Origin of the sequence: Neptunicoccus sediminis (assembly GCF_001719615.1) — a bacterium.
In the GTDB taxonomy this organism is placed as follows: domain Bacteria; phylum Pseudomonadota; class Alphaproteobacteria; order Rhodobacterales; family Rhodobacteraceae; genus Amylibacter; species Amylibacter sediminis.
Window position 1 is genome coordinate 626688 of sequence record NZ_MDVX01000001.1, and the last position, 111748, is coordinate 738435.

The window sequence follows — 111748 nt, forward strand, 5'->3', positions numbered from 1 at the left end:
GCGGCGGAAGATACCCGCAACACCCGCAGGCTGCTGGACATCCACGGGGTAAAGCTCGGGGACCGGCGGCTGCTGGCCTATCACGATCATAATGGCGCGCAAATGCGCCCCCAACTGATCAAGTCCCTGCAAGAGGGCGCATCCGTGGCTTATGTCTCGGATGCAGGCACGCCGATGGTCGCAGATCCCGGATTTGACCTTGCCCGCGCGGTGATTGCAGAAGACCTGCCGGTCTATGCCGCCCCCGGAGCCTCCGCCCTGCTTGCGGCGCTTTGCGTGGCCGGACAACCGACAGACCGTTTCTTTTTTGCCGGCTTTGCCCCGAATAAAACCACTGCACGTAAGAAATTCTTCGCTGAATTTTCACAAATCGGCGCGACACTGGTGTTCTACGAATCGCCAAAGAGGGCAGCAGCGAGCCTGCGGGATATGTGCGAGGTTTTCGGCGCCGACCGTCCGGCCGCCTTTTGTCGGGAGTTGACGAAGAAATTTGAAGAGACCTGTCGGGGAACGCTGGGGGCGCTGGCAGAGGAAATTTCGGGCCGGGACACTGTGAAAGGAGAGGTGGTCATCGTCTTGGGTCCACCTTTGGCAAGAGAAGTGTCTCAGGATGATGTCGATGCTGCGCTTCTGGCCGCACTGTCCCGTCTTAGGGTCAAAGATGCCGCCAGCGAAGTGGCGGAGACTTTTGGTTTGCCGCGTAAGGAAATTTATCAACGGGCTTTAACCCTGAAAGAAGATTCATAATCCTTTAACATCTTGTCGCTAAAACGGTCCCAACATCATTCACGGGGACAACATGGATCGCGCAGCAAACGGTAAATTATCCTATCTGAAAGGACAGGCAGCAGAAGGTCAGGTGGCACGGGCCTACGAACGCAACGGTTTTGAAATCGTAGACCGCCGTTGGAAATCCAAAGACGGTGAAATTGATCTTGTGGCACGACACAAGGAAAAACTGTATTTTATCGAAGTAAAGGCCAGCACAACCTTTGATACTGCCGTTCAACAGATCACACCGCGCCAGCAAAATCGCATTCACAATTGCGCCCTGCAATATCTGGCGGAAAAAGCCGGACATTTGGATGTGGACTGCAGGTTTGACGCTGCATTGGTGGACGGTAAAGGTCGGATCAAGGTGCTGCCGGGGGTACTATTGGCCGCCTGATTTGCCAATCTGACACAGCCGCCTGAACTATCGCGGCTTTATCTCTCCTTTCCATTAGTTGGTTGCGGGTTATTGAAACCCGTGCCGCACTGCGTCATGTATTTGTGAACGCAATTTGTGCAGCAATGCTGCTCTTTGGAAAGAAAATGATGATGAGTTTGAAGGTCGCCTTCCAAATGGACCCCATCGGGGATGTCGATATTAATGCGGACAGCAGTTTCCGCATTGCCGAAGAGGCGCAGGCCCGCGGGCATGAATTATTTTTCTATACACCCGACAAGCTCGCCTTTGACGAGGGCCGCGTGACAGCCCGCGGGCACCGGATGGAACTGCGCCGTGAGGTCGGCAACCATGTGACACTGCAGCCCGAAGAGACCGTCGATCTTGCAGATTGGGACGTGGTTTGGCTGCGTCAGGACCCTCCGTTTGACATGGGGTATATTACCACCACCCATATTCTCGACATGCTGCATCCAGAGACTCTGGTAGTGAATGATCCCCGTTGGGTGCGGAACTATCCGGAGAAACTGCTTGTACTGCAATTCCCCGACCTGACGCCGCCGACCACAATTGCGCGGGATCTGGACACGCTCAAAGCCTTTAAAGAGCGGCACGGAGACATCATTCTCAAACCGCTCTACGGCAATGGCGGTGCGGGCGTGTTCAGGCTGGAACCGGGCGATCGCAACCTGAATTCCCTGCACGAGTTGTTCACCACTATCAATCGCGAACCCCTTATCGCGCAGAAATTCCTGCCCGATGTGGCAGCGGGCGATAAACGTGTTATCCTCGTCAACGGAGAGCCTGTCGGCGCAATCAACCGTGTACCGGCCAAAGGAGAGACCCGCTCTAACATGCATGTGGGCGGTCGCCCCGAAAAGGTCGGCCTAAGTGCGCGTGACAGGGAGATTTGCGCTGCTATCGGTCCGTTGCTGCGGGAAAAAGGCCAGATCTTTGTCGGAATCGACGTGATCGGTGGTAATCTGACAGAAATCAACCTGACCTCGCCCACCGGCATTCAAGAGCTGGAACGTTTCGACGGTATCAATGTTGCGGAAATGATCTGGGAAGCGATTGAGGAGAAAACCGGAAAATGAACTCTTTGCGCCTGCGTCTTTACAGTATCTTTACGAGATTGGTGATAAAGCCTTGGGTGCAACGTGTCAAAAATCCGGTAGAGGCGCGGCAGGCTTTTGAACGACACGCCCGCCGCATGCACCGCCACCCTGCCTTTGCTGCGTATCGAAATGGAGTGATTGGCAAGGTTCCGGTTCTCTGGGCCTCTGTCGGACCGGTCTCCCGGCCGGAGGTTTTATTATATCTTCACGGTGGCGGTTTCATTGTGGGCAGTCCGGACACCCACAAACATATGGTGGCAGACATCGCAGGGGCCGTGGGGGTGGAGGCTGTCATCCCCCGGTATCGCCTTGCGCCGGAAAACCCGTTTCCAGCGGGGTTTGATGACGTGCTTGAGGTTTACAATGGCTTATTGGCGCGTGGGCTGCGTCCGGACCAGATTATGCTGGGCGGTGACAGCGCAGGGGGCAACCTTGTCCTGTCACTGCTGGCGCATCTCTCCTACCGAAAAGAGGAAATACCCCTCTGCGCCTTCGTCATCAGTCCCGTGGTCAATCTGGAGGGTGGATATGACAGTCTGAAAGAAAACGCCAAGAGCGAGGTGCTGCTTAGCGCCGGACGTTTTGACGAGCTTGGTAAAATGTACCTTGGCCATCAGGATTGCGGGCAGGATTGCGCGTCTCCGATCCACGCCATGTTTGAGCGCTGCCCGCCTATTCTGTTTCACCACAGCAGCGGCGAAATCCTGCGGGATGACACCTTGGAAATGCAGCGTAAACTCGTTGCCAAAGGCCATGACGTGCTGGTGCGCAGCTGGCCCAATGCCTTCCATGTGTTCCACATCATGCGCGGCCATTTTCCCGAAGCCCGCGCCGCGCTCGATGATATTGCCGGGTTTCTTAAGGCACGGCTGACATCAAGCGATAGCTGATCGCCTCCGCCACATGGGGATAGCGTACCGTTTCCGATTTATCCAGATCCGCAATGGTTCGGGCCACGCGCAACAACCGATGATACCCCCGCGCTGACAGATTGAACCGCTCTGCCGCTTTTTCCAGTATGGCATGTCCCTCGGAATCCGGTGTCGCGATTTCCATTAGAACCTTCCCTTCAGCGTCGGCATTCTGGCGCAGGCCGTCATGCTGCGCGAACCGCTGCCGCTGTCGCAATCGTGCGTCTGCGACCCGTTCCGCGACGGTTTTTGAGGATTCCGGAGTCTGTGGCAGGGAAAGATCGCTCATCGTGACCGGCGGCACATCCACGCGCAAATCAAAGCGATCCATTAACGGTCCGGAAATCTTTCCAAGATACTCTTCTCCGCAAAGGGGCACTCTGGCGCAGGCCCGCGACGCATCCGCCAAATATCCGCAGCGGCAAGGGTTGGCGGCAGAGACCAACATGAACCGGCAGGGGTAGGTCACGTGATTATTGGCGCGTGCGACCATCACCGTGCCGGTCTCTAGCGGCTGACGCAGGGTTTCCAATACCTGCCGAGAGAATTCCGGCAGTTCGTCCAGAAACAGGACGCCGTTGTGGGCTAGCGAAATCTCTCCGGGTTTGGCACCGCGCCCGCCTCCGACAATCGCCGCCATAGAAGCCGTATGATGGGGGTCACGAAAAGGGCGGGTTTTGGAGATGCCACCAGAGGATAACAACCCTGCGAGCGAATGGATCATGGAGGTTTCCAGCGCTTCTTCCGGTTCTAGCGGGGGCAACAGACCCGGCATACGCGCGGCCATCATGGACTTACCGGAGCCGGGAGCGCCGACAAGCAACAGATGATGCCGGCCCGCAGCCGCAATTTCCAGCGCTCTTTTCGCGCGCTCCTGCCCTTTGACGTCGCTCAGATCCTTGGTCTGGGGCGCAGCCACGACTTCCCCCGGTTGGGCCGGCGGCAACGTGGCCCGACCGCGAAAATGGTTCATGCAGTCCAGCAAGGTTTCGGGCGCAATAACCTGAACCGCGCCGACCCATGCCGCCTCTGGCCCGCATTCAGCAGGACAGACGAGATCACAATCCGCCTGCGCCGCAGCCAGTGCCGCGGGGAGAGCACCGATGACCGGAATAAGTTTGCCGTCCAGTGACAGCTCTCCAAGGGCGACTTGGCGGGCGGTCTCCTCCCGCGGGATCACATCCATCGCTGCCATCACTGCAAGGGCAATTGGCAGGTCAAAATGCGACCCGACCTTCGGAAGATCCGCCGGAGACAGGTTAATCGTGATCCGTTTCGCCGGAAGCGCCAGCGCCAGCCCGTTCAGTGCCGCCCGCACCCTTTCGCGGGCTTCGGACACGGCCTTGTCCGGTAGCCCGACGATCTGAAAGGCAGGCAATCCGGCTGAAAGGGCGCATTGCACTTCGACCAGACGGGCTTCGACGCCGTGGAAGGCTACTGTGTACGCACGCGCAATCATCGGGTCCCTGTCGTCATTAAGAGTGGTTAAGACTACAGGGCGGAACGTTTATTTTTGGTAAATTTTCATAAAATCATCCCAAGCTTGTGGATCCGCGACGGTCTTGTCGCGACAGAACGAATTGCAAAAGCCAAAAACGCGCCCGTCCAGTTCCAGAAAATCCGAAACCGGCTTGCCGGAATAAGGGCAACTGGCGTTTTCTGACGGACCCGCATCGACACTGCGTGCGGGCAGTGGCGTTGGTCCGGGCCAAGTGCCTTGCGGCAAATCCAGATCATATCCCGGCTGAATATAATTCTGCGCGATGCCCATAGCCCGCCACCGCCGAAACGCGGGATCGGACAGATGAGCGGTGATATAGGCGTCTGCAGTTGCGCTTTGGGGTAGGTTGTAGGTGGCAAAACGACTGGCGGCAGGGGCGTAGAACACATCTGCGATGGAATACTTTCCGAACAGCCACGGCCCGCCTTGGCCGAATGTGGCGCGGCAGAACGCCCATAATTCTGCCATGCGTTCGGCGTCTTTCAGCACTGCCGGAGATGGCTGGAAATCCGGATAATGGCGACGCAGATTCATGGTGCAGGCGTCGCGCAGGGCGTTGAACGAGGCGTGCATTTCCGCTGTCACGGACCGTGCAAGGGCACGGGCAGCGGGGTCGGCAGGCCACATTCTGATGTCGGGGTTCTGCTCTGCCAGCGTTTCGGCCATAGCGAAGCTGTCTTGCACCACAATGCCGTCGAATTTCATCGCGGGCACCAATCGGGCCGGTTGGAAATCTTCCAGCATTTGATGGAATGCGGGCTGATACATGCGCGCCGACTGGCAGCTTACCGGTATTGCGAATTTCTCAAACAGTAGCCAGCCCCGCAAGGACCAGCTGGAATAGGTTTTATCGGCTATGGCGAGTTCATATTTCATTAACCCAGTATCGGATAGACTGGGAGAATTACAAATCGCGCTTTGTGATCGCCACCGTCACAAGGTGTGATTAACGCCAAGAACACGCCACGCGGTTCCCATGTGCTCCAACCGCGTGACGGACAGGTTGTCGATCTTAAAGGACAGCGCGGCCTTTGCGGTCATGCCTGCAGCCCGTTGTATCTGGGTCAGGATCGCGCCGAAATGGGCGACGACAATTATGTCTGTGTCCGGATGGGCGTCGCGTAAACGATCCACGCCGCGACTGACGCGGGCGGCTGCGGCATCCCAGCTTTCACCATTGGGCGGGGCATGGGGGCCCGGATCCGACCAATAGGCGCGGGACAATTCAGCGTGGGATTCGGCCACCTGTGTAAAGGTGCGGTCTTCCCAATCGCCAAAATGCAGTTCCCGCAGATCGGGGTCGCTGGGCAGTCGCTTGCGCCCGTCTGACAGTGCGTCAGCCGTTGCGACGCAGCGGACCAGATCGGACGAGATCACCAGCGCATCCTGTGGGAGATGGGTGTTCAAACGCTCCAGCGCGGCAAGATCAGAGAGATCCGCAGGGGCATCTGTCCAGCCGATCAACCCGTCGCGATGGGTTGGGCCATGGCGGATAAACCAGAAGCGGCTCATGCCGGATTAGCCGGAATCCGGCCCTTTAACACTTGTGGGATGCCTGCTGTTACCATCACGACCAAATCCGCCTCTGCTGCCAGTTTCGCGTTGAGCCTTCCCTGATCCTTTTGAAAGCGGCGGCCCAGTTTTGTATCCGGAATAACACTGTGTCCGACCTCGTTTGAGACTGTAACAATCGGGAACTTACAGGTCTTGACGGCGTTTAATAGCGGCTCGGAAGGATCTTTCGGGCAATTTTCTGATAAAATTAAATTCGACAACCATAGAGTCATGCAATCTATTAAAACGATATGGGTATCAGGCACCCGGCTCAAGGCTTCAGGCACTGCAATCGGGGCTTCGACGGTTGACCAATCAGGGCCGCGATCTATTTGATGTTGTTTGATTTTATCTTCCATTTCCCCGTCAAACGCCTGTGCTGTGGCGATATAGGTTCGGGGACGGTTTGACTGGCGCACAAGGGTCTCTGCAAATCGGGACTTACCTGAGGCAACGCCGCCCAAAATCAAGGAAAATTTAGGAAAAGTAAAAATAATCGCACTCCATTGTGAACGCTTTTGGGGGTTCAGACGTAGTATAATGAGAGCAAGCTTCAACAAGCTCAAGTACAGAATGGACGAGGAGACCCGATCATGCCTCTTGATGATGTTACCAACCACGACTTCCGCCGTCAGGCGATGAAAGCAGAACTGCTGGACGCTGATACCGAAATCGCACTGGCCCGCGCCTGGCGGGACGAGCGGGACGAAAAAGCCCTGCACCGCCTGATCAATGCCTACATGCGGCTGGCCATTTCAATGGCTTCCAAATTCCGCCGGTACGGCGCGAACACGCAGGATCTTATTCAGGAAGCGGGTGTGGGACTGATGAAAGCGGCGGATAAATTCGATCCCGACCGTGGCGTGCGGTTTTCGACCTACGCGCAGTGGTGGATCAAGGCCGCAATTCAGGATTACGTGATGCGCAACTGGTCTATGGTGCGCACCGGATCTACCAGCAGCCAAAAAGCGCTGTTTTTCAACCTTAAGCGGGTTCAGGCCACGCTGGAGCGGGAGGCAAGTGCGGCTGGCGAGGAACTGGACGGGCATCAACTATCCGAAATGATCGCACAGGAAATCGGTGTGCCGCTGCGTGACGTGGAAATGATGCAGGGACGCCTGTCCGGTTCGGATTTTTCCCTGAACGCCCAGCAATCCACCGAGGATGAGGGACGTGAGTGGCAGGATACCTTGGCGGATGAAGGTCCGCAGGCTGCCGACGTGGTGGAACGAAACCACGATCTCGGCCAGCTTCGCAACTGGCTGACGACGGCGATGGAAGGGCTCAACGAACGGGAGCGTTATATTCTGGCGCAACGCCTGCTGGTGGAGGACCCCCGCACGCTGGGGTCGATTGGTGACGAGCTTGGCCTGTCCAAAGAGCGCATCCGGCAGGTGGAATCAGCCGCACTCGGCAAGTTGAAAAAACTGCTGGAAAAGAACACCGGCAACTCTGCCGAGATGATGGCAGAACTGATGTAACATCTCGGGCGGTGCTGTCAGACATGGATATTTAACCCAAAAAGAGGGCGGTGCTGGCAAAAGCCGGAACCGCCCTTTGCTTTGCCCGCGAAGCTGGCTAAGTCTTGTGCCAGAGCAAACGGGAGAGAGCGATGTTGAACGGGCGCAGGGTGCTTTTGGTGATTGGCGGCGGGATCGCAGCCTACAAGAGTCTTGATCTGATCCGGCGGTTGCAGGAGCGCGGCGCGCGGGTTGTGCCTGTTATGACCAAAGCGGCGGAGGAATTTGTCACGCCGCTGTCAGTTTCGGCGCTGGCCGGTTCCAAAGTGTACCGCGATCTGTTCGACCTGACGGATGAGGCTGAAATGGGCCATATCCAACTGTCCCGCGCGGCGGATCTGGTGGTGGTCGCACCGGCTACGGCGGATTTAATGGCGAAAATGGCCCATGGTGTTGCCGGCGATCTGGCGAGCACGCTGCTGATGGCCACGGACAAACGGGTACTGATTGCCCCTGCGATGAATGTCCGGATGTGGGATCACGCGGCGACCCAGCGCAATCTAGAGACATTGACACAGGACGGCGTGCTGGTCGTTGGTCCGGACAGCGGCAATATGGCCTGCGGTGAGTACGGTCCGGGCCGGATGGCAGAAGTGCCGCAGATCGTTGCGGCGGTCGAGGATGCTTTGCTGGACGGGCCGCTGCGGGGCAAACACATTCTGGTGACAAGCGGGCCGACCCATGAGCCGATTGATCCGGTGCGCTACATCGCGAACCGCTCCAGCGGCGCGCAGGGCACGGCGATTGCACAGGCGCTGGCGGGGCTTGGCGCGCGGGTCACGTTTGTATCTGGTCCGGCCGATCATCCACTGCCCGAAGGCGTTGATGTGGTGCGGGTCCAGACCGCCGCCCAGATGCTGGCAGCGGTGGAGGAGGGGTTGCCTGCCGATGCAGCGGTCTTTGCGGCAGCGGTGGCAGACTGGCGCGTGGCGCGCGCTTCGGACAGTAAAATCAAAAAGGACGGTAGCGGGGAATTGCCGGTGTTGGAATTTGCAGAAAACCCCGACATTCTGGCCCGCGTCAGTCAAAAGGCGCAGGGGCGTCCCGCGCTTGTGGTGGGGTTTGCGGCTGAAACCGACGATGTCATCAATAACGCAACGGCCAAGCGCCAGCGCAAAGGCTGTGACTGGATTGTGGCCAATGATGTTTCGCCGGAAACCGGCATCATGGGCGGCTCTGAAAACGCTGTGACACTGATCCACAAAGACGGGTCCGAGAGTTGGCCGCGTATGGGAAAACAGGCGGTGGCGGATCGTTTGGCAGCAAAAATAGCAGAGGTGATCGGTGGCTGATCTTGCTGTAAAAATTACCTATCTGGACGGCGCGGACACTGCGATTCCGCTGCCGGCTTATGAAACAGACGGCGCGGCGGGTATGGACCTGCGGGCTAATCTGGCGGATCGCGGGTCGGTTGTCATCGCGCCGCAGACGCGCGCTTTGGTTCCCACCGGACTGGCGTTGGAAATTCCGCGCGGGTTTGAAGCGCAGGTGCGGCCCCGTTCGGGGCTGGCGCTGAAACACGGGCTTACGGTGGCCAATGCGCCCGGCACCATTGACAGCGATTATCGCGGGCCGCTGGGGGTTATACTGATCAACCTCGGGGACACGGATTTTACAATTAACCACGGCGACCGGATTGCACAGATCGTGTTTGCGCCTGTGATGCAGGTGGGCTGGGACCTGTCGGGGGCGCTGGGCGAAACGGATCGCGGCTCGGGTGGTTTCGGCTCTACCGGGCAGGGCTGATGGGGCTGACGCTGATCCTGATTGCGGGGGCGGCCGTTGCGCTGCGCCTGCTTGGGGCCTCGCGTGGGGCGCAGGGGGCTGTTGTGGCGATCGGTCTGGCCTTTGTGTTGCTGGTGCAACTGACCTTGCCGCCCAGCTCCAGCTTGCGGATGGCGACAGGTGGGTCTTTGACGAACTGGTTGATTTTGCTGACGCTTCTTGCTGTTGTCGGGTTTTACAGCTTTGGCATCAAGGCACTAAGACAACGGGCGGAGGATCGGGTGGAACCTGCGAAAAAAACCGACAGGCTAAGCGAGACTGAACTGGACCGCTATGCCCGCCATATTGTGCTGCGTGAAATCGGTGGGCCGGGCCAGCAGAAGCTGCGCAAGGCGCGGGTGCTGGTGGTGGGAGCGGGCGGTCTGGGCGCGCCGGTGCTGCAATATCTGGCCGCAGCAGGGGTGGGGACCATCGGGGTGATTGACGATGACACTGTCTCCCTGTCCAACCTGCAAAGACAGGTTCTGTTTTCGGAAGATGACCTTGGCACCGCCAAGGTTTTTGCGGCGCAAAAACGCCTGAAGGGGTTGAATCCCTTTGTCGAAGTTCTGCCCTACAACCGCAGGATCAGCGACGACAACGGCGCGGAACTGGTGGCGGATTTTGATCTGGTGCTGGACGGAACCGACAGCTTTGCCACTCGCGCGGTGGTGAACAGGGCCTGCGTTGCGGCAGGGGTGCCGCTGGTTTCTGGCGCGATTGGCCAGTGGGAAGGGCAAGTCACCCTATTCGATCCGGCACACGGCGATCCCTGCTATGCCTGCCTGTTCCCCGAAGAACCTGCCGATGGTCTGGCGCCAAGCTGTGCCGAGGCGGGCGTGGTCGGGGCCTTGCCCGGTATTATCGGGTCGATGATGGCAGCAGAGGCGATCAAGGAAATCACCGGAGCAGGGCAGGTTTTGCGCGGCTCCATGTTGATTTTTGATGCGCTTTATGGCGAAAGCCGCAAGATTAAAATTGAACGGCGCGTTGGTTGTGCTGTCTGTGGAGGAGTTTAGAATGGCCCATGTAACCCTTGCCGAATGTGACGCGGCACTGCCCCATATACTGGACGCACCCAAGGAAGCCGCGATTGAGATTTTGTGCCGCCGCCCCGACTTTGGGCAACGGGATTTCCGCGAAGAACTGGAACTGCGTGTGGCCACAGGGATCGAAAACGAACGCTGGTTAAAACATCCGTGGATGACGCTTGAGGATGGCTCACCCGATCCGCGGATTCAGGTCTCCATCCTGCAAAAGCGGGTGCTGGATCTGTGCTGGCGCGATCGGGATAACGTGGTTTATCCGGGCGATACGATGATCGCGGATATGGATTTGGGGGAAGAAAACCTGCCCGTCGGCACCCGCCTGCAAGCAGGAACCGCCATTGTGGAAGTATCCGATGTGTTCAACACCGCCTGCGCCAAATGGAAGGTGCGCCATGGCCGTGAAAGTTTTGACTGGATCAACAAGCCGGACAACGTAAAACACCGTCTGCGCGGCGCCTTGTGCAGCATTGTTCAGGACGGTGTGGTGCGTAAGGGCGATATTCTCAGGAAGCTCTGATCCGGCGGGACTGTCGTCCGGATCACTCCGGCGTGCGGGTATAATCCGCGTCGCTGACCTGTTCCAGCCAGTCCGCGACCCGTCCGTCCTCTGCCTCTTGCATGGCGATATGTTCCATTGCGGTTTCTGGCGCTGCCCCGTGCCAGTGTTCCTCATTTGGTGCAAAGAACACGGTGTCGCCTGCGCGGATCACCTGCGGGGCCTGACCGCGCAGCCCGACCAGACCTGTGCCAGAGGTGATGTAGATCGTCTGGCCCAGCGGATGGGTATGCCAGGCGGTGCGCGCACCTGGCGCGAAATGTACCTTTAGCGCCCGCAGGCGTGCGGGTTCCGGCGCCTCAATGATCGGGTCCTGCCAGACATCACCGGTAAACCAGTCGGAACTGGCCTTGCGGGTCGGCCTGCTGGCGCTGCGGGTGATGTCCATCCGGCTTCCTTTCAGAATGTTTCGCTTTAGGCGGGTCCCACCCTACAGCATGCTTGGCACAACCTGATCCGGTGGCCGGTGTCCGTCTGCGAAGGTCTTGATATTGATGATGACTTTCTCACCCATCTCAACGCGGGCCTCTTCCGTGGCCGAAGCCATATGCGGAAGCAGCATCACGTTGTTCAGATCCCGCAGGCGGGGATTGATTTCGTTGCCGTGTTCAAACACGTCCAGTCCGGCGCCGGCCAGCTCTCCGGCGCGCAGCATGCGGGTGAGGGCGTTCTCATCCACCACTTCGCCGCGGGAGGTGTTGATGACGATCGCGCTCGGCTTCATCAGTTTCATGCGCCGCGCGTTCAGCAAGTGAAAAGTGCTTGGCGTGTGGGGGCAGTTGATCGAGACCACGTCCATCCGCGCCAGCATCTGGTCGAGGCTTTCGCAATAGGTGGCGTTCAGCGCGGCTTCGGCGTCTTTATGGACCCGTTTGCGGTTGTGATAAAACACCTGCATGCCAAAGGCATTGGCGCGGCGGGCGACGGCTGAACCGACCTGACCCATGCCCAGAATGCCGAGCCGCTTGCCCCCGAGCCGTGCGCCCAGAAAGGCCGAGGGCGACCAGCCCTGCCAGTCACCGGACTGCAGATGGCTGGAGCCTTCGCGGAAGCGGCGCATCACCGCCAGCATCAGCGCCATTGTCATGTCCGCAGTGTCATCGGCCAGAACACCGGGGGTGTTGGACACCAGAATCCCGCGCTGGCGGGCGGTGGCCACGTCGATATGGTCCACACCGGAACCATAGTTCGCGATCAGCCGCAGGTTGTCGCCAGCCTGCGCCAGCATCCCTGCATCAATCGTATCGTTCAGCGTTGGCACCAGCACATCGGCAGTGCGCAGCGCAGCGGTCAGCTGCTCGCGGCTGAGGGGCGTATCGGTTTCGTTCAACTTCACGTCGAACAACTCGGAAAGACGTTTCTCGACAGTGGCAGGTAACCGTCGCGTAACAACAACACTTAACTTACTTGAGGGCATTTGATGTAACCAACTCTGGATTTGTTTTTTCCATTCTGCCAAGGAATTACCCAATGGGGCAAGATCAAAGACCCCGACAAAGGCAAAAGATTTCACAACTCGACAATGTGGATGGCGATGGGCGGATGACGATGGCGCGGGCAGCTTTCTCTTTACTGGTTCTTGGACTTCTCATAGTGGCAGGTTTTGGCGGCGGGGCGGCGTTTGCATCCGGCAAGCGTGGCCCTGTGACGAACCTTCCCCTGCCACGGTTTGTGTCGATGAAATCGGACGAAGGTAACGTGCGGCGCGGCCCGTCCCTGACCCATCGCGTCGACTGGGTATTCAAACACGAAAACCTGCCGTTGCAGATTGTGGCGGAATACGGTCACTGGCGGCGGGTTCAGGATGCCGAAGGGCAGGGCGGCTGGATGCACTATTCGCTGCTGTCAGGCGCACGTTATGTGATCGTTCAGGAAGACAACGCCCGCCTGTATCTGACCCCGAATGACGCTGCCGCGACCCGCGCCCTTGCAGAGCGCGGTGCCTTGGCCCGCCTTGGCGCCTGTGAGCGGGATTTTTGTGAAATCAGCGCTCAGGGGGCCAAGGGCTGGGCGAAAAAATCCGATCTCTGGGGTGTTTTCCCTGACGAGATTCGCGACTGATCCGGCTATAGCGTCACCACCACCGATCCCATTTTATCCGCCTGTTCCACCCGTTCGTGGGCCGTGACAATTTGATCGAGCGGATAGCTGGCGGCGATGGAGTGGGTCAGTTGATCCGCTTCCAGCATGGCCGTTACCCCGTCAAGCGCGGCGCGGCGGGCTTGTGGTGTCAGGATATAGACAAGGATCATGCGCAGGGTCAGATCCTTGAACATCATCGGCATAAAGGGCAGTTGCGGCGCCGGATCACCGGCAGACCCATAGGCGGCAATGGTCCCGTTCGGGCGCATCACCTCGCATAGCAGTTGCGCGTTCAGGCCGAATTCCAGTTCTACCGCGCGGTGGGTGCCGCCGGTCAGGTCCAGTATCTGCGTTGCCGCATCCGCGTCGCGGTAGTTCACCACATGATCGGCTCCGGCGGCGCGGACATAGGCGGCTTTCTCGTCGCTCGACACTGTTGTTATGACCTCTGCCCCGCCGATTTTCGCCATCTGGATGGCATAGCGGGCCACCGTGCCTGCCCCGCCGGAGACAAGGATTTTCAGCCCCTCAACCGGCCCGTCCGCATAAACCGTGCGATAGGCGGTCAACGCGGGGATGCCAAAACAGGCGGCTGCATCAAAGGGGGTGGTGTCGGGCAGCGCCACGGCTTGTTCTGACGGCAGGGCGATATATTCGGCGCAGGTCCCAAGCGGGCGTTGCCACTGGCCGTTCCAGATCCAGACCCTCTGGCCGATCCGCGCACTGTCAACGCCTTCGCCCACGGCTTCGATCTCTCCGGCGCCGTCCGAATGGGGAATGATCAGCGGATAGGCCATCGCGCGGGCACCGGCGCGGGACTTCACATCGGACGGATTGGCCCCCGAGGTCGCCAGACGCACCAGAACCTCTCCAGCGGCAGGTTTCGGTGTGGGCTGTTCGCCAACCTGAAGAACGGCGGCAGCAGCGCCCTGTTCGGTATAAAATGCAGCTTTCATAGGATTTCCTTAATATTTGTGCGGTCGTCAGGCCGCAGTGTCCAAACCGCGACCTTTTAGCAGCGCATCTACTTTGGGCAGGCTGCCGCGAAAGGCGGTGTAAAGCTCTGCGCCTTCGGCTTTACCTCCGGCGGAGTAGATATGATCGTGCAGCTTGGCGGCAAGCTCGGGGTTGAACGGATCGCCGGTTTCTTCAAAGGCGGCAAAGGCATCTGCGTCCATGACCTCGGACCACATATAACTGTAATAGCCCGAAGAATAGCCGTCGCCGGAAAAGACATGGGCGAAATGGGGGGTGGCATGGCGCATCCGGATCGCGGCTGGCATGTCCAGATCCTTCAGGATTTCCCCCTGACGGGCCAGCGGATCAATGGGCGGCGTGCCGGAATGAAATGCCAGATCCACCAGCGCCGATGCGGTATATTCGACGGTGGCAAAGCCCATGTCGAAATTCTCTGCAGCCAGTAGTTTGTCCAGCAGCGCCTTGGGGATCGCTTCGCCGGTGTCCGCATGGCGTGCATATTTTTCCAGAACCTCGGGCACCGACAGCCAATGTTCGTAAAGCTGGCTTGGCAGTTCGACAAAATCCCGCGCCACAGAGGTGCCCGAGATCATCGGATAATGCACGTCCGACAGCATCGAATGCAGCGCATGGCCGAATTCATGGAACAGGGTGCGGGCATCATCAAAGGTCAGCAAGTTCGGCTCGCCTTCGGGGGCCTTGGCGAAATTGCAGACGTTCACGGTGACGGGGCGGATGTCGGCATCCAGATTGGACTGCGCCCGAAAGCGTGAACACCACGCACCGGAGCGTTTGGAGGAGCGGGCAAAATAATCCCCGATAAACACCGCCATATGCCGGTCGCCTTTGCGCACTTCCCATGCGCGGGCGTCCTTGTGGTAAAGCGGTACATCAAGGGCATGGAACGTTAGCCCGAACAGCCGGTTGGCCGTGTCAAACGCCGCTTCGATCATCTGGTCGAGCTGGAAATAAGGCTTCAGTTCCGCCTCATCCAGATCATATTCGGCGGCACGCAGCTTTTCTGCATAATAGCGCCAGTCCCAAGGTTCCAGATCACCATTCACGCCGTCGTCGTGCATCATCTCCGTCAGCCGCGCCGCATCCGCGTTGGCAGCAGCCTTGGCCGGTTCCCAAACCGCCATCAGCAAGTCGCGCACCGCATCGGGCGTTTTGGCCATTTCCGGTTCCAGCTTGAAATCCGCGAATGTGTCATAGCCCAGCAGGTTCGCCCGTTCCTGACGCAGCGCAAGGGTTTCGCGTACGATGTCGATATTGTCGGTCTCGCCGCCATTTTCGCCCCGCTTGCCCCATGCAATATAGGCTTTTTCACGCAGGTCGCGCCGCGCTGAAAATTGCAGGAACGGCACGATCAGGGAGCGGGACAAGGTGATGACATAGCCTTCCAGCCCCCGTTCCTGCGCCGCAGATTTTGCAGCCGCCTTCAGGAAATCAGGCAGCCCGTCGAGATCGGTTTCGCCCAGTTCCATGAACCATTCCCGCTCATCCGCAAGAAGGTTCTGGGAAAACGCCGTGCCCAGTTCCGCCAGACGTTTGGTCACTTCGGGCAGGCGGGCTTTGGCGGCCCCTTCCAACTGCGCACCGGCGCGTACGAACATACGATGGTACAGCTCCAGCACCCGCGCCTGTTCCGCGCTAAGGCCAAGGGTGTCCCTGTTTTCAAAAAGCTGATCCACCCGCGCAAACAGGGCTTCGTTCATCATGGTTTCCGAATTGAACGTGGCAAAGCGCGGGGCAAGAACGCGCTGCAAGGCTTCCCGTGCCGGATTGCTGTCGGCCCCTGTCAGATTGAAAAATACGCCCGCGACCTTGTCCATCAACCCGTCCGCCTGTTCCAGCGCGTCAATGGTATTGGCAAAACTGGCGGGTTCGGGATTATCCGCAATTGCGTTGATCGCAGCGCGGGACTGTTTGAAGGCTTCGTCAAAGGCCGGTGCAAAGTCGTCATCGCTGATCTGTGCAAACGGGGGCAGGGCGAAAGGGCCGGACCAATCGGTAAGAAACGGGTTTTGCGTGGGCATGTCAGAGGCTCCTGAAATCATTTGAGCCTGACCTTATGCGCCTTGATCACAGGTTTCCAGAGCCTGCGGTTCACAAGGACGCGGGGGCGTTGCGGCCACCGCGTCGCTCTGGTGGGGAACTGCGGTGTGAAAGGCGCGGAAACCCTGCGCCACTGCCGGTGTTGTCACAGTTTGGCCCATTTCCGAGGCTAGTTTGGGGCTGTGGAATCGGTCTGGATAGCGCGAAGATGAAAAGACAAATTGCAATTGGACTGGCCGGGCTTTGTTTGATGCTGGGTGTAGGCGGTTATATGCTTGCAGGGGTGTCGGTGACATCTCAGGCACCGGCGGCTGGGACGGCCCAAGATACGGCGCAATCGCCGTTTCTGGTAGAGCGCAAGTCAGGCGCCGCCGTGTTTGCCGATCCGGATGTCATGCCAGACGAAATGGCACAACAGGACGGGACGGCACCTGCCGGACCGAAAAACCTTCTCGGGGCATTGCTGAGCGGTGGCGCGAAAATGGCGAAATCGCCAGATTATGAACCGGGCGAAAGCCGGTTCAAAAAGGTCGGCACATTCGCGGGCGCGTGTTCTCTGGGGAGCGGTGCCAAAAGGTGTAGCACATCGGATTGATCGCCTGTGCTCAGGCTTCGGCGCCACCTTGCAACCCGTGCCAGCAGACCTCTTGCACATGGGGATTGGCATCCGCCAGAAGCTGGAACGCCCCTTGGTCGGGCCACATCCGCAGCGTCAGTTGGGCCTTGCCCTGATCGTTCAACTCAAACGACAGCCATGCCAGCGGCGATTCTGCCGTTGCATTGCGTCCGGCCTCTTCCATCGCGCGGGTGATCTTTTGTTGGGTCGTCTCCGGCAGATACTGCCAGGTGATCGAATGCATAAGAACGCGGGTCTGCCCGCGCGGGGCGGGGGGCTGGCACATCTGTTCCACCCAAACCCCCGCATCTGCGGCGTGCAATTCCGGTGGAAACTTCTGCGCCAGAGCGATTGCCGCGCGGGTGCGGGACAGGCGGTCGGGCTGATCCGGCCAGATATAGGCAAGCAGGCGCAGCGCCTGTTTCGGGTCCTCCACGCGGATCGGGTTCACATCACAGCCCTGTCGGGCAGCAATTACCGGCATCTGTCGGGGGGCTGTGCCTCTCCATTGAGGCGCAAGGCGCAGTTCGGAATGTTCATCGCCCAGATGAACCGCCCCCAACTGGTGGGAAAACCGCTCAAGGTTCAGGTTCAGCCCGCCCGATGAGCCGATCTCGTAAAGCACCAAGGGGCGTCCGCTTTGCTGTCCGATCAGTGCCAGCCCCGCCATAAGCAGGCTGGCGCGGGCAACCTCGTTCGTTTGCGGTGCAAAATTGAGAAAGTCGAGGATCTGAGCATCGCACTTCTGCAATGTCTCCGCCACGGCCTGCTCCAGATCCCGCTGTGCAGGCATCGGATTGGGCGGGTAAAGCGCGGCCAGTGTCGGGCTTTGTTCGGAAAGGACCATCGCATGAAACGCACCGCTCAACCGGAGTGGCACCACATCGCGCATCGGACCCGCCGCTCCCGGCCAGTCCATGACCCTGCGGCCTGTGGCAGTGCTCCCGTCCAGCGTTTCAAGCAGGGCCAGCAGCAGGGCGGATGTGAACTCGGAACCCAACTGGCGGCACCACGTGGCCTGACGCTCAAAAGCGCTGCGATCCAGAGCCATTCCATCCTCCATGTCGTTTTCGCCACAGCCCCTGTCGATTGACAGTGGATCAGGCCCGCGATTTTTGGCTATCTGATTGCAACTTATCGCCAAAAAGAGAGTCGTGCTATGAAAACCCACGTAAAAGCCTGTGTTGTCGGCGGCGGCGCTGTCGGGGCCTCGATTGCCTACCATCTGGCCAAGGCAGGCTGGAAAGACGTTGTCCTGCTGGAACGGGATGAACTGACATCAGGGTCCACATGGCACGCAGCAGGGCTGTTGCCGCTGTTCAACATGTCCTATGCGACAACCCATATTCACGATTATTCGGTGAAATTCTACAAAACGCTGGAAGAAGAGACCGGATTGAACGCCGGATTCTCTGTGGTGGGCAACCTGCGAATGGCCCAGACCAAAGAGCGGATGGACGAATATATGCTCTACGGGACCACGGCGGAATCCGTTGGCGTGCCGTTTGAGCAGCTTACCCCTGCGCAAATCAAGGAGCGCTGGCCGCTGATCCGCACCGAGGATCTGGAAGGCGCGATTTACCATCCGACCGACGGGTACATCAATCCCGCCGATGTCACGATGGCGATGGCCAAAGGCGCACGGCAGCGCGGCGTAGAGATCATCCGCAAGCGTCAGGTGGACAGCTACGAATGGACCGGCTCTGAATGGATCGTGCGCGGCACAGTAATGGTCGAAGTGGGCGGCAATCTGGTGCCTTCAGAGGAAACCTTTGAAATCCACGCCGAACATGTAGTCACAGCGACCGGCAACCACGCACAGCGCACGGCCAAACTGCTGGGGATTAAAATCCCCGCGATCCCTGTGGAACACCAGTTTATCGTCACTGACGCGGACCCGGAACTACAAGCCTACCGCGCAGCAGGGCATGCGGAACATCCCGTTATCCGCGATGCGGATGCGCAATCCTATGTGCGGGAAGAACGGGGCGGCTGGATTTTGGGCGTCTATGAAAAGAACGCTCCGGCGCGGTTTGAATATGGTGTGCCCGACAGTTTCCGCGCCGATCTGTTCCAACTGGATCTGGAGCGTATTGAAGAGCAATATATGGCGATGATCCACCGGATTCCGTCCTGCGAAAATTCCGGTCTGAAAGACGATTTCAACGGCCCGATCTGCTACACGCCGGATGGCAACCCGCTGGTGGGTCCGGCCCCCGGTCTGCGCAATATGTGGCTGGCCGAGGGCTTCTCCTTCGGGATCACTGCGGCGGGGGGAACCGGCTATTACATGGCGCAGATGATGGTGGAAGGCGAAGCCGAGATCGACATGGCATCGCTTGACCCGAAGCGCTATGGCTCTTGGATGACGACAGAGTTCGCCGCCCGCAAGAACGAGGAATGCTACGACCACGTTTACATCCTGCATCACCCCGACGAGGAACGCCCCGCCGCACGGCCCTTGCGCACGGCCCCTGCCTATGACCGTCAAAAAGCGCTGGGCGCGCAGTTCGGTTTTGTGAACGGCTGGGAGCGTCCGAACTACTACGGGCCGCTGGATGCGCCGGATAATTTTGACCATGACGGGCGGTCTTTCCGCCGTGGCACATGGTGGCCCTATGCAGTGGAGGAGGCCAAAGCCATCCGCGAAGGCGTTGGCCTGATAGATGCCACGGCCTTTACCAAACATGTGGTCAAGGGACCGGGCGCGTCCGCGTTTCTGGACTGGTTCACCTGTAACAAACTGCCCAAAGTGGGCCGTATCAACCTGACCTATGCGCTGACGGATGCAGGCACCACCCGCACCGAATACACTATCGTGCGCAATGGCGAGGACTCCTATTATCTGGTCTCTGCCGGAGCGTGGACGGATTACGACGCCGATTTCCTGCGCAAAGCGGCTGAGGATAAAGCGGGCGAATTCGGCTATATCGAAATCCAGAATGTCACCAACCAATGGGGTGTCTTTGCTATCGCCGGCCCGAAATCCCGCGATGTTCTGAAGAAGATCATCAAGGACGCCGATCCTGAAACCGCCCTATCAAACAAGCGGTTCCCGTGGCTGTCTGCACAACAGATCGAACTGGGCATGTGTCCTGTGAATGCGATCCGTGTGGCCTATACGGGCGAATTGGGCTGGGAATTGCACCACCCGATCGAAATGCAGAACTACCTGTGGGATCTGATCCTTGAGGCAGGAGAGGAACACGGGCTGAAGCTGGTGGGTGCACGGGCGCAAAACTGGCTGCGGCAGGAAAAATCCTATCGCGCATTCGGCAACGAACTGGGCCGCGATGCCACCCCTGCCGAGGCCGATCTGCCCCGCTTTATCGACCTGAGTAAGGAGTTCAACGGCAAGGCCGAGATGGAGGCCAAAGGCATCCGCGCCAAATGTGTTACCCTGCTGATCGACGGACCCGTTGATGCCGATCCTTGGGGCCGCGAAGCGCTGCTGCTGGATGGCAAGAAAATCGGGCGGCTGACCTCGGGTGGTTATTCGGTGCATTTTGAAAAACAGATCGGTCTTGGCTATGTGGCCCCGGAACTGGCTGTCGTCGGGCAAAAACTGCAAGTGCGGATGCTGGGGGATTTGTGGGATGCAGAGGTGGTTGAAGACAGCCCCTATGATCCAACCAACGCCAATATTCGCGTGAACGGGTAACACCGGATTAACCTTAATATTACGCCAAAGTACGCCGCCCTGATCGGGGCGGCGTTCGTTTATTTTTAGCTTTATTTCCACCATCGATTTAAGAATGGGGACAGTTCCAACTTATTTCTGCCCTGCCTAAATTATGTGCTAATCTTCCGGTACTATCCTGATGTTGGTGCTTTTTGTCGTTTGATCCTGCCTGATACCCGACCGTTTTAAAACATCCGAAAGCCCGGCCCCGCGTCGGGCTTTTGACGCATGGTTTGTTCGAAAAAATATCGCATGCCGCTATGCGTTGACCGAGCATGCATGCTAGCCGCAGACTAAATCTGCGCGGGTGCTTTAAGAAGTTGTGCAATTTCAGGGTGAAATTCAGGCAATCTGGCAACAATTTTTGATTGAAAAAACGCATGTATCATGCAATTTCACCACAAAATAGCCCGATTTCCCCCTCTCTTTACTCTGGGTAAACTAGTGGAAAGCTGCACCCAATAGTGCAGCAGCATTGATCTACAGAGGGATGTTCGATGAAATTCAAATTTAATGGTGGAAACATTTATAGCATATTCGCGTATGGTGTTGCCGGTGCAGAGATCTCCTCAATTACCGACACCAAAATTTTTTACCAGAAAGATAACATGGAAGCTGTGTTAGCGGGAGAGGGATTTTCCACAACGGGCTCCGGCGCCTTGGCTTCAGCAGGTACAGTTCATTCCATCACGGTGAAAGTAGATGGCGAGGTGAATGCCAGAGGAATGGATTTAACGTGGTCCTTGTCAGAGTTACTATCTGAGATCAAGATGATGGAGGAGGCGATCGAAGCGAGCGAAGCGTATGATCCCAGCGGTTTGAGCGCACTGCTGTCCGATGGTCCACTTGAGGTAAATGGTATTGGCGCAAGTCAAGGGATAAGGTTTTTGGAGGAGTTGACTTACGATGGAGAAGTCACATTCAAGGGCTCATCGCACAGTGACATTGTGTTCGTCGACGCTGGTGATGATAAATTGTTTGGTCGTGGCAATCGGGATTATCTTGCCGGGGGCGAAGGCAATGATCGAATAGACGGTGGTGGCGGCGCGGATATCCTGCATGGGAATGAAGGTAACGACAAGATCATTGGTAGAGGTGGTGATGACGAAATTTTTGGTGGAGCTGATGCCGATGACATCGACGGGGGCAGCGGCGCAGACATCATTAACGGCGACGAAGGCAATGACGTCCTTAGCGGCGGAAAAGGTAGAGACACCATAGACGGCGGTGCCGGTGACGACGAGATTAACGGCGATGGCGGCCATGACAAGCTGAACGGCGGGGCCGACAACGACATCATCCGCGGTGGTGCCGGTAAGGACCGGATTGACGGTGGCGATGGCAATGACATTCTAGGTGGAAATGCCGGTAAAGACACGATCAAGGGCGGCGCAGGCAACGACTTTATCGTTGGCGGCTCGGGCAAGGACGTGCTGTACGGCGGCACCGAAGCCGATCAGTTCATCTTTAATGACGCCAAAGACAGCGGCAAAGGCAAGTATTCCGATGTCGTTATGGACTTTGAACAGGGTGTCGATTTCCTCGACTTCTCAGCGCTCATGGCAGAGTTCATCGGGGATGCAAAATTCTCGGGCACCGGCGCGGAAGTTCAGGCCAGAAACGACGGAGAGGGCAATTCCGTCCTGATCGTCGATGTGGACGGTGACGGCAAAGGCGACATGCGCGTCGATGTGATGGGGGTAGAGGATCTGATGGCGGACAGCTTTGTGTCGTTTGATCCTGCCTGATACCCGACCTTTTTGAAACATCCGAAAGCCCGGCCCCGCGTCGGGCTTTTTGGTGGGATGTTCAGAATTTTCCTGACTTGTTTTTCCTGCAAAGCCGGTGTGAAACTGATGTTTCAACCACGCCCGAAGGAGCCCCCCCGTGTCGCAACGCCTTGCCCATACAGCCCTGATTGTTCGGGATTACGACGAGGCGATCGCCTTTTACGTGGATGTCCTCGGCTTTGAGCTGGTTGCGGATACTTACCAACCGGAGCAGGACAAGCGCTGGGTCGTGGTGCGCCCCAAGGGGGAGCATTCCGCGTCCCTTGTGCTGGCGCGGGCCAGTGATGACACCCAGCGCGGTTTTGTCGGAAATCAGGCGGGCGGACGCGTGTTTCTGTTTCTGCAAACCGATGATTTCTGGCGCGATTACAAGCTGTACCTGTCTCGCGGCGTGGAATTTACCCGCGATCCGGCGGTGATGGACTATGGCACCGTGGCCGTGTTCAAAGACCTTTACGGCACGCTTTGGGATTTAATCGAATTTGCAGACGAGCCGCGCGTCAGCGCATGACTTTGCGCAGGATGTCGTTCATGGGTGAACCGTCCCCGTCCGCGTCCAGCAAACGCGACAATTGGCCAAGGTCCGGTCCCTGACCGTCGTCATTTCCGCCGCCCAGAAAGCCGCCGACCATGCCCATGATGCCGCCGCTGTCATCCGCGCCGGAAAACCGGCCCATCAGGTTTTCGATGGTGTTGTCTGGCATCTCTTTTTGCAAACCGCCTTGTAGCATTGCTGCCAGTGCGGGCAGGAATTGCATCACTGTGGTCAGATCGATCCCTGTGCGCTCTGCCGCTTCCGAAGCGATCTCCTTGGGGGCTTGATGTCCGCCCATCAGGGTTTCCAGAAACGCCATGCCCTGCGCCTGTCCTGTCGGCGCTGCGGCTTGGGAGGCATCTTCAAAATAGCTGCGTTGCTGTTCGCCGTGGAGCGAGGACAACAAGTCCTGCATCCCACCGCTTTCGGCCTTTTCTTTGGCGGCCTGACCGATGGTCGGGGCCAGTAATTCGGACAGTTGCTTTGCCTGCGTTTCATTCATGCCGAACTGATTGGCAAGCTGCGAAAGTCCCTGCCCGTGATGGGCTTGTTGCAAGAGGGTCATAAGGGACATGGCGGTCGCTCCTGTCGTTCAAATGCTGTTGATAAGAATGATGTGGAACAAAAACTTGCGCGGTCAAGCCCGCCAGAAAGCGGCCCTGCGGGGAATGTCCCCGCAGGTGAACATTTTATTCGCTGTCCATATCCCAACCCAGATGGCGGGCCACGGTGAAGATGTCCTTGTCGCCCCGTCCGCACATATTCATGACCATGATGTGGTCTTTGGGCAGGGTCGGCGCCAGTTTGCGCACATGGGCCAGCGCGTGGGAGGGTTCGAGTGCTGGAATGATACCTTCGGTACGACAAGAGAACTGGAACGCCTCCAGTGCCTCTGCATCGGTCACGCTGACATATTCGGCGCGGCCTGTGTCATGCAACCAGCTGTGCTCCGGGCCGATTCCGGGATAGTCCAGTCCGGCAGAGATCGAATAGCCTTCGAGGATCTGGCCTGCATCATCCTGCAGCAGATAGGTACGGTTGCCGTGCAGAACACCCGGCTTGCCGCCCAGCAGGGATGCGCAGTGTTCCATATTGTCGTTCACACCCTTGCCGCCGGCTTCGACACCGATGATGCGCACGCTTTTGTCGTCCAGAAACGGAAAGAACAAACCCATCGCGTTAGAACCGCCGCCAATGGCTGCAATCACACTGTCGGGCAGCGCGCCTTCGCCTTCATGCTCTGCCAGTTGTTCACGTACTTCCTTGCCGATGATGCTTTGGAAATCGCGCACCATAGCGGGGTAGGGGTGGGGTCCGGCCACGGTGCCGATGCAGTAGAAGGTTTCATCCACATAAGTCACCCAATCGCGCAGCGCGTCGTTCATGGCGTCCTTCAGCGTACCACGACCGGAGGTTACAGGTACCACTTCAGCGCCGAGCAGCTTCATGCGGAACACATTGGGGGCCTGACGCTCTACATCATGGGCCCCCATATAGACCACGCATTTCAAACCGAATTTGGCGCAGACCGTGGCTGTGGCCACCCCGTGTTGCCCGGCACCTGTTTCCGCGATAATCCGCGTCTTACCCATGCGCCGTGCCAGCAGGATTTGCCCCAGCACGTTGTTAATCTTATGGGCGCCAGTGTGGTTCAGTTCGTCCCGTTTGAAATAGACCTTCGCACCGCCTAGTTCTTCGGTGATGCGGCTGGCGAAATAGAGCGGGCTGGGACGGCCGACATAGTGTTTCCACAGGTAGTCCATCTCGGCCCAGAAATCCGGATCAACCTTTGCTTTTTCATATTCGGCTTCCAGATCGAGGATCAGCGGCATCAGGGTTTCAGACACAAACCGTCCGCCGAAATCACCGAACCGGCCGTTTTCGTCAGGGCCGGACATAAAGGAATTGAGCAAATCGTTCATCAGGGTTCTCCTTGGGTCGCATGTGATCTAGCCCGACTCCCGCGTCAGGTAAACCCTGCCCTGAAAAGAGGCGGTTTTTTCGGGGCGATCCCTGCAGACTCAGCGGTGTTCCAGCACCTCCACCGCCAGAATTGTCGGCAGATGGCGCACAATCTCGTGCCAGCTTTCGCCTTCGTCCAGACTGGCAAAAACCGAACCGCTGTTGGTGCCGAAATAGAGGCCAGCCGTATCATTGCGATCCCCGCCCATAGCCTGCCGCAGCACGGTAAAGAAACAGCCTTCCTGCGGCAGCCCGTTGCGCAGGGCCTGCCAGCTTTCCCCGCCGTTACGAGACCGCCAGACCGCCGCCGCCGCATCGGGCGGATAGCGTCCCGCGCTATCCCCGTTCAGCGGAATGGTCCATAAGGTCTGCCCGTCCCGCGGATGCACCCGTACCGGAAACCCGAAAGTAGAAGGTAATCCGGTGGTAATATCGTCCCAACTGCGCCCCCCGTCCGCAGAGCGCCAGACCCCGTGGTGGTTCTGCTGGTAAAGCAGGTCCGCATCACCGGAGGCACGCATGATGTTGTGGACGCAATGACCGGTTTCTCCATCGCGCGGGGCGGCGGGATGATCGTGCTGCGGGCACGCCTGCGCGTTGGACATGCGGTTGCGCCGCTCCCAGCTTTTGCCTCCGTCCTCTGACGCAAAGACGCCTGCCGCAGAAATGCCGACCCAAAGCTTTTGCGGATTGGCCGGATCGGACAGGATGGTGTGCAGCGTCAGCCCCGCCGCACCGGGATTCCAGTCTGCCGCAGATGGGTGGTCGGTCAGGCTTTCAACCCGTGTCCAGCTATCACCGCGATCCGCGCTTTGCAGCAGGTTCGCCGGTTTGGTTCCGGCATAAAGCCTGTCCCCCGCCAGCGCCAGCGACCAGACCTGCGTGAAATCGTTGCCGAAGGGCAGGGGGGCATCGCTCCAGCCGATCATCGCGGCGAAATCGGGGTCATTTGCGGCCCAGTCGTCCATTGATCCACGGGACAGACGGGTCAAGCCCCATGTTTCGCCCAGGTCGTCGGACCGCCAAACCCCTGCGCCGAAAAAATCACCGCCACCCCCGGCCCAGAGCGTTCCTGTGGACGGATCTCCGATCACATGGTTGATGGGCCATCCGTCACAAGACGGGCCGCTGATCTGCCAGCCGCTGCGAGACTCTCCGCCAGATGCTAGAAAGACGCCTTTGGTGGTGCCAATAAGTAAGGTTGTGCGCAGGGTTTCCATGATCTCACTCCTCCGCCCCTGAGACTAGCACAGGATCGGATCGGGAGAGGTCAAAAAACGTTAAGGATCTGGATCAGGCCGAGGCTGCCTTGCAAAAAGCCGCGATTTTCGCGCTGTCTTTGACGCCGGGCGCGGATTCCACGCCGCTAGAAACATCCACCTGCCGTGCGCCTGTCTTCTGCATGGCCAGCGCAACGTTTTCAGGGTTGAGACCTCCGGCCAGCATCCACGGCACCGCCCAGCGGCGCCCTGCAATCAGCGACCAGTCAAAGGACAGCCCGTTGCCCCCCGGCAGATCGGCGGTCTTTGGGGGCTTGGCATCCACCAGCAACTGATCGGCCACGCGGGCATATTCATTCAGGGCGGGCAGGTCATCGGCATCGGCCACGCCCACGGCCTTCATCACCGGCAGGCCATAGCGGGCTTTGACCTCGGCCACACGTTCGGGCGTTTCCTTGCCGTGAAGTTGCAGCATATCGATGGGCACCTCTGCCAGTATCGCATCGAGTTCGGCATCGGTTGCATTGACCGTCAGGGCCACCTTGCATACCCCTTCGGGCGCCGCGAGAGCGAGGTCCCGTGCGGTGGGAATGTCTACATTTCGCGGCGATTTCGGAAAAAACACAAAACCGACATAAGCCGCGCCAGCAGAGACAACCGCCTGCAACGACTCCTGCGTGGTGATCCCGCAAATTTTCACTGGCATGGCGATTACTCGATCAGGGCAAGCACATCATCCGTGCCTTCGCCGGATTTCGCTTTGAGAACCTTGTTTTCCCGTTCCAGACGGTGCAGTTCCTTGCCCTTTTTAGACAGGTCATGGCGATATTTGAATTCCCGCATCCATTCCCAGACAAACCCGATCAACAGGCCGACCACGATCCCCATGAAGATCACCAGAAATAGGGGCAGAGTGATGCTGCCGCTAAGCTGGAAGATCGAGGCGAGTTCCTCTGGCATCACCCGCAGGGTGACGGGGGCGCGGTTCGCAAGGGCAACAACGATCAGGCAAATCCCGATCACAGCGAGAAAGAGATAACGGATGTAACGCATCATGGGGCAAAACTCCTGCAATAGCACACACCTAATCCCACGCGGGATAAATGCAACTGACTTTATCGCTTTTTAGTCTGGTCGGACCTGTCGCACACCGCGACCAAAGGCATCAGCCTTCGTTCAGACGGTCCCGCAGAAGTTTGCCGGTTTTGAAGAAGGGAACGTGTTTTTCTTCCACCTGCACGGATTCTCCGGTGCGGGGGTTGCGTCCGATCCGGGCATCCCGCTTTTTGACAGAGAATGCGCCAAAGCCGCGTAATTCCACACGGTCGCCGTTGGCAAGCGCCTCGATGATTTCGTTGAACACTGTAGACACAATGCGTTCGACGTCCCGCTGGTAAAGATGCGGATTCGCTTCTGCAATTTTATCTACTAATTCGGAACGTATCATAGACTTCAGTCCTCCCAAAAGGTGCGGCCTTATCTTGGCTCTGCTTGGGTATGACTTTACAGAATTTACTTTACGATGGAATAGAGCCGTGGCCCTGATTGTGCCGAAAATCGCTGTAACATGCCGTTTTTGGCGAGAAATTTCCCGACCGGCCCCAAAAATCCACTCTCCTGATAGTCCGGAGTGTAAGGATCAACCGGAAGGCCCTCTGCAACCGAATCGAGCGAATCAATATACTGCTCTGCCTCGTCCACGCCGCCGATGGCGTCGATTAGCCCCAGTTCCAGCGCGACACGGCCAGTAAAAACCCGTCCGTCGGCCACCCGGTCAAGGTCTGCGCCGGACAGGTTGCGGCGCTCTTCAACCAAGCCGCGAAACCACTGATAGCTCTCGTCGATCAGGTCCTGCTCTGCGGCGAGCCCTTCGGGGCTGGCTTTGCGATAAGGGGTCAGGTCCGCTTTCAGCTCTGAGGAGCGGATGGTTTGCATGTTGATGCCAAGGGTGGACATCAGGTCGGTCACATCGGGATATTCCATGATGACACCGATGGAGCCGGTGACGGTATTCCCGCGTGCTATGATATAATCACTGCCAAGGGCGGCGATATACCCCCCCGATGCTGCGACTTCGCCCAAGACGGAAACCACAGGTTTCAGTTCGGCAATCTTGCGCAGGCGTTCGTAAAGCACTTCAGAACCGACAGTGGTGCCGCCGGGGCTGCTGATGGTCAGGATCAGGGCTTTGATGTTGTCGGATTCCTCTACCATACGTAGAGTTTCGTCCATCAGCGGGTCATCGTAAATCACACCGGACAGGTCCACATGGGCGATGTGATCCCCAAACCGGGGCGTGCCGGAGAAATAGACAGACAGGGCAATGAGGGCGGTCAGCAGGCCAAGCGTGGCAAAGACACCGCGCCAGAAAGCGGAGCGGCGCCACTTACGGCGCCGCTCCTCGTAGAAATCACGTTCAAAACCAGTCATTTCAGTTCCCAACGTGAAACTCTCTTATCAGTCGTCCTGGCCTTTGAGGGCCGCACCGAGGATATCCCCGAGAGACGCGCCGGAGTCCGAAGAACCGTACTGTTGTACTGCTTCTTTCTCTTCTGCAATCTCGCGTGCTTTGATCGACAGACCAAGGCGACGGGAGGATTTGTCGATGTTGGTAACGCGTGCGTCTACCTTGTCGCCAACGCTGAACCGCTCCGGGCGTTGCTCTGCACGATCACGGGACAGGTCGGAACGACGGATGAAGGATTTCATGCCATCATATTCGACCTCGATGCCGCCGTCCTCGATGGAGGTCACGGTCACAGTTACCACAGCACCGCGCTTAACGCCGGCTGTTGCATCTGCGAAGGGATCACCGTCCAGGGCTTTGATCGACAGGGAGATACGCTCTTTTTCGGCGTCGATGTCAGTGACAACAGCCTTGACGATATCGCCTTTAGAGTAATCAGCCATGGCTTCTTCGCCGGAACGGTCCCAATCCAGATCGGACAGGTGAACCATGCCGTCGATGTCGCCTTCCAGACCGACAAACAGACCGAATTCAGTGATGTTCTTAACTTCACCTTCAACTTCTGTGCCGATTGGGAATGCAGTCTCGAAGTTCTCCCACGGGTTGCCCTGAGTTTGTTTCAGGCCAAGGGATACACGACGTTTCACGCTGTCGATCTCCAGAACCATCACATCTACTTCTTGCGAAGTGGACACGATTTTGCCCGGGTGTACGTTCTTCTTTGTCCAGGACATTTCGGACACGTGGACCAGACCTTCGACACCGGCTTCCAGCTCTACAAATGCACCGTAGTCGGTGATGTTTGTAACGCGGCCCTTGTGTACGGATTCCAGCGGGTAGCGTGCTTCCACGTCGCCCCAAGGATCGTCTTGCAGTTGCTTCATACCCAAAGAGATACGGTGTGTCTCTTTGTTGATCTTGATCACCTGAACCTTGATGGTTTCACCGATTGTCAGGATTTCAGACGGGTGGTTCACACGACGCCAAGCCATGTCTGTCACGTGCAGCAGACCGTCTACGCCGCCCAGATCCACGAACGCACCGTATTCGGTGATGTTCTTGACGACACCGTCAACGGTTTCGCCTTCGGACAGGTTGCCAACGATTTCCGCACGCTGTTCAGCACGGGACTCTTCGAGAATGGCGCGACGGGATACAACGATGTTGCCACGACGACGGTCCATTTTCAGGATTTGGAACGGCTGTGCCATACCCATCAGAGGGCCGGCATCGCGTACAGGGCGTACGTCCACTTGGGAGCCTGGCAGGAACGCAACAGCGCCGCCCAGATCCACTGTGAAGCCACCTTTGACGCGGCCGAAGATTGCGCCTTCGACACGCTCTTCTGCTTCGTAGGCTTTTTCCAGACGGTCCCATGCTTCTTCGCGACGGGCTTTGTCACGAGAGATAACAGCTTCGCCGCGGGCGTTCTCAACGCGCTCGAGGTAAACCTCTACGCTGTCGCCAACTTCGATTTCAGGCGCCTGGCCCGGGGCTGCAAATTCTTTAAGATCAACACGGCCTTCCATTTTGTAGCCGATGTCGATGATGGCCTGACCGGCTTCAATTGCCAGAACAGTCCCTTTAACAACCGAACCTTCGTCCGGCGTGTCAATTTCAAAGCTCTCCTGCAAGAGGGCTTCAAAGTCTTCCATTGTCGCGTTAGCGCTCATATATGCGTTTCCTTTTTGCGTCATTTTACTGGCCGCGCGGTTGGTCCCACGGGTCTTTGGGTTTCGTTTCTCACGTCCGGCGTAACGGGAATTGCTTACACACACAAAGGGCCGGAGTACGTCCAGCCCTGCTCTTCCCGTCGGCGTTGTATCCGCCACCACTTGTCGTGATTGCCCGCGCTATAGATCAGATTTGCCCGCGCTACAAGGGTAAAGCGGCCCATACCCCTTGTAGAGCGGGGTTTGCGGGGCCGGATCGCGGTATTCGCGCAGGGTCCGGCGCAATCCGGTCGGGCCCGCCCGAAGCATTCAAATCGTTGTGTTAAAACGCAATCTGACATAGGATTTATGTAAGTAATACTCAAAACACTTCAATTTTAGTCCAATTCGTAAAGGTTTCGCCATGGGCATTTCTTTATTCTGGAATACAATTCGCACAATTATTACCACCGCTTTTGTTTGCGGGGCGGTTGTTCCCGCGCTGGGGCAAAGCGACCCTTTCGCCAGCGGCTGGACCCTGAACAACGAACAGTCCTCGCTGAATTTCCAATCGGTCAAAAACCAGACCAAAGTGGAAAGCAGCAGCTTTGCCACGTTTTCGGGGAGCATCGCAGAGGACGGGGCCGCTACCGTAACGGTGATGCTGGAAAGCGTGGACACCAAGATCGACCTGCGCAATGTGCGGATGCGTTTTTTGTTTTTTGAAAGCTTTCAATACCCCGAAGCGGTGATCACAGCGCAGCTTGATCCCGCAGAACTGGCCGATCTGCCAACGGTGCGGCGCAAGACCCTGTCACTGCCCTATGCGCTTGATCTGCACGGGGTGCAGAAAGAGGCCACAGCAGATGTAGTTGTCACCCTGATCAACGAGGATCTGGTCTCGGTCGCGACCACCACGCCGATTTCCATAGCGGCTGCGGATTTCAATCTAATGGGGGGCGTGGAAAAACTGGAGGATGCCGCCAAGGTGGACATCATCCCCTCGGCCACTGTGACGTTCGATTTCATGTTTGCCAGAAACGCGTCGCAGGGCAGCACCGCGCCCACATCGGACCCTGAACCTTCGACAGAGCCTGCACAGGTGGCGCTGGAGCCGACGGGAAATTTCTCGGCAGAGGCTTGTATCGGGCGGTTTGAAATCCTGTCACGGTCCAACAACACCTATTTCAAATCCGGTTCCGCACAATTGGATGGCAAAAGCGAGCCGTTCCTGATCAGCATTGCGGACATCGTAAAGCGCTGCCCCGACATGGTGGTTGAAGTGGGCGGCCATACCGACAGCATCGGATCGGTTGCCTCTAACATGCGTCTGTCAGAACGCCGCGCCGCCTCCGTCCTGCGCAATCTGGTGGACAAGGGCGTGCCCGCTGCAAACCTGACCAGTGCAGGGTACGGAGAAAGCCAGCCCAAGGCCGATAACGCCACTTCCAAAGGCCGTTGGAAAAACCGCCGGATCGAATTTCGTGTGATCAAAGGTGCAACTGAATGAGAATATCCCGTTATGTGCCTGCGCTGGCATTCTGCCTAGTATCGGGAGGCGCCTTTGCAGCCTTGTTAAATGACCGGACCGAGTTGGCGCAAACACCTGCCGCCGATCAGCGGATTGCGGCGCTTGAAATTGTTGGCGGGGATGAGCCTGCGGTAAAGGCAGAGCCGGATCAGACAGAGAGCGATCCACCCAAGCCGCAACCCTCGGGCACAGGGCAGACCGCCACGCCACAATCTGCCGATCCGCTGCCGCCCGCAGCGCCGGTGGTGTTCACAACCCCGCTGGCCGCTGGCGGGCCGGACGTAGAGGGCAGGACGCTGGAGCAACTCATCGAAGGCTCGCCGCTGTTTCCCCCGATTGAAGGCTTGCCAGAGCAGCTTTGGAAGGGGAAAACCTGCTCCACCTGTCACCAATGGACGCGCACAGAGCTTTGTGATCAGGGCAAACGCTATCTTCCGGAGACCGGACAGGCCGCGCTGGACAAACAGCACCCCTATGGCGGTGCGGTCAAGCGGCACATGAAAGCCTGGGCTGAAAACGACTGTAATTAGGCGGCGTTAAAGCGGGGTTAACGCTTGGCGTCGATAATGGCGATGGCCTCGGCAACAGCCTCGGCTATGGTCATTTCTGAGGTATCCAGCAGATGGGCATCTTCGGAAGCCACCAAAGGCGCGGATTCCCGTTCGCTATCCCGCTTGTCCCGCGCGATCACATCGGCCAGAACGCCTTCATAGCTGGTCTCTTCCCCCCGTTCGGCCAGTTCCTTGTAACGGCGCTCGGCGCGGCGTTCGGTGCTGGCGGTAACAAAGAGTTTCACATCCGCGTCAGGGCAGATCACCGTGCCAATGTCGCGTCCGTCCAGCACAGCGCCCCCCGAACGGTTTGCAAACTCCCGCTGGAACGCCACAAGGTTTGCCCGCACTTCCGGAATCGCGGCGACCTTGCTGGCGGCTTGGGCCACAGCAGCGGTGCGCAGGTCGGTGCGGTGCAAATCCTCGGGGTTCACATCCGTCGAAAGCGCGATCACCCGTTCAGGGTCCAGCGACGGGCCGATACTGGCAAGGGCGGCGCGGCCAACAACGCGGTACAAAAGGCCCGTGTCCAGATGCGCAAAACCGAAATGCTCTGCCACGGCCTTGGAGACCGTCCCTTTACCTGCCGCTGCAGGCCCGTCGATTGCCACGATAAAGCTCATGTCGCATCCCTTTTCTACCTGAGTAGTTCAGCCAGCCCTACTTTAGCAAGCCGCCTTAGCCGAACGATACATCAATCGCGCGAAATCGCCGCGCCGAGCCCGTTCATCAAATCCTCGAAAATCGGAAAGCTGGTGGCAATCGCGCCGCCGTCATCAATGCTGACAGGTTTGGCGCTGGCCATCCCGAGACAGAGGAAAGACATGGCGATGCGGTGATCAAGGAACGTCATGGCTGTGCCACCACCCGGCACGTCGCCGTCCATGCCGTGAACGATCATATAGTCTGGCCCTTCTTCGACCGTAACGCCCATCGCTTCCAGCCCGCGGGCCATCGCGTCAATGCGGTCACATTCCTTGACTCGCAGTTCGGCAATGCCGCGCATGACGGTCTTGCCGCTGGCAAAGGCCGCGACGACCGACAGGATCGGGTATTCGTCAATCATGCTGGGCGCGCGGGCAGGGGGAACTTCGATTCCTGTCAGACCGGAGGCTTTCACCCGCAGGTCCGCCACCGGCTCTCCGCCTTCTTCGCGGCGGTTCTCAAAGGCAATGTCCGCCCCCATTTCCACCAGTGTATCCAGCAGCCCTGCACGGGTCGGGTTCAGCCCGATATTAGGCAGGACCACCTCTGATCCTTCAACTATCAGCGCCGCACAGACCGGAAAGGCAGCCGAACTCGGGTCCCGCGGCACCGCAATGGTTTGCGCCTTGAGTTCCGGCTGACCCTGAAGGGTGATCTCATAGCCTTCCGCCGTCTTTACCGTTTCAATCTGCGCACCAAAGCCCCGCAGCATCCGTTCGGAATGGTCGCGGGTTGCCTCTTTTTCAATCAACACGGTTTCGCCCGGTGTATTCAGACCCGCCAGCAGCACTGCGGATTTAATCTGCGCCGAGGCGTGGGGGCTGGTATAGCGCACCGGAACCGGATTTTTCGCGCCCACCATTGTTAGCGGCAAAAAGCCGTTCTGACGCCCGACAGCCTGCGCCCCGAACAGCGACAGCGGATCGGTGATCCGGCCCATCGGACGGGACCGCAGGCTGGCATCGCCGGTAAAGGTGGCATTGATCGGAGTGGTGGCCATTGCCCCCATGATCAACCGCACGCCGGTACCCGCATTGCCGCAATCAATCACATCATCCGGCTCGGCAAATCCGCCGACCCCGACACCATGCACTGACCACGCCTGATCGCCGGTCCGTGTTACTTCTGCCCCGAAAGCCGCCATCGCCTTGCCGGTGTCCAGAACATCCTGACCTTCCAGAAGGCCTGTGATCTTGGTTTCTCCCACCGAAAGGGCGCCAAGGATGAACGAGCGGTGGGAAACAGACTTGTCGCCGGGAATAACAGCCGAACCCCGCAGCGGGCCGGATTTACGGGAAGTCATCGGGATTGGAGCGCCGTGGCCTGACATGCGTATCACCTTTGTGCTTTTTCCCTGCCTATACCCCACGTCCGTTGCAAGGTCTAGAATGGCAGGCCCCTAAAGCACAAAAGCCGCAGGGCGGGGCGCTAACTGTTTAACTGTAATCCAACAGGGGCAGCAGGGGCGGATTTTCCGCCTGCAAACGGTTCAGCCCGACATAGCGTTTGCGCGGCGTGAAAACTTTGGTGTTCTCATACTCGCGCGGGTAGCCGAAAATATCCATGAGATCCCCGACCTTGTCTTCCACCATACGAATTTTCTTTTCGGGTAGGGCGGTCCGGTATTTGGCAAAATTCGAGGCAATCAGCGGTTTGTTCACATTTCCGCGTCGCCCGCCTGAACGCGCACGTTCCTGCGCTTGTTCGGTTTCGTGAAAACGGATCATTTCAGGATGGTATTCCTTGCCGATTGTTGCGCAAAGGGACTTTAGGGTGTCTTCCGGCGTCTGGAGTAGGTCCTCATAGCGGTGCAAGGACACACGGTCCGCGCCAAGCAATCCAAGCGCGCGCAACCCGCCTAACTGGTCTTCGCGCCACATCTTTATCGCATTAATGTCTGAACCGAACCGGTTCCCGTTTTCTTCTTCTGACAAAGCTTTTGTCGATGCCAGATAGTCCCGCGGGTCCCGGACCTGAAATACAAATTTTGCGTTGGGGAATGTATCAAGCAAGAAAAACATTGTATTGTGAAGATTGTTTTCCTTGATGAACACGGTTTTTCCGGCGGCTTCCGGCGTGACCTCCTGATATAGAAACCTCGCAAGCTCTTTCGGTTTTATTTCGGTCTGCGCCGAGAGCCAGGCTTCAGCGGTTGCGATATGATCTTCGGTCGCCAGAGAGCGCAGCCTGTGGTTGATCCGGCGTTTCATCATCCGCCAAACCTTGGATTCAATGCCTGCGTCCATCGTGCGAAAGAGATTTTGGAAGATCAGCACACCGAAATGGAAAGGGGGGGCGCAGTAAATCTCGGGATGTGCGCCCATGACCGTAGAAATGAGATTAGAGCCGGACCGTTCGGAACAAATCAGAAAGATTGGAGCGGAAGCATCCTGTACTGCGTTATCCGGTTTGTGTTCAGCAGTCATGATTTCCCCCTAAAGTTTTTCCATTCGCTGCGCCAAGTCAATGTCGTGCGCCAGCGATCATAAATGCAAATTTATTTCACTCAAGCCAAGTTCGCGCGCTGCGGATAGTCAGGGCAACCCCATCAAAACCGTCAGAGCTTGCGGAAGGTCATGTAGTGGGGGGTGCGGCCTTCGCGCAGGGCTTTTTGTTCGTAGCGGGTGGAAATCCAGTCCTCCCACGGTTTGCGCCAGTCCTCGGGGCCTTCGGCAAGCCATTCGAAATCATCCCGGTTCATCATTTGCTCCATTGTCTGGCGCACGTAATCAGGGATGTCGGTGGCAACGCGGAAAATTGCGCCGGACTTCAGGCATTTTGCCAGCGGGTCAAGATGTTCTGGCGTGACAAACCGGCGGCGGTGGTGGCGTTTCTTGGGCCAGGGGTCGGGATAGAGCAGAAAAGCACGCTCAACCGAGCCTTCGGGCAAAACATCCATCATGTCCCGCGCATCACCCGGATGTACGGCCAGATTGGTTACACCGGCCTTGCGGATCTTGCCGAGCAGTGTGGCAACGCCATTGATATAAGGTTCGCAGCCGATAATTCCCACATCGGGATTGCTGGCGGCCTGATGTACCACGTGTTCGCCGCCACCAAAGCCGACTTCCAGCCAGACCGGACGCGCGCCAAACAGAGCCTTTAGATCCAGCGGTGTGCGCTCGGGGTTTTCTTCCCAAGTCACACCTTTGGGGGCCAGCCCCTCCAGATCTTCCGCCAGATAGCGTTCGTGGGACTGGTGCAGGCCCTTGCCCTTGGTGCGCCCGTAGAAGTTGCGCCACGGGGCGCCGGATACGTGTTTTTCTCTCATGGGGGTGGGAGGTAAAACAAAAAGGCTCCGGACGCAATCCGGAGCCTTTCATTTGACGAAATTGCCGGTATTCGGCGTGGACCGGTTTCAGACGGCGCCTTTCAGGGCGTTGATCAAATCAGTGCGTTCCCAGCTAAACCCGCCGTCTGCAGTCGCGGCGCGGCCGAAGTGTCCGTAGGCAGCCGTGCGCTGGTAGATCGGGCGGCGAAGTTGCAGATGCTCGATAATGCCGCGCGGTGTCAGGTCCATCGCTTGTGCCACAGCCTTTTCGATTTCGGCTTCGGGTACTTCGCCGGTGCCGTGGGTGTCACAATAAATCGACAGCGGTTTGGCAACGCCGATCGCGTAGGACAGTTGCAGGGTGCAGCGTGTCGCCATTCCCGCCGCCACTACGTTTTTGGCCAGATAGCGTGCAGCATAGGCCGCCGAGCGGTCCACCTTGGTCGGGTCTTTGCCCGAAAACGCGCCGCCGCCGTGAGGGGCTGCGCCGCCGTAGGTGTCCACGATGATCTTGCGCCCTGTCAGGCCCGCATCCCCGTCCGGTCCGCCAATGACGAATTTGCCAGTCGGGTTCACGTGCCATTCGGTATCGGCTGAAATCCACCCGTCGGGTAGGGTCTTGCGGATGTAGGGTTCCACCACATCGCGCACATCGGCAGAGGACATGGAGTCATCCAGATGCTGTGTGGACAATACGATAGAGGTCACACCAACCGGCTGGCCGTCTACATATTTCACCGAAAGCTGTGATTTTGCATCCGGACCCAGTTGCGGCGTGTTGCCGGCGTGACGGGCCTCTGCCAGATCCCGCAGAACCGCGTGGCTGTAGTGGATCGGGGCAGGCATCAGATCGGGGGTTTCCGAACAGGCATAGCCAAACATGATCCCCTGATCGCCTGCGCCGTCCTTGTCCACACCTTGCGCGATATGGGCGGATTGCTCGTGCAGCAGGTTTTCGATCTCTAGGGTTTCCCAGTGAAAGCCGTCCTGTTCGTAGCCGATAGCCTTGACGCAATCGCGCACGATCCCGTCCACACCGTCCAGCACACTGGCGAGTTTTTCTTTTGAGGACAGCCCGATTTCGCCGCCGATTATCACGCGGTTGGTGGTGGCAAAGGTTTCACAGGCGCTGCGGGCCATTTCTTCTTCGCTCAGCAGAGCGTCGAGAATTGCATCTGAAATCCGGTCGCAAATTTTATCGGGATGGCCCTCGGAAACGGACTCCGAGGTGAAAAGGTAATTATTTCGGGACATGTAGTGCTCCAGTTTGAAAGAAAATGCCACGTCAGGAAGCCGTTGTGACACTCATTGCGAAAGGTCTATGGGGGGGCAGGGAATAGGTCAATGCCTATTAGAAGCCTCACGCCCTTGTGCTCGGACCCGTGTTGCGGCGTGGGGGCGTGCTTGCGGGCGGGGGCGCGACAGGGCAGCGCCCGCAAGGAGCAGCAGCGCCAGTGCAAGCCATATCCGCTCTCCAAAGCGGCTATAGGGTGTCGGTGCAAGCGGTTCGGGCAGGCGCACATCCACAAATCCGTCGGTGTTCAGGGCAAGCGCCTGCAAAACCTGTCCGTAAGGGCTGATCATCGCGGACACGCCGGTGTTGGCGGCGCGGGCGAGGGGTAGACCCTGTTCCACCGCGCGGGCACGGGACTGGACCAGATGCTGGTAGGGGCCGGAAAAGCTGCCGAACCATGCGTCATTGGTAATGTGGAGCAGCCATTCGGGGCGCTGGCCCTGCACTTGGGCATAGCCCGGAAAAATTGCTTCGTAACAGATCATCGGCAGATAGGGGGGCAGGCCGGGCCGGTCGATAATGCGCGGGCCTTTACCGGCGGCAAATCCGGTGCCGTCCTGTGCGGCCATGCCATAGATGCCGAACCTTGCAGCAAGATCGGCCAGCGGTACGTATTCTCCGAAGGGGACCAGATGGTGTTTGTCGTAGGTCGCCGCCACATCGCCGTTTCTGTCGAGATGGATCAGCGTGTTATAAAGCTCTGGCCCGTTGGGGCGCTGGATACCGCCGATAAACTGCGTGTCAGGCACGGCGGCACGCACCATGTCCATACCGCGCGGGTGTTCGCCGTAAGGAAACGGCAGGGCGGTTTCCGGCCAGATCACCACATCCACCGGCGCATCAAAACCTGCGGACAGGGACAGGCTGCGCTGGAAGAAGCGGGCCACATGATCCGGGTGCCATTTCAGCCGCTGCTCTGCGTTGGGTTGGACCAGCCGCAGGGTAACATCGCGCAAGGCGGGCGGACCCTCTGGCAACCGCACCGCGCCAATCCCCCAAGCCGCAAGCAATGTGACAAGCAGCGTGGCGCCCCGCAGCCAGCGGTTCGACCAGATCAGCGGCAACACCCCGATTGCGACCGTCACCATGCCCAATCCATGCGGGCCGATATAGGCGAGCAGTTGAAACACCGGCGTTTCCGACCAGATATAGGCCAACAGCCCCCACGGAAATCCTGTAAAGACATGGGCGCGCAGGAATTCTGCCAGTGTCAGGCTCGCCACCAGCGCCACCAGTCGCGCCTTGCCGCTACAACAGGCAGCAACGCCAAATCCCAGCCCCCAGAACAGCCCCAGACCAACGGCCAGAAACAGCAGGGCAAAAGGGGCCATCCAGCCGTAAATTTCGGGTTCGACAAAGAAAGGTTCGACGATCCAGAACATCGACCCTGCAAAATAGGCCGTTCCCGCCAGCCAGCCAAGCCGGAAGCCCGAACGCCAGTCCGCTGTGCGCAGCAACAGCCCGCCGAGCACCGGCAGACCCACCACAACCCCGATCGGAAACGAGAAGGGGGCCTGACCCAAAGCCAGAAGCAGGCCTGCACACAGGATCAGCGCCCGAAGCTGCCACTTCCCCAAAGGTTTAGACACGTGCAGGATCGCGGGTCACTCGCAGGCGTTTGATCCGGCGGGGATCGGCATCAACGATCTCAAATTCGATACCGCTTGGATGGGGGATGATCTCTCCTTTGGCGGGTACACGCCCTGTCAGCATGAAGACCAAGCCGCCCAATGTGTCGATTTCCTCGGCGTCGTCATCCGCCAGTGCACCCATATCAAGCATTTGTTCAAATTCGGACAAAGAGGCGCGGGACTGTGCCAGATACACACCGGGTTTTTCCTCGGCCCACATCACATCCTCTTCGGTGTCATGCTCGTCGACGATTTCCCCAAGTACGGTTTCCACCAGATCCTCAATGGTTAACAGACCGTCCACTCCGCCGTATTCGTCAATGACGAGGGCCATATGTATCCGGTCCGCCTGCATTTTCTGCAACAGCACACCAATCGCCATAGAGGGCGGCGCGAACAGCAGCGGGCGCAGCATCGGTTTGATTGCGAAATTCGCACCCGTGCCGTTGAAGCCGTATTTCAGGGCGAAATCTTTCAGGTGGATAAATCCAACCGGATTGTCGAGCTGGTCTTTGTAGACCGGCAGCCGCGAATAACCGCTTTCCTTGAACACCTTAACAAGCTCCGTCAGCTCGATGTCCTGGGAAACGGCGGTCACATCCGCGCGGGGCACGGCAACGTCCTCCAGCCGCATGGATTGCAGATTGCGCAAATCACCCGTGGGCAGGTTGGATTGTTCCAGTGTTTCCGGTGTTTCGATAAGGTCCGGGGATTTAGCCCCGGAAAAGAGGCGCTTGAAAAAGCCGCCTGTCTGGTCCTGATCCTCGGACTGCGCGCCAAGCGCTGCCCCAGAAGATCCGTCGATTGTGTCGCCCATGGCTCCTATCCGAAAAACGCGCCTGCAATACGGCGCGGGGTTAATATGGGTCTGCAATGCCCAAAGATGCAAGTATCTTCGTCTCCAAACCTTCCATTCGTGCTGCATCTGCATCGGTTTCGTGATCAAAACCAAGCAAATGAAGACAGGAATGTGCCAACAGATGGGTCAGGTGGTCCTCGAATTCAAGTTTTCCGGCCTCAGCCTCTTTGAAACAAGTGTCAAAGGACACGGCAATATCGCCCAGTTCGCTGTCCATCGGGTTGGTCAGAATGTCAGGTGGGGGGGCCGGTTCGTCGCCTTCCACCAGCGGTGCGAGTTCAAACGCGGGCCATGACAGAACATTGGTCGGGGCCGGTTTGCCGCGAAATTCCGCATTCAATTCGGCAATCCGCGCATCGTCACAGGCAAGCACCGAAACCTCGTATCCCTTGCCCGACAAGCCGCGTGCCGCAAAAACCGCCCCAATCGCGCGGTTGCACAAACGGGTGAGCGGCACGTCGTTCCATCGGTCGTCCTCTATCAGGACATCAATACTTGCGGGCATGGATCAGCCGCCGGTCTTGGCGTGTTTGTCATAGGCTTGGATGATCCGCGCCACCATTGGATGACGGACCACATCTTCGGCCTTGAACTTGGTCATGCCGACGCCTTTGACGCCTTTGAGAACCCGTTCCGCCTCGACCAGACCGCTCGGGACGCCGCGGGGCAGGTCCACTTGCGTCGTGTCGCCGGTGATCGCCATATGGCTGCCCTCGCCCATGCGGGTCAGGAACATCTTCATCTGCATGGTTGTGGCATTCTGTGCCTCGTCCAGCACGATGAAGGAATTGGACAGGGTGCGCCCGCGCATGAACGCCAGCGGGGCAATTTCGATCCGCTTTTCCTCGATTAACTTGGCCACTTGTTTGGCCGGCAGAAAGTCGTTCAGCGCATCGTAGAGCGGCTGCATATAGGGATCGACCTTGTCTTTCATATCGCCGGGCAGAAAGCCCAGACGCTCCCCTGCTTCAACAGCCGGACGGCTGAGAAGAATCCGGTCCACATGGCCTTCAATGAACATGGAGACACCGGCCGCCACCGCGAGATAGGTCTTGCCCGTGCCCGCCGGTCCCAATCCGAACACCAGTTCGTTCTTGAACAGGCTTTGCACATAGGCCCGCTGTGTGACCGTGCGGGGCTCCACCGTCTTTTTACGGGTGCGGATTTCATACCCGCCACCGGGGAACATTTCTTTCTGGTCGCCAGAGCGCTTACCCGCGTTCTGTTCGGCCCGTCCCATACGGATGGCCGCATCAATCTCGCCGGGCTCAACATCGCGGCCCTGTTCCAGCCTTTGATACAGGGATTGCAAGGCTTCACGCGCCCGTGCGACAGCATCCGCTTCGCCGTGGACATCCAGTTCGTTGCCACGACGGATGATCTGCACGCCAAGAGCGGATTCAATTTGGGTGAGGTTCTTGTCAAATTCGCCGCAAAGATCAATCAGCAGGCGGTTGTCAGGAAAAGTCAGATTGCTTTCGGGGTCGTTGGCCGAAATATCCGGCGCCATCGGGGCGGTTGTCGCCAAAGAAGTCTCCTAAGTCAAAGCGTGAACCTATTCAGCTATGGTGCAAAAACCCGCCGTTCACCGCAAGGGTCAATTCTTTATATAGGCGGAAAAACCCCACGGAAAAGGCCGGCGCTGGGCCGGCCCTATTTTATGCTCTGATTGTAGGATGGGCGTGACCCGCTTAAATCGGATCGGAGCCTTTTTTGAAGTCGCCTACAGCCATGCCCGGCTCGGCAATACCCGAGCAAACCGGCTTGCCGTATTTGTCGAGCCGTGCCGAGAGATAGCCCTCTACACCGTCGTCGATGATCCAGTGGTCACAGCCCCGAGGATCAACCCAGATGCCCGCGTTCAATTCGCTGACAGGATGGGAGTCAAAGCCGCGGTCAACGGTTTTGTTCCGTTTGTTATCGACACAACCGGCAAGTGCGACGGCGGCACCGAGAATAAGAATGCTCGTCTTGATTGTCATAGTCTTAACCTTCCTCAGCGCACGCAGGTGATTTCAACGCGGCGGTTTTTCTTTTTGCCCGCGGCGGTTCTGTTGGACGCAACCGGAACACGTTCGCCGTACCAGCGGATCTGTGCCCGTTTCCCGACCTGTGCTGCGACCTTGGCAACAGCGCGGGCGCGGTTTTCGGACAGATGCATGTTATAGGCATCGCTTGCATCACTGTCGGTGTGTCCGTCGATGATGAAGGATGTGGCATTGGCCTGTTTGAAGAACCCAGCCAGACGATTGCGGCCAGCGGTGCTGATGGCGTAGCGGTCCACCGCAAACAGCTGGTCGGTGTTCATAACGGCGCAAGGGTTGCCGCGGCGACACACCGGAATGCCGTCCCGCGTGACATGCGGGGTCATATAGCCCTCAACACCGTCATCCATTACCCAATGCTCGCAGCCGTCGGGATCAACCCAGACGCCTGGTACATATCTTTCGCCGGTGGCTTGGGTGGATTTGCGAACCACAACATCGTCGGCAAAAGCCGAACCCGCAAACACAAGACACCCGACTGCTGCAACTACAAATTTTACAGATCGGTTAAACACTGCAATTTCCCTTCACTTCCAACGAATATAAAAGTCCGGATTGCGTTCCAATAGACGCAACTCTCCCTATTGCGCCAAAGGTATCAAATTTCTACAAATTGTGAAGAAAAAAATGCCAACCACTAGGTCTTGTTTTGGAAACAATGACTCGGATCGCGCCCCTTTTGGTCGCGATCCGTGGAGAATAGGCGATGTCCTAGCCCTGCACCAGTTCCGCCGCGAGCGAGTTGCGCTCTGACCACAAGACTTTGGCCTGAACGATTTTTCCCACCTGATCGGGGGCAGCGTCCATATGGACTGCGTGCAGAAATTCGGACTTCCCGATCATCTGGCCCGGATTGCGGCCCGGTTTTTCCAGCAGCACAGGCAGGGTTTTTCCGACCATAGAATTCTGGAAATCCGCCTGATGCTCGCTCAGCAGGGCTTGCAGCCGTGCCAGACGGTCGTTCTTTTCCGCCTCATCCACATGGGTGCGGTCCGCAGCGGGCGTGCCGGGACGGGGGGAGTATTTGAAGGAATAGGCCTGTCCGTAGCGCACTTCGCGGCACAGATCGAGCGTGGCTTGGAAATCCTCTTCGGTTTCACCAGGAAAGCCGACGATAAAATCGCCCGAAAGCGCGATGTCGGGCCGTGCGGCGCGGATGCGCTCGATCAGCGCGAGGTATTCTGCAGCGGTATGTTTGCGGTTCATCGCCTTTAGAACCTTGTCGCTGCCGGCCTGCACCGGAAGGTGCAGATAGGGCATAAGCTTGTCGCAATCGCCGTGGGCCGCGATCAGGTCGTCGTCCATGTCGTTGGGGTGGCTGGTGGTGAAGCGGATGCGCTTCAATTCGTCGATTTTCGCCAGTTCGCGGATCAGTTGCGCCAATCCCCATTCGCTGCCCTGATGAGTGCCGTGGTATCCGTTCACATTCTGACCCAGCAGGTTAATCTCGACCACGCCACGCTCTACCAGATCGCGGGCTTCGGACAGGATTTGCTCTACCGAACGGGACACTTCGGCCCCGCGAGTGTAAGGCACCACGCAGAAAGCGCAGAATTTATCGCAGCCTTCCTGAACGGTCAAAAAGGCAGAGGGGGCGCGGCGCGCTTTGGGGCCGCGGGGCAGGTGGTCAAATTTATCTTCTGCCGGAAATTCGGTATCAACCTGCGCCTTTACCTTGCCGATCTTGGATTCCATTTCGGGCAGGCGGTGATAGGCCTGTGGCCCCACGACCAGATCGACCATCGGCTGACGGCGGATGATTTCTTCGCCTTCTGCCTGTGCCACACATCCGGCCACCCCGATTTTAAGGTCGGGATTTGCCGCCTTGAACGGTTTGTAACGCCCCAGTTCGGAATAGATCTTCTCGGCCGCTTTTTCACGGATATGGCAGGTGTTGAGCAGGATCATATCCGCCCCTTCAGGCGTGTCTGTCTCGACGTAACCCTGCCCGCCGAGGGCCGAGACCATCCGTTCGCTGTCATAGACATTCATCTGACAGCCGTAGGTTTTGACAAAGAGCTTCTTGGGTTCAGACATGATACGCACCGATTGATTGGGGGCAAATCCCCGTCAGATCGCAGGCTCTACACGCAAATCGGGCAATCGGCAACGGTTAGCAGGCACTGACGGCGCGGCTTAGCGGTTGCGGCCAAGGCCGCTGGCCCGCGCAAGTTCCTGACGTTTGGCGGCGTAGTTCGGGGCGACCATCGGATAATCCGTCGGCAACCCCCATTTTGCGCGGTATTCCTCGGGCGTCAGATCGTATTTCGACTTGAGATGTTTTTTCAGCATTTTGAACGCCTTGCCATCTTCCAGACAGATGATGTGATCCGGCGTGACGCTATCCTCGACGGGAACAGCCGGCATTGTGTCATTGGCGCGTCCCTGACTGTTCTGATAGATTTGCGTCACTTTTTCGTGGACCACATCCATGACAGCGGCGATCTGGTCCAGATCTACCTTGTTGCCTTGCAAATAGGCAGAGACGATGCGCGTGGTATGGTGCATCATATCCGAATCCATACGATCTACAGTCTGCTTCATCTTCGAACCTTCCAGCCAAGAACAGGCTGACCGGGGGGCCGGCCAGCGTTGAACACTTTTGTTAAGAAGCTAGGCGGGGCCGGATGGATTTCAAGAAATAACGCGGTGAGGGCGACCATCTTGCAGACTTGCGATTGCCCGCAGTTTGCGCCATTTTGCAGCCAAGCGCCGATAACATGAATAACGGCGGGGTTCAGGCAGGGGACAGGGGTTCTATGAAGGCAGATTCGCTGGAGATATTCCTCAGGAAACAGGCAGATACGCTTCTCAAGGGGCCGGTCGCGCTGATTTTTGCAGAGGATGAAATCGGCTTGGGCGCCACCCTGCGCCACCACGCCCGTATCGGGTTCGAAAATATCATCCTTCTGGCGCGAAAGGATACGGTATTACCTGCAGATTGCGTCCCCCTGTGTCATCATGTGGAGAACGATCCGGCCACGCAGGAAACGCTGGTGTCAGCGGTGAATAAGGCCATAACAGCACTGGAGGGGCGCTGGCTTTATTATTGTTACAACGGCGAATATCTGCATTTCCCCTTTTGCGAAACCCGCTCCATCAACGAGCTGATCACCTTCATCACCGAAGAGCGCCGCAGCTCGGCCTTTACCTATGTGATTGATCTTTACGCCGCCGATCTTGACAACAATCCCTACGGCTATTCGCTTGAGGATGCCCATCTGGATTCCTCCGGCTATTATGCGCTGAACCGCTGGAAAGACGGTCAGGTGATGGAGCGGCAGTTGTCGATTTATGGCGGGTTGAAGTGGCGGTTTGAAGAACATCTGCCCTGGGCCAAGCGCCGTATCGACCGTGTGGCCCTGTTCTGTGCCAAAGCAGGGTTGCAGATAGACGGGGACCAGTTGTTCAATGACGAAGAATATAACACCTATCAATGCCCGTGGCACCATTCGGTCACGATTGCCATCTGTTCCTTCCGCACCGCAAAATATCTAAAGTCCAATCCCGGATCGACGTTCGAGGTGAACAGCTTTGCGTGGTCCAAGTCGCAGAAATTCCGCTGGAATTCCCAGCAGTTGATGGATTTGGGGCTGATGGAGCCGGGGCAGTGGTTCTAGGCTGGAGCAGGCGTTCCCCTGCGCGATTGGGGCAGGGGGCAGGCACTGGCACAATCCTGCACTGTTGTTGATACCGCAGACCGCTTTCGGGTCGGTCAGGTGTTTTTGGAAAGCCGGATCACCACATCGACCCGTGCGATAGATGTGCCTGCCGGTGCTTCGGGTTCCTTCGCGAAGGCCACTGCGGATTTCGGGGCATCGGTCAATGTGCCGCTGTCTTCCCAATAATAATGGGGATGTTCATCCACGCGGGTATCAAAGTAAGAACGATGCCCGTCCACGGTGATTTCATTCATCAGACCGGCATCACAAAAGGTGCGCAGCGTGTTGTACACGGTCGCCAAAGAGACTTGTGCCCCATGTTCGGAGGCGGAACCGTAAAGGCTCTCGGCGGTGACATGGCGGTTGCGTCCGTCCCCCACCAAAAGCTCTGCCAGGGCCAGCCTTTGCTTGGTCGGACGCACGTCCGCGCTCAATAGCCACGTCCTGCCTAGGCTTTCGCCTGTTCCGGTTGGTGTAGTGTCTTGCATAACTGCCTCTGGATAAATCCATAGATTTCGCGTGAATATGCCCTGAAAACGCCGCCAATTCAAATGCAAAAGAAAAACGGGCCTTTTACGGCAGGGCATTTGCCTTATATGGCGGGGACGGTGACCTATTGCCAGCCTTTAGCGCACAATGGTAATAGCACTGTTACGACAACGAAAAAACTATCGGAGACAGGCCCTTTATGACAGATCGACCCACCAGCTTTGGATACGAAGACTTGCTGGCATGTGCCCGCGGGGAAATGTTCGGACCGGGCAATGCGCAATTACCCCTCCCTCCAATGTTGATGATGGACCGGATCACCGAAATCTCGGCCGATGGGGGAGAGCATGGCAAGGGTCATGTGGTTGCGGAATTCGACATCAAACCGGACCTGTGGTTCTTTGACTGCCATTTTCCGGGCAATCCGATTATGCCGGGCTGCCTTGGGCTGGACGGTCTGTGGCAGCTGACCGGCTTTAATCTGGGCTGGCGCGGTATGCAGGGGCGCGGCATGGCGCTGGGCGTTGGTGAGGTCAAGCTGACAGGCATGGTTAAACCGGATCGCAAGATGCTGACCTATCATGTGGATTTCACACGGGTGATCGACCGCAAGATCAAGGTCGGCGTTGCGAACGGACAGGTTTTTGCCGATGGCGATCCGATCTACACCGTTACAGACATGAAGGTCGGCCTGTCAGACGCCTGATCTGCCGACACCAAAGACATTAAGAAACAGGAGAGCACCATGCGTCGCGTAGTAGTCACAGGGCTGGGTATCGTTTCCTCTATCGGGAATAACGCAGAAGAGGTCACGGCCTCTCTCAAAGCGGGGAAGTCGGGCATCGTTGCCGCCCCTGAATACGCTGAACGGGGCTTTCGCAGTCAGGTTCACGGCAAGGTTAATATCGACGTGGCCGAGCATATCGACAAGCGCACCCTGCGCTTTATGGGGCCGGGGTCTGCCTATGCCCATATCGCCTTGCAACAGGCGATTGCCGATGCGGGTCTGGACGAAGACGCAATCTCCAACATCCGCACCGGCCTGATCGCCGGTTCGGGCGGGCCGTCCACCTCGGCCATGTTCACGGCCCATCAGACGGTTCTGGAAAAAGGCTCTCCGAAACGGATCGGGCCTTTTGCAGTGCCAAAATGTATGGGCTCTACTGTTTCTGCAAACCTTGCTACGGCGTTCAAGATCAAAGGGATCAACTATTCGATCACCTCGGCCTGTTCCACATCGCTGCATTGTATCGGATCGGCTTCCGAGCAGATCATGATGGGCAAACAGGACATTATGTTTGCAGGTGGCGGCGAGGAGCTGGACTGGACGCTGTCCTGTCTGTTCGATGCGATGGGGGCGATGTCCTCCAAGTATAACGACACGCCGGAACTGGCCTCTCGTGCGTTTGACGCGGACCGCGACGGGTTCGTGATCGGCGGCGGCGGCGGTATGGTCGTGCTGGAAGACATGGACCACGCTATCGCGCGCGGTGCGAAAATCTACGCCGAAGTGACCGGCTTTGGCGCCACATCGGACGGGCATGACATGGTTGCACCATCCGGAGAAGGCGGAGAGCGGGCCATGCGTCTGGCTGTCAGCACCCTGCCAGAAGGACGCAAGGTCAGCTACATCAACGCACACGGCACCTCTACACCCGTCGGAGACGTGGGTGAGGTCGAGGCCGTGCGCCGTGTCTTTGGCGAAGGCAGCACACCGCCGATCAGTTCCACCAAATCCATGACAGGTCACGCACAAGGTGCCACGGGCGCGATGGAAGCCATTTTCTGCCTGCTGATGCTGGAGCATGATTTTATCACTCCGTCGATCAATGTGGAGAACCTTGATCCGGCCATCAATCCCGGTGAAATCGCGACCGAACTGGTAGAGAACGCGGGGCTGGATACGGTGATGACAAACTCTTTCGGGTTTGGCGGCACCAACGGCTCCATTCTGCTGAGCAAGTATAAAAACTGAGAGTGTTAGGAGCCAGCATATGAGCGGTCCACTTCAAGGAAAGCGCGGTCTCGTCATCGGGGTTGCCAACGACAAATCCATCGCTTGGGGCATCGCCAAAGCCGCAGCGGATGCCGGGGCGGAGCTGGCCTTTACCTATCAGGCGGAAAATCTGGGCCGGCGGGTGATCCCGCTGGCGGAATCTGTCGGCTCTGATCTGGTGGTTCAGGCGGATGTCACGGACGAGGCATCACTGGATGCGCTGTTTGCAACGCTGAAAGAGAAATGGGGCACGTTCGATTTTCTGGTCCATGCGGTTGCCTATTCCGACAAGGACGAACTGACAGGCCGGTTCATCAACACCACACGGGCGAATTTTGCCAACTCGATGGATATTTCCTGCTTCTCGCTGATTGATCTGTCCAAACGGGCCGCACCATTGATGACGGCGGGCGGTACGATCCTGACCCTGACCTTCCAAGGCTCTACCACGGTGATGCCGAACTACAATGTGATGGGTGTTGCCAAGGCCGCGCTGGAAAGTGCTGTGCGGTATCTCGCAAATGATCTGGGGCCGGACGGTATCCGCGTCAATGCGATTTCGCCGGGTCCGATGCGCACGCTGGCGGGTGCTGCCATTGGCGGTGCGCGTAAAACCTACCGCGCGACGGAGGCCAACGCACCTCTGCGCTCTAACGCTACGTTAGAGGCCGTGGGCGGCACTGCTGTTTACCTTGCCTCTGATGCGGGTGCCTTCACATCGGGTGAGATCATCCATGTTGACGGCGGCTATCATGTGATCGGCATGGCCCAGCCGGAAAACCTCTAGGTTTTAGACCAATCCACCGCAGCGGGGTAAATCCTTGCTGCGGGCCGGATCCTTCCGACTTCTATCTCTCTATCCTTTCAACGTGCGTGTAGTCTGGCGGACCAAACGACGCTCTGCGCAGTTGCGAAACGCTTTAACTCGGGCGTGGGACGTGCCAGTCTGGTGCAAAGAGGAGAAACTGAATGCCCATCACCACCGCAGTTTTTGACGCCTATGGAACATTGTTTGATGTGGCCGCCGCAGCCCGAACCGCTGCTGGCGAACCGGGGCGGGACGCGCTGGCCGCCTGTTGGCAAAAACTGGCGAGTGACTGGCGGCTGAAACAGTTGCAGTACACATGGCTGCGTGCTGTTGCGGATGCCCACGGGGATTTCTGGGATGTGACGCAGGACGGGCTGGACTGGGCGCTGGAGAATAACAACCTGCACGGCGATGCCGAACTGCGCGAACGCCTGTTGCAGCTTTACTGGGAACTGGCCGCCTATCCAGAGGTGCCGGCCATGCTGGCACAGTTGAAAGAAGCGGGGCTTAACACGGCAATCCTGTCCAACGGATCGCCAAAGATGCTGGACGGGGCTGTGCAATCTGCGGGGATCGGAGACTTGCTTGACGATGTGCTGTCAGTGGAATCTGTCGGCATCTTCAAACCTCATAAATGGGTCTATGATCTGGTCGGCAAGCGGTTCGGCACCTCGCCGGATCAGGTGTTGTTCGTGTCCTCCAACGGCTGGGATGCGGCCAGTGCCACGGGTTACGGGTTTTACACCACATGGGTGAACCGCGCGGGAGAGCCTGTGGACCGGATGCCGTGGACACCGCAGCAGGTCTTGTCCGATCTGACAACGATCCCCGAAATCGCTGCGCAAAACTAGGCGTTTCAAAGCGGGCTGATCCCCCGTAGAAAGGCGAAAATCCCTCCCATTCAAGAACGGAACCCCGATGTCTACGATTCAAATGCTCAAAGCCGCTGAAAAACGCCTCAAGGGTCATGCGCGGCGCACGCCGATGCTGACCTCTCCGTTTCTGGATGACATCGCGGGGCGGCGGGTGCTGGTCAAGGCAGAGTGTCTGCAACACACCGGATCGTTCAAATACCGTGGCGCTTGGTCGGCCATTTCCGCCCTGCCCAAAGAGGTGCGGAAAAACGGGGTAATCGCCTTCTCGTCGGGCAATCACGCACAGGGCGTGGCGCTGGCTGCGGCACAGCACAAGATCAAGGCCGTGATCGTGATGCCGTCGGACGCGCCCAAGATCAAGATTGAGAACACCAAGGCGCTGGGGGCAAAGGTGGTGTTTTATGACCGCGAAACCGAAAGCCGCGAGGAAGCCGCCGAGAAAGCCAACGCGGACGGATCGCTGACCCTGATCAAACCGTTCGACGATCCCGAAGTTATCGCAGGGCAGGGCAGCACCGGCATTGAAATTGTCTTTCAGGCCAAAGACCTCAAAGTGCGCGATGCAGAAGTTCTGGTGCCCACAGGGGGCGGCGGTCTGGCCTCTGGCATTGCCCTTGCCCTGAAGGAATACGCCCAATTGCTGCGGGTGCGCACCTGCGAGCCGCAGAATTTCGACGATTATGCCCACTCTTTGCGGGCCGGTCGCCCTGTGGTGAACAAACGTCTGTCCGGTTCGTTGTGCGATGCAATCATCACCCCGACACCGGGTCTGTTGACCTTTCCGATCCTGAACCGTCTGGCCGGTCCGGGCATGGTTGTAAGCGAAGATGAATGTCTGCACGCAATGGCTCTGGCCTTTCACCGTTTGCGCATTGTGCTGGAGCCGGGTGGCGCTGCGGGGCTTGCAGCCGCATTGTTTCACGGCGATGAAATTGACGGAGACGCGGTGATAGCTGTCGCCACCGGCGGTAACGTGGACAAAGAGGTTTTTGAAATGGCCCTCGCAAAATACGGAGACATCTGATGCGCTATCCTGATCCCGCGAACGATTTTACCATTGCCAGTTTCAATGTGAAAAACCTGATCGGGCCGGATCAGGAGTATTACCGTTTTGAAAGCTACACGCCGGAAGAATACGCGTGGAAAGAGGATTGGCTGGCAGATCAGCTGCTAACCATGAATGCGGATATTGTCGGGTTTCAGGAAATCTTTGACCGCGCTTCTCTGTCCGCAGTTGTACGCGAAACAAACGAGAGGGGCGCTGCAGCCAACGCGGATGTGATCCCAAGCCGTGACAAGCGGTATCATCGCAAGGCGATCTTCAAAAAACTGAAATATGAGGGTTATGACAGCAACAGCATCTTCTTTGCCCCCAATGTGTTCGATGGAGAGCCGGGCAACCGCCGCCCCGGTCTGGCGATGCTGTCCCGTTTCGGGTTTGATGATGAACCCCAGATCGTACAGGAACTGCCGGTTCCCCTGACCATCGACTTTCCCCACATCGGCGGCGGCGAGGCGGGGCAATACACGCTGACCAAGATGTCCCGCCCTGTGATCAAGGCGCGCATTCCGGTGAACGGACAGGTCATCACCGTGTTCAACTGCCATCTGAAATCCAAACTGGGAGAGTACATCCGCCCCGAAGGTGCGCCCTTTGCGCCCGAAGCTAACCTGCTGAACTATGATCCGGTAGGCCGCGCCGTGGGTGAGTTGCGTTCCATGTTGCGCCGCACTGCCGAGGCTGCGGTGCTGCGGGAAATGATTGTGGCAGAGTTAAAGGCGGATCATCCGGTCTTTGTGCTTGGCGATATGAACGATGGCGATCATGCGGTGTCATCCGCGGTGATCACCGGAGAGCGGCCCTTCAAGAACTACGCATGGATGCGCCGCCATGATGCAGAGCGGCGGAATGACCGCTATACCGATGAAGAAAATATCCAGATCACCGAAGCGATTGAATCCATGCGCCTGACCAGTGCGGAAAAGCTGTTCGTGCGCAAATCCCTGCGGGATATGGTCTATACTTCGGCTTTTGGCGGCGTGTTTGAAAGCATCGACCAGATCCTGATGTCCCGCCATTTCAACCCCGAAAACCCCGATGCGATTGGCGGGATGGAGTATTTTTCCGTCTTTAACGACCATCTAACAGACGGCAGCCATTCAGAGGCCCCCTACAATAAGCTGGCCTCTGATCATGGGCAGATCATGGCCCATATGCGGTTGAAGGAACGGGCTTGATCGGCGCTAACGCGTTGTTAATAATCGGGAAAGATATACACTTAAGAGGCGGGCTCGGGTTTTTCCTTTGCCCGTTTTTTCAGCGTTATTTGAAAATTTTACCAATTGATAAATAAAAAGACCTGTGCAAGGGTTTGACTCTACCGAAGTTTTAACAGGGACTAGGCATGGGAAACTCTCCACATACGGATGGAATTGTTGCGGGCCGCATTAGCGCGGACGCCGTGGCGGACAATTTCAGCGATTTGCATCCGCCACTTGATGATCACGAAGCACTGGTGGCGGCGGACCGCTGTTATTTCTGCTATGACGCGCCCTGCCAGACGGCCTGTCCAACGTCGATTGATATTCCGTTGTTCATTCGTCAGATCGCAACCGGCACCGCGGAATCCGCCGCCGAAACCATCTTCGAGCAAAACATTTTGGGAGGAATGTGCGCGCGGGTCTGTCCGACAGAGACGCTCTGTGAAGAGGTTTGCGTGCGAGAGGTGGCCGAAGGCAAGCCGGTCCTGATCGGCCAGTTGCAACGCTATGCCACCGACACGGTGATGGCGCAGGGCAAGCACCCGTTCACCCGTGCAGCCCCAACCGGAAAATCCGTCGCTGTCGTTGGCGCTGGTCCGGCCGGTCTGTCTGCGGCACACCGTCTGGCGATGCTGGGCCATGATGTGGTGATGTATGACGCACGCCCGAAAGGGGGTGGTCTGAACGAATACGGCATCGCGGCCTATAAATCTGTCGAAGGCTTCGCACAGGCCGAAGTGGACTGGCTGTTGCAAATCGGCGGCATCGAAATCCGCTATGAACAAAAGCTGGGAGAGGCCGTCACGCTGGAAACCTTGCAAGATCGACACGATGCGGTGTTCCTCGGGGTCGGTCTGGGCGGTGTGAACGCACTGCGGGCCGAAGGTGAAGACAAGGTAGGCGTGCGCGATGCGGTGGATTTCATCGCGGAATTGCGGCAGGCGGATGATCTGACCAAACTGCCAGTGGGACGCCGCGTGGTGGTGATAGGTGGCGGGATGACGGCCATTGATGCTGCTGTGCAATCCAAGCTGCTCGGCGCACAGGACGTAACCGTAGCCTATCGCCGCGACAAATCCGCGATGGGCGCGTCGGAGTTTGAACAGGTGCTCGCCACCAGTCACGGCGTGCGGATCGAATTTAACGCCCAGCCTGTCCGTGTCTTGGGCAATGGCAAGGTGACAGGCGTGGAATTTGCCCGCACCACCAGTGCAGGCGGTGAACTGGCCCCGACGGGTGAGACTTTTGAAATTCCGGCGGATCAGGTGTTCAAGGCCATTGGCCAGACCCTGACTACAGATGCAGGGCTGAGCGTTGAACGGGGCAAGATTGCGGTGAATGAAACGGGGCGGACCTCTGTGTCCGGTGTCTGGGCTGGCGGCGATTGTGCCAGTGGTGGCGACGATCTGACAGTGACCGCCGTAGCGGAGGGCCGCGATGCGGCAATGGATATTCACGCAACACTTATGGGAGAGGGAGCGTAACAATGGCTGATCTGAGACGCGAATTTGTAGGCATTAAATCCCCGAACCCGTTCTGGCTGGCCTCGGCCCCGCCCACGGATAAGGAATACAACGTCCGCCGCGCCTATGAGGCAGGTTGGGGCGGCGTGGTCTGGAAGACGCTGGGCGAAGAAGGCCCGCCGGTGGTCAATGTAAACGGCCCCCGCTACGGCGCGATATTCGGGGCAGACCGGCGCTTGCTGGGCCTGAACAACATCGAGTTGATTACCGACCGCCCCTTGCAGCAGAACCTGCGGGAGATCAAAGCGGTGAAGCGGGATTATCCCGACCGCGCGCTGGTTGTGTCCCTTATGGTCCCTTGTGAGGAAGAGGCGTGGAAGGCCATCCTGCCCGTAGTGGAAGAAACCGGCGCGGACGGGATCGAGCTGAACTTCGGCTGTCCGCATGGGATGGCCGAGCGGGGCATGGGCTCTGCCGTGGGGCAGGTGCCGGAATATATCGAAATGGTCACACGCTGGTGCAAGCAGAACACGCGCATGCCCGTAATCGTGAAGCTGACCCCCAACATCACCGATGTACGCTATCCTGCACAGGCGGCGAAACGGGGCGGGGCGGATGCGGTCAGCCTGATCAACACGATCAATTCGATCACCAGCGTCAATCTGGACAATTTCGCGCCGGAACCAACCATCGACGGCAAGGGCTCTCATGGTGGGTATTGCGGTCCGGCGGTGAAGCCGATTGCAATGAATATGGTTGCTGAAATCGCCCGCAGCCCTGAAACCGCCGGTCTGCCTATGTCCGGTATTGGCGGCATCACCACATGGCGCGATGCGGCGGAGTTTATGTCGCTTGGCTGTGGCAATGTGCAGGTCTGTACCGCAGCGATGACCTACGGGTTTAAGGTCGTGCAGGAAATGATCAGCGGCCTTGGCCAGTGGATGGATGAAAAGGGCCACAGCAGCATTGACGATTTCGTCGGCCGTGCGGTGCCCAATGTGCGGGACTGGCAGCATCTGAACCTGAACCATGTGACTAAGGCGCGGATCAGTCAGGACGATTGCATCAAATGCGGCCGTTGCTATGCGGCCTGCGAAGACACCTCCCATCAGGCGATTTCCATGTCGGCGGATCGCGTGTTCGAGGTGATGGACGATGAATGCGTAGCCTGTAATCTCTGCGTGAATGTCTGCCCCGTTGAAGGTTGCATCACGATGGAGACACTGGAACCGGGTATGGTGGATGAGCGCACGGGGCAGGTTGTGTCGGGCGAGCATGGCGACTGGACCACACATCCCAACAACCCGAGCGTTGTCGCTGCCGAGTAAGGATCGAGTATTTAGCAGAACATTGAAGCGGGGTGCCTTGGCGCCCCGTTTTATTTTGTCAGGGCGATGTTGCTGGGGCTGCGCAAGGCGTAGCGGAACACGAGGAAAATGCACCAGAGACTGATCCCGAGCCAGAGCGCGCCCCACAGGACCGTAGCACCACCAAATTCCTCGGCCAGCATGCGGGCATCCGAACGAGCCGCAGCGCCGCGGATGGTATCGGCGAAAATATCATAAGGCACATAGATCATGCTGGTGGCCCCGATCAGTCGCAACAGAAAGTCACTGATGGCAGGGCGCAGCCAATAGGCCACCGAGAGGAGTGCCGCGGAAGTTCCGAGACCAAATCCCAGCGCAAACAGGCTGCGGACGTAAAAGAGGGTGATGCCAGCGATCACGGCGCCGAGTGCGCCAAGGCTCCAGCGGTCCCAACGGGTGCGCACTGCCAGCAGGAACAGCGCCGCGCCGATCAGAAGGGACCCGAGGTATCCGGCGGAGAGGGTCATAAAACGGCTGCCGCCTCGGCTGAGAACATGGCCCGATTCATTGGCGTTGATTACGAACTCTACGACCGTGCCACCCGTGAGGATCGTCGCAGCGGCGTGGGCGGATTCGTGAAAGAAAACCGTGAGCAATCGCAAGGGTAACAGCGCGGGCGTGCGCCAGAAAGCAAAGACCAGCGCCACCAGCAGCAACAATTGCCAGTGGTCGCGCAGGAAGGCAGCTGCCCTAGACGTCATGATCCAAGCGCGGTGTCAGCATGCCGCGAAACAGATGGTCGAGATGGGTCTGTGCCGCTGTAAAACGGTCCTCACCCGCGTGCCCCAGCACCGCCTGCACCTGCACATCGAAATCCGCATAGTGTTGCGTGGTGGACCAGATGGAGAAAATCAGGTGATGCGGATCAAGCGGCGCGATTTTGCCGGCGTCGATCCAGCTTTGGATCAGGCGGCATTTTTCATCCGTCAGGGACTTTAGCGGGCCTTGCAGCTCTGCGATGATGTTGGGTGCGCCTTGCAGGATTTCGTTGGCGAACAGGCGGCTTTCGCGGGGATAGTCCCGCGACATTTCCAGCTTGCGGGTTACATAGGCGCAGATCTCGTCTACCGGATTATCGCTCTCACCCAGATGTTCCAGCGGTTCCAGCCATGTATGCAGCAAACGGTCCAGCAACACGCGGTGGATCGCTTCCTTGCCGTCGAAATAATACAGGATATTCGGCTTGGACAGACCCGCCTGCGCTGCGATCTGGTCGATGGTCGAGCCGCGAAAGCCGTAGGTGGAAAAGACCTCTAGCGCTGCATCGAGGATCTGCCGTGTTTTCTGGCGCTGGATTCGGGTGTTGCCCTTGGTGGAAGCTGCGCGTGCCATAGTCTAATGCCTTGTGTCTTTGAAAGCGGGGGCAGGGTCAGATCGTGACCCCGATCCCTTTGAGGATAATCTGTTTGACCGACGCTTTTGCCACCTGCCATTCCGCATCCGACAGTGCAGCGTTGCGGTTCAGGGTTTTAATCTGGTGGCCGAAATCGGCGTAATGTTGCGTTGTGGCCCAGATCATATAAAGCAGGTGGCGCGGGCTGATCGGGTCCATCAATCCGGCCTCGATCCATGCGTCGATGGCTTTGATCCGTGAATCCGTCCATTCCACCAACGTGGTTTCAAGGTAATCCTGAATGATCGGCGCACCGTGCATCACCTCGGATGCCCAGACTTTGGAGCCTGCCGGACGGGTGCGGCTGATCTCCATTTTTGCCTCGATATAAGCACCGATTCCTTCGGCGGGCCCGTCTGCGACTTCAAAGCTTCCGGCGGCTTGCAACCAGACATCAAAAATGTTGGACACCACCTGCCGGTAGAGTTCTTCTTTCGTTGAGAAATAATAATGCACATTGGCTTTGGGCAGGTCTGCTGCATCCGCGATCAACTGCATTGTAGCACCGCCAAACCCTTCCTCTGCAAAGATTTTCTCTGCTGCCTGCAAAATAACCACTTCTTTCTCGCGGCGCTTATTTTGCTTGCGGACAGGGGCAGTATCTGGGTTCATTCAAAGCACTTTCAGAAAATTCTTGACCGAATGGTCAGGGTGCATTCATAGTCCTGACCATATGGTCAGAAAAAGACCAACGCAAGATGCATGACAGGGAGAAGACTCATGGCGGCACCAGCAAGCAACCTTAGGATCAACGCCGACCGTCTGTGGGACAGTCTGATGGAGATGGCCAAGATCGGCCCTGGCGTTGCGGGCGGGAACAACCGGCAAACCCTGACGGACGAGGATGGCGAAGGCCGCGCCCTGTTCCAGAAATGGTGCGAAGAGGCGGGCTGTAGTATGGGGCTCGACACGATGGGCAATATGTTCGCCCGGTTTGAAGGCACTGATCCAGATGCGCTGCCGGTCTATGTGGGATCGCACCTTGATACCCAACCCACGGGCGGCAAATACGATGGCATCCTCGGGGTGCTCGGCGGTTTGGAGATCCTGCGCTCGATGAATGATTTGGGCGTGAAGACGAAGCATCCGATTGTGGTGACGAACTGGACCAATGAGGAAGGCACGCGCTTTGCCCCGGCGATGCTGGCTTCCGGCGTTTTTGCCGGAATGCACTCGCAGGAGTGGGCTTACGACCGCGAAGACGCCGAAGGTCTGAAGTTCGGGGACGAGCTGGCGCGGATCGGCTGGAAGGGCGACGAGCCTGTGGGCGAACGCAAGATGCACGCATTTTTCGAGTTGCACATCGAACAGGGGCCGATTCTGGAAGCGGAAGGCAAGGACATCGGTGTTGTCACCCACGGGCAGGGTCTGTCCTGGACGCAAGTGACCGTCACCGGCAAGGACGCCCATACCGGCAGCACGCCGATGCCCATGCGCAAAAACGCAGGTCTTGGCATGGCGCGGATGCTGGAAAAGGTTGAAGAAATCGCATGGTCCCACAAACCCGATGCGGTGGGCGCGGCAGGGCATATCGACGTTTACCCCAACTCGCGCAATGTGATTCCGGGCAAGGTTGTGTTCACGGTCGATTTCCGCTCCCCGCAGCTTGATGTGATCGAAGATATGGAGAGCCGCTTTAAGGCAGCAGCGCAGAAAATTGCCGACGATATGGGACTGGGTGTAGAGTTCGAAAAGGTCGGCGGTTTTGATCCGGTGGAATTTGACGAAGGCTGCGTCACAGCCGTGCGCAACGCGGCGGAACGGCTCGGCTATTCCCACCGCAACATCGTATCCGGTGCGGGGCATGACGCCTGCTGGATCAACCGCATGGCCCCGACTGCGATGGTGATGTGCCCCTGTGTAGACGGGCTGAGCCATAACGAAGCGGAAGAGATTTCCAAGGAATGGGCCGCAGCCGGTGCCGATGTTCTGATGCACGCGGTGCTGGAGACCGCGGAGGTTCAGGGGTGATTGACATCCTCTCCGTAAAGTCCGGATGCAGGGTCCGAAAAGGGAAAGACTGACGAAACGAAGCAAACACTCCGCATTGGCGGGATATTTCGGGTCAAACCCGGTGTGTCCGCGCTTTTGGTGCCGGCAAGGGGCTGGCGCGAGGTGGAAAAACAGGGAGATAACACATGACAACCAAAGTCATCAAAGGCGGAACGGTTTGCACGGCGGATCGGGCTTGGAAAGCGGATGTTCTGATCGAAGGGGAAACGATCAAGCAAATCGGTGAAGACCTGAAGGGCGATGAATATATTGACGCCGAAGGCGCCTATGTCATTCCGGGCGGGATTGATCCCCACACCCATCTTGAAATGCCCTTTATGGGGACCACCGCCGCAGAAACCTTTGAATCCGGCACATGGGCGGCGGCGGCAGGGGGCACCACCATGCTGGTAGATTTCTGCCTGCCAGGTGAGGACGGCTCTATCGTCAACGGTATCAAGGAATGGCACCGCAAATCCGCACCGCAGATTTGTTCGGACATCGGCTACCACATGGCGGTGACAGGCTGGAACGAGCAGATATTCGAGGAGATGAAAACCGCCGTGGATATGGGCGTGAACTCTTTCAAACACTTTATGGCCTATAAAGGCGCGCTGATGATCGAGGATGACGAGATGTTCGCCTCTTTCCAGCGCTGCAAGGAACTCGGCGCGCTGCCGATGGTCCATGCGGAAAACGGTGATCTGGTGGCGATCCTGCAAGAGAAATACATGAACGAAGGGATCACCGGCCCCGAAGGTCACGCCTATTCCCGTCCGCCCGAACTGGAAGGCGAAGCCGCCAACCGCGCGATCACCATTGCGGATGCTGCAGGCGTGCCGCTGTATATCGTGCATGTGTCTTGCGAGCAGGCCCACGAGGCGATCCGCCGTGCCCGTCAGAAGGGCATGCGTGTCTACGGAGAGCCGCTGATCCAGTTCCTGACGCTGGATGAGAGCGAATATTTCAACAAGGACTGGGACCACGCCGCCCGCCGTGTCATGTCACCGCCCTTCCGCAACAAGAAACATCAGGACAGTCTCTGGGCCGGTCTGCAAGCGGGTTCATTGCAAGTGGTCGCGACCGATCACGCCGCCTTTAACACCGAACAGAAACGCGCAGGGCGGGATGATTTCCGGATCATTCCGAACGGGTCTAACGGGCTGGAGGAACGTCTTGCCGTGCTCTGGACCGAAGGGGTGGAAACAGGCCGCCTGACACCGCAGGAATTTGTCGCGGCAACCTCGACCAATGTGGCGAAGATCCTCAACATCTATCCCAAAAAGGGCGCGATTGTTGAAGGGGCGGATGCCGATATTGTTGTCTGGGATCCGAAAATTTCCAAAACGATCTCACCCAGCAACCATCATTCCGTGCTGGATTATAACGTGTTTGAGGGGTTCGAGGTCACAGCTAACGCCCGCTACACCCTCAGCCGTGGGGATGTGATCTGGGCTTGGGGCAAGAACTCCCAGCCGCAACCGGGTCGGGGCCGCTTCGTGCCGCGTCCGGCTTTCCCGTCGGCCCATACCGCCCTGTCGAAGTGGAAGGAACTGAATTCCCCCCGCAAGATAGAGCGGGATCCGATGAACATTCCGGCAGGGATTTAAGACATGCGCCGCGCCCGTTTTGCTGATCCTCAGAGGCGCGGGCCACAGTGCCGGGGGCGATCATGACCCCCGATGCAATACTGGAAACCGCGCTCTACGCCCGCGATCTGGATGCGGCTGCCGCGTTCTACAGCGAAGTTTTCGGACTGGAAGAAGTGCTGCGGGTCGAGGGGCGGCATGTGTTTTTCGGCTGCGGGCCGGGCATGTTGCTGATCTTCAACCCCGAAGCCACAAAACAGGCGTCCGGCGGTCTGCCCGTGCCAACCCACGGTGCAGAAGGGCAGGGACACATGTGCTTTCGCGCCAGCGGTGCGGATATGGACCGCTGGGCTGAGCATCTTTCAAAATTGAACATTGCCATTGAAGCGGATTTCCAATGGCCAAACGGCGCACGTTCTATCTACGTCAGAGATCCGGCAGGGAATTCGGTCGAAATATCAGAGCCTAAACTCTGGAATCGGCCCACTTGATAAAAACAGAAAGCAGGGAATGAACGACACTGTAATTTCGGCAGAAAACCTCAGCCTTACGTTTGAGACCAACGACGGACCGGTCCACGCGCTCAAGGATATAAATCTTGATATCGCCAAGGGTGAATTTGTCTCTTTCATCGGACCTTCGGGCTGCGGAAAAACCACTTTCCTGCGCTGCATGGCCGATCTGGAGACCCCCACGGGCGGCGAAATCACGGTGAATGGCGTCACCCCCCGCGAGGCCCGCAAATCCCGCGCTTATGGTTATGTGTTTCAGGCGGCTGGGCTATACCCGTGGCGCACTATCGGCGGGAATATCCGCCTGCCGCTGGAAATCATGGGGTATTCCAAAGAGGATCAGGCCAGACGGGTGCAGCAGGTGCTCGAACTGGTGGAACTCGACGGATTTGATCGCAAGTTTCCGTGGCAATTGTCCGGCGGGATGCAACAACGGGCCTCTATCGCCCGCGCGCTGGCCTTTGATGCCGATATTTTGCTAATGGACGAACCCTTCGGGGCGCTCGATGAAATTGTGCGGGACCACCTGAACGAACAACTCCTTGACCTCTGGGCGCGCACGGAAAAAACCATCGGTTTCGTGACCCACTCCATCCCCGAAGCGGTCTATCTCTCTACCAAGATCGTTGTGATGTCTCCGCGTCCGGGACGGATTGCCGATGTCATCGACAGCCCGCTACCCAAAGAACGCCCCCTTGAAATCCGCGACACGCCGGAGTTCATAGAGATCGCCCATCGTGTTCGGGACGGGCTGAGGGAAGGGCATGCGGATGGGTAAAAACCTGTTTTCACCTATCACGCCCGCCGCTGACAGGGACGCGCGACCTCTCTTTGCGCGCGCCCCTGCGATTTTGACACTTTTGCCCTATAGGGAGGGTAAAGCGGCTTCAACGTTCACGGCCATCGGCTCTCCAGCCTGTACCGCAGAATCATTTTGCGACAGAAATGGTTTCAATGTTCTTAAAATACTCAAAGAAAATTTCGCGGGCCTTGGCCGCAGAACGCCTCCGGCGGGAGTATTTGGCGGAACATTGAAGCGGGAGGGCGTTTGCGATGCGTAACGTTCTGCCTGTTCTCACGGTCGTACTGGCGCTTTTTGCGCTCTGGTATGGCGGGGCTGTACTGCTCAACAAAAACTGGTCCTATGACAAGGCGCAACGTGCGGGTGTCGAACTGTCGTTCAGCGAGATGGTCAAGGATACGATGACGCAGGAGAAGCCGCGTCTGCCGCCGCCCCATCAGGTGGGTGCGGAGTTGTGGAAGACTACGGGGGCAATGGTGCAGCGGGGGCGGGCGTTCAGCAAACGCTCGCTGATTTATCACGGCTGGATCACCCTGTCCTCTACTGTGCTTGGCTTTGTTTTTGGCACCGGTCTGGGAATTTTGCTGGCCATTGGCATCGTGCATAACCGCGCGATGGATAAATCTGTGATGCCGTGGATCATTGCCAGCCAGACCATCCCGATTCTGGCGATTGCGCCAATGATCGTGGTGGTTCTGGCCAGTGCGCAGGTGGATGACTTGATCGCCAAGGGTGTGATTTCCATGTATCTTTCCTTCTTCCCTGTGGTGGTTGGCATGGTGAAGGGGCTGCGCTCGCCCGATCATATGCAGATGGATCAGATGCGGACGTGGAATGCCTCGCGCGGGCAGACCTTTTGGAAGTTGCGGCTTCCGGCTTCGGCCCCCTATCTTTTTGCCTCGCTTAAGGTGGGGATTGCGGCGAGCCTGATTGGTGCGGTGGTGGCTGAACTGTCGCTGTCGCAGGACGGCGGACTTGGTGCGCGGATGCTGGTGGGCAGTTATTACGGTCAGACCATACAAATCTGGTCGGCGCTGATCGCGGCGGCAACGCTGGCGGCGCTTATGGTGGCCCTGATCGGGCTGATCCAGACGGTGACACTGAAACGGATGGGGATGGCGCAATGATCTGGATTGTAAGCGTATTGGTGTTTTGGGGGGCTGCATGGTGGGTGAATGTTATCCTGACCGCGCAAAAACCGAACCGTTTTAACAGTTTCGCTGTGCCAGCCTTGTTTGGCATCACGCTGTTGCTGCTGTGGGAAGGCATGGTGCGCGGGTTCGGGATCAATCCGGTGCTGCTGCCACCGCCCTCGGCCATTGCGGTGACGTTCTCGGAAAACCTGCCGGTGCTTTGGGGTGATTTTGTGCAAACATTCGTCAAAGGTGCGCTGTCCGGTTACATCATCGGCTGCGGAGCGGCGATTTTGGTGGCGGTTGCGGTGGACCGCAGCCCGTTTTTGCAACGGGGCTTGCTGCCGGTCGGAAATTTTGTGGCCGCCCTGCCGATTATCGGGCTGGCGCCGATTATGGTGATGTGGTTCGGGTTTGACTGGCAGTCCAAAGCGGCGGTGGTTGTGGCGATGGTGTTCTTCCCTGTTCTGGTGAACACGGTGCAGGGGTTGCAGGCGTCGGACGCCATGCAGCGGGATCTGATGCGCACCTATGCGGCGAGCTATCCGCAAGCCCTGATGAAGCTTCGCCTGCCCGCAGCCATGCCGTTTATTTTCAACGGTTTGAAGATCGCCACCACGCTGGCCCTGATCGGGGCGATTGTGGCGGAGTTCTTCGGTTCTCCGATCCGCGGCATGGGCTTTCGCATCTCGACAGAAGTGGGACGTCTGGCGCTGGATATGGTTTGGGCCGAAATCACCGTCGCGGCGATTGCAGGGTCGGCCTTTTACGGTTTGGTCGCCCTGCTGGAAAAAGGAGTCACCTTCTGGCACCCTTCACAGAGAGGGTAGAAATAATAAAAACGAATCAACAAGGAGAGAGAGAAAATGAAAAAAATAGTAACAACTGCACTGGCCGGTGCGATGGCGCTGGGCGCGTCTTTGGCACAGGCTGCCGATGATGTAACGTTGCAACTGAAATGGGTCACGCAGGCCCAGTTTGCCGGATATTATGTGGCGCAGGACAAAGGGTTTTACGAAGAAGAAGACCTGAATGTCACCATCAAACCGGGCGGCCCTGATATTGCCCCTGCACAGGTGATTGCCGGTGGCGGTGCCGATGTGGTTCTGGACTGGATGCCGTCGGCGCTGGCATCCCGAGAGAAGGGGCTTGATCTGGTGAATATTGCCCAGCCATTCAAATCCTCCGGCATGATGCTGACCTGCCGCAAGGATGCGGGTGTGTCCTCGCCGGATGATTTTCCGGGCAAGACGCTGGGGGTCTGGTTCTTTGGCAATGAATATCCGTTTCTCAGCTGGATGAGCAAACTCGGCCTGAAAACGGACGGTACGGACGGTGGCGTGACGGTGCTCAAGCAGGGGTTCAACGTGGACCCGCTGTTGCAAAAACAGGCCGCATGTGTGTCCACCATGACCTATAACGAATACTGGCAGGTCATTGATGCTGGTCTGACACCCGAAGAACTGGTCGTGTTCAAATACGAAGATCAGGGCGTGGCGACGCTGGAAGACGGGATGTATGTTCTGGGTGAAAACCTGAAGGACGAGGCGTTCAAGGACAAGATGGTGCGTTTCGTGCGGGCCTCCATGAAGGGCTGGAAGTATGCCGAGGAAAATCCGGACGAGGCGGCAATGATCGTTCTGGACAATGATGCGACCGGTGCACAGACCGAGAAGCACCAGAAGCGGATGATGTCCGAAGTGGCCAAACTGACAGCGGGTTCAAACGGGGCGCTGGATGAGGCGGATTACCGTCGGACCGTGGACAGCCTCCTGACAGCCGGTTCCGATCCGGTGATCACGAAAGAGCCTGAAGGCGCTTACACTCTGGAAATCACCGACGCTGCTTTGAACTAAGCAAAGACCGTTGAAACTGGCCGCGCCGCAGGGAAGCCTGCGGCGCGGTTTTTTTGTGCGTGGGGCGTGTCGGGGGGGGCTTTTCGAGGGGTTCGTTAAGAAAGATTGCGAAACCCTTAACCTTGAAGCTTCATATATGAAGCGTCGTATATGAAGCTTCATATATGCAGTATGTTAAATCAGTTTTCGCTTTGTCATCAGTGGCCTGGCCTGTCAGGGACTCTCTTTTTCACGGCACGGCAGGGTCAGGCGAACCGGACGTCACCTTTTCGACTCTATGCGGAAAGTTAACAAATCGCGCCTATATCGCAGCGGTAATCCAGTCCCGATGATCCCGCATATAGACCCGCAGCCAAGGTGTGAACCGCTCTGGCGTTTCCCTGATTTCCTGCGCCAGCGTGTCAAATCCGATCCAGCGCACGGCCTGAACCTCATCCGGATTAAGCGCCATTGCTATGTCCGGCGTCACACAAGCGGTGTAAATATCCACGACCTCATGCTCGGTCAGGCCGCCGCCCACATCCGCGCGGTATTCAACGGTTTGACCGAATTGCAGATCGCAACCCGTAATGCCCAGTTCTTCCTCCAGACGCCGTCCGGCGCAGGTCAGGCTGGCTTCCTGCCAATGGGGATGGGTGCAGACCGTATTGGCCCATAAATCCGGCGTGTGGTATTTGTGAGAGGCCCGTTGCTGGATCAGCGTCTTGTCGCCCGCCAGCAAAAACACCGAGATCGCGGGGTGTTTCAGCCCGCGCCGGTGTACGTCCAGTTTGTCCAGCGGTGTCAGAACCCCGTTGTCCCAAGCGGGTATAAGTTGCGTCATGATTCACTTCCACGTTTTGCGATCCTTTGGGGGATCGCGGGTCGCTCTGCAAGGGGGCGCGCGGTCGCGCCTGTGGCACTTTGTACGCGCGGTGCGGCGTTCTGCCAGCATATCTTCCCGGACCGCTTCGGTATAAGCCGGTTGCTTCTGTTAACAATCTGGTGTGGTCTGTGCGATATGAATGCTCTTGTGCTTTCCAATATAAAATGCGGCGAATGCCCGATCCGGCATCGCGCTGTGTGTTCCCGCTGTGAAGGTGCGGACCTTGATATTCTTGAGAAGATCAAGGTGTACCGCAGTTTCAAAGCCGGCGAGCAGATCCTGTGGCGTGGTGAGGCGATGGATTTCGTCGCGTCGGTGGTTCACGGTGTCGCGACCCTTGGCAAAACGCTTGAGGACGGGCGCACCCAGATGGTTGGCCTGCTGCTGCCGTCGGACTTTATCGGGCGGCCCGGACGGGATCGTGTGGAGTTCGACGTGGTTGCAGCTTCGGATGTGACCCTGTGCTGCTTTGAGCGGAAACCGTTCGAGAACCTGCTATCGGTGACACCCGATCTGTCCAAGCGGCTGGTGGAAATCGCGCTCGACGAACTGGATGCGGCGCGGGACTGGATGCTGCTTTTGGGCCGCAAGACCGCACGCGAGAAAATCGCGACCTTCATCGACATGCTGATCCGGCGGAGCAGTGTGGAAGGTTTGACCGCACCGCATGATGCGCTTGTTCTGCCGCTCAGCCGTGAGGAAATCGCCAACTATCTTGGTCTGACGCTGGAAACGGTCAGCCGCCAGCTTTCTGCGCTAAAGGCACAGGGTATCCTGCGGTTCAACGACCGTCGCAGTTTTACAGTGCTCAGCCCCGATGCCCTGCATGACATCACAGGGAATGACTGTCTGCATTAACCCTGCAATGCAACGATAACGGGCGGAAAGAAAAAGCAAACCTTTCCGGCAAACTTGACCCAGATCAAGGAATCGCCCCGCAAACCCGCCTATCCCTACACTTGCGAACAGGAGTGTCTGCTTTGGCAGTGCTCGTCATTTTCGAGGTGTCAGATGGACTATATCAAGGCTTTCTTATTGGCCGGGGTCGCGCTTGTTGCGGCTATGGGCGCGAATTGGGCGCTGGACCCGGCCTATCAACTACATGCGGTGCTGATTCTCATCATTGCGCTGGTCATGTTTGTGCGGGTGATCCGCAACGCGGGGGAACCGCGGGCGGTTAAACCTGTGCCAACGGGTTATGACGACGGGGTGATCCGCGCCGGCGTGATCGCCACCGCCTTTTGGGGGATCATCGGTTTCGTGGTGGGGACGTTTATCGCGTTCCAACTGGCCTTTCCCGAGTTGAACTTCGACTGGGGTCAGCCGTTTACAAACTTTGGCCGGTTGCGGCCGCTGCATACCTCTGCGGTGATCTTTGCTTTTGGTGGTAACGGCCTGATCGCGACCTCTTTTTACGTGGTTCAACGCACCGGCGCGACGCGGCTTTGGGGCGGGAACCTCGCGTGGTTTGTGTTCTGGGGCTATCAGCTGTTTATCGTGCTGGCAGCGACGGGCTATTTGCTGGGATCAACCCAGTCCAAAGAATACGCCGAGCCTGAATGGTATGTGGACATCTGGCTGACGATTGTATGGCTTGCCTATCTTGCGGTGTTTCTTGGCACGATCTTCAAGCGGCGCGAGCGTCATATCTATGTGGCGAACTGGTTCTACCTTGCCTTCATCATCACTGTGGCGATGCTGCATGTGATCAATAACCTGTCCATTCCGGTGTCCATCTGGGGCAGCAAATCGGTGCAGGTCTTTGCCGGTGTACAGGATGCCATGACCCAGTGGTGGTACGGCCACAACGCAGTGGGCTTTTTCCTGACGGCGGGCTTCCTTGGCATGATGTACTACTTTGTGCCCAAACAGGCAGAGCGTCCGGTCTACAGCTATAAACTGTCGATCATCCACTTCTGGGCGCTGATCTTCCTTTATATCTGGGCCGGCCCGCACCATTTGCATTACACAGCACTGCCGGACTGGGCGTCGACCCTTGGTATGGTGTTCTCGATTATCCTGTGGATGCCCAGCTGGGGCGGTATGATCAACGGTCTGATGACCCTGCAAGGGGCTTGGGACAAGCTGCGCACCGATCCGATCCTGCGGATGTTCGTCCTGTCTCTCGGCTTTTATGGCATGTCCACCTTTGAGGGTCCGATGATGTCGATCCGCGCGGTCAACAGCCTCAGCCACTACACTGACTGGACCATCGGTCATGTGCATTCCGGCGCGTTGGGCTGGAACGGCATGATCACATTTGCCTGTCTCTACTTCCTGACACCCCGTCTGTGGGGCCGCGACAAGATGTATTCCATGAGCGCGATCAACTGGCACTTCTGGTTGGCGACCATCGGTATCGTTCTTTACGCGGCATCCATGTGGGTGACTGGCATCATGGAGGGCCTGATGTGGCGTGAAGTGGATGATCAGGGGTTCCTTGTGAACTCTTTCGCAGACACCGTAGCCGCAAAATTCCCAATGTATGTGGTGCGCGGTCTGGGCGGGGTGATGTTCCTTGCCGGAGCGGTGATCATGGTGTGGAACATGTGGATGACCATCCGCGGCCCCAAAGCGGCGAGGGCAGGTGCCACTGGCACCGTCCCGACCGTCGCAGCAGAATAAGGAGTTCGGAAAATGGCCTTTCTCGACAAACATGCAATCCTTGAAAGAAGTCCGACCCTGTTGCTGGTCAGCTCCCTTCTGGTGGTCTCCATCGGCGGGATCGTGGAAATCGCGCCGCTGTTCTGGCTGGAAAACACCATTGAGGAAGTAGAGGGCGTGCGCCCCTACTCCCCGCTGGAGCTGACCGGACGGGACATCTATGTGCGCGAGGGCTGCTATCTCTGTCACAGCCAGATGATCCGCCCGATGCGCGACGAAGTGGAACGCTACGGGCATTATTCACTGGCCGCAGAGTCCATGTACGATCACCCGTTCCAATGGGGGTCAAAGCGGACCGGACCGGATGTGGCCCGCGTAGGCGGGCGCTATTCGGACGCATGGCACGTAGAACACCTGAAAGACCCGCAGTCGGTCGTGCCGGAATCCATCATGCCGAAATACGAGTTTCTGGCAGAGACCCGCATTGACGCATCCCAGATCAAGGCGCTGCTGAAGACCCACCGCTTTGTGGGGGTGCCTTATGACGATGACATGCTGGAAAACGCCGTGGCGGATTTCTATGCGCAGGCCGATCCAGACAGTGATTACGACGGTTTGCTGGAACGCTATCCGGGGGCGGCGGTGGCCAACTTTGACGGCGCAAAAGAGCTGACCGAGATGGATGCGCTGGTGGCCTATCTGCAGGTTCTCGGCACGATGGTCGATTTCTCGACCTTCACCCCCGATGCAAGCCGATAGGAGGGCGCGATGGACACCTATTCCTTCCTGCGCGAAATGGCGGACAGTTGGTTCCTGCTGGCAATGTTCTGCTTTTTCATCGGCGCGATCCTGTTTCTGTTCCGCCCCGGCAACCGGCAGATGCACAAAGAGGCGAGCCAGATTCCCCTGCGCGATAGCCAGCCCTTTGGTGCAGCCTATGACACCGGAAATGAACCCGCCCCGCGCGGCTGTGCGGGCGATTGCCCCGATTGTATCAAGAGGACAAACTGATGTCTGACCATACTGAAAAAAACGTGGATGAAGTCACCGGCGTTGAAACCACCGGTCATAGCTGGGACGGTATCGAAGAGCTGAACAACCCGATGCCGCGCTGGTGGCTCTGGAGCCTTTACGCAACCATCGTCTGGGGCATTGCCTATACCATCGCCTATCCCGCTTGGCCGCTGATCTCTGGCGCGACGACCGGGGTGCTTGGCTGGTCAACGCGGGCGGATGTGGCCCGCGATATTGAAACCCACAACGCAAAGAACGGACCACTGGTAGAGCAGCTTTTGGCCACCGAGATGAACCGTTTGCCCGAAAATCCGGACCTGTTGCGCTATGCGGTGGCACGGGGCGGCGCGGTGTTCAAAGCGCAATGTTCCCAGTGTCACGGCTCTGGTGCGGCCGGGTTCAAAGGCTATCCCAACCTGCTGGACGACGACTGGCTCTGGGGCGGCAGTCTGGATGACATCACCTACTCCGTGCGCCACGGTATCCGGAACGACACGGACGATGATGCCCGCTTTTCCCAGATGCCGGCGTTTGGCGAATTTATGGAGAAAGAGCAGATTCGCGGCGTGGCGGAATACGTCTACTCCCTGTCCAACAGCGATGCGGACGCGGTGTTGGCCGCAAGCGGACAGCCGCTCTTTGCAGAGCAATGCGCAGCCTGTCACGGTGAAACCGGATTGGGCGACCGCGAACAGGGTGCCCCCAACCTTGCCGATGCGATCTGGCTTTATGGCGGCGATCGGGAGTCCCTGATCCACACCATCACCTATTCCCGGTTTGGCATCATGCCTGCATGGGGCCAGCGCCTGATCGAAGCGGATGTGCGTGCGGTGTCGGCCTATGTCCACGGGCTTGGCGGCGGCGAGTAACCCTGACCGGCTGAAAATTTGCGAATACGGCACTGACCCCCCTACGCGGTGCCGTTCCCCCGAAACGGCCCTGTTCGCAAACAAGCCGTTTCGGGGGTCTTTTTGATCCACATCAAAGCGCGCCTGATTCTTCTGCTGTAAGAGAGGGCTGCGAACAGGATTAATACCATGACCCAGACCACGCCTCCTTCTCTTTACGCGGCGCAAGAGCCCGTGTTTCCCCGCAAGGTTTCGGGCAAATTCCGCCGTCTGAAATGGTGGATCATGCTGGTGACGCTGGGGATTTACTACCTGCTGCCGTGGATTCGCTGGGATCGCGGGCCGAACCTGCCGGATCAGGCTGTGCTGCTGGATATGGCGGGGCGGCGGTTCTACTTTTTCTGGATCGAAATCTGGCCACACGAGTTCTACTTTGTCGCCGGATTGCTGGTCATGGCGGGGCTGGGATTGTTCCTGTTCACCTCGGCGCTTGGGCGGGTGTGGTGTGGCTATACCTGCCCGCAAACGGTCTGGACCGATCTGTTCATTCTGGTGGAGCGTTGGGTCGAAGGGGACCGCAACGCGCGGGTGCGCTTGTGGAAGGCGAAATGGGATTTTCACAAATGGCGGCTGCGGCTGACGAAATGGGCAATCTGGCTTGCGATTGCGATGGCCACGGGCGGGGCTTGGGTGTTCTACTTCACCGATGCACCGACGCTGGCACGGGATCTGCTGCGTTTTGACGCCCACCCGATTGCCTATGGCACCATCGCGGTGCTGACGGCGACAACCTTTGTCTTTGGCGGTTTCCTGCGTGAACAGGTTTGCATCTACATGTGCCCCTGGCCGCGCATTCAGGCCGCGATGATGGACCCTGACACGATCACAGTAGCCTACCGCGACTGGCGGGGAGAGCCGCGCGGCAAGCATCGCAAAGCCATCCAACCGGCCGAGACCGCACCGCGCGGGGATTGCATCGACTGTATGGCCTGCGTTAACGTGTGTCCGATGGGGATCGACATCCGCGACGGACAGCAGATGGAATGTATCACCTGCGCGCTGTGCATCGACGCCTGTGATGATGTGATGGACAGGATCGGCAAACCGCGGGGGCTGATCGACTATCTGGCGCTGTCAGATGAACCGGCAGAACGGGCCGGTGCCGCGCCCAAACCGCTCTGGCGGCATGTTCTGCGGCCCAGAACGCTGTTTTATACCGCACTCTGGTCTCTGGTCGGGGTCGGCCTGATTTATGCGCTGTTCATGCGTTCGGACATGGAACTGGCGGTGTCGCCCCTGCGCAACCCCACCTATGTGACGCTCTCGGATGGCAGCATCCGCAACATTTACGATGTCAGGATGCGCAACAAACATTCCGAGGCGCGGGTGTTCCAGCTCTCTGTGACCGGCGACACGGGTGTGCAGTTGCAACTGGAAGGACAGGCGGAAGGGCGCAGCATTCTTGTGCCAGCGGACCGGACCTACCTGCAGCGGGTCTACGTCACCGCACCGCGCCGCGATCCGGCGGCAACACAGGCCCGCAGCGAAATTCGCATCTGGGTTGAAGACACAGCCACAGGCACGCGGGCGTCCCAAGAAACAACCTTTAACGGAAAGGCAGAATGATATGGTCAAGCGGATTACAGGATGGCATGTGTTCGGGTCTTTCGCGCTGGCGTTTTCGGTGATTATCGGGGTCAATCTGGTTCTGGCCTATAACGCCGTAAGCAGCTTTCCGGGGCTTGAGGTTAAAAACTCCTACGTGGCAAGCCAGAGCTTTGACGCCGACCGCGATGCGCAGCTTGCCTTGGGCTGGGATGTCGGCGCCTTTGTGCAGGACGGCAATCTGACCCTGAATATCGACAAAGCCGGCACGCCGGTTTCGGTTCTGATCGAACAGGCCACATTCGGACGGGCCACCAGTGTGGCACAGGATCAGGAATTGCAGTTCCGCCGCCAAAACGGGGCCTATGTCGCGCCGGTAGTGGCCGGTGCGGGGAACTGGAACCTGCGGCTGAAAGCCCGCGCGCCCAATGGCACATTGTTCCAGCAGCGCATTATCGTGAGGGTCTTGCAATGAGCAGTGCTGTTTCCGCATCCCCGTGTCCGGGCTGTATCCCGGCAACGCTGGTTTCTGAACATGTCGCCAAGAAGATAAAGTCAAACCTGCGGTTTTCGGTTCCGACCGTGCATTGTGCCGCCTGTATCGCCAAAATCGAACAGGGCTTGCTGGCGGTGCCGGGCATTCGGGACGCGCGGGTGAACCTGTCGCTTAAACGTTTGGGCGTTCAGGCCGACGACAGTATCAGCGAAACGCAGATTGCCGAACATCTGAACGCTTTGGGTTTTGCCGCCTACCCACTGGATCAAGAGGCGCTGGGAACGGACACGGACCCCGAAGGCCGCGCCCTTCTGCTGCGTCTGGCAGTGGCGGGGTTTGCCATGATGAACGTCATGCTTTTGTCAGTGGCGGTCTGGTCGGGTGCGACAGATGCCACGCGGGACCTGTTCCATCTGATCTCGGCCACGATTGCCGTGCCGGTGGTCGCTTTCTCCGGGCAGCCGTTCTTCAAAAGTGCGTGGACGGCGCTGCGGCATCGCCGGTTGAATATGGACGTGCCGATCTCGCTGGCGATTGTGCTGGCGGTGGGCATGTCCTTGTTTGAGTCCCGCCAGAGCGGGGCGCATGCCTATTTCGACGCGGCCCTGTCGCTGACCTTCTTTCTGCTGATCGGCAAGTTCCTAGAGCATAAAACCCGTGGTGCCGCCCGTTCCGCAGCAAGGGAGCTATCCGCACTAGAGGTCCACAGGGCGAGCGTTCTGATTGACGGTCAGGCTGTATCTCGTGCGGTGTCGGAACTGGCGGTGGGGGATCATATCCTTGTGCCAAGCGGCATGCGAGTGCCTGTGGACGGAGACCTCTTGTCCCCGACAGCCCAGATGGACCGCTCTTTCCTGACCGGAGAGTCCGAAGAAATAGAGGTTCTGGCCGGTGCCGCCTTGCAGGCCGGTGAGGTCAATCTCGGCGGGCCGCTGACCCTGCGGGCCACCGCTGTGGGCGAGGATACCACCCTGCGCCGTGTGGCGGCTATGGTCGAACTGGCTGAAACCGGACGCAACAGTTATACCTCTCTGGCAGCGCGGGCGGCGCAGGTCTATGCCCCTGTCGTTCACCTGCTGGCGCTGCTGGCGTTTCTAGGCTGGCTGGCGGCCAGCCATGACGTGCGAATGTCGTTGAATATTGCCGTTGCGGTGCTGATCATCACCTGTCCCTGCGCCTTGGGGCTGGCGGTTCCCGCTGTGTCCACCGGTGCAATTGGCAAGCTGTTTTCAACGGGTCTTCTGGTGCGCCATGCCACTGCGCTGGAACGTCTGGCAGAGGTGGATCTGGCCGTGTTTGACAAGACAGGCACGCTGACCCGTCCGGGATTTGACGTGACAACCAGCGGGCTGAGCGCGGTTGAACAGTCGATCCTTCTGGGGCTGGCGCAGGCTTCGGATCATCCGGTCAGCAAAGCCATTGCCGGAACGCTGGGGCCGCAGATGAAGGCGGCGGCGCTGGAGCAGATCGAAGAAATCAAAGGCGCTGGTGTGCAGGCCTATTTTGGCGGGGAGCGTGTGCAACTGGGGCGGGCCGACTGGCTTGGTGCGGATTTTTCCGGCACCGGCTTGCGGATCGGGGGGTCGCGTGTGCGCAAGATTGAAACCACCGAAACCCTGCGCGACGGAGCAAAAACCGCCGTTGCTGCACTGCAAAAGGCCGGTATCCCTGTTCACATCCTGACCGGCGACCGGCGCGAGGCTGCGGTGGACATCGCCCATCAACTCGGGGTGCGCGACATTCAGGCGAGCGTCCGTGCCGAGGCCAAACTGGAGCGGCTGAAGGATCTTGAGAAACAGGGGTATAAGGTTCTGATGGTGGGGGACGGGTTGAATGACACTGCGGCACTTGCCGGTGCCCATGCGTCTATGGCGCCATCCTCTGCACTTGATGCCTCGCGTAATGCTGCGGACATCGTGATGCTGCGACAGGATCTGGCAAGCATTCCGCTGGCGCTGGCGGTGGCACGATCTACAGTGAAACTGTCCCGGCAGAATTTCGCGATTGCCGCCGGATACAACATGATTGCGATCCCGATCGCACTGGCGGGATTTGCCACGCCGCTGTTGGCAGCACTGGCGATGTCCACGTCTTCCGTGACAGTTCTGGCAAACGCGATGCGCGTAAGGTTTGTAAAATGAATGTACTGGCTGTTCTGATCCCTGTGTCCCTGATCCTTGGCGGGGTCGGCTTGGTGGGGTTTTTGTGGACCGTGCGCAATGCGCAATATGACGACCCAGAAGGCAGCGCGGCGCGCATCCTGCTGGACGATGACACGCCGACAGACTAGCCGCGCGGCGCAAATACCCGCCGCGCGACAGGGGCCATTCCCACTTCCACAGGGGCGGAAATTGCTGTAATCCCGAAAACAGGCAAGCAGAACAGCCCTGCTGCGGTGCGCTTATGCGCTGTAGAAACAGGGATCAAGACCGGTAAGGGAGAGTGGATATGGCGTTCAAGGACGGGATTCTGGACAATTATCTCCATGAGCGGCATTTCCTGCAAACCGTCTATATGCCTGCGTTCCAACCGGCAGGACGCAGTTTTGTCTATATGAAAAACCACAAGGCGGCCTGCACAACCGTGATCGCCACATTGATGGCGCATCTGCTGGCAGAGATGGGCGACAACCGCGATATTTCCATGCAGAACGTGCATAAACCGCCGATGGATGTGATCCACGCGGGCAAGCGCACCCTGTCGCTGGAGCGTGCCTTGAATGCGCTGCAATCCCCTGAAGTGTTCCGCTTTACGGCGGTGCGCGAACCGGTCAGCCGCACCGTGAGCGCATGGGCCGACAAAGTGGCAGGGCAGGGCGCGAAGAAGCACAAGCTGATGGACAAACTCGGGCGCCCCAAAGACGAAGACCTCAGCCTGTCGGCCTTTCTGGATGTGCTGGCCCACAACCCCGAAGCGCTTGACGTGGATCGCCACTGGCGCCCCCAGAGCAAGGAAATCTCTTGGGGGCTGATTAACTACGATGTGGTCGGGACCACGGATGATCTGGAACCGGCCTTGCAAGACATCGTTTCGGCCTGTTTTGGCAAGGCGCAGCCGATGGTGCAGGACACTCGCAGCTCGCTCGGGCATAAAACCTCCAGCAAAGAACTGGTGGCAGGGCTGACACGCAAGGACCGGCGCAACATCGAGCGGGCTTTTGCCGCCGACCTTGAGATGTACGAGTCTGTCAAAAGCCGCCAGATACAAACGGTGCTCGCCCTATGAACAAGCCAACCCAGATTGACCTGCAAAACCATCTCGCCAGTGTCGGTGGGGAAAAAGGCTTTTTTGAAGAGCTAGGCAACCAGCATTCCGCCCTCTTCGTGCAAGGTGAAGGGCAGGGCGGTAAAACCCTGTTCGTGACCTTTGAAAACCTCGATGATGTGGCCAAAGACGCCGAACACCGGATGCCTTGGGGGTATAATTTTGTGACAGGGCAGGGTTGGTCCATGCTTGGGATGATGGCCCATGGCTGGACATGGTACCGCGACGAAGCCGTGTTCGATTTCTTCGACCGCCTGCGCGATGAAGGTTTTTTCAAGCAGTTTGACAATGTCCTGTTCTACGGTGCCTCAATGGGCGCTTATGCAGCAAGCGTGTTTAACGCCGCCGCCCCCGGTTCAACCGTGATCCTGCTGTCCCCGCAAGCCACGCTCAGCCGCGATGTGGCGTCTTGGGAGACCCGTTACCGCAAGGCATGGGCACGGGATTTTTCCTCGCGCTATGGCTACGGGCCGGTCGAATCCTTGCAGGCCAAGCAAGTGCACCTGTTCTACGATCCACAAGCCAGCCTCGACGCGATGCACGCCGCCCTGTTTCAGGGCGAAAACGTGCGCAAGTATAAATGCCGCTTCATGGGCCACCGCATCGCCTCGCTCTGGCAGCAGATGGGCGTGCTCAAACAGGTCGTGCTCGGCTGTGTGGAGGACACGCTGACAACGGCTGCGTTCTACGGAATGATGCGGGCCAGATTGCACAACCACCGCTATCAAAAGGAAATGCTGAACCGGCTGCTGGAAAAGAACCGCCCCCATCTGGTAGCACGCTACACCCGCGCGGTCCTCAACACCCGAGGCGGCCCCAACTTCCGCAAAGCCCTGCGTGCGGCAGAAGAGCAGATGAAGTCTTAGATCGGGTCGATCAAATAGCATTTGTTGCCCCGCTCCCCATTCGCGGCTGCAAATTACATTTACGTCAGCCGAATGGTTGATCCGCGAGCGGCCAGAAGCAAATCACATTCGAAGGCGTTCGAGTTGTCTGGCAGCTGGGCAACGGAATCCAGAATGAGTCTTGCGGCAACCATACCTATTTGCTTTGCGGGTATCCGGATTGTTGAAATAGACGGTTCAAATTCTGCTGATCCCTTAAAATCCCCGATCCCCATCACTGACAAATGTTGCGGAACGTCCAGACCGATGTGTCGGGCGGCAAACAGAACGCCCTGCGCGATAATGTCATTGCCGCAGAGAATTGCAGTTGGCCGGTTGATCTGTTGTAGCATCGTTGCGCTGGCGCGTTTTGCCTCCGCGATGCTATAGGGCGCTTCAAGGCGCCATTCTGTTGGCACGTTAATTCCGGCGCTTTGCAAGGCTTCCAGTGCGCCTTCCAGCCGGTCTTTGGCGCGGTCGTTCCCGTCCGTTTCCGGAAAGACCAAACCGATCTCGCGGTGTCCCAGATCTATAAGGTGCTGTGCGGCCATGCGTCCGGCTTTGGAGTTTTGCACACCGACGCAAGGCAACCGTGCACCCTGCGCATAATTCCAGATCGCAACGGCAGGCAGTTCCTGCTGCTCTATCAGCTTGTACGAGGCGTCGGAGTGCTCCAACCCGATCACAGCGATACCGTCCACGCGGTGTTCCATCAATTTCCGCAGCATTTGATATTCGCGTTCCAGATCAAATCCATGAGACGCGATGAGCATTGTGAATCCGTTTTCGTCCAGTTCAGCCGAAAACGACTGGATGAGTTCGGCAAAGATCGCATTGTCGATTGTGGGAACCACAAGGCCGATAGTAGCGGTGCGTCTTCCGTGCATAACCTGTGCGGCGCGATTGCGGATATACCCTACGCGCTGCACGGCGCGGTCGATTTTTTTGCGAGTCGCCGGTTTCAGCAGTTCGGGATGATTGAAGCTGCGAGAGACCGTGGAAATAGAGACGCCGGCGGCTTGGGCAACGTCCACAATATCAGGCTTATTAATTGTTTTAGAACGATTATTCACGACATTATCCTGATTTTATGAAAACATTTGCAAAACTATTTTCATCTCTTAGGCTGAAAAGTCAAGACTGCGGTAAGGCTGGTCGGGGGGAAGAAAGCTTGGAATTTCTGTACTACTTTGCGGATGTGTTCACGCCCTTGTCGTTTGGGCTATTACTCCTTGGAACGATCGGCGGACTGATCCTTGGTGCAACGCCCGGCCTATCGCCAACGATGGCGGTTGCGTTGCTGATTCCGTTCACATTTCACCTACCGGCGACCCAAGGGCTTATCCTGCTTGGCGCGGCCTACACATCGACAGTTGCAGGCGGTGCGGTCAGTGCGATCCTGCTCAAGATACCGGGGGCACCCGCCAATATTGCTACCACACTAGACGGTCACCCTATGGCGCGGCAGGGCAAGGGGGCCAAAGCGTTGCAGCTGAGCTTTCTTGCGTCTGCTGTCGGGGGCGTCTTTGGCGTCCTGCTTTTGATTTTCCTTACTCCGCTTCTGTCTGAATGGGCTTTGGCCTTCGGCCCAAGCCATCTGTTCTGGTTAGCCATTCTGGGGGTTACCGTCATCGGCTCGCTCGACAGCGCCTCGGTTGTGAAAGGGTTGCTGTCAGGTTGTATCGGCCTCTGGCTCGCGACTATCGGCTTTGATGACATTATGGGCGCACAGCGGTTTATCTTTCACCCCTCCCTTGGCGGCGGGATAAACATCATTGCAGCCCTCATCGGGTTGTTTGCGATCCCCCAAGTGATAACCATGTTTGCAAAAGGCCGACAGGACAACAGTGCCGAGGTTCTCGTGGTTGAAAAGCACTCTATCAGAGATGCCATCCGCGAAATGATGCGCCGCCCCAAGGCGCTGACCATCGGAACTCTCACAGGGTCGATCATCGGACTCATTCCCGGGGTCGGCGGTCAGATCGCCGGACTGGTAGCCTATGATCAGACCAAGAAATTCAGCTCGGAACCTGAGAGATTTGGCAGGGGCCATAGCGAGGGGGTTATCGCGGCGGAGGCTGCCAACAATGCTATGGTCGGGCCAAGCCTCGTGCCATTGCTGACCTTGTCAATTCCCGGTTCCCCCACTGCGGCAGTTTTGCTTGGCGGGCTTTTGATCCACGGAATTTTTCCGGGCTCCGATCTGTTTGACAATCACCCCGATGTTGCCTGGACGTTTATCAATTCCATGCTGATCGGGCAGGTTCTTATGTGCATCTTTGGCCTTTATGTGGCGGGGCTGGCAGCGCGGGTCGCACAGGTTCCGCAAAGCGTTATGGCTGCGATTGTGCTCGGGCTGGCGGTGTTTGGCAGCTATTCCGTCCAGTCGAGCATGGGCGATGTCTATGTGATGGCCTCGCTTGGGGTGATGATGTATTTTCTGGAGCGTTTCGGCTTTTCGGCTGCGCCGCTTGTGCTGGGGCTGATCCTTGGACCCATTGCCGAAGCAAATTTCATTCAGGGAAGCATGATCGCAAATGCGACAAACGGCATGGCACCCTACTTCCTGTCGGGTGCGCTGAATATCTCGTTGATCGTTATTGTGATCGCGTCTGTCGCCTATTCGGCTTGGATGGAACTACGCTCACGACGTTATACTTCAAAAGAGGAGATCATTGGATGAGTATGCCAAGCCTTCCCCGAATCCAGCACATTCTGGCATCGGGCGTCGTCGCCGCGGTTGGTCTCTGGGTTGCCTCGATCAGCTACACTGCACAGCCTTCCGAAGCGTTCCTATTCCCGCGGATGATCTCGACGGTCTTTGTCCTTCTCGCGCTTTGGACCTTCTTCAAGGCCGTTCTGGGCTGGACGAAGGTTGGCAACGGTATTTCCGCGCGCCAGTTGGTAAATCTGGCGCCCGGCCTTGCGATTGCACTCATCTACATCTTCTGGGCCGCCAAAGCCGTCGGCTTTTACACCGCAGGAACCGCCGCCTTCTTCATCTTACTTACACTTTACGATCCTGCGCCCCACAACGCGCTAAAAAGCTGGATCAAACGCATAGTCATTACAGCAGGCTATCTTCTTGTTATGTATGGACTCTTTGCAAAGCTGCTAAAGGTTTACACGCCAAGAGAGATTTTTTTCTAACCAGACTGCCGGCAAGGCAGCGTTCACATCAACAATCCTAGGGAGGACGAATTATGAGACATCTTATAGCAAGCGCCGCATTGGCCCTGACGGCTCTGACGGGCACAACTACCTTGGCGGAAGGGTATCCCGAAAGGCCCGTCATGATGATGGTCAGCTACGGTGCAGGCGGTGCGACCGACTTTCAGGCGCGTATCGTAACGATGACAGCCGGAAACGAAGATGCACTTGGCATGCCGGTCGCGATCATTAACAAACCGGGCGCGGGGGGGCGCGTCGGTTGGAACTGGTTTGCAACACAAGCGGATGCGGACGGCTACACCCTTGCAGCTTACAACATCCCCCATTTTATCGCCCAGTCGGTGAAGGGTGGTGTCGAATATTCGGCAGAGAGTTTTGAGCCTATCGCCAACTGGGGCGCTGATCCTGCCGTGTTCGTCGTAGCGGCGGACAGTCCGATGAATTCAATGAACGACGTGGTAAATTACGCCAAGGAAAACCCCGCAAAGCTGACATTCTCCGGTGCGGGGCTTTTTGTGGGCCATCACATTGCAGCCTTGCAACTGGAAAAAACTGCGGGGGTTAAAATGGCCTACATCCCGACCAAAGGCGGTGGTGCGGCTGCGATGAAAGCGGTGATTGCAGGCGACGTTATGGGCGGAGTGAACAACCTGTCCGATGCTTTCCGTGCGCAGCAAGCTGGCAATGTCAAGATTCTCGGCGTGTTCGATCTGGAGCGTAACGCATTTCTACCGGATGTCCCTACACTTAAAGAGCAAGGCTACGACATCGACAATGCCAGTGTGAATTTCCGCGGGATCATGGTCCCGAAAGGAACCCCGCCGGAGGTTATCGACAAGCTCGCCGCTGTTGTGCCGGAAATGTTCAAGAATGCGCGCGTTGCCTCGAAGATGAAAGCAGGTGGATCGCCTATGCACATCATGACCCGTGATGAAGTGAAAGAGATGTGGGCCGCCCGCGAAGAGACTCTCAAGGAACTGCTTGCAGGTCTGTGAACCGAGAAACCAAAGGCTGGGGCGGATCGCGCCCTAGCCAAACCAGAAGGAATTTTGCGATGACCGCTACTGATGAAATCGCGGAGGTCGAGGCGATCATGGATCGCGCCCGCGTTGCCCAGAAAACCTATGAGAACGGCGCCGACCAGACCCGTTACGACCGCGCAGCGCAGGCCGCAGCATGGGCTATCATGGAACCATCGCGCAACAAGGCGCTGGCCGAACTGGCTGTCGCAACCACTGGGCTTGGCAATGTAGCCGACAAGATTATTAAAAATCATCGTAAAACCCTTGGCTTGATGCGGGATATCCAAGGTGTCAAAACCCAAGGCATTCTATGCAACGATCCCGCATCAGGCATCACCGAAATTGCGAGACCAATCGGCGTTGTCGGCGCTGTGGTGCCATCCACTAACCCAGCCGCGACACCTGCCAATAACATTATAAATGCGCTGAAATGTGGGAACGCTGTGGTGGTTGCACCGTCCCCCAAAGGCGTCGCCAGTTGCGAGCTTCTGCTGCGCTATATCTACGATGAATTTGACAAGATCAATCTGGATCGTGATCTGGTGCAGATGATCCCCGCTCCCGGCTCGAAGGCAAAAACGCAGGCGATGATGGAGTTGAGCGACCGGGTCATTTGCACAGGCAGCCAGAACAATGTGCATCGCGCCCAGACCTGCGGCACTCCGGCCGTGGCTGTCGGGGCGGGAAATGTCACTGTGATTGTAGATGAAACCGCGGATTTAACAGCCGCCGCAGAAAAGATTACTGCCTCAAAAACTTTCGACAATGCCACCTCCTGTTCCTCAGAGAATTCGGTGATTGTGGTGGATGATGTGTATGATGACTTCGTGGCGGCTTTGGCCACAGCGGGTGGTGCGCTGGTGCGGGACGAGGCGACGATTGTCTCCAAACTCTGGCCTGACGGACATCTTAACCGTTCCGTCATCGCCCAAGATGCAGATAAAATGATCGACGCCCTTAGTATGACAGGCCAGGTTCCTGCCGACACAAAGTTTCTGGCAGTGGAAACAGCGGGAATCGGGCCGGAACACCCCCTTTCAGGCGAAAAGTTGAGCCGCGTCGTTGCGTTGTACCGCGCAAAGACCTTTGATGAAGCGCAGAAGATTGCCGAACGCATTCTGAAATTCCAAGGTGCCGGTCATTCAATCGGAATACATACAGCCGATGATGCCCGTGCGGTAGCGCTTGGCGCGGCCATGCCCACTTGCCGCGTGATTGTTAATCAGGCCCATACTTATGCTACGGGCGGCTCTTTCAACAACGGGATGCCATTTTCCCTGTCGATGGGCTGCGGAAGCTGGGGCGGCAATGCTATTGACGATAACCTGCACTGGAAGCACTTCATCCAGACAACCAAAGTCATCCGCGAAATCCCGCCAAACGAGCCGTCGCTGGAAGACATATTTTCGGAATACTGGTCGGATGCAGGCAAATGAATTTCGATGCTGAGACACCACCGAAGGGAACGGTGCGGGACTGGCTTGATTATAGGGCAAACAGCTGTAGCGGCGATCGGGCCTATGTTTTCACCGATGGTGCAAAGCCGCTGGAGTGGGGCGATCTGCAGAAGGCCGCGCAGGATCTGGCGCGACGGCTGACGGCAGCAGGTGTTGCAAAAGGTGAAAGCGTAGCCATCCTGCAGCCTAACGGGCGTGATGCCGTTATCAGCCTTTTTGGCGCACTTTACGGCGGCTTTCGCGCCACGGTCATTAATCTAGTCGCAGGCGACGAGGCCATTGGTTATGCATTGGAACACTGCGAGGCGCGGCTGGCGCTGGTTGATCAAAGCCAGATGGCACTGTTCGACCGAACGCGCCCCGAAACGCTCGCGGTTTTGCAGGAAGCGGATGCAGACCTGAAACCTGACCTACACGCATTATCCCCGGATGATGATGCGCTATTGATGTACACTTCCGGCACGACGGGCCGTCCTAAAGGCGTTGTTCATAGCCACTCCAGCCTGCTTGCAGGCGGCTGGACCCCTGCGGTCGCTCATTCCCTCTCAAAGCGCGACAGCGGTCTATGCGTCCTGCCAATCTATCATATCAATGGCCTCTGCGTTACAGTAATGAGCACCCTGCTAACCGGCGGGACGCTTTGCGTTGCGCCCAAATTCTCGGCCAGCAATTTTTGGGAGCAATGCGAGAGCGTCAAAGCCACATGGTTCTCCATAGTGCCGACCATTATCTCCCATCTGCTACACTCAAACACAACACCTTCGCCCGTCACACGCGACCGGATCCGGTTTGGACGCTCGGCCTCATCGCCACTTTCTCCTGATGTACAAACGGCATTTGAAACGCGTTTTGAGGTGCCAATTGTCGAAACAATGGGGCTGACGGAAACTGCTGCACAAATATTGTCGAACCCGCTCCCACCCGGTTTGAGGAAAATAGGATCACCGGGTAAAGCCTTTGGCAACGAGGTCTGTATCCTCTCGTCAAAGCTGGCTCCCATGCCTGCAAACGTACAGGGCGAAATCGCTGTGCGCGGGCCGAATGTCATGCAGAAATATTTCAAAAATCCCGAAGCCACAAAGGCCACATTCACCCCTGACGGTTGGCTGCGCACCGGCGATTTGGGTCATGTGGATGAAGACGGTTACTATTTTGTGACAGGGCGCCTGAAAGAGCTCATCATAAAAGGCGGGGAGAATATCGCGCCACGAGAAATCGATGAAGCCCTTTATACACACCCTGATGTCGTCGAAGCCGCCGCGTTTGCCCGCCCCTGCAACACCTACGGAGAGCGCGTCGAGGCGGCTGTAAAACTGTGTAACGGTTCCACATTGACCTCACCCGAGCTGATCGAAATCTGCATAAGAAAGCTTGGCAAATTCAAATCGCCGGACAGGGTGTATATAATGAAAGAGCTGCCGAAAGGACCGTCAGGGAAGATTCAGCGGATAAAGCTGCCTGACACTACGTTGAATTACAAGAGCGGGTAACTTGCGTCCCCAAACCACCCTAAGAGACGTGAGGTGTCCTTCAAACAGTTGCACTTGCTCCGGCACGAAGGAAGGTTGGTCAAGACAACTTTGTTCTTAGAGATGCCTTACAGTTACCATCCACATGCTTTGAGGAATCTGCTGAAGTTTTACGTCGCTGATCGCTTTTTTCAGGTATCCCGCCGCCAGCGGGAGTATTTTTCGGAACATTGAAGCGTGGGCGCTATTGTGTGGCGTGGCTTTTGCCTGTCGCTTCACTGTTCTGGATGTCTTTGGGGGGCTTAGCAGAAGTGGCAGTCCCTAGGGGAATCGAACCCCTCTTTTCAGGTTGAAAACCTGACGTCCTAACCGATAGACGAAGGGACCGCAGCTTCTGTGAGGGCGCTTTTAGTCATAAGGCCGGGGGGCTGCAAGAGCTTTTTTCGACTATTTTGCACTTTTTTATTCTGCAGGGGCTGCATCTTCCAATCGGAGCTTGGCCTTCTTGCGGCCGCCCCATTCGTCGATCTCAAGACGGCCTGCCAAATGGAATAATTTGCCCCGATTATCCTCTAGCATCGGGCCGATTGCGCTGTCGAACGCGCCAAAGCAGATGGCGTCGATTCGGGCGCCGCCTGAATCCTGTGCGGTCAGGCGCAGATGGTTTTCGCCGGCCCGTTTTGCAAAGGCGATGCGCTGGGCGGGCAGGGCGAACCGGGGGGCAGGGGCACCCGCGCCAAAGGGTCCGGCCTGTTCCAGTTGCTCCACGAGTTCGGTTGTAATCGCGCTTGGCATGACAGACCCGTCGAGCATCAGGTCTTTGGGGCCGATGCTGCTGGCGCCCTGTTTGTCGAGCAATTCTGCCAGCCGTGCCATAGCGGGTTCAAGATTCTCGGCGCTGACAGTCAGGCCGGCTGCCATTTTGTGACCGCCGCCTTTCAGAAGCAGCCCTTCGCGGGTGCAGGTGGCGATGGCGGAGCCGAGATCGATTCCAGTGACCGAGCGTCCCGACCCTTTGCCTTCACCGTTTTCAAAGCCGATCACCACGGTCGGGCGGTTGGTGGCTTCTTTCAGGCGGGCGGCGACGATGCCGACCACGCCGGGGTGCCAACCTTCCTGTGAGGCCCAGACCAATGGCGCGTTAAATCCGCGGGCTTCGGCCTGTTCCATCGCTTGCAGGCGGACCTGTGCCTCTATTTCGCGGCGGTCGTCGTTAAGCTGCGAGAGCTGGTCGGCAATGGCTTCGGCCTCATGGGGGTCATCGGTGGAGAGCAGCCGCGCCCCGAGATCCGCCCGACCGATGCGTCCGCCTGCGTTAATTCGCGGCCCAAGAGCAAAGCCGAGGTGATAGCTGTTAGGTGCCGTCGTCAGCCGTGCGGCATCAGACACGGCAGCCAGCCCGACACGGTTGCGTCGCCCCATGATCACCAACCCCTGCCGCACCAAAGCGCGGTTTAATCCGGTTAACGGGGCGACATCTGCCACAGTGGCCAGCGCCACCAGATCAAGCAGCGCCATAAGGTCCGGTGTTTTTTGTCCATCGGCACGCAGAAGGCGGTTCACAGCTACAAGCGTCAGAAAGACCACTCCGGCGGCGCAGAGGTTGCCAAAGTCGTTGTCTTCATCCTGCCGGTTCGGGTTCACCACGGCAAGCGCGGGGGGCAGGGTCTCGCCGCCCATGTGATGGTCAAGGACGATCACATCGCAGTTTTTGGCAGCGGCAATCGGGTCATGGGACAGCGTTCCGCAATCCACGCAGATGATCAGATCATGTCGGCTGGCAAGGTCCGCCATGGCCGGTTCGTTCGGCCCATAGCCTTCGTCGATGCGGTCGGGGACATAGAGCGTGGCAATCAGTCCCATCTGGCGCAGGTAGTCGATCAGCAGGGCGGCAGAGCTGCCACCGTCCACATCGTAATCGGCAAAAATCGCGATGCGTTCCCGTTTTGAGATCGCCTGCGTGACGCGTTCGGCGGCCCTGTCCATATCGCGAAAGATCGAAGGGTCCGGCATCAGGTCTCGCAGCGCAGGGGACAGATAGGCGGTGGCATTTTCTGGCAGAACACCCAGCCGTGCTAATGTACGTGACAGTGTGGCGGGCAGGCCGGTCTGCTGGGCAATGGCCTGCGCCTGACGGTCTGCATCAGAGGAAAGGCCGACCCAGCGGCGGCCTGTTGCGGAACGGGACACCCCTAGAAAATCAGTCATGTTTGCCTTTGGAGGGCGGTATGCCCCTAAGTTGCCGGATCAACACATAAACGGCCACGCCCCAGCCCAGAACAGCCGCGGTGAGCCAGATGTAGAGAAAACTGTCACCAGCGCCGTCCAGCAGGATCGCACCGACGAGAAGGATGCCGCCGCTCCAGCCGGTGAGCCAGAGCATCAGGAACGCAATCACAAACCAGTTGCGTTTGCGTTCCGGTCGGGCGGCATAAGGGTCAGGCGAAAGCCCGTGGTTATGGCGTTGGCGGAATTCGTCCAGATAGCTGTCGGCAATGGATTTCTTTGCCTCTGTATCAGGTTTGGAGAATCCGACCTTACGCGCCATGCCGTTTTGATCAGTTGTTGTTCTGACGGTATTTGATCCGGCGTACGGAGCCGGTTTTGGACCGCATCAGGATGGTTTCGGTTTCCATGAAGTTGCCGTCTTTGGTGGCACCGTCCAGAATGGACCCGTCTGTGACGCCGGTGGCGGCGAAGATCACATCGGCTGTAACCAGTTCGTCGCGGGTGTAGATCCGGTCAAAATCGGTGATGCCGGCGCGGGTGGCGCGGCCCCGTTCGTCGTCGTTTCGGAAGGTCAGGCGGCCGTAGAATTGCCCGCCCATACATTTCAGCGCCGCAGCAGCCAGAACACCTTCGGGTGCGCCGCCGGAGCCCATGTACATGTCGATGCCGGTTTTGGCGGCTTCGGCGCAATGGATCACACCGGCCACATCACCGTCGGTGATCAGGCGGATGGCGCAGCCTGTTTCGCGCAGTTCCGCGATCATTTCTTCGTGGCGCGGACGCTCCAGAACGCAAACGGTGATCTGGTCGGCATCGCAGCCTTTGGCCTTGGCCAGATTGCGCACCCGCTCTGCCGGAGACATCGCGAAAGTAACCGTGTCCACAGGATAGCCTGGCCCGATGGCGAGTTTGTCCATATAGACATCCGGTGCGTGCAGCATGGAACCGCGCGGCCCCATTGCGATCACAGTCAGCGCGTTGGGCATGTCTTTGGCGGTCAGGGTTGTGCCTTCCAGTGGATCAAGCGCAATATCCACACCCGGACCATTGCCGGTGCCCACTTCTTCGCCGATGAACAGCATCGGGGCTTCGTCCCGTTCGCCTTCACCGATGACCACAACACCGGCGATGTCCAGCATGTTCAACTGTTCGCGCATGGCGTTGACAGCCGCCTGATCAGCGGCTTTTTCGTCACCGCGCCCGATGAGTTTCGCGCTGGCAATGGCAGCGGCTTCGGAAACACGGGCCAAACCCAGTGAAAGCATACGATCGGCAAAGTCTGTGGTGTCGGTCATGAAATACGGTCCTGAAAGTTAATCGACGTTAGCGCCCAAATGCCGCAAAACAGCCGCGGTTACAACTAAAAACCCCCTGTCGGTGCAGTGTGCGCCGGTTTAGCTGCGGTCCAGTTCCTGCGCAAATCGCAATTGTGCGATTTCCTCGTTGGTGCGGGCCTTGCGGTCCTGATGCATGCAGCTTTCCACAAACCCGAGATGATCCTCAACCGCCTTTCGCGCGGCGGCGGGATCGCGGGACAGGATGGTGTCGTGGATTGCGCGGTGCTGGTCGAGCAGGGCCTCGCGCGTGGTGCGGACTTTGAACATGACCTTGCGGTTGTAAAACACGCCCGCACGCAACATTTCAAACATGGACCGCATCATGTGCAGCATAAAGACGTTGTGGCTCGCCTCGACGATGGCCATGTGAAATTCCGCATCAAGCGCGGCTTCCTCTGCGGGGTTGCGCTTGGTGTGGGCGTTTTCCATCTTGGCGAACAGGGTAGAGATCACCTTGTGATCCGTGTCGCTGCCCAGACGGGCGGCCCGCTCTGCCGCCAGACCTTCCAGATCGCGGCGGAAGGTGATGTAGTCGAACAGCGCTTCTTCATGGGTGGAAAACAGTTTGATCAGCGGTTCGGAAAAGGCCGAGCCGAGTACATCGGCCACATAAATTCCCGATCCTGCACGGGTGGCCAGCAATCCCCGTTCCACCAGATCGGCAATGGCTTCGCGAATGGATGGGCGGGACACGCCGAGCCGGTCCGAAAGGTCACGCTCGGACGGGAGCCGCTCTCCGGGGCGTAAAATGCCGCGCAGGATCAGTTGTTCGATCTGGCGCACGACAGTGTCGGCTATGCGTTCCGGCTGGATTTTCTGAAACGGCATGACAGGCTCCGAAGGGTCGATTGCCAAAGTATAGAGAGGAAAGGGCGGGGGCGGCAAGCGCGGCTTGCGTGCGGTGTTTTTGTTGGGACGCGCCCTGAAACGCGGACCGGTAACGCGTGACCCGAAACGCACAACGCCGCCCTGAAATTACAGGACGGCGTTGCTTTTGCGGTGTCGTATTAAAGCCTACTTATCAGCTTGTTGGGCGAATAACAACTTCTACGCGACGGTTTGCTGCGCGTCCCGCTGCAGAGTTGTTTGAAGCGATTGCCTGCGTTTCACCACGGCCATAGGCACGGATACGGCTGGAGCGTACACCACTGCCTGTCAGGATGCCGGCGACAGATTGCGCACGGCGTGTGGACAGGTTCTGGTTGTAGTTCGCATCGCCAACGCTGTCAGTGTGGCCGATCACGTCAACCGTGCTATCGGGATAGCGTTGCAGGTTGGCGGCCAGTGCCCGCAGATCGTCCTGCAGGGACGGGCGCACATAGGTGCTGTCGGTTTCAAAGGTGATCGCTTCGGGCAGGGTCACGATTAACTCGTTGCCGGTGTTGGTGATGGTGGCACCGGAACCGGCAAGATCCTGACGCAGGTCTTTTTCCTGCTGGTCGAGGATGGCGCCGAAGACACCGCCAACAGCGGCGCCGACAACAGCCCCTTTCACGATGGAGCCTTCGGAGTTTCCGGCAATGATCTGGCTTGCGGCGCCGACAGCAGCCCCGATTGCAGCCCCGTTACGGGTTTTGCGGTAATCCGGATTGGTTGCTTCGTCACAGGCCGCCAGTGCGAAAACCGCGATAACTGCGGCGGATACGGTTTTGGTCAATGCCATTATACTGGCCTCTCTTGTTGCTTGTCCGTGGTACAAAATGGACGGGTCGGCCAAAGTTTCAAGGCAGGGACCAATGATAGTTACCGGCTCAGGCGGATTTTTGCGCAAAACCGGGGCGGGCGTGATCCTTGGCCAAACTGCCGGTCTGTGGGTCGTCGGCATCAGCCCGCGCACCCTCCCATGCAAGCAGGGCGCGTTTTACCGGCAGACCCCAGTGATACCCGCCAAGCGCTCCGGATTTGCGTAGGGCGCGGTGGCAGGGGATCAGCCAGCTTACCGGATTGCGCCCCACAGCGGTTCCCACCGCGCGGACGGCCTTAGGGTTGCCAATGGCTTTGGCGATTTCGGAATAGGTGGTCACATGGCCGGTCGGTACGTTCAACAGGGCCTCCCAGACCTTGATTTGGAACGGCGCGCCGATCAGGTGAAGCTGCGCTGCATCCCCGCCAAGTATCCGGTTAACCTGCGGCTGCAGGGCGGACCCATCCTGAAGGAACGTGGCATCGGGCCAGCGGCTTTGCATATCGGCCAGCGACCAGTCACGCCCGAATTCTGCTGTGAACCCCATGCCACAGATGCCGCGCGGGGTGGCGGCAACGATCATTTCCCCGAAAGGACTGTCAAACCAGCCCCAGCGGATCTCCAGCCCTTTGCCCTTGGCGGCATATTCCCCCGGACTCATCGCTTCCCATGTCAGGAACAGGTCGTGCAGCCGTCCCGTGCCCGACAATCCGGTTTCCAGCGCGGTATCCAGCAGGGTGAACCGCTCTTGCAGCAGGGATTTCGCATGATCGAGCGTCAGATACTGCTGGTAGCGTTTCGGGGAGACACCGACCCACTGCGAAAACACCCGCTGAAAATGGGTGGGGGAGAGGCCAACCGCCTCGGCCACCTGTTCCAGCCGTGGCTGGCTGTCTTTGGTAGAGTCGATATAGGCGATCGCACGGGCGATAACGGCGTGATGATAAGATGGCTGTGTCATGGCAACAGGATGCCGCTGACGGGGGTTATTTGCCACCCGTTTCTTGCGTATTGTTGCTTGGGGTGGCGGTTGACGGGAAATCGGCGCGGATGGCGGCGGCGACATGTTCGGCCCAGATGCGGTAAACCTCGGCACCGGGGTGAAATCCGTCACTGGCCATAAGCGAGGGGTCCAGTGGCAGGTCCAGTTGCAGGCGCGTCACCTCGGGGCGGTTGGTCAGAAATCCGGCCAGCGCCACATCATAGCGGCTTGCGGTCAGGCCGATCACATGGCGCAGCGGTTGGGGCAGAACGGGAAACCGGCCCATCGGTGGCAAAGCGGTTGTGTAAATGCGTTTTGCACCGAATTTTGTACACAGCAGGGTAAGAAGCCGGTCCTGCATCGCCAGCCAGCGGCGCAGCGGCACAGAGCGGGTCACGTCATTCACCCCGATGGCGAGAACAACCGCATCATATGTTGCAGGGTCGCGCCGTTCCATCCACTCCAGCGTGCTGGCCGTGGTCGCGCCGGTCTTTGCAACAAGGGTCCAGTCCAGTGCATAATCCGCAGATAACGCCCGGACGAGCTGTCCGCTCAGCGCTTGATCCTGCGTTTTTACGCCGACACCAGCGGCAGAGCTGTCGCCCAGCACCAGCAGGCGCAGCGGGGTGCCAGTGCCCAGTTGACCGGACCGCGCCCCACTGGCTTCGGGCAGGATCAGCGCGTGTTTGCGCACGCCAAGCCCTTGCCAGATCAACAGCGGCGAAAGAGACAGTTTCAGGAAGGTTTCAATTGCTGCGCGCAGGGTCCGCCCCCAGATCCGTCAAAGGTGGTTTGGATTATTTGTAACCCTGATACCGCTGGTTCGCGCGAGACACAAATTCGCTAAGCGCAGCATCATCAATACCGATGTCTGTCGCGCCGGAAAATTCGTATTTCCGCAGCTGGGGGGAGGTGTGCTGACTAGCGGTTTCCCGTGCGGTTTCGATCACACGGTCATGGGAGACCTGCACAATAGGTGTGGTCAGAAAAGTTGTCAGGATGACAGCAGTAAGAGCCGACATTGTTTTATCCTTGAAAAGAGCCTGCCACCAGCCGGTAATCTCCGGCGGCGGTGCTGTAAGAGTTGGGGGGTAAATAGGGAAGTGATCGCTGCTTTCAAGGCTTAAGTAACAAATTTGCGAAATCCTGTCGAAGATGTGATCCGTATTGCGGTTCAGGCCGTCTGACAGGCCCGTTGTGACGGTCGCGTCACATGTCTTCCGGCTTTCCATTTTTGTGTGACCATGCCAGAAACAGCGATATGGCCAAACAGTTAGACTATCACACGATCTATAAGATTTTCGATCGCTTCCGCGACAGCGAACCGGAACCCAAAGGCGAGCTGGAACATACCAACGCCTATACGCTTGTGGTTGCCGTCGCACTTTCGGCGCAGGCGACCGACGCGGGGGTGAACAAAGCCACGCGCGGGCTGTTTGCTGTGGCAGATACGCCGGAAAAGATGCTCGCGCTTGGGCTGGAGGGTGTGACCGAACATATCAAGACCATCGGGCTGTTCCGCCAGAAGGCCAAGAACGTAATCAAACTCAGCCAGCTTCTGGTGGATGATTACGGCGGCGTGGTGCCCAGCAGCCGTGCCGCCCTTGAAAGCCTTCCGGGTGTAGGGCGCAAGACTGCCAATGTGGTGTTGAATATGTGGTTCAAACAGCCGACACAGGCGGTGGACACCCATATTTTCCGCTTTGGCAACCGCACCGGTGTTGCTCCGGGTAAGGATGTTGTGGCAGTGGAACGGGCGATTGAGGATCACATCCCCGCCGAGTTCCAGCAGCACGCCCATCACTGGATGATTCTGCACGGGCGGTATATCTGCAAGGCCCGTAAACCCGTTTGTGCAAATTGCATTATCGAAGATCTATGTCCGTTCGAGGAGAAAACCACGTGACTAAGAAATATCAGGTTGTCGGCATCGGCAACGCGCTTGTTGATGTTCTGGCGAATTGCGACGACAGTTTCCTGTCTGACAATGGCGTGGAAAAAGGCATCATGCAGTTGATCGACACGGATCGCGCAGCCGAACTCTATGGCATGATGGGGCCGGCGACGGAAATCTCTGGCGGGTCTGCGGCCAATACCATTGCAGGGATTGCGGCACTTGGCGGGCGGACCGCCTATGTGGGAAAGGTGAAAGACGACCAGTTGGGCGATATTTTTGCCCATGACATGCGTGCACAGGGGGCCGATTATAACGTGCCCCGTTCGCCCAAATCCGAAATCCATGAAACGGGCCGTTGTATGGTTCTGGTGACGCCGGACAGCGAACGGTCGCTGAACACCTATCTTGGCGTGTCAGAGCATTTGGGGCCTGACGACATCGACACCGAGATGATGGCCGAGGCGGATTGGATCTACCTTGAGGGCTACCGGTTTGACGGGTCTGAAAGCAAGGCCGCTTTCGCCAAGGCAATTGAGGCCTGTAAAAGCACTGGTGGCAAGGTTTCGGTGACGCTCTCCGATCCGTTCTGCGTGGACCGTCACCATCAGGCCTTCCGCGACATGATCCGCGATCATATTGACCTGCTGTTCTGTAACGAACACGAAATGGCAGCTATGTACCCTGCTGACACGCTGGACGAAAGCATCGCCCAAGCCGCAGAGCGGGTAGAGATCGTCGCCTGCACGGTCGGGGCCAAGGGCGCGATAATCGTGCGGAATGGCGAGCGCACCGAAGCCCCCGCCGAAGCTGCCAAAGTTGTGGATGTCACCGGCGCGGGTGATCTCTTTGCCGCCGGTTTCCTGCACGGTCTGGTTAATGGCCGCGACATGCTCACCTGCGGGCGCATGGGCTGTATCGCTGCGGGCGAGATCATCAGCCACATCGGGGCCCGTCCCGAAGCCGATCTGGGCAAGCTGTTCCGCGAAAAGGGGCTGGAATAGACGGGTCCTGTCGTGAGCAGGTTTTTCCGTTCCAATCTGGTGCGCGCGCTTCTGGTGCTGTTGCTCGGGATTGTGTTTCTTGACGGGATGTCGGTGTTTATCAAGACGCTGCTGCCCCGTTACAGCGCGTTGGAACTCTCGGCGTATCGCAATGCGATTGGTATGATTCCGGCGATTGTCCTGATGCTCTGGAGTGGCGAGCTGCGCACCCATCCCCGCCGCCTGATGATCCCCCAGTGGAAGCTGGCCTTCGGGCGCGGGCTGATGGTGACGGTGGCACAGCTGTTCTGGTATATCGCGCTGGGCGGCACCGAATTTGCGTTGGTGGCCGCCCTTGGCTACACCATGTCGCTGTTTGTTGTGGTGCTGTCGGTCCCCCTGCTGGGAGAGCGGGTCGGACTCTGGCGCTCCGTCGCGGTTGTAATGGGGTTTGCCGGCGCGGTCTGGATCGTGCGGCCGACGGCGGATAGTTTCAACCTTTATGCGCTGCTGCCCCTTGGTGCCGCCTTCTTTTATGCGATGTCGATGGTGACAGTGCGGTTGGTGGATACGGCGGTGTCAAATGCCCTGTTGTATCTGTATTCGGCTGTCGCGGCGGCGGTCGTGAATGTAATTGTCGTGCTGGCCACCACGGGATTTGCGGGGATCGACAATATGCAGGATGCAATCCAGATCACAATCATGTCCCTGCTGGGGGGCTGCGGTGTGATTTGCATGTTGATTTCCGTGCGTATGGCCGAGCCGAGCCTGCTGGCACCGTTCAACTATTTCGGCCTGATTTCTGCCTTTACCATGGGCTGGCTGGTGTTTGGCGAAGCGCCGTTCGACAAGATCTTTCCCGGTGTTCTGTTGATTATCGGCGGTGGACTGCTGGTGCTGTGGCGTGAGAATCCGGGGAAACGTGTCGCGTTGCAAAAGTGATCGTAGAGGGGAGAGATTCAGGGGCGCTGCCCCTGACCCCGGGATATTTATCGCCAGAAGAAGCAGGGGCGGTGACACAATGAAAAAGCCCCGCAGGTTGCTGCGGGGCTTTGTTTTTGGACCGGGTTATGCGCTTAGGCGGCTTTGGACTCTGCGCCGAAGCGACCGTAGAAGCTCTCGCCGTTTTTGGCCATTTCCTTCAGCAGGGCAGGTGGCTCAAACCGGTCTCCGTAGCGGGCGGCGAGGTCTTCGCAGATCTCCACGGCTTTTTGCGAACCGAGGATGTCGAGCCATGAGAACGGACCGCCGGACCAAGGCATGAAGCCCCAGCCGAGGATCGCACCCACATCGCCTTCGCGGATGTCTTCCAGCACGCCTTCTTCCAGCGCACGAACCGCTTCGAGGACTTGCGCCATTGCCAGACGGTGTTGCACGTCTGTCAGGCTGGGCTGGTCCTCACGGACAGGGAAGTGATCGCCAAGACCCTTCCACAGACCGGTGCGTTTGCCCTTTTCGTCGTAGTCGTAGAAACCGGCTTTGGTCTTGCGACCCAGACGGCCCATGTCGAACAGCTTTTGCACCACATCATCGCCGTTGGAGGCAGGATAGGCGTTGCCAAGGGCGGCTTTGGTAGCACGCATGATCTTTTCGGCCAGATCAATCGAGGTTTCATCCCCAAGTTGAAGCGGGCCGAGCGGGAAGCCCAGTTGCTTTGCGGCGTTTTCGATCAGGGCGGGTTCCACCCCTTCGGCCACCATCCGGTTTGCTTCGGCACCATAAGGGATGATGCAGCGGTTGGCGTAGAAGAAGCGTTCGTCGTTCACCACGATCGGCGTTTTGCGGATCTGGCGCACAAAGTCGAGCGATTTGGCCACAGCGCGATCACCGGTTTCCTTGCCTTTGATGATTTCCACCAGCAGCATTTTGTCTACAGGAGAGAAGAAGTGGATGCCGATGAACTGATCCGGACGGGCCGAAGCCTTGGCCAGTTCGCTGATCGGCAGAGTAGAGGTGTTGGTGGCAAAGATGCAATCCTCGCCCACGATGGCCTCTACCTTTTTGGTCATTTCCGCTTTGACGCCCACATCTTCGAACACCGCCTCAACGATCAGGTCACAGCCTTTGAGCGCGTCGAGATCGGTGGTGGCCGTGATCAGAGAAAGCAGTTTCTCTTTCTTCTCGGGCGTGGATTTCTTCCGCGCGATACCCTTGTCGGCATGGGCCTCGGAATAGGCTTTGCCCTTGTCGGCGGCTTCCTGATTCTGGTCGATCAGAACCACTTCGATTCCAGCCAGAGCCGAAACCAGCGCGATGCCAGCACCCATCATGCCCGCGCCCAGAACGCCGACTTTCTTGACCGACTGATCGGGAATGCCTTTGGGACGCACAGCGCCTTTTTCCAACGCACCCTTGTTGATGAACAAGCTGTTGATCATGGCGCTGGAGGAGGGGTTCAGCAGGATGTTGGTGAACCAGCGGGCTTCAATCCGGATCGCTTGGTCAAACGGGACCAATGCGCCTTCGTAGACGGCGGCAAGCATGGCTTTGGCCGCTGGGAAAGCGCCTTGTGTCTTGCCGTGCACCATCGCGGTTGCACCGACAAAGGTCATGAAACCGGCTGGGTGGTAAGGGGTGCCGCCCGGCATCTTATAGCCCTTGGCATCCCAGGGTTTCACAAGATCGGCGTCTGTGGCAGATTCGATCCATGCTTTAGCAGATGAGATCAACTCGTCCGCAGGCACCACTTCGTCGATCAGGCCAGCGGCTTTGGCTTTGGCCGGTGCAACTGTTTTGCCTTCCAGCAGGAAGGAAGAGGCGTTCATCACGCCCAGTTTGCGCACCAGACGGGTGGTGCCACCACCGCCCGGAAAGATGCCGACCATGATTTCGGGCAGGCCGATTTTGGCTTTGGGGTTGTCCGCCACAAAGATGCGGTGACAGGCCAGCGGGATTTCCAGACCGATGCCAAGACCGGTGCCGGGCAGGGCGGCCACAATAGGTTTGCCGCCCTTGTTGGTTTTCGGGTCCATACCGGCGCGTTCGATCTTACGCATGACCTCATGGCCCTGCATCACGCCGTCCATCAGCGCGCGGGCCGGATTATCGCCGCCCTTTTCCTTCCATTCCGCCAGAACCGTCAGGTCCATACCGGCCGCAAAGCTGTCTTTGCCGGAGGTGATGATCGCGCCTTTGATGGCATCATCGCCCAGCACCGTGTCGATATGGTCGTTCAACTCGGCAAAGCCGGTTTCGGTCATGACGTTCATGGATTTATCGGGGCAATCCCACGTGATGATGGCGATGCCGTCGTCGTCGAGTTTGTAGTGAAAATCTGTCATCTGTTTTCTCTATCTGTATCTGTTTGGGGACGCAGTTAAACGCGCTCTAGGATGGTGGCGGCGCCCATGCCGGAGCCGATGCACAATGTGGCGAGACCCGTTTCCTTGTCAGAGCGTTCCATCTCGTCCAGCAGCGTGCCAAGGATCACAGCGCCCGTCGCGCCGAGCGGGTGGCCCATCGCAATTGCGCCGCCGTTCACGTTCAGCTTGGAATGGTCCACGTTGAAATGATGCTGGAAGCGCAGCACCACAGAGGCAAACGCCTCGTTCACTTCAAACAGGTCGATGTCACCGATGTTCATTCCGGTGCGTTCCAGAATCCGTTCTGTTACCGGAACAGGGCCTGTCAGCATGATGGTCGGGTCGGTGCCGATTTTCGCAGTTGCCTTGATCCGTGCACGGGGTTTCAAACCGTTTCTTTCGCCAAATTCCTTGTTGCCGATCAGAACCGCCGCAGCACCATCCGCAATACCCGAAGAGTTGCCAGCGTGGTGGACGTGATTGATCTTTTCCAGTTCAGGATATTTCAGCAGGGCAATCGCATCAAAACCGGGCATCACTTCGCCCTGCGCCTTGAACGAGGGGTTCAGCGAACCGAGCATTTGCATGTTGGTCTCACCGCGCACCATTTCATCGTGGCTGAGGATTTCGAGGCCGTTCTGGTCTGTGATGCCGAAGATGGATTTGTCAAAACGGCCATCCTTTTGCGCCTGTGCCGCACGCTTTTGGGATTCAACGGCGTATTCGTCACACATATCGCGGGTAAAGCCGTATTTGGTGGCGATAATGTCCGAGGAGATGCCTTGCGGGACAAAATAGGCTTTCATCGCCAGTGTCGGGTCAACGGCAATCGCGCCACCGTCCGAGCCCATTGGCACACGGGACATGGATTCCACACCACCAGCGATATAGGCATTGCCCATACCGCCCATGACTTGGCCTGCGGCCATGTTCACGGCTTCCAGACCGGAGGCGCAGAAGCGGTTTACGGACACACCGGCAACGCTCTCGTCCAGGTCGGAGTAGAGCACGGCTGAACGGGCCAGACAGCCGCCCTGTTCGCCCACTTGGGACACGTTGCCCCAGATCAGGTCGTCCACGTCCTTGCTGTCAAAACCGGTGCGGCTTTGCAATTCGTTCAGGACTTCGGCGGACAGACGCACGGCAGAGACTTCGTGCAGGGAGCCGTCTTTTTTCCCTTTACCCCGCGGAGAGCGGACGGTGTCATAGATATAAGCATCGTGGGTCATGTGTATGTTCCCTTGAGTTGATTGTTCGGTTTAGTCGGCTGCGCGTGGCATCAGATCGTAAGGCGTCCTATAGCCTTCCAATGCTTCGATATTGCCAAGCCAGCGGTTGATATTGGCCCATTCGTTCCGGTCGAAGCCGAAGTTTTCAGGGTAGAAAAGATAGCCGCAGCAAGAGAAATCCGCGTGGGTCGGGCCGTTGCCGACCAGCCAGTCGCGGTCTTCAAGGGCGGCGTCGAGCACGCCGTAAGCTGCCTTCAGGCGACCGAGATTAAAGCCGATGACTTCTTGCGGGCGCTTGTCTTCGGGCAGGAAATTCATCAAAAAGCGGGTCATTCCGGCCATAGAGGACATCTTGTGATTGTCCCACAGCACCCAGCGCAAAACTTCGCGTTTTTCCTGTGCGCTCTCGCCTTCGTATTTGCCCGTCAACTCGCTAATGTAGCTTTGGATGACGCCGGATTGGGTCAGTTTCACATCGCCATGTACCAGCACAGGTACTTCGCCCATGACGGAAATATCCTTGCGGAATTCGGGTGAGCGGGTTTCGCCGTTGAAGAAATCGACCCAGACGGGTTCCCAGTTGAGGCCAGAGAGTTCAAGCGGCAGGGCGCATTTATAGGCGTTGCCGCTTTCGCCCATACAGTAGAGTTTCATATCAGCCATGTTCCGTCCTTAGAGTGGTGGCGGCTTCGGAGTCTGCGCCAAAGCCGCGCAATTCAGGAAGTCCCGACCCGACGGGTCGGGACGATGCTGTGATCAGAGCGAGCGGCCTGCCAGTTCTTTCATGATCTCGTTGGTGCCGCCGTAAATGCGCTGCACACGGGCGTCTGTGTACATCTCTGCCACAGCATATTCCGACATAAAGCCGTAACCGCCGTGCAGTTGCAGACATTCGTCCAGCACTTCGCCTTGGGTGTCGGTCAGCCAGTATTTCGACATGGCTGCCTGTTCGACACTCAGTTCACCGCGCAGGTGGGCGGCGATCAACGTGTCAAGATAGGCCCGCGCCACTTGGGTTTTGGTTGCACATTCCACCAGTTTGAAGCGGGTGTTCTGGAACTGTGTCAGCGGTCCGCCGAACGCCTGACGTTCCTTACAATATTCAATGGTCCGCGCTACAGCGCCTTCCATCGCGCCGACCGCGCCACAGCCGATGATCAGACGTTCCTGCGGAAGCTGCTGCATCATCTGGTAAAAGCCGCGGCCTTCTTCGCCACCCAGCAGGTTTTCCGGCGGGATTTCCACGTTGTCAAAGAACAGCTCGGACGTGTCGGCAGCTTTCATGCCGATCTTGTCCAGATTGCGCCCGCGCTGGAAGCCTTCGGCCCCGTCTGTTTCCAGAACGATCAGAGATGTGCCCTTGGCCCCTTGGGTCGGGTCGGTCTTGGCGGCGACGAGGATCAGGTTTGCGTGTTGGCCGTTGGTGATAAAGGTCTTCTGGCCGTTCAGCTTGTAGCTGTTGCCATCCTTGATCGCCTTGGTTTTGATTGACTGCACGTCGGAGCCGCCCGACGGCTCGGTCATGGCAAGCGCGCCGACCAGTTCACCGGATACCATCTTGGGCAGCCAGCGTTTTTTCTGCTCTTCGGTGCCGCAATGCAGGATATAGTGGCCTACAATGCCCGAATGGATGCCATGGCCCCAGCTTGCAAGGTTCTGGCGCGAGCCGGCCATCAGGATTACCGCTTCATGGCCGAAATCACCACCGGCCCCGCCGTATTCTTCCGGAATGGACGGGCAGAGCAAGCCGAGTTCACCAGCTTGTTGCCAGGTGTCGCGGTCCATCTCGCCCTGCTTGCGCCATTTTTCAAACTTTGGCGCCCATTCGGTTTCGATAAACTGGGTTGTCATCTCGTCGAGCATCTTGTGCTCGTCGGTCATCCATGCGGATGGCAGGCTGGCGATGGTCATGGTCTCTCTCCCTTAACGTGAGCGGGTGGCAAACCTGCCACCCGTGTCTTCTATGTGTTGCTCAGAACGCTTCCGCGTCCAAACCCATCACGTTTTCTGCGCCGGACTGGATCCGTGCAAGGTGCATGCCGGTGGCAGGTAATTGGCGCTGCATGTAATAACGACCCGTGACGAGCTTGTTCTTGTAGAAGTCTGGATCATCGGTGCCAGCGTCAAGAGCGGACGTTGCGGCTTTTGCCATACGCGCCCACATCAGGCCCATGCAGACATGGCCGAACAGGTGCATAAAGTCCGAAGAACCGGACAGCGCCGCGTTCGGGTTTTTCATGCCTTCCTGCATAAAGAACATGCCAGCGGTTTGCAGATCCTTGGACGCCTGTTTCAGCGGTGCAATGAAATCGGCAATCGCTTCGTCTTCCTTGTTCTCGGAGATGAAATTCTTCACCATGTCAAAGAAGGCCATCACGTGTTTGCCGCCGTCCTGTGCCAGCTTGCGTCCCACGAGATCGAGCGCCTGAACGCCGTTCGCGCCTTCGTAGATCATAGCAATACGGGCGTCGCGGGTGAACTGGGACATGCCCCATTCCTCGATATAGCCGTGACCGCCGTAAATCTGCTGAGCCTGAACAGTCATGTCATAGCCCTTGTCGGTCAGGAACCCTTTCAGGACCGGAGTCAGCAAAGAGATCAGGCCGTCCGCGTCCTTGTCGCCGTTTTCCTCGGCGCGGTCGATCATCATTGCGCCCCAGTACACAAACGCACGGGCGCCTTCGACAAAGGATTTCTGGTCCATCAGGCTGCGGCGCACGTCAGGGTGCACGATCAGCGGATCGGCCGGTCCGTCAGGATTTTCCGCGCCGGTCACAGCACGGCCTTGCAGACGGTCCTTGGCGTAGATCACCGCGTTCTGATAGGCCGCTTCCGCCTGCGACAGCCCCTGCATCGCTACACCCAGACGGGCGTGGTTCATCATGGTGAACATGGCACGCATGCCTTTGTGTTCGGTCCCGAGCAGATAGCCTGTCGCCCCGTCGTAGTTCATCACACAGGTCGAATTGCCGTGGATGCCCATCTTTTCCTCGATAGAACCGACAGCAACACCGTTGCGATCCCCCAGCGACCCGTCTTCATTGACCATGAATTTGGGCACGATGAACAGGGATACACCCTTGATGCCTTCCGGCCCGCCGGCGATTTTCGCCAGCACCAGATGAATGATGTTCTCGGACATGTCGTGTTCGCCCGAGGAGATAAAGATCTTCTGGCCGGTAATCTTGTAAGAGCCGTCCTCTTGCGGATCGGCCTTGGTGCGCATCAGACCCAGATCGGTGCCGCAGTGGGATTCTGTCAGGTTCATGGTGCCGGTCCATTCGCAGGACACCATTTTCGGCAGGTAGGTCTGTTTCTGTTCGTCCGTGCCGTGGGCGTGGATCGCGGCATAGGCGCCGTTGGTCAGGCCGGAATACATCCCGAACGCCTGGTTCGCGGAAGAGACCATTTCGGAAACGGCCATGCCCAGAATATACGGCATGCCCTGACCACCGTATTCGGCATCAGAGGCGATTCCGGTCCAGCCGCCTTCGCGGAACTGGTCAAAAGCGGCTTTGAATCCGGTTGGCGTGCGGACAACACCGTTTTCCAGTGTGCAGCCTTCCTTGTCGCCCACAACGTTCAGCGGTGCGATGACCTCTCCGGTGATCTTTCCGGCCTCTTCCAAAACGGCAGAGGTGAAATCAGGGGTCAAATCCTCGTATCCGGGGATTTTTTCGTTCTCTACATCAAGAACGTCGTGCAGGACAAAAGCCATATCTTTTGTTGGCGCGGTATAGGTTGGCATAGGCGTGTTCCTCGGTATTGATAATCGGGTTTAGGGCAGGGCAAGGGCCGCAGATTTGATCTGCTTTATTCTGCGGCTTCTTGCGCGAATGTTTTGGCGATGAAATCGGCACCCCATTCGAGCTGCTTTTCAAACTCGGCAATGGTTTGGTCCAGCTCGGCGCGCTGTTGTTTCATCGCGGCCAGACGTTCTTGTGCCAGTTCATAGGTCTCTGTCAGTTGGGTCCGCTGCTGGTCGCCAATATAGTAAAGATCCAGCAACTGGCGGATTTCTTCCAGCGAAAAGCCAAAGCGTTTGCCCTGAAGAATCAGTTTCAAACGAGCTTGGGATCGTTTGCCATAGAGACGTTTTTGCCCGTCGCGGAGCGGGGACAGCAATTCTTTTGATTCGTAAAACCGCAGAGTACGCGGGGTTACATCATATTCTTCGCACATCTGGCGAATAGTCTTACGGGGTTCAGACATGATTGACCTCGGGTTCAAAGTTGAATCGTGATGCTTACGTGTACGTCAACGTAACACAAAATCACGGATTGTGCATGACGTTTACGTAAAGGGACGCAGCGTTACTTCAACCTTATCGGGTCATTTTTATCTGAAAACCGGCGGAATCCCGCAAGGGGCGGGCTATTCCTAGCTGGCTTTCCCCGTGCGGCGGGCGTTTATCAGACGCTCTTCGGTACGGGTCCGCAACTCTCGCAATTCGTCCAGTGTGACGGCCAGTTGCGCATAGCGGTCTTCCAGTTCCACAAGCTGTCGGTCGGCCATTTCCATCAGGGCTTCAAGCTGGTTTTGCTGGTTTTCCTTGTCGTACATCTCTAGCCACTGGCGGATTTCTTCAAGGCTGAACCCCCAGCGCTTGCCCCGCAGGATCAGTTCCATGCGGGCAAATTCTGTCGGTCCGTAATAGCGGGTCCGTCCCTCTTTTTCAGGGAAGATCAGTTCGATATATTCATAATAACGGAGCGTGCGCGTGGTCACATCGAATTTCGCGCACATCTCTTTCAGGTTCAAGCGGTCGCCGGGCATTCTGTCTATTCCTCCCAGGAAGATTTGGGCGAAATTTAACAAACCACGGAATGTTTGCAATACGAAACGCCGTTCCGCACTGCAAAACGGCTCGGGTCGCAGTAACTTTCGCGCGAAGACCCGGACGCCGTGGCCCGAGCCAAAAGCAGGAAGTGACGGATTGAACCGCTTGCAAACGCCGCCATCGGGTTCGGCGTCATTGTGCAAGACACGCCATTCCGAAAGCCGGCACAAGTTGGACCGTGATGCCAGTTTAACCGGATGACGCGAAGTTAACCACCCGCCGCTGCTAATGCGAGTTAGCATCAATCGCGTACTTCGGACTTGTTAAGGCAATTGCAAGTTAAATATCAGTGACGTAACGATGACAGGAATTCCGGTGCCTGACCGCCCGGAGACTCCGTTTCAGGAAGGGACCCACAGACCGATGACCGAAGAAGAATTGCGCCTGCGTGTGACAGTGGCCAAGAAATTTATGGCGGCGCTGCCGTTTTGCCATGCCCTTGATATGCGGATCGACGAGGCAGGCGTCTCGGAGGCGGTGATGTCCATGCCCTATAACCCCCAAACCGTTGGCGACCCTGATACCGGCGTGGTCCACGGCGGCGCAGTATCTGCGCTGATGGACACCTGCTGCGGGTTTGCGGTGAACTTGCATCCCGATTGTGTCATCCCGACAGCGACCATTGATCTGCGCATGGATTACATGCGGTCTGCCAAACCCGGAGAGCGGATTTTCGCAAAGGCCCATGTCTACAAGGCCACAAGCACGGTGTCCTTTGTGCGGGCCATTGCCTATGAGGACGATCCGGAAAATCCGGTGGCCACGGCAACAGGGGCCTTTGTGTTCAGCAAAAGCAGTAAGGCCGGTAAAACCGGCGCAAAGGGCAAGAGCGGAGAACTCGCATGAACAAGCCGGAATCCTTGCAAGTTGTGAAACAGCGGCGTGACGGTGTGCTTACCGCGCTGGTGGACAGCATTCCTTATATCAAGTTCCTTAATATCTCGTTTGACCGGCGGGGCGACGAATTGACCGCTGTGATGCAGTTCGAAGACAAGCTGATCGGCAATCCGGCTATTCCGGCCATCCACGGCGGGGCCACGGCATCTTTCTTGGAGACTGCGGCGCTGATTGAACTGGCGTGGCAGCGGGCCTGGACGATGATGGAGGACGGGCAAATGGAAGCGGAAGATGTGGCCGCTGCCGGATATTTGCGCCTGCCGAAAACCATCGACTTTACGGTGGATTATCTGCGCTCCGGTCTGCCGCGGGACTGTTATGCCCGTGCGCGGGTCAACCGCTCCGGTCGGCGTTACGCCAGTGTCCACGTCGAGGCATGGCAGGACAATCGCGCCCGCTTGTTCGCGCAGGCGACGGGGCATTTCCTGATGCCACGGCTCGACACGGGTGGCTGAGCCGCTTCAACCCCATGATCCGGCTGGGGGGCGGATGCGTCTGACCCACCGTCGGGTGTTGAACGTAGCGGTGCCGATTGTGATCTCCAACGCCACGGTCCCGATCCTCGGGGCGGTGGACACGGGCGTTGTGGGACAGATGGGGCTGGCTGCCCCCATTGGCGCAGTCGGGATCGGCGCGATTATCCTGACGGCGATTTACTGGATCTTCGGTTTTTTGCGGATGGGTACGGCAGGGCTGACCGCCCAAGCCATCGGGGCGCGGGATCAGGGGGAGGTCTGTGCGCTTTTGGTGCGCAGCCTGATGATCGGGCTGGTAGCGGGAGTCGGGTTTATTCTGTTTCAGGTGCCGGTCTTTTCTGCGGCCTTCCTGATTGCGCCGGCCTCACCCGAGGTGGAAGGACTGGCGCAGGGGTATCTTGCCATTCGGGTCTGGAGCGCCCCTGCTGCCATTGCCATTTACGGGCTGACCGGCTGGTTGATCGCCCATGAACGCACCAAGGCAGTACTTGTTTTGCAGATCTGGATGAACGGGGTGAATATCCTGCTGGACCTGTTGTTTGTGCTGCAACTGGGCTGGGGCGTTGAGGGTGTGGCAATCGCCACGGTGATTGCCGAAGCCAGCGGGCTGATGCTTGGCCTGTGGCTGGTGCGGGACGGGTTTACCGGACGGTACTGGCACAACTGGGCAGTGGTGTTTGACCGCGCGATCCTGCGGCGCATGGCCTTGGTCAATTCGGACATCATGATCCGCTCGGTTCTGTTGCAGATCGGTTTTGTGTCCTTCCTGTTTCTGGGATCTTCCTTTGATGACACCACACTGGCGGCCAATCAGGTGTTGATCCAGTTCCTGTTTATCACCTCTTATGGTATGGACGGTTTTGCCTTTGCCGCCGAAGCGCTGATCGGTCAGGCGCTGGGCGCGAAGGACCGGACCTCCCTGCGGCGTAGTGTGATGCTGACCAGCTTTTGGGCGGCGGTGGTGATCGTTATTCTGTCCGTGTTCTTCGCATTTGGTGGTGGTTGGCTGATCGACCTGATGGCCAAAGCGCCTGCCGTGCAAGCGGCGGCGCGGGACTATCTGTTCTGGATGGTGCTTGCGCCGTTTCTGGGCGGCCCGTCATGGATGCTGGATGGCATCTTTATCGGGGCGACCCGCAGCCGCGACATGCGCAATATGATGGTGGTGTCTTTTGCGATCTACCTGCTGTCGGTCTGGTTGCTGCTTGGCCCGTTCGGAAATCACGGGCTTTGGGCCAGCCTGCTGATCTTCTTTGTCGCCCGCGGGGTGACGCTTGCCTTTCGCTATCCCGCGCTAGAGCGGGGGGCGGAGGATTGATCCTGTAGTTTATGAGTATTTTGGGAACATTGAAGCCTGTTGCCTACCCAAACAGGTCGAGCACAGCTTCGGGCGGGCGCCCTATGGCGGCGCGGTTGTTGGCAAAAACCACAGGGCGTTCGATCAGGATCGGGTTTTCTGCCATTGCCGCGATCAGCGTTGCATCGTCGTCCGTTTTGGTCAGGCCGAGTTCGCGAAAACGCTTTTCGCCGCTGCGCATCAGGTCAATCGCAGGGATACCCAGCAGGGCCAGTGCGTTTTCAAGCTCTGACGCGCTTGGTGGTGTTTCGAGGTAGCGAATGATTTCTGGGGCGTGACCGGCCTCTGTCAACAACTCCAGCGTCTGGCGGGATTTGGAACATCTCGGATTGTGCCAGATTGTAACGTTCATAACCATGTCTCCTGTTCTGTGCCGACGGCCTGCGCGACCGAGTCGTAACCGTCCCTCTGTAAAAGCCCATCGAGATCCCGCGCGATTTGTCCGGCAAGGGACAGACCGCCGTAGACAAGTGCCGTGTAGAGTTGCACGGCAGAGGCGCCGGCGCGGATTTTGGCATAGGCCTGTTCTGCGTTGGAAACCCCGCCGACGCCGATGAGCGGGACTGTGCCTTTGGTAAGACGGCTGAGCTGTGCGAGTATGCGGGTGGAGCGTTCAAACAGGGGCTGGCCGGACAGGCCGCCCTGTTGGTCCCGATCCGCGCTGCGTAGTCCTTCACGGGAGAGCGTTGTATTGGTGGCGATGATCCCGCTGATGCCGCTGGTTGTGGCGACTTCCGCGATGTCTTCGAGATCCGCAGGGTTTAGATCGGGCGCGATCTTGAGGAACACCGGCAAGGGACGCTCCAGCGCGGCTCGGGTCTGCATCACGTCAGACAGCAGCGAGGCGAGGGCCGCTTTGCCTTGCAAATCCCGCAGCTTTTCGGTGTTGGGCGAAGACACATTCACCGTGGCAAAGTCGATATAGGGCGCACAGCGTTCCAGCACCTTGCAGAAATCGGCAGCCTTATCCTGTGTCGTCTTGTTCGCACCGAGGTTCAGCCCGACGATGCCGCTGTCGCTGCGCTGTGCCAGTCGGGTGGCGATAGCTTCAGCCCCGTCATTGTTAAAACCGAACCGGTTAATCGCGGCCGCATCTTCGCGCAGGCGGAACAGGCGGGGTTTGTCATTGCCGCTTTGGGGTTTCGGGGTGGCCGCGCCCACTTCGATAAAGCCGAACCCCGATTGCAGCAGCGGTGCTATGGCGGTGGCGTTTTTATCAAACCCTGCGGCCAGCCCGATCGGGTTGGGCAGGGACAATCCGGCCAGCGTGGTTTGCAGGCGAACAGAGGTGACAGGGCCGGATTTTGGCGTCAGCCCCAGTTGCAGCGCCTTGATCGCGAGCCCGTGGCCGGTTTCAGGATCAATCCGGTACATGGCTGCCAGTGCCAGACGCTCTGCCAGCGTCATGTCATTTTCACCGGAAAGTCATGACCGCCCGCGCCAAGGGGCAATTCTTCGGCCCAAGCGACATGATCCATGCGGAACGGCGCGTAGAGGTGGGGGAATTTCGCGCCCCCGCGGGAGGTTTCCCATTCCAGTTTTTCCATCGCATCTGTGTCTGCGGCGATCAGCCAGAGACCGATTTCCCCGGCAAAATGACGGGCGGCGGTTTCGCGGGCCTGTTCAGCGGTGGAGAAATGCACAAAGCCGTCGGCCAGATCCACCGGCGCACCCAGCGTTTCGCCTGCGGCCTGCATTGCGGCCCATTCATCGGAGCGGAAGATTTTATAGATAAGCATGGGCGCGTGATGCCGCGAGTCCGGCTTCACGTCAAGGTGGATTGATGCTCGACAGGGGGGCGGAACCGTGCGACCGCTGGACAAGAGAGTTCGAGGAGCGTGAAATGTCCCAATCCCGTGACCTGACCACAGGGCCGGTTTCCGGTCATTTCCGCACATTGGCGGTGCCAATGGCGATCGGCATGGTGTTTACGACACTTTATAATGTGGTGGATACGTTTTATGCCGGTATGATCTCCACGGATGCGCAGGCAGGACTGGCGATTTCCTTTCAGGTGTTCTTTGTCATGATCGCTTTTGGCTTCGGGCTGAACGCGGCGCTAAACGCGCTGGTGGGCAAGGCGCTGGGGGAAAAGCGGGGCGGGCAGGCCAAGAGGATTGCCTGTCAGGGGATCACTTATTCCATACTGGCCTCGGCCGTTCTGGCGGTGATCGGCTTTATTGCGATGCCCTATTTGCTGGCCATTGTCTCTGAACCCGGCGCCTACCGCGCGGCCGGACAGTCCTATTTGCAAGTGCTGCTGTTCGCTGCGCCAAGCTTTCTGGTGGCTTTCAGTGCCAATGGTATCCTCGGGGCGCAGGGCGATATGAAATCCATGCAGCACGCGCAGATTGTGTCGTTCTTTGTGAACCTCGGGCTGAACCCGCTGTTTATCTTTGGCATTCCCGGAGTCATCGACGGCATCGGGTTTAACGGAATTGCCCTGTCCACCGCTGTCAGTCAGACGGGGGTGATGGCATTTATCCTTTATCGCGTGTTTACTTCGGATGTGATGGCGCACAAGCAGGTCGCGGTGTTTCGGCCCCGCGCGAAATGGATCAACCAGATCACGCAACAGGCGCTGCCAACCAGTTTCACCATGATTGTCATGATGCTGGCCGGCTTTGTGGTTCAGTATTTCCTCAAAGGTTTTGGCGGGGCGGCGGTGGCGGCTTACGGCGTCGGGCTGCGGGTGGAACAGCTTGTCCTTTTGCCCGGCTTCGGACTGACCGGGGCCTTGTTGCCGATTGTGGCGCAGAACTTCGGGGCGGGAAATTATGACCGCGTGCGCGAGGCGCTGTGGTTCTGTTGCAAGGTCGGGGTTGTGCTGATGTTTTGCGGATCGCTGGTCCTGTGGCTGGCGGCGCCCCATGCTATCGCGGTGTTCAGTGACGATCCCGAAGTAATCCGCATCGGTGCGCAGTATCTGCGTGTGGACGGGTTTATCCTGCCGGTTTACATCGTGTTGTTTGCTATGAACTCGTTCCTGCAGGCGCTGCAAAAGCCGGTTTATACGCTTTGGGTCGGGATTTACCGGCAAGGCTTGGCGGTGTTCTGCTTCAGTTGGCTGTTTGTACGGGTTCTGGACCTGGGCACATGGAGCGTGTGGTTTGGTATCGCGGTTGCCGTGGTCTCGGGCTTGGGCCTGTCCCTGTGGCTAAGCGCGCGTGTGGCGCGTCAACAGATCGGCGGCTGGCGTACGCCGGTTCAGCCGTAGCGGTCTTGCAAGACAGTATAGAGTCGTCGCTTTCGCGGGGCGGCGTCTTCGCTGTCCGGTCGGGCGGCTGGGATTTCCGCCTTGGCCTGCAGGGTCTGGGAGGTGCGCAGGATATGCGGGTCCGGAGCGTTGGTGCAAGTGTCTTGCCGCGACTGTTGGCGCGGGTTTTCGGTGGGGTGAAACCGGGATGCCATTGGTTCTGCCTCTGAAAGAACGCGCCGCTCTTCGGGGCGCTTGCCCCTTTAGCCTGCGGGTGGATTCGGGCGGAAATGCGGCGTAGCGGCGGGGTGGATGTCGCAGGTTTGTGATAAATGCAACAGTTCTGTGACGGAAAAGACGCGTTTTCCTTAGGTCACTTCGGGTTGCGACGCTGCATCACAATCGTGTCGCTACCCATGTAATGGGCCTTGTGTATTTCGCGGTAGCCGAGTCGGTTCGCCAGTTTTTGCGAGACCGCATGGGCGGGGTGGAAAATCGCGACGGTCTTGTCAAATCGGGTATCGGCCCAGTCGAGCGCTGCGCCCATAGCCTCGGCAGCAAACCCCTGTCCGTGGGCCCAAGGCGCAAGCACCCAGCCGGCTTCGGGGGTGTCCCCAAGGGCAGGGCGGATGTCCCGTTTGTAATTGGCAAAGCCGACTTCGCCCACAAATTGTTCGTCGTGGGTGGTCACGCACCAATACCCGAACCCCAACATCTGCCAGTGACCGGCATAGCGCAGAAAACGGGACCAGCTCTCGGCGGGGGTGGCCGGTTCGGGGGAGATATATTTACTGACCTTCGGATCGGCCCACATCGCCGCAGAGTCCGCGTAATCCTGCAAGCGATGTGCCCGCAGGATCAGCCGTTCCGTGTTCAGCTTCGGGGCCGCGCTGAGCATTGCGGCCTAGCGCATGTCCGGTGGCGTTGCCTCGGCCGAGAGGTCCGAGAGCACCGCGTCCAGCGCCTGAACGGAGGTTTGCTTTTCCCCCAGTCGGCGTACAGAAACCGTGCGCTCCTCGACTTCCTTCATGCCGATCGCAAGGATCACCGGAACCTTGCCAAGAGAATGTTCGCGGACCTTGTAGTTGATCTTTTCGTTGCGGATGTCTGCTTCGGCCCGCACACCGGCAGCGCGCAGGGCGGCAACTACTTCGTGCACATAGTCATCCGCGTCCGAAATGATCGAGGCCACGACAACCTGACGGGGCGTCAGCCAGAACGGCAGCTTGCCCGCATGGGATTCGATCAGGATACCGATGAACCGTTCAAAGGAACCAAGGGTCGCGCGGTGCAGCATCACGGGGCGGTGTTTGTTACCGTCCTGCCCGATAAAGGTGGCGTCCAGCCGTTCGGGAAGCACAAAATCCACCTGATGGGTGCCGCACTGCCAGTCGCGCCCGATGGCGTCGGTCAGAACGAATTCCAGTTTCGGGCCATAGAATGCGCCTTCACCTGGGTTCAGTTCCGGCTCGATCCCCGCCTTACGGGTGGCAGACAGCAGCGCTTCTTCTGCTTTGTCCCAAACCTCGTCCGAGCCTGAGCGTGTTTCGGGCCGATCGGAGAATTTCACTTTGAAGTTCTCAAACCCGAGGTCTTTGTAAATCTTGGACAGAAATTCGATGTAAATTGCGGTTTCTGATTCAATCTGGTCTTCGGAACAGAAGATGTGACCATCGTCCTGTGTGAAGCCGCGCACCCGCATGATGCCGTGCAGGGCGCCGGACGGTTCATAGCGGTTACAGGAACCGAACTCTGCCATGCGCAAGGGCAGGTGGCGGTAGGATTTCAGACCCTGATTAAAAATCTGGACGTGGCACGGACAGTTCATCGGTTTCAGGGCGTTGACCGCTTTTTCGCGGGCGTGTTCTTCGTCCACTTCGACGATAAACATGTTTTCCTGATATTTTTCCCAGTGGCCCGAGGCTTCCCACAGCTTGCGGTCCACCACCTGCGGGGTGTTCACCTCTACATAGCCGTTCTTGTCCTGCATCCGGCGCATGTAGTCTTGCAGCGCGGTGTAGATTTTCCAGCCGTTCGGGTGCCAGAATATCTGTCCCGGTGCCTCTTCCTGCATGTGGAACAGGTCCATTTCACGGCCCAGCTTGCGGTGGTCCCGTTTGGCGGCTTCTTCCAGCATCAGAAGATGGGCTTTGAGATCGTTTTTGTTCTTGAAAGCCACGCCGTAAATCCGTTGCAACATGGCGTTGTTGGAATCCCCGCGCCAGTAGGCCCCTGCCACCGACATCAGTTTGAAACTGTCGCCCGGAACCTGACCTGTGTGTTGCAGGTGCGGACCACGGCACAGATCTTGCCAGTCGCCGTGCCAGTACATGCGCAGCGGCTCATCCCCCGGAATGGCGTCGATCAGTTCCACCTTATAGGGTTCGTTATTGTCCTTGTAGAACTGGACGGCGCGTTCACGATCCCAGACTTCTGTGGTCACAGGCTCGCGTTTGTTGATGATCTCGCGCATTTTCTTTTCAATCGCGCCGAGGTCTTCGGGGGTGAAAGGCTCTTCCCGGTCGAAATCGTAATACCAGCCGTCCTTGATCACAGGACCGATGGTGACTTTGACGTCGGGCCAGATTTCCTGCACGGCGCGGGCCATGATATGGGCGCAGTCGTGGCGGATCAGCTCCAGCGCCTGAGCGTCGTCCTTGATGGTGTAAATCGCGAAATCCGCGTCTGCGTCGATGCTGCGGGACAGGTCGCGGTGTTCGCCGTTCACAGAGCAGGAAAACGCGGCTTTGGACAGGGATTTGGAAATATCCGCGGCCACTTCTGCGCCGGTGATCCCTGCGGGGTAAACGCGCTCTGCGCCATCGGGAAGGGTAAGGGTAATGTCGGCCATTTGTCGGCTCCTCCATCGTTTTGGCGCCTACGAAACGCCCGGTTGCGGTTATGTTTGGGCGGTTCTGGAGATGACGAAGCTATATGTCAAGTAGGGTTTATTATAGTGTTCTAAACTTCGAACCTTTACCTTCAGGCAAAAGAAATAGACCATTCGCAAGTCGTGCTCGTTGATCGCAAATTTTATCCCACTGCCATAGGATCGTAGCTGCTTGTTGTGTGATAGACTGTTTGCCGACCTTAGGAGATAGATAAAAAGTTAAAACGCCTGACCTGATAATCGCCTCCCGTTCCGGTTTACGCTTCGCGTTGGCCACATCCTTCGAAATGACCACCCAGTCACGCTCTTTTCCTAGGGCAGTGAAATAGTCTATATCTTCTATGTCGACAGGAAATTTGTCTCTTAACGGGATTGCCTGATGTCCAAAAGGGCGCACAAGCAAGTCCAATGCACGCGGAATTACAGGCGGCATATTATGATCAAATAATACGTTTACCATTCTCGTCTTGCTGTTTTTCTAAGAACTTTTCATAATCGATTGCATTTTTAATAACTGGTTCGGGAACGTCGTATATCGAACTTAAATAATTAAAGTTTTGATGAGTATAAAAATCGTCATAAAGTGTTTTTGTCGAAACTCCGTATTCATCCAAAAGTGGGGCCCCGAAAAGCCGCTTCGGATCAATAACAATACTGTTTGAGGAGTGTGGGCGCCATCTCACTGCCTTACCATTATCGTACTCAAGGTTTTTTATCGACTGACTGACAATTTCTGAGAAAACTTTTTGGCCTGCATTCTTTCTGGCGAGACTGTAATATTCGCCATCTTGCTCCAAAGCCGTCATTAGGATTTGTGTGCCGTCAGTCTTAAAGTCTAAGGTGGATAAAGGGTGCGCAACTCCTAATTTATCTTTCGCAAATTCAATCGCATAACGAATCGACTGAAGAGAAATATTTGCTCTTCTAAAAGCCCTCACGACCCTAACTTCAATAAGATCTAAAAAGCTTAATTCTGTTGCATCATCTATGTTTTGATAGCGAGCATTCCACAGAGGATCCGTAGGGCCGCTCCCCCGAGTCCAGCGCAGAATTTCTTGTGGGGTGCTTGCAATTAGGCGCGCCGCTTGTCGTGGCGTGTAAATCCCTTCTCCAAATATTTCAAAGTCTCTTGGCACTTGCGGTCCTCCTTCTTCTAAATATAGGTAATGTTGGTGAAGTCCAACTGTATCCGCTTCCACTCTTTAATTTGAGTAATTTTGTGCCCCAATCCCGTCCCCTCTGGCTGATCCTTGCCCCTGCTATTTTCCTGATGCTTTGGTCGGCGGGATTTGCGGTTGCCAAGATCGGGTTGCAATACGCCCCGCCAATGACCTTGCTGGCGCTGCGCTTTGGTTTGGTGATTCTGATCATGGCGGTGATGTTTCTGGTGCTGCGCCCGCCGCTGCCGGAAACCGGGGCGGACTGGTTGCATCTGGCGATTGTCGGTGTGTTGATCCAGACCGTCTATTTCGGGTTTTGTTATA

116 protein-coding genes, 1 tRNA gene and 1 riboswitch (2 of these 118 only partly in view) are annotated in these 111748 nt (G+C 57.9%); of the genes, 57 read left to right on the forward strand and 60 right to left on the reverse strand.

Features of this window, described 5'->3' with window-relative positions:
• From rsmI to BFV97_RS02935, 4 genes are all read left to right on the forward strand, one after another.
• Positions 1-747, forward strand: the 3' portion of a protein-coding gene (gene rsmI / locus BFV97_RS02920; protein ID WP_069298796.1) for a 16S rRNA (cytidine(1402)-2'-O)-methyltransferase. Its footprint begins 111 nt before the window's first position; only the last 747 of its 858 coding nucleotides appear in the window; its start codon lies beyond the left edge, outside the window; the stop codon is at positions 745-747.
• Between the two features lie 52 nt (positions 748-799).
• A complete protein-coding gene (locus BFV97_RS02925) occupies positions 800-1168 on the forward strand; it encodes a YraN family protein (RefSeq protein ID WP_069298797.1) in 369 nt (122 codons plus the stop codon).
• 152 nt (positions 1169-1320) lie between these two features.
• Positions 1321-2265, forward strand: a complete 945-nt coding sequence (gshB, locus tag BFV97_RS02930) for a glutathione synthase (protein ID WP_108721630.1) — start codon at positions 1321-1323, stop codon at positions 2263-2265.
• Positions 2262-3176, forward strand: coding sequence for an alpha/beta hydrolase (locus BFV97_RS02935; protein ID WP_069298798.1), 915 nt, complete (start codon positions 2262-2264; stop codon positions 3174-3176). The genes gshB and BFV97_RS02935 overlap by 4 nt, the downstream gene beginning before the upstream one ends.
• Here BFV97_RS02935 and BFV97_RS02940 read toward each other — a convergent pair.
• Genes BFV97_RS02940 through cobU form a run of 4 tightly spaced genes read right to left on the reverse strand, consistent with a single transcriptional unit; the run spans position 3145 to position 6872 of the window.
• The gene (locus tag BFV97_RS02940) at positions 3145-4656 is read right to left on the reverse strand and encodes a YifB family Mg chelatase-like AAA ATPase (RefSeq protein ID WP_069298799.1); all 1512 of its coding nucleotides are present in this window, start codon (positions 4654-4656) and stop codon (positions 3145-3147) included. The genes BFV97_RS02935 and BFV97_RS02940 overlap by 32 nt on opposite strands.
• A 48-nt stretch (positions 4657-4704) precedes the next feature.
• Positions 4705-5574, reverse strand: coding sequence for a glutathione S-transferase (locus tag BFV97_RS02945; protein ID WP_069298800.1), 870 nt, complete (start codon positions 5572-5574; stop codon positions 4705-4707).
• Positions 5575-5631: 57 nt separating this feature from the next.
• Complete coding sequence (locus tag BFV97_RS02950) at positions 5632-6210, reverse strand: histidine phosphatase family protein (protein WP_069298801.1); 579 nt, start codon at positions 6208-6210, stop codon at positions 5632-5634.
• The gene (gene cobU, locus BFV97_RS02955) at positions 6207-6872 is read right to left on the reverse strand and encodes a bifunctional adenosylcobinamide kinase/adenosylcobinamide-phosphate guanylyltransferase (RefSeq protein ID WP_245667540.1); all 666 of its coding nucleotides are present in this window, start codon (positions 6870-6872) and stop codon (positions 6207-6209) included. Before cobU ends, BFV97_RS02950 begins: the two co-directional genes overlap by 4 nt.
• Here cobU and BFV97_RS02960 point away from each other — a divergent pair.
• From BFV97_RS02960 to BFV97_RS02980, 5 genes are all read left to right on the forward strand, one after another.
• On the forward strand, positions 6846-7733 hold the full coding sequence (locus BFV97_RS02960) for an RNA polymerase factor sigma-32 (RefSeq protein WP_083225471.1): 888 nt from the start codon (positions 6846-6848) through the stop codon (positions 7731-7733). The genes cobU and BFV97_RS02960 overlap by 27 nt on opposite strands.
• 131 nt (positions 7734-7864) lie before the next feature.
• Positions 7865-9064, forward strand: coding sequence for a bifunctional phosphopantothenoylcysteine decarboxylase/phosphopantothenate--cysteine ligase CoaBC (gene coaBC, locus BFV97_RS02965; RefSeq protein WP_069298803.1), 1200 nt, complete (start codon positions 7865-7867; stop codon positions 9062-9064).
• Positions 9057-9518, forward strand: coding sequence for a dUTP diphosphatase (gene dut, locus BFV97_RS02970; protein ID WP_069298804.1), 462 nt, complete (start codon positions 9057-9059; stop codon positions 9516-9518). The genes coaBC and dut overlap by 8 nt, the downstream gene beginning before the upstream one ends.
• Complete coding sequence (locus tag BFV97_RS02975) at positions 9518-10555, forward strand: HesA/MoeB/ThiF family protein (protein ID WP_108721616.1); 1038 nt, start codon at positions 9518-9520, stop codon at positions 10553-10555. The genes dut and BFV97_RS02975 overlap by 1 nt, the downstream gene beginning before the upstream one ends.
• Before the next feature lies 1 nt (position 10556).
• Positions 10557-11102, forward strand: a complete 546-nt coding sequence (locus tag BFV97_RS02980; RefSeq protein ID WP_069298805.1) for an MOSC domain-containing protein — start codon at positions 10557-10559, stop codon at positions 11100-11102.
• A 22-nt stretch (positions 11103-11124) separates the two neighbouring features.
• On the opposite strand, the gene BFV97_RS02985 is transcribed toward BFV97_RS02980, so the two are convergent.
• Together BFV97_RS02985 and BFV97_RS02990 are read right to left on the reverse strand one after the other, a co-directional pair.
• On the reverse strand, positions 11125-11529 hold the full coding sequence (locus tag BFV97_RS02985; RefSeq protein ID WP_069298806.1) for a (R)-mandelonitrile lyase: 405 nt from the start codon (positions 11527-11529) through the stop codon (positions 11125-11127).
• A 42-nt stretch (positions 11530-11571) separates the two neighbouring features.
• Positions 11572-12558, reverse strand: coding sequence for a 2-hydroxyacid dehydrogenase (locus BFV97_RS02990; protein ID WP_069298807.1), 987 nt, complete (start codon positions 12556-12558; stop codon positions 11572-11574).
• Between the two features lie 125 nt (positions 12559-12683).
• Between BFV97_RS02990 and BFV97_RS02995 the strand changes: the two genes are divergently transcribed.
• Positions 12684-13202, forward strand: a complete 519-nt coding sequence (locus BFV97_RS02995) for an SH3 domain-containing protein (RefSeq protein WP_069299058.1) — start codon at positions 12684-12686, stop codon at positions 13200-13202.
• Between the two features lie 5 nt (positions 13203-13207).
• Here the strand turns inward: BFV97_RS02995 and BFV97_RS03000 are convergent, their stop codons facing one another.
• Together BFV97_RS03000 and BFV97_RS03005 are read right to left on the reverse strand one after the other, a co-directional pair.
• Positions 13208-14179 carry an NADPH:quinone reductase gene (locus tag BFV97_RS03000; protein ID WP_069298808.1) on the reverse strand — a complete coding sequence of 324 codons (972 nt, stop codon included), beginning with the start codon at positions 14177-14179 and terminating at the stop codon, positions 13208-13210.
• Positions 14180-14206: 27 nt separating this feature from the next.
• Positions 14207-16240 carry a M3 family metallopeptidase gene (locus tag BFV97_RS03005; RefSeq protein WP_069298809.1) on the reverse strand — a complete coding sequence of 678 codons (2034 nt, stop codon included), beginning with the start codon at positions 16238-16240 and terminating at the stop codon, positions 14207-14209.
• Positions 16241-16467: 227 nt separating this feature from the next.
• On the opposite strand from BFV97_RS03005, the gene BFV97_RS03010 reads away from it, so the two are divergent.
• Positions 16468-16854: a hypothetical protein gene (locus BFV97_RS03010; protein ID WP_069298810.1), complete on the forward strand. Its 387-nt coding sequence runs from the start codon at positions 16468-16470 to the stop codon at positions 16852-16854.
• A gap of 10 nt (positions 16855-16864) precedes the next feature.
• Here BFV97_RS03010 and BFV97_RS03015 read toward each other — a convergent pair whose 3' ends face one another.
• Positions 16865-17926, reverse strand: a complete 1062-nt coding sequence (locus tag BFV97_RS03015; RefSeq protein ID WP_157888257.1) for a DUF2332 domain-containing protein — start codon at positions 17924-17926, stop codon at positions 16865-16867.
• A 108-nt stretch (positions 17927-18034) separates the two neighbouring features.
• Here BFV97_RS03015 and BFV97_RS03020 point away from each other — a divergent pair, with 108 nt between their 5' ends.
• The 3 genes from BFV97_RS03020 (at position 18035) to BFV97_RS03030 (ending at position 22858) form a co-directional block, all read left to right on the forward strand.
• On the forward strand, positions 18035-20536 hold the full coding sequence (locus BFV97_RS03020) for a GcvT family protein (RefSeq protein WP_069298812.1): 2502 nt from the start codon (positions 18035-18037) through the stop codon (positions 20534-20536).
• A gap of 518 nt (positions 20537-21054) precedes the next feature.
• Positions 21055-22305: a calcium-binding protein gene (locus tag BFV97_RS03025; RefSeq protein WP_069298813.1), complete on the forward strand. Its 1251-nt coding sequence runs from the start codon at positions 21055-21057 to the stop codon at positions 22303-22305.
• Positions 22306-22444: 139 nt separating this feature from the next.
• On the forward strand, positions 22445-22858 hold the full coding sequence (locus BFV97_RS03030) for a VOC family protein (RefSeq protein WP_069298814.1): 414 nt from the start codon (positions 22445-22447) through the stop codon (positions 22856-22858).
• On the opposite strand, the gene BFV97_RS03035 is transcribed toward BFV97_RS03030, so the two are convergent.
• The 8 genes from BFV97_RS03035 to rpsA form a co-directional block, all read right to left on the reverse strand.
• Complete coding sequence (locus tag BFV97_RS03035) at positions 22848-23456, reverse strand: DUF937 domain-containing protein (protein WP_069298815.1); 609 nt, start codon at positions 23454-23456, stop codon at positions 22848-22850. The two genes, BFV97_RS03030 and BFV97_RS03035, sit on opposite strands and share 11 nt — an antisense overlap.
• Positions 23457-23571: 115 nt before the next feature.
• A complete protein-coding gene (trpB, locus tag BFV97_RS03040) occupies positions 23572-24807 on the reverse strand; it encodes a tryptophan synthase subunit beta (RefSeq protein WP_069298816.1) in 1236 nt (411 codons plus the stop codon).
• Positions 24808-24903: 96 nt separating this feature from the next.
• Positions 24904-26064 carry a beta propeller repeat protein gene (locus tag BFV97_RS03045; protein WP_069298817.1) on the reverse strand — a complete coding sequence of 387 codons (1161 nt, stop codon included), beginning with the start codon at positions 26062-26064 and terminating at the stop codon, positions 24904-24906.
• 73 nt (positions 26065-26137) lie between these two features.
• Positions 26138-26770 (reverse strand): phosphoribosylanthranilate isomerase, encoded by a 633-nt coding sequence (locus BFV97_RS03050; protein WP_069298818.1) that lies wholly within the window; start codon positions 26768-26770, stop codon positions 26138-26140.
• 5 nt (positions 26771-26775) lie between these two features.
• The gene (locus BFV97_RS03055) at positions 26776-27120 is read right to left on the reverse strand and encodes a LapA family protein (RefSeq protein WP_083225473.1); all 345 of its coding nucleotides are present in this window, start codon (positions 27118-27120) and stop codon (positions 26776-26778) included.
• Positions 27121-27229: 109 nt separating this feature from the next.
• A complete protein-coding gene (gene ihfB / locus BFV97_RS03060) occupies positions 27230-27511 on the reverse strand; it encodes an integration host factor subunit beta (RefSeq protein WP_069298819.1) in 282 nt (93 codons plus the stop codon).
• A 65-nt stretch (positions 27512-27576) separates the two neighbouring features.
• Positions 27577-28494 (reverse strand): signal peptide peptidase SppA, encoded by a 918-nt coding sequence (sppA, locus tag BFV97_RS03065; RefSeq protein WP_069298820.1) that lies wholly within the window; start codon positions 28492-28494, stop codon positions 27577-27579.
• 27 nt (positions 28495-28521) lie between these two features.
• The gene (gene rpsA, locus BFV97_RS03070) at positions 28522-30228 is read right to left on the reverse strand and encodes a 30S ribosomal protein S1 (protein ID WP_083225474.1); all 1707 of its coding nucleotides are present in this window, start codon (positions 30226-30228) and stop codon (positions 28522-28524) included.
• A gap of 379 nt (positions 30229-30607) precedes the next feature.
• Between rpsA and BFV97_RS03075 the strand changes: the two genes are divergently transcribed.
• Entirely contained in the window at positions 30608-31693 is a 1086-nt protein-coding gene (locus BFV97_RS03075) for an OmpA family protein (RefSeq protein WP_069298822.1), read from the forward strand.
• Positions 31690-32244, forward strand: coding sequence for a hypothetical protein (locus BFV97_RS03080; RefSeq protein WP_069298823.1), 555 nt, complete (start codon positions 31690-31692; stop codon positions 32242-32244). Before BFV97_RS03075 ends, BFV97_RS03080 begins: the two co-directional genes overlap by 4 nt.
• 17 nt (positions 32245-32261) lie before the next feature.
• On the opposite strand, the gene BFV97_RS03085 is transcribed toward BFV97_RS03080, so the two are convergent.
• From BFV97_RS03085 to BFV97_RS03145, 13 genes are all read right to left on the reverse strand, one after another.
• Complete coding sequence (locus BFV97_RS03085) at positions 32262-32888, reverse strand: (d)CMP kinase (protein ID WP_069298824.1); 627 nt, start codon at positions 32886-32888, stop codon at positions 32262-32264.
• A gap of 71 nt (positions 32889-32959) precedes the next feature.
• Positions 32960-34300, reverse strand: coding sequence for a 3-phosphoshikimate 1-carboxyvinyltransferase (gene aroA / locus BFV97_RS03090; protein WP_069298825.1), 1341 nt, complete (start codon positions 34298-34300; stop codon positions 32960-32962).
• Between the two features lie 106 nt (positions 34301-34406).
• On the reverse strand, positions 34407-35396 hold the full coding sequence (locus BFV97_RS03095; RefSeq protein ID WP_069298826.1) for a sulfotransferase family protein: 990 nt from the start codon (positions 35394-35396) through the stop codon (positions 34407-34409).
• A gap of 131 nt (positions 35397-35527) precedes the next feature.
• Positions 35528-36241: a tRNA (guanosine(46)-N7)-methyltransferase TrmB gene (trmB, locus tag BFV97_RS03100; RefSeq protein ID WP_069298827.1), complete on the reverse strand. Its 714-nt coding sequence runs from the start codon at positions 36239-36241 to the stop codon at positions 35528-35530.
• Positions 36242-36328: 87 nt separating this feature from the next.
• On the reverse strand, positions 36329-37495 hold the full coding sequence (gene metK, locus BFV97_RS03105) for a methionine adenosyltransferase (protein WP_069299060.1): 1167 nt from the start codon (positions 37493-37495) through the stop codon (positions 36329-36331).
• Between the two features lie 4 nt (positions 37496-37499).
• Positions 37500-37549: riboswitch (SAM-SAH riboswitch) on the reverse strand.
• Between the two features lie 33 nt (positions 37550-37582).
• A complete protein-coding gene (gene lnt / locus BFV97_RS03110; RefSeq protein WP_245667544.1) occupies positions 37583-39124 on the reverse strand; it encodes an apolipoprotein N-acyltransferase in 1542 nt (513 codons plus the stop codon).
• Positions 39117-39983 (reverse strand): hemolysin family protein, encoded by an 867-nt coding sequence (locus tag BFV97_RS03115; RefSeq protein WP_069298829.1) that lies wholly within the window; start codon positions 39981-39983, stop codon positions 39117-39119. The genes lnt and BFV97_RS03115 overlap by 8 nt, the downstream gene beginning before the upstream one ends.
• Positions 39984-40023: 40 nt before the next feature.
• Positions 40024-40530, reverse strand: coding sequence for an rRNA maturation RNase YbeY (gene ybeY / locus BFV97_RS03120; protein ID WP_069298830.1), 507 nt, complete (start codon positions 40528-40530; stop codon positions 40024-40026).
• Between the two features lie 3 nt (positions 40531-40533).
• The gene (locus BFV97_RS03125) at positions 40534-41535 is read right to left on the reverse strand and encodes a PhoH family protein (protein WP_069299061.1); all 1002 of its coding nucleotides are present in this window, start codon (positions 41533-41535) and stop codon (positions 40534-40536) included.
• Between the two features lie 181 nt (positions 41536-41716).
• Positions 41717-42007: a hypothetical protein gene (locus BFV97_RS03130; RefSeq protein ID WP_108721617.1), complete on the reverse strand. Its 291-nt coding sequence runs from the start codon at positions 42005-42007 to the stop codon at positions 41717-41719.
• Positions 42008-42021: 14 nt separating this feature from the next.
• Positions 42022-42585, reverse strand: coding sequence for an OmpA family protein (locus BFV97_RS03135; RefSeq protein WP_425412254.1), 564 nt, complete (start codon positions 42583-42585; stop codon positions 42022-42024).
• Between the two features lie 196 nt (positions 42586-42781).
• Complete coding sequence (miaB, locus tag BFV97_RS03140; RefSeq protein WP_069298832.1) at positions 42782-44107, reverse strand: tRNA (N6-isopentenyl adenosine(37)-C2)-methylthiotransferase MiaB; 1326 nt, start codon at positions 44105-44107, stop codon at positions 42782-42784.
• Between the two features lie 99 nt (positions 44108-44206).
• Entirely contained in the window at positions 44207-44614 is a 408-nt protein-coding gene (locus tag BFV97_RS03145) for a Ros/MucR family transcriptional regulator (protein ID WP_216635940.1), read from the reverse strand.
• Between the two features lie 215 nt (positions 44615-44829).
• On the opposite strand from BFV97_RS03145, the gene BFV97_RS03150 reads away from it, so the two are divergent.
• Positions 44830-45690, forward strand: coding sequence for a glycosyltransferase family 2 protein (locus BFV97_RS03150; RefSeq protein ID WP_069298833.1), 861 nt, complete (start codon positions 44830-44832; stop codon positions 45688-45690).
• 95 nt (positions 45691-45785) lie between these two features.
• On the opposite strand, the gene irr is transcribed toward BFV97_RS03150, so the two are convergent.
• Positions 45786-46220: a Fur family transcriptional regulator Irr gene (gene irr / locus BFV97_RS03155; protein ID WP_069298834.1), complete on the reverse strand. Its 435-nt coding sequence runs from the start codon at positions 46218-46220 to the stop codon at positions 45786-45788.
• Between the two features lie 200 nt (positions 46221-46420).
• Between irr and fabA the strand changes: the two genes are divergently transcribed.
• The 8 genes from fabA to preA all read left to right on the forward strand — a co-directional run bounded on the left by fabA (position 46421) and on the right by preA (position 54953).
• Positions 46421-46927 (forward strand): bifunctional 3-hydroxydecanoyl-ACP dehydratase/trans-2-decenoyl-ACP isomerase, encoded by a 507-nt coding sequence (fabA, locus tag BFV97_RS03160; RefSeq protein ID WP_069298835.1) that lies wholly within the window; start codon positions 46421-46423, stop codon positions 46925-46927.
• Positions 46928-46966: 39 nt separating this feature from the next.
• Positions 46967-48196 (forward strand): beta-ketoacyl-ACP synthase I, encoded by a 1230-nt coding sequence (gene fabB / locus BFV97_RS03165; RefSeq protein ID WP_069298836.1) that lies wholly within the window; start codon positions 46967-46969, stop codon positions 48194-48196.
• Between the two features lie 19 nt (positions 48197-48215).
• Entirely contained in the window at positions 48216-49004 is a 789-nt protein-coding gene (locus BFV97_RS03170) for an enoyl-ACP reductase FabI (RefSeq protein ID WP_069298837.1), read from the forward strand.
• Between the two features lie 182 nt (positions 49005-49186).
• Entirely contained in the window at positions 49187-49876 is a 690-nt protein-coding gene (locus tag BFV97_RS03175) for a haloacid dehalogenase type II (protein ID WP_069298838.1), read from the forward strand.
• 67 nt (positions 49877-49943) lie between these two features.
• The gene (locus BFV97_RS03180) at positions 49944-50924 is read left to right on the forward strand and encodes a threonine ammonia-lyase (RefSeq protein ID WP_069298839.1); all 981 of its coding nucleotides are present in this window, start codon (positions 49944-49946) and stop codon (positions 50922-50924) included.
• Entirely contained in the window at positions 50924-52138 is a 1215-nt protein-coding gene (locus BFV97_RS03185) for an endonuclease/exonuclease/phosphatase family protein (protein WP_069298840.1), read from the forward strand. Before BFV97_RS03180 ends, BFV97_RS03185 begins: the two co-directional genes overlap by 1 nt.
• Positions 52139-52305: 167 nt before the next feature.
• On the forward strand, positions 52306-53646 hold the full coding sequence (locus BFV97_RS03190) for an NAD(P)-dependent oxidoreductase (protein ID WP_069298841.1): 1341 nt from the start codon (positions 52306-52308) through the stop codon (positions 53644-53646).
• A gap of 2 nt (positions 53647-53648) precedes the next feature.
• The gene (gene preA / locus BFV97_RS03195; protein WP_069298842.1) at positions 53649-54953 is read left to right on the forward strand and encodes an NAD-dependent dihydropyrimidine dehydrogenase subunit PreA; all 1305 of its coding nucleotides are present in this window, start codon (positions 53649-53651) and stop codon (positions 54951-54953) included.
• Positions 54954-55003: 50 nt separating this feature from the next.
• Here preA and BFV97_RS03200 read toward each other — a convergent pair whose 3' ends face one another.
• The 3 genes from BFV97_RS03200 to BFV97_RS03210 are packed head-to-tail and all read right to left on the reverse strand — an operon-like array spanning position 55004 to position 56997.
• Positions 55004-55693, reverse strand: a complete 690-nt coding sequence (locus tag BFV97_RS03200) for a M50 family metallopeptidase (protein WP_069298843.1) — start codon at positions 55691-55693, stop codon at positions 55004-55006.
• Entirely contained in the window at positions 55683-56324 is a 642-nt protein-coding gene (locus BFV97_RS03205; RefSeq protein ID WP_069298844.1) for a TetR family transcriptional regulator C-terminal domain-containing protein, read from the reverse strand. The genes BFV97_RS03200 and BFV97_RS03205 overlap by 11 nt, the downstream gene beginning before the upstream one ends.
• 37 nt (positions 56325-56361) lie before the next feature.
• Positions 56362-56997, reverse strand: a complete 636-nt coding sequence (locus BFV97_RS03210; protein ID WP_069298845.1) for a TetR/AcrR family transcriptional regulator — start codon at positions 56995-56997, stop codon at positions 56362-56364.
• Between the two features lie 108 nt (positions 56998-57105).
• Between BFV97_RS03210 and BFV97_RS03215 the strand changes: the two genes are divergently transcribed.
• The 8 genes from BFV97_RS03215 (at position 57106) to BFV97_RS03250 (ending at position 64269) form a co-directional block, all read left to right on the forward strand.
• Positions 57106-58356, forward strand: coding sequence for a Zn-dependent hydrolase (locus tag BFV97_RS03215; RefSeq protein WP_069298846.1), 1251 nt, complete (start codon positions 57106-57108; stop codon positions 58354-58356).
• 167 nt (positions 58357-58523) lie between these two features.
• The gene (gene hydA / locus BFV97_RS03220) at positions 58524-59987 is read left to right on the forward strand and encodes a dihydropyrimidinase (protein WP_069298847.1); all 1464 of its coding nucleotides are present in this window, start codon (positions 58524-58526) and stop codon (positions 59985-59987) included.
• A 62-nt stretch (positions 59988-60049) separates the two neighbouring features.
• Positions 60050-60457 carry a VOC family protein gene (locus BFV97_RS03225; protein WP_069298848.1) on the forward strand — a complete coding sequence of 136 codons (408 nt, stop codon included), beginning with the start codon at positions 60050-60052 and terminating at the stop codon, positions 60455-60457.
• Positions 60458-60476: 19 nt separating this feature from the next.
• Positions 60477-61256, forward strand: a complete 780-nt coding sequence (locus BFV97_RS03230) for an ABC transporter ATP-binding protein (RefSeq protein ID WP_069298849.1) — start codon at positions 60477-60479, stop codon at positions 61254-61256.
• Positions 61249-61539, forward strand: a complete 291-nt coding sequence (locus tag BFV97_RS03235) for a hypothetical protein (RefSeq protein ID WP_069298850.1) — start codon at positions 61249-61251, stop codon at positions 61537-61539. The genes BFV97_RS03230 and BFV97_RS03235 overlap by 8 nt, the downstream gene beginning before the upstream one ends.
• On the forward strand, positions 61532-62407 hold the full coding sequence (locus BFV97_RS03240; RefSeq protein WP_069298851.1) for an ABC transporter permease: 876 nt from the start codon (positions 61532-61534) through the stop codon (positions 62405-62407). The genes BFV97_RS03235 and BFV97_RS03240 overlap by 8 nt, the downstream gene beginning before the upstream one ends.
• Positions 62404-63243, forward strand: a complete 840-nt coding sequence (locus BFV97_RS03245) for an ABC transporter permease (RefSeq protein ID WP_069298852.1) — start codon at positions 62404-62406, stop codon at positions 63241-63243. The genes BFV97_RS03240 and BFV97_RS03245 overlap by 4 nt, the downstream gene beginning before the upstream one ends.
• 36 nt (positions 63244-63279) lie before the next feature.
• The gene (locus tag BFV97_RS03250) at positions 63280-64269 is read left to right on the forward strand and encodes an ABC transporter substrate-binding protein (protein ID WP_069298853.1); all 990 of its coding nucleotides are present in this window, start codon (positions 63280-63282) and stop codon (positions 64267-64269) included.
• Between the two features lie 301 nt (positions 64270-64570).
• Here the strand turns inward: BFV97_RS03250 and BFV97_RS03255 are convergent, their stop codons facing one another.
• The gene (locus tag BFV97_RS03255; protein ID WP_069298854.1) at positions 64571-65092 is read right to left on the reverse strand and encodes an isopentenyl-diphosphate Delta-isomerase; all 522 of its coding nucleotides are present in this window, start codon (positions 65090-65092) and stop codon (positions 64571-64573) included.
• Positions 65093-65269: 177 nt separating this feature from the next.
• Here BFV97_RS03255 and fnrL point away from each other — a divergent pair, with 177 nt between their 5' ends.
• From fnrL to BFV97_RS03310, 11 genes are all read left to right on the forward strand, one after another.
• Positions 65270-65992 carry a transcriptional regulator FnrL gene (gene fnrL / locus BFV97_RS03260; protein WP_069299064.1) on the forward strand — a complete coding sequence of 241 codons (723 nt, stop codon included), beginning with the start codon at positions 65270-65272 and terminating at the stop codon, positions 65990-65992.
• Between the two features lie 153 nt (positions 65993-66145).
• Entirely contained in the window at positions 66146-67759 is a 1614-nt protein-coding gene (gene ccoN, locus BFV97_RS03265; protein ID WP_069298855.1) for a cytochrome-c oxidase, cbb3-type subunit I, read from the forward strand.
• A 12-nt stretch (positions 67760-67771) separates the two neighbouring features.
• The gene (gene ccoO / locus BFV97_RS03270) at positions 67772-68497 is read left to right on the forward strand and encodes a cytochrome-c oxidase, cbb3-type subunit II (protein ID WP_069298856.1); all 726 of its coding nucleotides are present in this window, start codon (positions 67772-67774) and stop codon (positions 68495-68497) included.
• A gap of 9 nt (positions 68498-68506) precedes the next feature.
• Complete coding sequence (locus tag BFV97_RS03275; protein ID WP_069298857.1) at positions 68507-68749, forward strand: cbb3-type cytochrome c oxidase subunit 3; 243 nt, start codon at positions 68507-68509, stop codon at positions 68747-68749.
• Positions 68749-69621 (forward strand): cytochrome-c oxidase, cbb3-type subunit III, encoded by an 873-nt coding sequence (gene ccoP / locus BFV97_RS03280; protein ID WP_069298858.1) that lies wholly within the window; start codon positions 68749-68751, stop codon positions 69619-69621. Before BFV97_RS03275 ends, ccoP begins: the two co-directional genes overlap by 1 nt.
• A gap of 168 nt (positions 69622-69789) precedes the next feature.
• Positions 69790-71226, forward strand: coding sequence for a cytochrome c oxidase accessory protein CcoG (gene ccoG / locus BFV97_RS03285; RefSeq protein WP_069298859.1), 1437 nt, complete (start codon positions 69790-69792; stop codon positions 71224-71226).
• Position 71227: 1 nt separating this feature from the next.
• A complete protein-coding gene (locus tag BFV97_RS03290; RefSeq protein WP_069298860.1) occupies positions 71228-71680 on the forward strand; it encodes a FixH family protein in 453 nt (150 codons plus the stop codon).
• On the forward strand, positions 71677-73842 hold the full coding sequence (locus BFV97_RS03295) for a heavy metal translocating P-type ATPase (RefSeq protein WP_069298861.1): 2166 nt from the start codon (positions 71677-71679) through the stop codon (positions 73840-73842). Before BFV97_RS03290 ends, BFV97_RS03295 begins: the two co-directional genes overlap by 4 nt.
• A complete protein-coding gene (ccoS, locus tag BFV97_RS03300) occupies positions 73839-73991 on the forward strand; it encodes a cbb3-type cytochrome oxidase assembly protein CcoS (protein WP_069298862.1) in 153 nt (50 codons plus the stop codon). The genes BFV97_RS03295 and ccoS overlap by 4 nt, the downstream gene beginning before the upstream one ends.
• Positions 73992-74149: 158 nt before the next feature.
• Positions 74150-74926, forward strand: a complete 777-nt coding sequence (locus tag BFV97_RS03305) for a sulfotransferase family 2 domain-containing protein (RefSeq protein ID WP_069298863.1) — start codon at positions 74150-74152, stop codon at positions 74924-74926.
• Positions 74923-75831 carry a hypothetical protein gene (locus tag BFV97_RS03310; RefSeq protein WP_069298864.1) on the forward strand — a complete coding sequence of 303 codons (909 nt, stop codon included), beginning with the start codon at positions 74923-74925 and terminating at the stop codon, positions 75829-75831. The genes BFV97_RS03305 and BFV97_RS03310 overlap by 4 nt, the downstream gene beginning before the upstream one ends.
• Before the next feature lie 59 nt (positions 75832-75890).
• On the opposite strand, the gene BFV97_RS03315 is transcribed toward BFV97_RS03310, so the two are convergent.
• Positions 75891-76922, reverse strand: coding sequence for a LacI family DNA-binding transcriptional regulator (locus tag BFV97_RS03315; RefSeq protein WP_245667546.1), 1032 nt, complete (start codon positions 76920-76922; stop codon positions 75891-75893).
• A 98-nt stretch (positions 76923-77020) separates the two neighbouring features.
• On the opposite strand from BFV97_RS03315, the gene BFV97_RS03320 reads away from it, so the two are divergent.
• From BFV97_RS03320 to BFV97_RS03340, 5 genes are read left to right on the forward strand one after another with little or no spacing between them, the layout of a single operon-like run.
• Positions 77021-78532 carry a tripartite tricarboxylate transporter permease gene (locus BFV97_RS03320; RefSeq protein ID WP_069298865.1) on the forward strand — a complete coding sequence of 504 codons (1512 nt, stop codon included), beginning with the start codon at positions 77021-77023 and terminating at the stop codon, positions 78530-78532.
• Positions 78529-78999, forward strand: coding sequence for a tripartite tricarboxylate transporter TctB family protein (locus tag BFV97_RS03325; protein ID WP_069298866.1), 471 nt, complete (start codon positions 78529-78531; stop codon positions 78997-78999). The genes BFV97_RS03320 and BFV97_RS03325 overlap by 4 nt, the downstream gene beginning before the upstream one ends.
• A gap of 53 nt (positions 79000-79052) precedes the next feature.
• On the forward strand, positions 79053-80015 hold the full coding sequence (locus tag BFV97_RS03330; protein ID WP_069298867.1) for a tripartite tricarboxylate transporter substrate binding protein: 963 nt from the start codon (positions 79053-79055) through the stop codon (positions 80013-80015).
• A complete protein-coding gene (gene sauS / locus BFV97_RS03335; protein WP_281200933.1) occupies positions 80012-81478 on the forward strand; it encodes an acylating sulfoacetaldehyde dehydrogenase in 1467 nt (488 codons plus the stop codon). Before BFV97_RS03330 ends, sauS begins: the two co-directional genes overlap by 4 nt.
• The gene (locus tag BFV97_RS03340) at positions 81475-82989 is read left to right on the forward strand and encodes an AMP-binding protein (RefSeq protein ID WP_069298869.1); all 1515 of its coding nucleotides are present in this window, start codon (positions 81475-81477) and stop codon (positions 82987-82989) included. The genes sauS and BFV97_RS03340 overlap by 4 nt, the downstream gene beginning before the upstream one ends.
• Positions 82990-83280: 291 nt before the next feature.
• Here the strand turns inward: BFV97_RS03340 and BFV97_RS03345 are convergent.
• The 9 genes from BFV97_RS03345 to BFV97_RS03385 all read right to left on the reverse strand — a co-directional run bounded on the left by BFV97_RS03345 (position 83281) and on the right by BFV97_RS03385 (position 90222).
• Positions 83281-83355 (reverse strand) — tRNA-Glu (locus BFV97_RS03345).
• Between the two features lie 75 nt (positions 83356-83430).
• The gene (gene recJ / locus BFV97_RS03350) at positions 83431-85176 is read right to left on the reverse strand and encodes a single-stranded-DNA-specific exonuclease RecJ (protein ID WP_069298870.1); all 1746 of its coding nucleotides are present in this window, start codon (positions 85174-85176) and stop codon (positions 83431-83433) included.
• Entirely contained in the window at positions 85169-85516 is a 348-nt protein-coding gene (locus BFV97_RS03355; RefSeq protein ID WP_069298871.1) for a hypothetical protein, read from the reverse strand. Before BFV97_RS03355 ends, recJ begins: the two co-directional genes overlap by 8 nt.
• A gap of 10 nt (positions 85517-85526) precedes the next feature.
• Complete coding sequence (gene glpX, locus BFV97_RS03360; RefSeq protein ID WP_069298872.1) at positions 85527-86492, reverse strand: class II fructose-bisphosphatase; 966 nt, start codon at positions 86490-86492, stop codon at positions 85527-85529.
• 99 nt (positions 86493-86591) lie between these two features.
• Complete coding sequence (locus BFV97_RS03365; RefSeq protein ID WP_069298873.1) at positions 86592-87362, reverse strand: FadR/GntR family transcriptional regulator; 771 nt, start codon at positions 87360-87362, stop codon at positions 86592-86594.
• Between the two features lie 193 nt (positions 87363-87555).
• Positions 87556-88197 (reverse strand): YiaD family glycine zipper/OmpA-like lipoprotein, encoded by a 642-nt coding sequence (locus tag BFV97_RS03370; RefSeq protein ID WP_069298874.1) that lies wholly within the window; start codon positions 88195-88197, stop codon positions 87556-87558.
• 88 nt (positions 88198-88285) lie between these two features.
• Positions 88286-89179, reverse strand: a complete 894-nt coding sequence (locus tag BFV97_RS03375; protein ID WP_069298875.1) for a methylated-DNA--[protein]-cysteine S-methyltransferase — start codon at positions 89177-89179, stop codon at positions 88286-88288.
• Positions 89180-89204: 25 nt separating this feature from the next.
• The gene (locus BFV97_RS03380) at positions 89205-89894 is read right to left on the reverse strand and encodes an SGNH/GDSL hydrolase family protein (RefSeq protein WP_216635941.1); all 690 of its coding nucleotides are present in this window, start codon (positions 89892-89894) and stop codon (positions 89205-89207) included.
• Between the two features lie 103 nt (positions 89895-89997).
• A complete protein-coding gene (locus BFV97_RS03385) occupies positions 89998-90222 on the reverse strand; it encodes a hypothetical protein (protein WP_069298877.1) in 225 nt (74 codons plus the stop codon).
• A gap of 239 nt (positions 90223-90461) precedes the next feature.
• On the opposite strand from BFV97_RS03385, the gene nth reads away from it, so the two are divergent.
• Genes nth through BFV97_RS03400 form a run of 3 tightly spaced genes read left to right on the forward strand, consistent with a single transcriptional unit; the run spans position 90462 to position 93019 of the window.
• Complete coding sequence (gene nth / locus BFV97_RS03390; RefSeq protein ID WP_069299066.1) at positions 90462-91106, forward strand: endonuclease III; 645 nt, start codon at positions 90462-90464, stop codon at positions 91104-91106.
• On the forward strand, positions 91079-92098 hold the full coding sequence (locus BFV97_RS03395; protein ID WP_069298878.1) for an adenosine kinase: 1020 nt from the start codon (positions 91079-91081) through the stop codon (positions 92096-92098). Before nth ends, BFV97_RS03395 begins: the two co-directional genes overlap by 28 nt.
• Before the next feature lie 12 nt (positions 92099-92110).
• Positions 92111-93019: a DMT family transporter gene (locus tag BFV97_RS03400; protein ID WP_069298879.1), complete on the forward strand. Its 909-nt coding sequence runs from the start codon at positions 92111-92113 to the stop codon at positions 93017-93019.
• Positions 93020-93153: 134 nt separating this feature from the next.
• Here BFV97_RS03400 and BFV97_RS03405 read toward each other — a convergent pair whose 3' ends face one another.
• From BFV97_RS03405 to BFV97_RS03435, 7 genes are all read right to left on the reverse strand, one after another.
• The gene (locus tag BFV97_RS03405; RefSeq protein ID WP_069298880.1) at positions 93154-95358 is read right to left on the reverse strand and encodes a 3-hydroxyacyl-CoA dehydrogenase NAD-binding domain-containing protein; all 2205 of its coding nucleotides are present in this window, start codon (positions 95356-95358) and stop codon (positions 93154-93156) included.
• 35 nt (positions 95359-95393) lie between these two features.
• Entirely contained in the window at positions 95394-96608 is a 1215-nt protein-coding gene (locus tag BFV97_RS03410; RefSeq protein WP_069298881.1) for an acetyl-CoA C-acetyltransferase, read from the reverse strand.
• Between the two features lie 30 nt (positions 96609-96638).
• A complete protein-coding gene (locus BFV97_RS03415; RefSeq protein WP_083225476.1) occupies positions 96639-97271 on the reverse strand; it encodes a glutathione S-transferase family protein in 633 nt (210 codons plus the stop codon).
• A gap of 93 nt (positions 97272-97364) precedes the next feature.
• Positions 97365-98519: an acyl-CoA dehydrogenase family protein gene (locus BFV97_RS03420; RefSeq protein ID WP_069298882.1), complete on the reverse strand. Its 1155-nt coding sequence runs from the start codon at positions 98517-98519 to the stop codon at positions 97365-97367.
• A gap of 61 nt (positions 98520-98580) precedes the next feature.
• Positions 98581-100356, reverse strand: coding sequence for an acyl-CoA dehydrogenase C-terminal domain-containing protein (locus tag BFV97_RS03425; RefSeq protein ID WP_069298883.1), 1776 nt, complete (start codon positions 100354-100356; stop codon positions 98581-98583).
• Between the two features lie 65 nt (positions 100357-100421).
• Positions 100422-100820 (reverse strand): MerR family transcriptional regulator, encoded by a 399-nt coding sequence (locus tag BFV97_RS03430; protein WP_069298884.1) that lies wholly within the window; start codon positions 100818-100820, stop codon positions 100422-100424.
• A 168-nt stretch (positions 100821-100988) separates the two neighbouring features.
• The gene (locus BFV97_RS03435; RefSeq protein WP_069298885.1) at positions 100989-101384 is read right to left on the reverse strand and encodes a MerR family transcriptional regulator; all 396 of its coding nucleotides are present in this window, start codon (positions 101382-101384) and stop codon (positions 100989-100991) included.
• 379 nt (positions 101385-101763) lie between these two features.
• Between BFV97_RS03435 and BFV97_RS03440 the strand changes: the two genes are divergently transcribed.
• The 3 genes from BFV97_RS03440 to BFV97_RS03450 are packed head-to-tail and all read left to right on the forward strand — an operon-like array spanning position 101764 to position 104139.
• A complete protein-coding gene (locus tag BFV97_RS03440) occupies positions 101764-102294 on the forward strand; it encodes a PaaI family thioesterase (protein ID WP_245667550.1) in 531 nt (176 codons plus the stop codon).
• Positions 102291-102800, forward strand: a complete 510-nt coding sequence (locus BFV97_RS03445; protein WP_069298887.1) for a PaaI family thioesterase — start codon at positions 102291-102293, stop codon at positions 102798-102800. Before BFV97_RS03440 ends, BFV97_RS03445 begins: the two co-directional genes overlap by 4 nt.
• 34 nt (positions 102801-102834) lie before the next feature.
• Positions 102835-104139 carry an MATE family efflux transporter gene (locus BFV97_RS03450; RefSeq protein WP_069298888.1) on the forward strand — a complete coding sequence of 435 codons (1305 nt, stop codon included), beginning with the start codon at positions 102835-102837 and terminating at the stop codon, positions 104137-104139.
• Positions 104140-104182: 43 nt separating this feature from the next.
• On the opposite strand, the gene arsC is transcribed toward BFV97_RS03450, so the two are convergent.
• From arsC to BFV97_RS03465, 3 genes are read right to left on the reverse strand one after another with little or no spacing between them, the layout of a single operon-like run.
• Complete coding sequence (gene arsC / locus BFV97_RS03455; RefSeq protein WP_069298889.1) at positions 104183-104530, reverse strand: arsenate reductase (glutaredoxin); 348 nt, start codon at positions 104528-104530, stop codon at positions 104183-104185.
• A complete protein-coding gene (locus BFV97_RS03460) occupies positions 104527-105585 on the reverse strand; it encodes a quinone-dependent dihydroorotate dehydrogenase (protein WP_069298890.1) in 1059 nt (352 codons plus the stop codon). The genes arsC and BFV97_RS03460 overlap by 4 nt, the downstream gene beginning before the upstream one ends.
• A complete protein-coding gene (locus BFV97_RS03465; RefSeq protein WP_069298891.1) occupies positions 105582-105917 on the reverse strand; it encodes a DUF952 domain-containing protein in 336 nt (111 codons plus the stop codon). The genes BFV97_RS03460 and BFV97_RS03465 overlap by 4 nt, the downstream gene beginning before the upstream one ends.
• Before the next feature lie 104 nt (positions 105918-106021).
• Here BFV97_RS03465 and BFV97_RS03470 point away from each other — a divergent pair, with 104 nt between their 5' ends.
• Entirely contained in the window at positions 106022-107395 is a 1374-nt protein-coding gene (locus tag BFV97_RS03470; protein ID WP_069298892.1) for an MATE family efflux transporter, read from the forward strand.
• Here BFV97_RS03470 and BFV97_RS03475 read toward each other — a convergent pair.
• The 5 genes from BFV97_RS03475 to BFV97_RS03495 all read right to left on the reverse strand — a co-directional run bounded on the left by BFV97_RS03475 (position 107386) and on the right by BFV97_RS03495 (position 111400).
• Complete coding sequence (locus BFV97_RS03475; protein WP_069298893.1) at positions 107386-107589, reverse strand: hypothetical protein; 204 nt, start codon at positions 107587-107589, stop codon at positions 107386-107388. The genes BFV97_RS03470 and BFV97_RS03475 overlap by 10 nt on opposite strands.
• 158 nt (positions 107590-107747) lie before the next feature.
• Positions 107748-108272, reverse strand: a complete 525-nt coding sequence (locus BFV97_RS03480) for a GNAT family N-acetyltransferase (protein WP_069298894.1) — start codon at positions 108270-108272, stop codon at positions 107748-107750.
• Between the two features lie 6 nt (positions 108273-108278).
• Positions 108279-110225, reverse strand: a complete 1947-nt coding sequence (thrS, locus tag BFV97_RS03485; RefSeq protein WP_069298895.1) for a threonine--tRNA ligase — start codon at positions 110223-110225, stop codon at positions 108279-108281.
• A 100-nt stretch (positions 110226-110325) separates the two neighbouring features.
• On the reverse strand, positions 110326-110724 hold the full coding sequence (locus BFV97_RS03490) for a PIN-like domain-containing protein (RefSeq protein WP_157888258.1): 399 nt from the start codon (positions 110722-110724) through the stop codon (positions 110326-110328).
• Positions 110705-111400, reverse strand: a complete 696-nt coding sequence (locus tag BFV97_RS03495; protein WP_069298897.1) for a hypothetical protein — start codon at positions 111398-111400, stop codon at positions 110705-110707. The genes BFV97_RS03490 and BFV97_RS03495 overlap by 20 nt, the downstream gene beginning before the upstream one ends.
• Positions 111401-111483: 83 nt before the next feature.
• Between BFV97_RS03495 and BFV97_RS03500 the strand changes: the two genes are divergently transcribed.
• Positions 111484-111748 carry the 5' end (the start) of a DMT family transporter gene (locus BFV97_RS03500; RefSeq protein WP_069299068.1) on the forward strand. The gene runs 626 nt beyond the window's last position, so only the first 265 of its 891 coding nucleotides appear in the window; the start codon lies at positions 111484-111486; its stop codon lies off the right edge, out of view.

Excerpts from the sequence above, each read along its gene's own strand:
- BFV97_RS02925 (WP_069298797.1), top strand. The coding sequence starts at position 800 with ATGGATCGCGCAGCAAACGGTAAATTATCCTATCTGAAAGGACAGGCA.
- gshB (WP_108721630.1), top strand. The coding sequence starts at position 1,321 with ATGAGTTTGAAGGTCGCCTTCCAAATGGACCCCATCGGGGATGTCGAT.
- BFV97_RS02935 (WP_069298798.1), top strand. The coding sequence starts at position 2,262 with ATGAACTCTTTGCGCCTGCGTCTTTACAGTATCTTTACGAGATTGGTG.
- BFV97_RS02940 (WP_069298799.1), bottom strand. The coding sequence starts at position 4,656 with ATGATTGCGCGTGCGTACACAGTAGCCTTCCACGGCGTCGAAGCCCGT.
- BFV97_RS02945 (WP_069298800.1), bottom strand. The coding sequence starts at position 5,574 with ATGAAATATGAACTCGCCATAGCCGATAAAACCTATTCCAGCTGGTCC.
- BFV97_RS02950 (WP_069298801.1), bottom strand. The coding sequence starts at position 6,210 with ATGAGCCGCTTCTGGTTTATCCGCCATGGCCCAACCCATCGCGACGGG.
- BFV97_RS02960 (WP_083225471.1), top strand. The coding sequence starts at position 6,846 with ATGCCTCTTGATGATGTTACCAACCACGACTTCCGCCGTCAGGCGATG.
- coaBC (WP_069298803.1), top strand. The coding sequence starts at position 7,865 with ATGTTGAACGGGCGCAGGGTGCTTTTGGTGATTGGCGGCGGGATCGCA.
- BFV97_RS02975 (WP_108721616.1), top strand. The coding sequence starts at position 9,518 with ATGGGGCTGACGCTGATCCTGATTGCGGGGGCGGCCGTTGCGCTGCGC.
- BFV97_RS02980 (WP_069298805.1), top strand. The coding sequence starts at position 10,557 with ATGGCCCATGTAACCCTTGCCGAATGTGACGCGGCACTGCCCCATATA.
- BFV97_RS02985 (WP_069298806.1), bottom strand. The coding sequence starts at position 11,529 with ATGGACATCACCCGCAGCGCCAGCAGGCCGACCCGCAAGGCCAGTTCC.
- BFV97_RS02990 (WP_069298807.1), bottom strand. The coding sequence starts at position 12,558 with ATGCCCTCAAGTAAGTTAAGTGTTGTTGTTACGCGACGGTTACCTGCC.
- BFV97_RS02995 (WP_069299058.1), top strand. The coding sequence starts at position 12,684 with ATGACGATGGCGCGGGCAGCTTTCTCTTTACTGGTTCTTGGACTTCTC.
- BFV97_RS03000 (WP_069298808.1), bottom strand. The coding sequence starts at position 14,179 with ATGAAAGCTGCATTTTATACCGAACAGGGCGCTGCTGCCGCCGTTCTT.
- BFV97_RS03005 (WP_069298809.1), bottom strand. The coding sequence starts at position 16,240 with ATGCCCACGCAAAACCCGTTTCTTACCGATTGGTCCGGCCCTTTCGCC.
- BFV97_RS03010 (WP_069298810.1), top strand. The coding sequence starts at position 16,468 with ATGAAAAGACAAATTGCAATTGGACTGGCCGGGCTTTGTTTGATGCTG.
- BFV97_RS03015 (WP_157888257.1), bottom strand. The coding sequence starts at position 17,926 with ATGGCTCTGGATCGCAGCGCTTTTGAGCGTCAGGCCACGTGGTGCCGC.
- BFV97_RS03020 (WP_069298812.1), top strand. The coding sequence starts at position 18,035 with ATGAAAACCCACGTAAAAGCCTGTGTTGTCGGCGGCGGCGCTGTCGGG.
- BFV97_RS03025 (WP_069298813.1), top strand. The coding sequence starts at position 21,055 with ATGAAATTCAAATTTAATGGTGGAAACATTTATAGCATATTCGCGTAT.
- BFV97_RS03035 (WP_069298815.1), bottom strand. The coding sequence starts at position 23,456 with ATGTCCCTTATGACCCTCTTGCAACAAGCCCATCACGGGCAGGGACTT.
- BFV97_RS03045 (WP_069298817.1), bottom strand. The coding sequence starts at position 26,064 with ATGGAAACCCTGCGCACAACCTTACTTATTGGCACCACCAAAGGCGTC.
- BFV97_RS03050 (WP_069298818.1), bottom strand. The coding sequence starts at position 26,770 with ATGCCAGTGAAAATTTGCGGGATCACCACGCAGGAGTCGTTGCAGGCG.
- BFV97_RS03055 (WP_083225473.1), bottom strand. The coding sequence starts at position 27,120 with ATGATGCGTTACATCCGTTATCTCTTTCTCGCTGTGATCGGGATTTGC.
- ihfB (WP_069298819.1), bottom strand. The coding sequence starts at position 27,511 with ATGATACGTTCCGAATTAGTAGATAAAATTGCAGAAGCGAATCCGCAT.
- sppA (WP_069298820.1), bottom strand. The coding sequence starts at position 28,494 with ATGACTGGTTTTGAACGTGATTTCTACGAGGAGCGGCGCCGTAAGTGG.
- rpsA (WP_083225474.1), bottom strand. The coding sequence starts at position 30,228 with ATGACGCAAAAAGGAAACGCATATATGAGCGCTAACGCGACAATGGAA.
- BFV97_RS03075 (WP_069298822.1), top strand. The coding sequence starts at position 30,608 with ATGGGCATTTCTTTATTCTGGAATACAATTCGCACAATTATTACCACC.
- BFV97_RS03080 (WP_069298823.1), top strand. The coding sequence starts at position 31,690 with ATGAGAATATCCCGTTATGTGCCTGCGCTGGCATTCTGCCTAGTATCG.
- BFV97_RS03085 (WP_069298824.1), bottom strand. The coding sequence starts at position 32,888 with ATGAGCTTTATCGTGGCAATCGACGGGCCTGCAGCGGCAGGTAAAGGG.
- aroA (WP_069298825.1), bottom strand. The coding sequence starts at position 34,300 with ATGTCAGGCCACGGCGCTCCAATCCCGATGACTTCCCGTAAATCCGGC.
- BFV97_RS03095 (WP_069298826.1), bottom strand. The coding sequence starts at position 35,396 with ATGACTGCTGAACACAAACCGGATAACGCAGTACAGGATGCTTCCGCT.
- trmB (WP_069298827.1), bottom strand. The coding sequence starts at position 36,241 with ATGAGAGAAAAACACGTATCCGGCGCCCCGTGGCGCAACTTCTACGGG.
- metK (WP_069299060.1), bottom strand. The coding sequence starts at position 37,495 with ATGTCCCGAAATAATTACCTTTTCACCTCGGAGTCCGTTTCCGAGGGC.
- BFV97_RS03115 (WP_069298829.1), bottom strand. The coding sequence starts at position 39,983 with ATGGGCGACACAATCGACGGATCTTCTGGGGCAGCGCTTGGCGCGCAG.
- ybeY (WP_069298830.1), bottom strand. The coding sequence starts at position 40,530 with ATGCCCGCAAGTATTGATGTCCTGATAGAGGACGACCGATGGAACGAC.
- BFV97_RS03125 (WP_069299061.1), bottom strand. The coding sequence starts at position 41,535 with ATGGCGCCGGATATTTCGGCCAACGACCCCGAAAGCAATCTGACTTTT.
- BFV97_RS03130 (WP_108721617.1), bottom strand. The coding sequence starts at position 42,007 with ATGACAATCAAGACGAGCATTCTTATTCTCGGTGCCGCCGTCGCACTT.
- miaB (WP_069298832.1), bottom strand. The coding sequence starts at position 44,107 with ATGTCTGAACCCAAGAAGCTCTTTGTCAAAACCTACGGCTGTCAGATG.
- BFV97_RS03145 (WP_216635940.1), bottom strand. The coding sequence starts at position 44,614 with ATGAAGCAGACTGTAGATCGTATGGATTCGGATATGATGCACCATACC.
- BFV97_RS03150 (WP_069298833.1), top strand. The coding sequence starts at position 44,830 with ATGAAGGCAGATTCGCTGGAGATATTCCTCAGGAAACAGGCAGATACG.
- irr (WP_069298834.1), bottom strand. The coding sequence starts at position 46,220 with ATGCAAGACACTACACCAACCGGAACAGGCGAAAGCCTAGGCAGGACG.
- fabA (WP_069298835.1), top strand. The coding sequence starts at position 46,421 with ATGACAGATCGACCCACCAGCTTTGGATACGAAGACTTGCTGGCATGT.
- fabB (WP_069298836.1), top strand. The coding sequence starts at position 46,967 with ATGCGTCGCGTAGTAGTCACAGGGCTGGGTATCGTTTCCTCTATCGGG.
- BFV97_RS03170 (WP_069298837.1), top strand. The coding sequence starts at position 48,216 with ATGAGCGGTCCACTTCAAGGAAAGCGCGGTCTCGTCATCGGGGTTGCC.
- BFV97_RS03175 (WP_069298838.1), top strand. The coding sequence starts at position 49,187 with ATGCCCATCACCACCGCAGTTTTTGACGCCTATGGAACATTGTTTGAT.
- BFV97_RS03180 (WP_069298839.1), top strand. The coding sequence starts at position 49,944 with ATGTCTACGATTCAAATGCTCAAAGCCGCTGAAAAACGCCTCAAGGGT.
- BFV97_RS03185 (WP_069298840.1), top strand. The coding sequence starts at position 50,924 with ATGCGCTATCCTGATCCCGCGAACGATTTTACCATTGCCAGTTTCAAT.
- BFV97_RS03190 (WP_069298841.1), top strand. The coding sequence starts at position 52,306 with ATGGGAAACTCTCCACATACGGATGGAATTGTTGCGGGCCGCATTAGC.
- preA (WP_069298842.1), top strand. The coding sequence starts at position 53,649 with ATGGCTGATCTGAGACGCGAATTTGTAGGCATTAAATCCCCGAACCCG.
- BFV97_RS03200 (WP_069298843.1), bottom strand. The coding sequence starts at position 55,693 with ATGACGTCTAGGGCAGCTGCCTTCCTGCGCGACCACTGGCAATTGTTG.
- BFV97_RS03205 (WP_069298844.1), bottom strand. The coding sequence starts at position 56,324 with ATGGCACGCGCAGCTTCCACCAAGGGCAACACCCGAATCCAGCGCCAG.
- BFV97_RS03210 (WP_069298845.1), bottom strand. The coding sequence starts at position 56,997 with ATGAACCCAGATACTGCCCCTGTCCGCAAGCAAAATAAGCGCCGCGAG.
- BFV97_RS03215 (WP_069298846.1), top strand. The coding sequence starts at position 57,106 with ATGGCGGCACCAGCAAGCAACCTTAGGATCAACGCCGACCGTCTGTGG.
- hydA (WP_069298847.1), top strand. The coding sequence starts at position 58,524 with ATGACAACCAAAGTCATCAAAGGCGGAACGGTTTGCACGGCGGATCGG.
- BFV97_RS03225 (WP_069298848.1), top strand. The coding sequence starts at position 60,050 with ATGACCCCCGATGCAATACTGGAAACCGCGCTCTACGCCCGCGATCTG.
- BFV97_RS03230 (WP_069298849.1), top strand. The coding sequence starts at position 60,477 with ATGAACGACACTGTAATTTCGGCAGAAAACCTCAGCCTTACGTTTGAG.
- BFV97_RS03235 (WP_069298850.1), top strand. The coding sequence starts at position 61,249 with ATGGGTAAAAACCTGTTTTCACCTATCACGCCCGCCGCTGACAGGGAC.
- BFV97_RS03240 (WP_069298851.1), top strand. The coding sequence starts at position 61,532 with ATGCGTAACGTTCTGCCTGTTCTCACGGTCGTACTGGCGCTTTTTGCG.
- BFV97_RS03245 (WP_069298852.1), top strand. The coding sequence starts at position 62,404 with ATGATCTGGATTGTAAGCGTATTGGTGTTTTGGGGGGCTGCATGGTGG.
- BFV97_RS03250 (WP_069298853.1), top strand. The coding sequence starts at position 63,280 with ATGAAAAAAATAGTAACAACTGCACTGGCCGGTGCGATGGCGCTGGGC.
- BFV97_RS03255 (WP_069298854.1), bottom strand. The coding sequence starts at position 65,092 with ATGACGCAACTTATACCCGCTTGGGACAACGGGGTTCTGACACCGCTG.
- fnrL (WP_069299064.1), top strand. The coding sequence starts at position 65,270 with ATGAATGCTCTTGTGCTTTCCAATATAAAATGCGGCGAATGCCCGATC.
- ccoN (WP_069298855.1), top strand. The coding sequence starts at position 66,146 with ATGGACTATATCAAGGCTTTCTTATTGGCCGGGGTCGCGCTTGTTGCG.
- ccoO (WP_069298856.1), top strand. The coding sequence starts at position 67,772 with ATGGCCTTTCTCGACAAACATGCAATCCTTGAAAGAAGTCCGACCCTG.
- BFV97_RS03275 (WP_069298857.1), top strand. The coding sequence starts at position 68,507 with ATGGACACCTATTCCTTCCTGCGCGAAATGGCGGACAGTTGGTTCCTG.
- ccoP (WP_069298858.1), top strand. The coding sequence starts at position 68,749 with ATGTCTGACCATACTGAAAAAAACGTGGATGAAGTCACCGGCGTTGAA.
- ccoG (WP_069298859.1), top strand. The coding sequence starts at position 69,790 with ATGACCCAGACCACGCCTCCTTCTCTTTACGCGGCGCAAGAGCCCGTG.
- BFV97_RS03290 (WP_069298860.1), top strand. The coding sequence starts at position 71,228 with ATGGTCAAGCGGATTACAGGATGGCATGTGTTCGGGTCTTTCGCGCTG.
- BFV97_RS03295 (WP_069298861.1), top strand. The coding sequence starts at position 71,677 with ATGAGCAGTGCTGTTTCCGCATCCCCGTGTCCGGGCTGTATCCCGGCA.
- ccoS (WP_069298862.1), top strand. The coding sequence starts at position 73,839 with ATGAATGTACTGGCTGTTCTGATCCCTGTGTCCCTGATCCTTGGCGGG.
- BFV97_RS03305 (WP_069298863.1), top strand. The coding sequence starts at position 74,150 with ATGGCGTTCAAGGACGGGATTCTGGACAATTATCTCCATGAGCGGCAT.
- BFV97_RS03310 (WP_069298864.1), top strand. The coding sequence starts at position 74,923 with ATGAACAAGCCAACCCAGATTGACCTGCAAAACCATCTCGCCAGTGTC.
- BFV97_RS03325 (WP_069298866.1), top strand. The coding sequence starts at position 78,529 with ATGAGTATGCCAAGCCTTCCCCGAATCCAGCACATTCTGGCATCGGGC.
- BFV97_RS03330 (WP_069298867.1), top strand. The coding sequence starts at position 79,053 with ATGAGACATCTTATAGCAAGCGCCGCATTGGCCCTGACGGCTCTGACG.
- BFV97_RS03340 (WP_069298869.1), top strand. The coding sequence starts at position 81,475 with ATGAATTTCGATGCTGAGACACCACCGAAGGGAACGGTGCGGGACTGG.
- recJ (WP_069298870.1), bottom strand. The coding sequence starts at position 85,176 with ATGACTGATTTTCTAGGGGTGTCCCGTTCCGCAACAGGCCGCCGCTGG.
- BFV97_RS03355 (WP_069298871.1), bottom strand. The coding sequence starts at position 85,516 with ATGGCGCGTAAGGTCGGATTCTCCAAACCTGATACAGAGGCAAAGAAA.
- glpX (WP_069298872.1), bottom strand. The coding sequence starts at position 86,492 with ATGACCGACACCACAGACTTTGCCGATCGTATGCTTTCACTGGGTTTG.
- BFV97_RS03365 (WP_069298873.1), bottom strand. The coding sequence starts at position 87,362 with ATGCCGTTTCAGAAAATCCAGCCGGAACGCATAGCCGACACTGTCGTG.
- BFV97_RS03370 (WP_069298874.1), bottom strand. The coding sequence starts at position 88,197 with ATGGCATTGACCAAAACCGTATCCGCCGCAGTTATCGCGGTTTTCGCA.
- BFV97_RS03375 (WP_069298875.1), bottom strand. The coding sequence starts at position 89,179 with ATGACACAGCCATCTTATCATCACGCCGTTATCGCCCGTGCGATCGCC.
- BFV97_RS03385 (WP_069298877.1), bottom strand. The coding sequence starts at position 90,222 with ATGTCGGCTCTTACTGCTGTCATCCTGACAACTTTTCTGACCACACCT.
- nth (WP_069299066.1), top strand. The coding sequence starts at position 90,462 with ATGGCCAAACAGTTAGACTATCACACGATCTATAAGATTTTCGATCGC.
- BFV97_RS03395 (WP_069298878.1), top strand. The coding sequence starts at position 91,079 with ATGTCCGTTCGAGGAGAAAACCACGTGACTAAGAAATATCAGGTTGTC.
- BFV97_RS03405 (WP_069298880.1), bottom strand. The coding sequence starts at position 95,358 with ATGACAGATTTTCACTACAAACTCGACGACGACGGCATCGCCATCATC.
- BFV97_RS03410 (WP_069298881.1), bottom strand. The coding sequence starts at position 96,608 with ATGACCCACGATGCTTATATCTATGACACCGTCCGCTCTCCGCGGGGT.
- BFV97_RS03415 (WP_083225476.1), bottom strand. The coding sequence starts at position 97,271 with ATGGCTGATATGAAACTCTACTGTATGGGCGAAAGCGGCAACGCCTAT.
- BFV97_RS03420 (WP_069298882.1), bottom strand. The coding sequence starts at position 98,519 with ATGACCATCGCCAGCCTGCCATCCGCATGGATGACCGACGAGCACAAG.
- BFV97_RS03425 (WP_069298883.1), bottom strand. The coding sequence starts at position 100,356 with ATGCCAACCTATACCGCGCCAACAAAAGATATGGCTTTTGTCCTGCAC.
- BFV97_RS03430 (WP_069298884.1), bottom strand. The coding sequence starts at position 100,820 with ATGTCTGAACCCCGTAAGACTATTCGCCAGATGTGCGAAGAATATGAT.
- BFV97_RS03435 (WP_069298885.1), bottom strand. The coding sequence starts at position 101,384 with ATGCCCGGCGACCGCTTGAACCTGAAAGAGATGTGCGCGAAATTCGAT.
- BFV97_RS03445 (WP_069298887.1), top strand. The coding sequence starts at position 102,291 with ATGAACAAGCCGGAATCCTTGCAAGTTGTGAAACAGCGGCGTGACGGT.
- BFV97_RS03450 (WP_069298888.1), top strand. The coding sequence starts at position 102,835 with ATGCGTCTGACCCACCGTCGGGTGTTGAACGTAGCGGTGCCGATTGTG.
- arsC (WP_069298889.1), bottom strand. The coding sequence starts at position 104,530 with ATGAACGTTACAATCTGGCACAATCCGAGATGTTCCAAATCCCGCCAG.
- BFV97_RS03460 (WP_069298890.1), bottom strand. The coding sequence starts at position 105,585 with ATGACGCTGGCAGAGCGTCTGGCACTGGCAGCCATGTACCGGATTGAT.
- BFV97_RS03465 (WP_069298891.1), bottom strand. The coding sequence starts at position 105,917 with ATGCTTATCTATAAAATCTTCCGCTCCGATGAATGGGCCGCAATGCAG.
- BFV97_RS03470 (WP_069298892.1), top strand. The coding sequence starts at position 106,022 with ATGTCCCAATCCCGTGACCTGACCACAGGGCCGGTTTCCGGTCATTTC.
- BFV97_RS03475 (WP_069298893.1), bottom strand. The coding sequence starts at position 107,589 with ATGGCATCCCGGTTTCACCCCACCGAAAACCCGCGCCAACAGTCGCGG.
- BFV97_RS03480 (WP_069298894.1), bottom strand. The coding sequence starts at position 108,272 with ATGCTCAGCGCGGCCCCGAAGCTGAACACGGAACGGCTGATCCTGCGG.
- thrS (WP_069298895.1), bottom strand. The coding sequence starts at position 110,225 with ATGGCCGACATTACCCTTACCCTTCCCGATGGCGCAGAGCGCGTTTAC.
- BFV97_RS03490 (WP_157888258.1), bottom strand. The coding sequence starts at position 110,724 with ATGGTAAACGTATTATTTGATCATAATATGCCGCCTGTAATTCCGCGT.